Annotated in this window: 108 protein-coding genes and 3 pseudogenes (1 of these 111 running past the window's edge); 51 read left to right on the forward strand and 60 right to left on the reverse strand. The window is 67.3% G+C overall.

The genetic code is table 11. From position 1 onward, the window contains the following. Nucleotides 1-141 precede the first annotated feature (141 nt). From CHB84_RS16275 to CHB84_RS16295, 5 genes are all read right to left on the reverse strand, one after another. Nucleotides 142-918: an IclR family transcriptional regulator domain-containing protein gene (locus CHB84_RS16275; protein WP_089302489.1), complete on the reverse strand. Its 777-nt coding sequence runs from the start codon at nucleotides 916-918 to the stop codon at nucleotides 142-144. A 134-nt stretch (nucleotides 919-1052) separates the two neighbouring features. Further along, complete coding sequence (locus CHB84_RS16280; RefSeq protein ID WP_089302490.1) at nucleotides 1053-2174, reverse strand: muconate cycloisomerase family protein; 1122 nt, start codon at nucleotides 2172-2174, stop codon at nucleotides 1053-1055. An 85-nt stretch (nucleotides 2175-2259) separates the two neighbouring features. Further along, a complete protein-coding gene (locus CHB84_RS16285) occupies nucleotides 2260-3045 on the reverse strand; it encodes a dioxygenase family protein (protein ID WP_176439997.1) in 786 nt (261 codons plus the stop codon). A gap of 37 nt (nucleotides 3046-3082) precedes the next feature. Next, nucleotides 3083-4594: a 4-hydroxyphenylacetate 3-hydroxylase N-terminal domain-containing protein gene (locus CHB84_RS16290; protein WP_089302586.1), complete on the reverse strand. Its 1512-nt coding sequence runs from the start codon at nucleotides 4592-4594 to the stop codon at nucleotides 3083-3085. A gap of 97 nt (nucleotides 4595-4691) precedes the next feature. Further along, nucleotides 4692-5228, reverse strand: coding sequence for a flavin reductase family protein (locus CHB84_RS16295; protein WP_089302492.1), 537 nt, complete (start codon nucleotides 5226-5228; stop codon nucleotides 4692-4694). Between the two features lie 114 nt (nucleotides 5229-5342). Here CHB84_RS16295 and catC point away from each other — a divergent pair, with 114 nt between their 5' ends. Further along, entirely contained in the window at nucleotides 5343-5651 is a 309-nt protein-coding gene (catC, locus tag CHB84_RS16300) for a muconolactone Delta-isomerase (protein ID WP_089302493.1), read from the forward strand. 58 nt (nucleotides 5652-5709) lie between these two features. On the opposite strand, the gene CHB84_RS16305 is transcribed toward catC, so the two are convergent. The 3 genes from CHB84_RS16305 to CHB84_RS16315 form a co-directional block, all read right to left on the reverse strand. Then, nucleotides 5710-6636: a hypothetical protein gene (locus CHB84_RS16305; RefSeq protein WP_089302494.1), complete on the reverse strand. Its 927-nt coding sequence runs from the start codon at nucleotides 6634-6636 to the stop codon at nucleotides 5710-5712. Continuing rightward, complete coding sequence (locus tag CHB84_RS16310; RefSeq protein WP_176439998.1) at nucleotides 6633-8441, reverse strand: caspase family protein; 1809 nt, start codon at nucleotides 8439-8441, stop codon at nucleotides 6633-6635. The genes CHB84_RS16305 and CHB84_RS16310 overlap by 4 nt, the downstream gene beginning before the upstream one ends. Nucleotides 8442-8724: 283 nt before the next feature. Continuing rightward, nucleotides 8725-9615 carry a cobalamin-binding protein gene (locus CHB84_RS16315; protein ID WP_089302496.1) on the reverse strand — a complete coding sequence of 297 codons (891 nt, stop codon included), beginning with the start codon at nucleotides 9613-9615 and terminating at the stop codon, nucleotides 8725-8727. 432 nt (nucleotides 9616-10047) lie between these two features. Between CHB84_RS16315 and CHB84_RS16320 the strand changes: the two genes are divergently transcribed. Next, nucleotides 10048-10668, forward strand: a complete 621-nt coding sequence (locus CHB84_RS16320) for an L-threonylcarbamoyladenylate synthase (RefSeq protein ID WP_089302497.1) — start codon at nucleotides 10048-10050, stop codon at nucleotides 10666-10668. A gap of 22 nt (nucleotides 10669-10690) precedes the next feature. Here CHB84_RS16320 and CHB84_RS16325 read toward each other — a convergent pair whose 3' ends face one another. Together CHB84_RS16325 and CHB84_RS16330 are read right to left on the reverse strand one after the other, a co-directional pair. Continuing rightward, nucleotides 10691-12022: an ATP-binding protein gene (locus CHB84_RS16325; RefSeq protein WP_089302498.1), complete on the reverse strand. Its 1332-nt coding sequence runs from the start codon at nucleotides 12020-12022 to the stop codon at nucleotides 10691-10693. 3 nt (nucleotides 12023-12025) lie between these two features. Further along, nucleotides 12026-12724, reverse strand: coding sequence for a response regulator transcription factor (locus tag CHB84_RS16330; RefSeq protein ID WP_089302499.1), 699 nt, complete (start codon nucleotides 12722-12724; stop codon nucleotides 12026-12028). Between the two features lie 141 nt (nucleotides 12725-12865). Between CHB84_RS16330 and CHB84_RS16335 the strand changes: the two genes are divergently transcribed. The 6 genes from CHB84_RS16335 to CHB84_RS16360 are packed head-to-tail and all read left to right on the forward strand — an operon-like array spanning nucleotide 12866 to nucleotide 18102. Next, on the forward strand, nucleotides 12866-13981 hold the full coding sequence (locus CHB84_RS16335; protein ID WP_089302500.1) for a LolA family protein: 1116 nt from the start codon (nucleotides 12866-12868) through the stop codon (nucleotides 13979-13981). Between the two features lie 47 nt (nucleotides 13982-14028). After that, nucleotides 14029-15042: an ABC transporter ATP-binding protein gene (locus CHB84_RS16340; RefSeq protein ID WP_245818795.1), complete on the forward strand. Its 1014-nt coding sequence runs from the start codon at nucleotides 14029-14031 to the stop codon at nucleotides 15040-15042. Between the two features lie 5 nt (nucleotides 15043-15047). Then, on the forward strand, nucleotides 15048-15908 hold the full coding sequence (locus tag CHB84_RS16345; RefSeq protein ID WP_089302501.1) for an ABC transporter permease: 861 nt from the start codon (nucleotides 15048-15050) through the stop codon (nucleotides 15906-15908). A gap of 54 nt (nucleotides 15909-15962) precedes the next feature. Continuing rightward, nucleotides 15963-16562: a TetR/AcrR family transcriptional regulator gene (locus tag CHB84_RS16350; RefSeq protein ID WP_089302502.1), complete on the forward strand. Its 600-nt coding sequence runs from the start codon at nucleotides 15963-15965 to the stop codon at nucleotides 16560-16562. A 2-nt stretch (nucleotides 16563-16564) separates the two neighbouring features. Next, a complete protein-coding gene (locus CHB84_RS16355; RefSeq protein WP_089302503.1) occupies nucleotides 16565-17281 on the forward strand; it encodes a DsbA family oxidoreductase in 717 nt (238 codons plus the stop codon). Then, nucleotides 17278-18102, forward strand: a complete 825-nt coding sequence (locus CHB84_RS16360) for a maleylpyruvate isomerase family mycothiol-dependent enzyme (RefSeq protein ID WP_089302504.1) — start codon at nucleotides 17278-17280, stop codon at nucleotides 18100-18102. The genes CHB84_RS16355 and CHB84_RS16360 overlap by 4 nt, the downstream gene beginning before the upstream one ends. 307 nt (nucleotides 18103-18409) lie before the next feature. Here CHB84_RS16360 and CHB84_RS16365 read toward each other — a convergent pair whose 3' ends face one another. The 3 genes from CHB84_RS16365 to CHB84_RS16375 are packed head-to-tail and all read right to left on the reverse strand — an operon-like array spanning nucleotide 18410 to nucleotide 21107. Continuing rightward, on the reverse strand, nucleotides 18410-18859 hold the full coding sequence (locus CHB84_RS16365; RefSeq protein WP_089302505.1) for an NUDIX hydrolase: 450 nt from the start codon (nucleotides 18857-18859) through the stop codon (nucleotides 18410-18412). A gap of 5 nt (nucleotides 18860-18864) precedes the next feature. Continuing rightward, nucleotides 18865-20118 carry a DegT/DnrJ/EryC1/StrS family aminotransferase gene (locus CHB84_RS16370; RefSeq protein ID WP_089302506.1) on the reverse strand — a complete coding sequence of 418 codons (1254 nt, stop codon included), beginning with the start codon at nucleotides 20116-20118 and terminating at the stop codon, nucleotides 18865-18867. Then, nucleotides 20115-21107 carry a Gfo/Idh/MocA family protein gene (locus CHB84_RS16375; RefSeq protein WP_089302507.1) on the reverse strand — a complete coding sequence of 331 codons (993 nt, stop codon included), beginning with the start codon at nucleotides 21105-21107 and terminating at the stop codon, nucleotides 20115-20117. The genes CHB84_RS16370 and CHB84_RS16375 overlap by 4 nt, the downstream gene beginning before the upstream one ends. Nucleotides 21108-21549: 442 nt before the next feature. On the opposite strand from CHB84_RS16375, the gene CHB84_RS16380 reads away from it, so the two are divergent. Next, nucleotides 21550-22716 carry a helix-turn-helix transcriptional regulator gene (locus CHB84_RS16380; protein ID WP_089302508.1) on the forward strand — a complete coding sequence of 389 codons (1167 nt, stop codon included), beginning with the start codon at nucleotides 21550-21552 and terminating at the stop codon, nucleotides 22714-22716. Nucleotides 22717-22725: 9 nt separating this feature from the next. Next, complete coding sequence (locus CHB84_RS16385) at nucleotides 22726-23463, forward strand: 5-formyltetrahydrofolate cyclo-ligase (RefSeq protein ID WP_425432311.1); 738 nt, start codon at nucleotides 22726-22728, stop codon at nucleotides 23461-23463. A gap of 284 nt (nucleotides 23464-23747) precedes the next feature. Here the strand turns inward: CHB84_RS16385 and CHB84_RS16390 are convergent, their stop codons facing one another. From CHB84_RS16390 to CHB84_RS16400, 3 genes are all read right to left on the reverse strand, one after another. Continuing rightward, the gene (locus CHB84_RS16390; RefSeq protein ID WP_089302509.1) at nucleotides 23748-24884 is read right to left on the reverse strand and encodes a cobalamin-independent methionine synthase II family protein; all 1137 of its coding nucleotides are present in this window, start codon (nucleotides 24882-24884) and stop codon (nucleotides 23748-23750) included. A gap of 92 nt (nucleotides 24885-24976) precedes the next feature. After that, nucleotides 24977-25291, reverse strand: coding sequence for a hypothetical protein (locus CHB84_RS16395; protein WP_089302510.1), 315 nt, complete (start codon nucleotides 25289-25291; stop codon nucleotides 24977-24979). Between the two features lie 106 nt (nucleotides 25292-25397). After that, on the reverse strand, nucleotides 25398-26087 hold the full coding sequence (locus tag CHB84_RS16400; RefSeq protein ID WP_089302511.1) for an ArsR/SmtB family transcription factor: 690 nt from the start codon (nucleotides 26085-26087) through the stop codon (nucleotides 25398-25400). Nucleotides 26088-26234: 147 nt separating this feature from the next. Here CHB84_RS16400 and CHB84_RS16405 point away from each other — a divergent pair, with 147 nt between their 5' ends. The 4 genes from CHB84_RS16405 (at nucleotide 26235) to CHB84_RS16420 (ending at nucleotide 31822) form a co-directional block, all read left to right on the forward strand. Continuing rightward, complete coding sequence (locus CHB84_RS16405) at nucleotides 26235-27602, forward strand: MBL fold metallo-hydrolase (RefSeq protein ID WP_089302512.1); 1368 nt, start codon at nucleotides 26235-26237, stop codon at nucleotides 27600-27602. Between the two features lie 45 nt (nucleotides 27603-27647). Continuing rightward, nucleotides 27648-27980, forward strand: coding sequence for a DUF4190 domain-containing protein (locus CHB84_RS16410; RefSeq protein ID WP_176439999.1), 333 nt, complete (start codon nucleotides 27648-27650; stop codon nucleotides 27978-27980). Then, nucleotides 27980-29248 carry an MFS transporter gene (locus tag CHB84_RS16415; RefSeq protein WP_089302514.1) on the forward strand — a complete coding sequence of 423 codons (1269 nt, stop codon included), beginning with the start codon at nucleotides 27980-27982 and terminating at the stop codon, nucleotides 29246-29248. The genes CHB84_RS16410 and CHB84_RS16415 overlap by 1 nt, the downstream gene beginning before the upstream one ends. A 99-nt stretch (nucleotides 29249-29347) precedes the next feature. Next, nucleotides 29348-31822 (forward strand): ATP-grasp fold amidoligase family protein, encoded by a 2475-nt coding sequence (locus CHB84_RS16420; RefSeq protein ID WP_089302515.1) that lies wholly within the window; start codon nucleotides 29348-29350, stop codon nucleotides 31820-31822. Nucleotides 31823-31859: 37 nt separating this feature from the next. Here CHB84_RS16420 and CHB84_RS16425 read toward each other — a convergent pair whose 3' ends face one another. Both CHB84_RS16425 and CHB84_RS16430 read right to left on the reverse strand, forming a co-directional pair. Next, on the reverse strand, nucleotides 31860-33794 hold the full coding sequence (locus CHB84_RS16425; protein ID WP_089302516.1) for an IucA/IucC family protein: 1935 nt from the start codon (nucleotides 33792-33794) through the stop codon (nucleotides 31860-31862). Between the two features lie 161 nt (nucleotides 33795-33955). Then, entirely contained in the window at nucleotides 33956-34171 is a 216-nt protein-coding gene (locus CHB84_RS16430) for a hypothetical protein (RefSeq protein ID WP_089302517.1), read from the reverse strand. A gap of 162 nt (nucleotides 34172-34333) precedes the next feature. Between CHB84_RS16430 and CHB84_RS16435 the strand changes: the two are divergent. Further along, nucleotides 34334-35096: pseudogene (locus tag CHB84_RS16435) on the forward strand (metal-dependent hydrolase). A gap of 370 nt (nucleotides 35097-35466) precedes the next feature. After that, nucleotides 35467-37689, forward strand: coding sequence for an RNA polymerase recycling motor ATPase HelR (gene helR, locus CHB84_RS16440; protein WP_176440000.1), 2223 nt, complete (start codon nucleotides 35467-35469; stop codon nucleotides 37687-37689). Between the two features lie 38 nt (nucleotides 37690-37727). Here the strand turns inward: helR and aztA are convergent, their stop codons facing one another. Continuing rightward, entirely contained in the window at nucleotides 37728-38417 is a 690-nt protein-coding gene (gene aztA, locus CHB84_RS16445; protein WP_089302519.1) for a zinc ABC transporter ATP-binding protein AztA, read from the reverse strand. A 49-nt stretch (nucleotides 38418-38466) separates the two neighbouring features. Between aztA and aztB the strand changes: the two genes are divergently transcribed. The 4 genes from aztB to aztD all read left to right on the forward strand — a co-directional run bounded on the left by aztB (nucleotide 38467) and on the right by aztD (nucleotide 42756). Then, nucleotides 38467-39363 (forward strand): zinc ABC transporter permease AztB, encoded by an 897-nt coding sequence (gene aztB / locus CHB84_RS16450; protein ID WP_089302520.1) that lies wholly within the window; start codon nucleotides 38467-38469, stop codon nucleotides 39361-39363. After that, on the forward strand, nucleotides 39360-40553 hold the full coding sequence (locus CHB84_RS16455; RefSeq protein ID WP_217898592.1) for a hypothetical protein: 1194 nt from the start codon (nucleotides 39360-39362) through the stop codon (nucleotides 40551-40553). The genes aztB and CHB84_RS16455 overlap by 4 nt, the downstream gene beginning before the upstream one ends. A 5-nt stretch (nucleotides 40554-40558) precedes the next feature. Then, on the forward strand, nucleotides 40559-41500 hold the full coding sequence (gene aztC, locus CHB84_RS16460) for a zinc ABC transporter substrate-binding protein AztC (RefSeq protein WP_176440001.1): 942 nt from the start codon (nucleotides 40559-40561) through the stop codon (nucleotides 41498-41500). Between the two features lie 74 nt (nucleotides 41501-41574). Further along, nucleotides 41575-42756: a zinc metallochaperone AztD gene (aztD, locus tag CHB84_RS16465; RefSeq protein ID WP_089302523.1), complete on the forward strand. Its 1182-nt coding sequence runs from the start codon at nucleotides 41575-41577 to the stop codon at nucleotides 42754-42756. A gap of 65 nt (nucleotides 42757-42821) precedes the next feature. On the opposite strand, the gene CHB84_RS16470 is transcribed toward aztD, so the two are convergent. From CHB84_RS16470 to CHB84_RS16480, 3 genes are all read right to left on the reverse strand, one after another. Beyond that, complete coding sequence (locus CHB84_RS16470; RefSeq protein ID WP_245818783.1) at nucleotides 42822-42974, reverse strand: hypothetical protein; 153 nt, start codon at nucleotides 42972-42974, stop codon at nucleotides 42822-42824. A gap of 186 nt (nucleotides 42975-43160) precedes the next feature. Beyond that, entirely contained in the window at nucleotides 43161-44048 is an 888-nt protein-coding gene (locus tag CHB84_RS16475) for a phosphotransferase family protein (protein WP_245818784.1), read from the reverse strand. A 13-nt stretch (nucleotides 44049-44061) separates the two neighbouring features. Continuing rightward, nucleotides 44062-45381 (reverse strand): NsdA family TPR-like regulatory protein, encoded by a 1320-nt coding sequence (locus tag CHB84_RS16480; protein ID WP_245818785.1) that lies wholly within the window; start codon nucleotides 45379-45381, stop codon nucleotides 44062-44064. Between the two features lie 358 nt (nucleotides 45382-45739). Here CHB84_RS16480 and CHB84_RS16485 point away from each other — a divergent pair, with 358 nt between their 5' ends. Next, nucleotides 45740-45949: a hypothetical protein gene (locus CHB84_RS16485; RefSeq protein ID WP_089302524.1), complete on the forward strand. Its 210-nt coding sequence runs from the start codon at nucleotides 45740-45742 to the stop codon at nucleotides 45947-45949. A 94-nt stretch (nucleotides 45950-46043) separates the two neighbouring features. Here the strand turns inward: CHB84_RS16485 and CHB84_RS16490 are convergent, their stop codons facing one another. Then, complete coding sequence (locus tag CHB84_RS16490; protein WP_089302525.1) at nucleotides 46044-46850, reverse strand: enoyl-CoA hydratase/isomerase family protein; 807 nt, start codon at nucleotides 46848-46850, stop codon at nucleotides 46044-46046. A gap of 518 nt (nucleotides 46851-47368) precedes the next feature. On the opposite strand from CHB84_RS16490, the gene CHB84_RS16495 reads away from it, so the two are divergent. The 9 genes from CHB84_RS16495 to CHB84_RS16535 all read left to right on the forward strand — a co-directional run bounded on the left by CHB84_RS16495 (nucleotide 47369) and on the right by CHB84_RS16535 (nucleotide 54639). After that, on the forward strand, nucleotides 47369-47803 hold the full coding sequence (locus CHB84_RS16495; RefSeq protein ID WP_245818786.1) for a DEAD/DEAH box helicase: 435 nt from the start codon (nucleotides 47369-47371) through the stop codon (nucleotides 47801-47803). A gap of 125 nt (nucleotides 47804-47928) precedes the next feature. After that, nucleotides 47929-48225, forward strand: a complete 297-nt coding sequence (locus tag CHB84_RS16500; protein ID WP_217898593.1) for a nucleotidyltransferase family protein — start codon at nucleotides 47929-47931, stop codon at nucleotides 48223-48225. 19 nt (nucleotides 48226-48244) lie between these two features. Further along, the gene (locus tag CHB84_RS16505; RefSeq protein ID WP_217898594.1) at nucleotides 48245-48559 is read left to right on the forward strand and encodes a HepT-like ribonuclease domain-containing protein; all 315 of its coding nucleotides are present in this window, start codon (nucleotides 48245-48247) and stop codon (nucleotides 48557-48559) included. Between the two features lie 240 nt (nucleotides 48560-48799). Beyond that, on the forward strand, nucleotides 48800-49240 hold the full coding sequence (locus tag CHB84_RS16510) for a helix-turn-helix transcriptional regulator (protein ID WP_089302528.1): 441 nt from the start codon (nucleotides 48800-48802) through the stop codon (nucleotides 49238-49240). A gap of 10 nt (nucleotides 49241-49250) precedes the next feature. Beyond that, nucleotides 49251-49664, forward strand: coding sequence for a VOC family protein (locus CHB84_RS16515; RefSeq protein WP_089302592.1), 414 nt, complete (start codon nucleotides 49251-49253; stop codon nucleotides 49662-49664). A gap of 106 nt (nucleotides 49665-49770) precedes the next feature. Beyond that, complete coding sequence (locus CHB84_RS16520; RefSeq protein WP_089302529.1) at nucleotides 49771-52179, forward strand: ATP-binding cassette domain-containing protein; 2409 nt, start codon at nucleotides 49771-49773, stop codon at nucleotides 52177-52179. Nucleotides 52180-52352: 173 nt separating this feature from the next. After that, nucleotides 52353-52925 (forward strand): DUF421 domain-containing protein, encoded by a 573-nt coding sequence (locus tag CHB84_RS16525; protein WP_089302530.1) that lies wholly within the window; start codon nucleotides 52353-52355, stop codon nucleotides 52923-52925. Nucleotides 52926-52976: 51 nt separating this feature from the next. Then, on the forward strand, nucleotides 52977-53858 hold the full coding sequence (locus CHB84_RS16530) for a formate/nitrite transporter family protein (protein ID WP_089302531.1): 882 nt from the start codon (nucleotides 52977-52979) through the stop codon (nucleotides 53856-53858). 169 nt (nucleotides 53859-54027) lie between these two features. Beyond that, nucleotides 54028-54639, forward strand: a complete 612-nt coding sequence (locus tag CHB84_RS16535; protein ID WP_089302532.1) for a LysE family translocator — start codon at nucleotides 54028-54030, stop codon at nucleotides 54637-54639. 73 nt (nucleotides 54640-54712) lie between these two features. On the opposite strand, the gene CHB84_RS16540 is transcribed toward CHB84_RS16535, so the two are convergent. Further along, the gene (locus tag CHB84_RS16540) at nucleotides 54713-55903 is read right to left on the reverse strand and encodes a sensor histidine kinase (protein WP_089302533.1); all 1191 of its coding nucleotides are present in this window, start codon (nucleotides 55901-55903) and stop codon (nucleotides 54713-54715) included. After that, complete coding sequence (locus CHB84_RS16545) at nucleotides 55900-56613, reverse strand: response regulator transcription factor (RefSeq protein ID WP_089302534.1); 714 nt, start codon at nucleotides 56611-56613, stop codon at nucleotides 55900-55902. The genes CHB84_RS16540 and CHB84_RS16545 overlap by 4 nt, the downstream gene beginning before the upstream one ends. A 228-nt stretch (nucleotides 56614-56841) precedes the next feature. Between CHB84_RS16545 and CHB84_RS16550 the strand changes: the two genes are divergently transcribed. Beyond that, nucleotides 56842-57093: a hypothetical protein gene (locus CHB84_RS16550; RefSeq protein ID WP_089302535.1), complete on the forward strand. Its 252-nt coding sequence runs from the start codon at nucleotides 56842-56844 to the stop codon at nucleotides 57091-57093. Then, a complete protein-coding gene (locus CHB84_RS16555) occupies nucleotides 57090-58682 on the forward strand; it encodes a molybdopterin-dependent oxidoreductase (RefSeq protein WP_217898596.1) in 1593 nt (530 codons plus the stop codon). The genes CHB84_RS16550 and CHB84_RS16555 overlap by 4 nt, the downstream gene beginning before the upstream one ends. Nucleotides 58683-58776: 94 nt before the next feature. On the opposite strand, the gene CHB84_RS16560 is transcribed toward CHB84_RS16555, so the two are convergent. After that, nucleotides 58777-59805 (reverse strand): sulfotransferase family protein, encoded by a 1029-nt coding sequence (locus CHB84_RS16560; RefSeq protein WP_089302536.1) that lies wholly within the window; start codon nucleotides 59803-59805, stop codon nucleotides 58777-58779. 505 nt (nucleotides 59806-60310) lie between these two features. On the opposite strand from CHB84_RS16560, the gene CHB84_RS16565 reads away from it, so the two are divergent. Further along, the gene (locus tag CHB84_RS16565; protein ID WP_176440002.1) at nucleotides 60311-61465 is read left to right on the forward strand and encodes a phosphatase PAP2 family protein; all 1155 of its coding nucleotides are present in this window, start codon (nucleotides 60311-60313) and stop codon (nucleotides 61463-61465) included. Nucleotides 61466-61682: 217 nt separating this feature from the next. Here CHB84_RS16565 and CHB84_RS16570 read toward each other — a convergent pair whose 3' ends face one another. Further along, entirely contained in the window at nucleotides 61683-62264 is a 582-nt protein-coding gene (locus CHB84_RS16570; RefSeq protein ID WP_089302538.1) for a TetR/AcrR family transcriptional regulator, read from the reverse strand. Between the two features lie 247 nt (nucleotides 62265-62511). Here CHB84_RS16570 and CHB84_RS16575 point away from each other — a divergent pair, with 247 nt between their 5' ends. Beyond that, entirely contained in the window at nucleotides 62512-63180 is a 669-nt protein-coding gene (locus CHB84_RS16575; protein ID WP_245818787.1) for a TetR/AcrR family transcriptional regulator, read from the forward strand. A gap of 63 nt (nucleotides 63181-63243) precedes the next feature. Here the strand turns inward: CHB84_RS16575 and CHB84_RS16580 are convergent, their stop codons facing one another. Next, nucleotides 63244-64857, reverse strand: coding sequence for an alpha/beta hydrolase (locus tag CHB84_RS16580; protein WP_176440003.1), 1614 nt, complete (start codon nucleotides 64855-64857; stop codon nucleotides 63244-63246). A gap of 132 nt (nucleotides 64858-64989) precedes the next feature. Between CHB84_RS16580 and CHB84_RS16585 the strand changes: the two genes are divergently transcribed. The 3 genes from CHB84_RS16585 to CHB84_RS16595 are packed head-to-tail and all read left to right on the forward strand — an operon-like array spanning nucleotide 64990 to nucleotide 67735. Next, on the forward strand, nucleotides 64990-66255 hold the full coding sequence (locus CHB84_RS16585; RefSeq protein WP_217898597.1) for a sensor histidine kinase: 1266 nt from the start codon (nucleotides 64990-64992) through the stop codon (nucleotides 66253-66255). After that, entirely contained in the window at nucleotides 66243-66899 is a 657-nt protein-coding gene (locus tag CHB84_RS16590; protein WP_089302541.1) for a response regulator transcription factor, read from the forward strand. Before CHB84_RS16585 ends, CHB84_RS16590 begins: the two co-directional genes overlap by 13 nt. Next, a complete protein-coding gene (locus CHB84_RS16595) occupies nucleotides 66896-67735 on the forward strand; it encodes a DUF4097 family beta strand repeat-containing protein (RefSeq protein WP_089302542.1) in 840 nt (279 codons plus the stop codon). The genes CHB84_RS16590 and CHB84_RS16595 overlap by 4 nt, the downstream gene beginning before the upstream one ends. Nucleotides 67736-67899: 164 nt before the next feature. Here CHB84_RS16595 and CHB84_RS16600 read toward each other — a convergent pair whose 3' ends face one another. The 7 genes from CHB84_RS16600 to CHB84_RS16630 all read right to left on the reverse strand — a co-directional run bounded on the left by CHB84_RS16600 (nucleotide 67900) and on the right by CHB84_RS16630 (nucleotide 78322). Next, entirely contained in the window at nucleotides 67900-68598 is a 699-nt protein-coding gene (locus tag CHB84_RS16600; RefSeq protein ID WP_176440004.1) for a maleylpyruvate isomerase family mycothiol-dependent enzyme, read from the reverse strand. A gap of 71 nt (nucleotides 68599-68669) precedes the next feature. Further along, nucleotides 68670-69503, reverse strand: coding sequence for a fumarylacetoacetate hydrolase family protein (locus tag CHB84_RS16605; protein WP_089302544.1), 834 nt, complete (start codon nucleotides 69501-69503; stop codon nucleotides 68670-68672). 10 nt (nucleotides 69504-69513) lie between these two features. Next, entirely contained in the window at nucleotides 69514-70587 is a 1074-nt protein-coding gene (locus CHB84_RS16610) for a cupin domain-containing protein (protein ID WP_089302545.1), read from the reverse strand. Beyond that, nucleotides 70584-72272: a (2,3-dihydroxybenzoyl)adenylate synthase gene (locus tag CHB84_RS16615; protein WP_089302546.1), complete on the reverse strand. Its 1689-nt coding sequence runs from the start codon at nucleotides 72270-72272 to the stop codon at nucleotides 70584-70586. Before CHB84_RS16615 ends, CHB84_RS16610 begins: the two co-directional genes overlap by 4 nt. Further along, nucleotides 72269-74326, reverse strand: a complete 2058-nt coding sequence (locus CHB84_RS16620; RefSeq protein ID WP_089302547.1) for an acetate--CoA ligase family protein — start codon at nucleotides 74324-74326, stop codon at nucleotides 72269-72271. The genes CHB84_RS16615 and CHB84_RS16620 overlap by 4 nt, the downstream gene beginning before the upstream one ends. Continuing rightward, nucleotides 74323-75861: an FAD-dependent monooxygenase gene (locus CHB84_RS16625; protein WP_245818789.1), complete on the reverse strand. Its 1539-nt coding sequence runs from the start codon at nucleotides 75859-75861 to the stop codon at nucleotides 74323-74325. The genes CHB84_RS16620 and CHB84_RS16625 overlap by 4 nt, the downstream gene beginning before the upstream one ends. Before the next feature lie 160 nt (nucleotides 75862-76021). Then, nucleotides 76022-78322 (reverse strand): DOMON domain-containing protein, encoded by a 2301-nt coding sequence (locus tag CHB84_RS16630; RefSeq protein WP_089302549.1) that lies wholly within the window; start codon nucleotides 78320-78322, stop codon nucleotides 76022-76024. A gap of 345 nt (nucleotides 78323-78667) precedes the next feature. Between CHB84_RS16630 and CHB84_RS16635 the strand changes: the two genes are divergently transcribed. From CHB84_RS16635 to CHB84_RS16645, 3 genes are all read left to right on the forward strand, one after another. Continuing rightward, nucleotides 78668-79465 carry a PaaX family transcriptional regulator gene (locus CHB84_RS16635; RefSeq protein ID WP_089302550.1) on the forward strand — a complete coding sequence of 266 codons (798 nt, stop codon included), beginning with the start codon at nucleotides 78668-78670 and terminating at the stop codon, nucleotides 79463-79465. Between the two features lie 119 nt (nucleotides 79466-79584). Then, nucleotides 79585-79788 carry a hypothetical protein gene (locus CHB84_RS16640; protein ID WP_089302551.1) on the forward strand — a complete coding sequence of 68 codons (204 nt, stop codon included), beginning with the start codon at nucleotides 79585-79587 and terminating at the stop codon, nucleotides 79786-79788. Nucleotides 79789-79881: 93 nt separating this feature from the next. Continuing rightward, entirely contained in the window at nucleotides 79882-81336 is a 1455-nt protein-coding gene (locus CHB84_RS16645; RefSeq protein ID WP_176440005.1) for a sodium:solute symporter family protein, read from the forward strand. Between the two features lie 514 nt (nucleotides 81337-81850). On the opposite strand, the gene CHB84_RS16650 is transcribed toward CHB84_RS16645, so the two are convergent. Next, complete coding sequence (locus CHB84_RS16650; RefSeq protein ID WP_089302553.1) at nucleotides 81851-83167, reverse strand: MFS transporter; 1317 nt, start codon at nucleotides 83165-83167, stop codon at nucleotides 81851-81853. Nucleotides 83168-83770: 603 nt separating this feature from the next. Continuing rightward, the gene (locus CHB84_RS16655) at nucleotides 83771-84523 is read right to left on the reverse strand and encodes an IclR family transcriptional regulator (RefSeq protein ID WP_217898598.1); all 753 of its coding nucleotides are present in this window, start codon (nucleotides 84521-84523) and stop codon (nucleotides 83771-83773) included. Between the two features lie 268 nt (nucleotides 84524-84791). On the opposite strand from CHB84_RS16655, the gene mhpA reads away from it, so the two are divergent. The 5 genes and pseudogenes from mhpA to CHB84_RS16680 form a co-directional block, all read left to right on the forward strand. Then, the gene (gene mhpA, locus CHB84_RS16660) at nucleotides 84792-86360 is read left to right on the forward strand and encodes a bifunctional 3-(3-hydroxy-phenyl)propionate/3-hydroxycinnamic acid hydroxylase MhpA (protein WP_089302554.1); all 1569 of its coding nucleotides are present in this window, start codon (nucleotides 84792-84794) and stop codon (nucleotides 86358-86360) included. A 60-nt stretch (nucleotides 86361-86420) separates the two neighbouring features. Continuing rightward, on the forward strand, nucleotides 86421-87410 hold the full coding sequence (gene tsdA / locus CHB84_RS16665) for a gamma-resorcylate decarboxylase (RefSeq protein WP_089302596.1): 990 nt from the start codon (nucleotides 86421-86423) through the stop codon (nucleotides 87408-87410). A 5-nt stretch (nucleotides 87411-87415) separates the two neighbouring features. After that, nucleotides 87416-88495 carry a maleylacetate reductase gene (locus CHB84_RS16670; RefSeq protein WP_089302597.1) on the forward strand — a complete coding sequence of 360 codons (1080 nt, stop codon included), beginning with the start codon at nucleotides 87416-87418 and terminating at the stop codon, nucleotides 88493-88495. After that, a complete protein-coding gene (locus CHB84_RS16675; protein ID WP_089302555.1) occupies nucleotides 88492-89331 on the forward strand; it encodes an intradiol ring-cleavage dioxygenase in 840 nt (279 codons plus the stop codon). The genes CHB84_RS16670 and CHB84_RS16675 overlap by 4 nt, the downstream gene beginning before the upstream one ends. A gap of 144 nt (nucleotides 89332-89475) precedes the next feature. Next, nucleotides 89476-89742, forward strand: a pseudogene (locus tag CHB84_RS16680) (IS256 family transposase); the annotation flags it as partial. Between the two features lie 298 nt (nucleotides 89743-90040). Here the strand turns inward: CHB84_RS16680 and CHB84_RS16685 are convergent. After that, the gene (locus tag CHB84_RS16685) at nucleotides 90041-91126 is read right to left on the reverse strand and encodes an esterase/lipase family protein (protein ID WP_245818790.1); all 1086 of its coding nucleotides are present in this window, start codon (nucleotides 91124-91126) and stop codon (nucleotides 90041-90043) included. Nucleotides 91127-91225: 99 nt separating this feature from the next. On the opposite strand from CHB84_RS16685, the gene CHB84_RS16690 reads away from it, so the two are divergent. Continuing rightward, nucleotides 91226-91891, forward strand: coding sequence for a QsdR family transcriptional regulator (locus CHB84_RS16690; protein WP_141134716.1), 666 nt, complete (start codon nucleotides 91226-91228; stop codon nucleotides 91889-91891). Between the two features lie 713 nt (nucleotides 91892-92604). Here the strand turns inward: CHB84_RS16690 and CHB84_RS16695 are convergent. The 21 genes and pseudogenes from CHB84_RS16695 to CHB84_RS16795 all read right to left on the reverse strand — a co-directional run bounded on the left by CHB84_RS16695 (nucleotide 92605) and on the right by CHB84_RS16795 (nucleotide 109224). Further along, a complete protein-coding gene (locus tag CHB84_RS16695; protein ID WP_176440006.1) occupies nucleotides 92605-93057 on the reverse strand; it encodes an MOSC domain-containing protein in 453 nt (150 codons plus the stop codon). Between the two features lie 26 nt (nucleotides 93058-93083). Beyond that, complete coding sequence (locus CHB84_RS16700; protein ID WP_245818796.1) at nucleotides 93084-93689, reverse strand: energy-coupling factor transporter transmembrane component T family protein; 606 nt, start codon at nucleotides 93687-93689, stop codon at nucleotides 93084-93086. A 5-nt stretch (nucleotides 93690-93694) separates the two neighbouring features. Continuing rightward, complete coding sequence (locus tag CHB84_RS16705; RefSeq protein ID WP_089302560.1) at nucleotides 93695-94381, reverse strand: energy-coupling factor ABC transporter ATP-binding protein; 687 nt, start codon at nucleotides 94379-94381, stop codon at nucleotides 93695-93697. Then, on the reverse strand, nucleotides 94378-95550 hold the full coding sequence (locus CHB84_RS16710) for a thiolase family protein (RefSeq protein ID WP_245818791.1): 1173 nt from the start codon (nucleotides 95548-95550) through the stop codon (nucleotides 94378-94380). The genes CHB84_RS16705 and CHB84_RS16710 overlap by 4 nt, the downstream gene beginning before the upstream one ends. A gap of 11 nt (nucleotides 95551-95561) precedes the next feature. After that, nucleotides 95562-96596 carry an AMP-binding protein gene (locus tag CHB84_RS16715; protein WP_176440007.1) on the reverse strand — a complete coding sequence of 345 codons (1035 nt, stop codon included), beginning with the start codon at nucleotides 96594-96596 and terminating at the stop codon, nucleotides 95562-95564. Further along, nucleotides 96589-97215, reverse strand: a complete 627-nt coding sequence (locus tag CHB84_RS16720; protein ID WP_089302562.1) for a biotin transporter BioY — start codon at nucleotides 97213-97215, stop codon at nucleotides 96589-96591. The genes CHB84_RS16715 and CHB84_RS16720 overlap by 8 nt, the downstream gene beginning before the upstream one ends. 47 nt (nucleotides 97216-97262) lie before the next feature. Then, the gene (locus CHB84_RS16725; protein WP_089302563.1) at nucleotides 97263-97652 is read right to left on the reverse strand and encodes an SRPBCC family protein; all 390 of its coding nucleotides are present in this window, start codon (nucleotides 97650-97652) and stop codon (nucleotides 97263-97265) included. A 36-nt stretch (nucleotides 97653-97688) separates the two neighbouring features. Next, nucleotides 97689-97877, reverse strand: a pseudogene (locus CHB84_RS16730) (tautomerase family protein); the annotation flags it as partial. A 30-nt stretch (nucleotides 97878-97907) separates the two neighbouring features. Further along, nucleotides 97908-98876, reverse strand: a complete 969-nt coding sequence (locus CHB84_RS16735; RefSeq protein WP_089302565.1) for a 5-oxoprolinase subunit C family protein — start codon at nucleotides 98874-98876, stop codon at nucleotides 97908-97910. Beyond that, the gene (locus CHB84_RS16740) at nucleotides 98866-99765 is read right to left on the reverse strand and encodes a 5-oxoprolinase subunit B family protein (protein ID WP_245818792.1); all 900 of its coding nucleotides are present in this window, start codon (nucleotides 99763-99765) and stop codon (nucleotides 98866-98868) included. The genes CHB84_RS16735 and CHB84_RS16740 overlap by 11 nt, the downstream gene beginning before the upstream one ends. Then, nucleotides 99762-101135, reverse strand: coding sequence for an acetyl-CoA carboxylase biotin carboxylase subunit (locus tag CHB84_RS16745; RefSeq protein ID WP_089302566.1), 1374 nt, complete (start codon nucleotides 101133-101135; stop codon nucleotides 99762-99764). The genes CHB84_RS16740 and CHB84_RS16745 overlap by 4 nt, the downstream gene beginning before the upstream one ends. Then, a complete protein-coding gene (locus CHB84_RS16750; protein WP_089302567.1) occupies nucleotides 101132-101380 on the reverse strand; it encodes an acetyl-CoA carboxylase in 249 nt (82 codons plus the stop codon). The genes CHB84_RS16745 and CHB84_RS16750 overlap by 4 nt, the downstream gene beginning before the upstream one ends. A 38-nt stretch (nucleotides 101381-101418) precedes the next feature. Continuing rightward, the gene (pxpA, locus tag CHB84_RS16755; RefSeq protein WP_089302568.1) at nucleotides 101419-102141 is read right to left on the reverse strand and encodes a 5-oxoprolinase subunit PxpA; all 723 of its coding nucleotides are present in this window, start codon (nucleotides 102139-102141) and stop codon (nucleotides 101419-101421) included. A gap of 19 nt (nucleotides 102142-102160) precedes the next feature. Further along, entirely contained in the window at nucleotides 102161-102496 is a 336-nt protein-coding gene (locus tag CHB84_RS16760; protein ID WP_089302569.1) for a monooxygenase system ferredoxin subunit, read from the reverse strand. Between the two features lie 23 nt (nucleotides 102497-102519). Then, on the reverse strand, nucleotides 102520-103569 hold the full coding sequence (locus tag CHB84_RS16765) for a 2Fe-2S iron-sulfur cluster-binding protein (RefSeq protein WP_089302570.1): 1050 nt from the start codon (nucleotides 103567-103569) through the stop codon (nucleotides 102520-102522). An 8-nt stretch (nucleotides 103570-103577) separates the two neighbouring features. Further along, nucleotides 103578-104552 (reverse strand): aromatic/alkene monooxygenase hydroxylase subunit beta, encoded by a 975-nt coding sequence (locus CHB84_RS16770; protein ID WP_245818793.1) that lies wholly within the window; start codon nucleotides 104550-104552, stop codon nucleotides 103578-103580. Between the two features lie 144 nt (nucleotides 104553-104696). Beyond that, nucleotides 104697-104990 carry an MmoB/DmpM family protein gene (locus CHB84_RS16775; RefSeq protein WP_089302572.1) on the reverse strand — a complete coding sequence of 98 codons (294 nt, stop codon included), beginning with the start codon at nucleotides 104988-104990 and terminating at the stop codon, nucleotides 104697-104699. A gap of 9 nt (nucleotides 104991-104999) precedes the next feature. After that, entirely contained in the window at nucleotides 105000-105254 is a 255-nt protein-coding gene (locus CHB84_RS16780) for a toluene-4-monooxygenase system B family protein (protein ID WP_089302573.1), read from the reverse strand. Between the two features lie 52 nt (nucleotides 105255-105306). Continuing rightward, nucleotides 105307-106803, reverse strand: a complete 1497-nt coding sequence (locus CHB84_RS16785; RefSeq protein WP_089302574.1) for a YHS domain-containing protein — start codon at nucleotides 106801-106803, stop codon at nucleotides 105307-105309. A 33-nt stretch (nucleotides 106804-106836) separates the two neighbouring features. After that, on the reverse strand, nucleotides 106837-107541 hold the full coding sequence (locus tag CHB84_RS16790) for a hypothetical protein (protein WP_089302575.1): 705 nt from the start codon (nucleotides 107539-107541) through the stop codon (nucleotides 106837-106839). A gap of 162 nt (nucleotides 107542-107703) precedes the next feature. Continuing rightward, nucleotides 107704-109224 carry a PucR family transcriptional regulator gene (locus CHB84_RS16795; RefSeq protein WP_089302576.1) on the reverse strand — a complete coding sequence of 507 codons (1521 nt, stop codon included), beginning with the start codon at nucleotides 109222-109224 and terminating at the stop codon, nucleotides 107704-107706. Nucleotides 109225-109480: 256 nt separating this feature from the next. On the opposite strand from CHB84_RS16795, the gene CHB84_RS16800 reads away from it, so the two are divergent. From CHB84_RS16800 to CHB84_RS16820, 5 genes are all read left to right on the forward strand, one after another. Beyond that, nucleotides 109481-110452 (forward strand): 5-oxoprolinase subunit B family protein, encoded by a 972-nt coding sequence (locus CHB84_RS16800; RefSeq protein WP_089302577.1) that lies wholly within the window; start codon nucleotides 109481-109483, stop codon nucleotides 110450-110452. Beyond that, nucleotides 110449-111459, forward strand: coding sequence for an acetyl-CoA carboxylase biotin carboxylase subunit family protein (locus CHB84_RS16805; protein WP_089302578.1), 1011 nt, complete (start codon nucleotides 110449-110451; stop codon nucleotides 111457-111459). The genes CHB84_RS16800 and CHB84_RS16805 overlap by 4 nt, the downstream gene beginning before the upstream one ends. Before the next feature lie 137 nt (nucleotides 111460-111596). Next, complete coding sequence (locus tag CHB84_RS16810; RefSeq protein WP_089302579.1) at nucleotides 111597-112472, forward strand: hypothetical protein; 876 nt, start codon at nucleotides 111597-111599, stop codon at nucleotides 112470-112472. A 63-nt stretch (nucleotides 112473-112535) separates the two neighbouring features. Further along, nucleotides 112536-112808, forward strand: coding sequence for a hypothetical protein (locus CHB84_RS16815; protein ID WP_089302580.1), 273 nt, complete (start codon nucleotides 112536-112538; stop codon nucleotides 112806-112808). A 36-nt stretch (nucleotides 112809-112844) separates the two neighbouring features. After that, on the forward strand, nucleotides 112845-113135 hold the full coding sequence (locus CHB84_RS16820; protein WP_089302581.1) for a site-specific integrase: 291 nt from the start codon (nucleotides 112845-112847) through the stop codon (nucleotides 113133-113135). Nucleotides 113136-114068: 933 nt separating this feature from the next. Here CHB84_RS16820 and CHB84_RS16830 read toward each other — a convergent pair. Continuing rightward, on the reverse strand, nucleotides 114069-114269 hold the 3' portion of the coding sequence (locus CHB84_RS16830; protein WP_089302583.1) for an NAD(P)/FAD-dependent oxidoreductase. It continues 828 nt past the right edge of the window; only the last 201 of its 1029 coding nucleotides appear in the window; the start codon falls outside the window, past its right edge; its stop codon occupies nucleotides 114069-114071.

Consider the following 114269-nt stretch of genomic DNA (forward strand, 5'->3'; position numbering starts at 1 on the left):
CGGACGAAGGCGTGCAGATGGCGCACCAGGCTCGTCAGTATATCCCGCAGCCGCGGGTCCGGAGTATCGGCGAAACTCGCGATGACCGCGTCGGCGGCGTTCGACTCCGTGAAATCCGTAGCCATGTTCGCTCCCCAAATCCTAGCGGGTCGCGCCGAGCCGCGTGCTGATCTCGGCGGCGGCCTTGATGACCACAGGGAGGTACTCGTTGTGAATGGTCTCCATGCTGACGTTCGCGGCGTGGCACGACATGCTCAGCGAGGCGACCACCCGGTTGGTCGAGTCCCGTACCGGTGCGGAGAACGACCGCACACCCTCCTCGAGCTCCTGGTCCACCAGTGCCCAGCCGTGCTCGCGGACCTCGAACAGGATCTCGCGCAGCCGGTCGACGTCGGTGACGGTTCGCGGGGTCAACGGGTGCAGGGTGACCTGCCCGAGGAACCTGTCGATCTCCCCGTCCGCCAGGCCGGCGAGCAGGACACGCCCCATCGACGTGGCGTACGCCGGTAGCCGGGTACCCGTCGTGAGGGTGATGCTCATGACGCGCCCGGCAGGGACGCGCGCGATATAGACCGCGTCCTCGCCGTCCAGGGCAGCCATCGAGCAGGTCTGACCGGTCGTGCTGGTGACCTCCTCCATGAACGGCTGGGCGACCTCGGTGAGGTTCATCGACGACAGGTAGGCGTTGCCGAGGGAAAGGACGTGCGGGGTCAGCGAGTACAACCTGCCTTCCCTGCGCAGGTACCCCAGCTCCTCCAGGGTCAGTACGATACGCCGCACCGTGGGCTTGCTCAGCCCTGTCGCCTCGGCCAGCGCGGACAAGCTCAGTTGCGGGTGGTGGTTGGCGAAGGCCAGGATGACCGACAACCCTCGCTCGATCGACTGGATGTAGTCGTCACGATTGTCCGGCTTCACCATGGAGCTCTCCCCTACCGCATCGGGACGGGAAACGATCGACGTCCCGTATAGCGTACGACTTGTAACAGCACTTGTGTCGATACGGCGAGAACTCCGGTGCCGGCGATGCGGCCGGCGCCTGACGGTCTCCGCCGTCACGGGCGCCGGTACGTGGACAGCTTCCGCTCGTCGATCCGGACACCGAGCCCCGGTTCCCTCGGCACCCGGAGGTGACCGTCGGAGTAGTTCAACGGCCTGGCACTGACGTCGTCGGCCAGCAGCTTCGGCCCGAACAGCTCACTGCCGAAGGACACGTTGGCGGTGGCACCGTAGACGTGTGCGGCAGCGGCCGTGCCGATCGAGGACTCGATGCTGGTGCCGCCGTGGCAGGGGATCCCGGCGGCCTCGGCCACGGCCGCGGTCTTCTTCGTCCTTGTCAGGCCGCCAAGCTTGGGCACCTTCAGGGAGAACACGTCCCCCGCGTTGTGCCGGCAGACGCGCAGCGCGTCGTGCACGCTCTGCAGGCTCTCGTCGACCATGAGCGGTGTGCGCAGGCGCGCGGCGAGCCGACCCATGGCCTCGACGTTCCACCCGGGAATCGGTTGCTCGATCAGGTCGATCCCGCCGTCCTCCAGCTCCGGAAGCCACCTGGTCGCGGTCATCTCGTCCCACGCGGCGTTGAGGTCGACCCGCACGCTGGCGCGGTCACCCAGCGCCTTGGCTACCGCGAGCACGCGGTCACAGTCGGCGCGGGGGTCCTGAGCACCCATCTTGAGCTTGAAGCTCACATGCCCTTCGGAGAGGAGCTTGTCCTCCGCCTCGGCACTGACGCCATCGGCCTCTTCCGCGCCGAGCGCCCAGGTGACCGGGATCGACTCGCGGTACAGCCCGCCGAGCAGGTCGTGGACCGGCACGCCGAGTGCCTGCCCCCAGATGTCGAACAGCGCCATCTCCAGGCACGCCTTCGCCGCCCGGTTACCGGCGGCCACGGTGTCCATGCGTTCGAGCGCGGCCTCGATGCGAGCGGCCGGATGCCCGATGAGTGTGGGTGCGAGGTAGGTGTCGATGACACTCTTGATCGCCTCCACGCTCTCCCCGCCCCACCAGGGACCGCCCGGGGTCGACGCCTCACCGACGCCTTCGAGGCCGTCCTCCGTGCGTACACGGCTCAGGACGTAGCTCTGGTGGTCGATGGTGGTGGACTTGAACTTGTGCGGGCGGATCGTCGGGAGGTCGACGATCACGGTCTCGACGGAGCGGATCCGCAAGGAGGGCATGCAGGTTCCTTTCAACGCGCACCTTCTCGGGTTCGGCGACGGGGGCGGGGTAGCCGGGCCGGACCCGGCTACCCCGCCGCATCGGCTACCCGGCCGGGGTGAGCCGGAACTCGTGGGAGGTGCTGTAGAAGGGCCGGCTCAGCCCGCGCTCGGACAGCTCCGCCGGGTCGTCGTGCTTGCGCAGGCTCAGGATCAGCTCCGGCTTGACCGCGCTGGCGATATCCGACTCGAGGTAGCGATCGCCCTCGAAGTACAGCTGCGTGGTCAACGACTCGTAACCCTCCGCGGAAACCATGAAGTGCAGGTGGCCCGGTCGCCAGTCGTGCCAGCCCGCCGCGTTGAGCAGCTCCTCGACCGGCCCGCCGCGCGGGAGGTGGTACGACGGCGGCACGATCGTGCGCACCTCGAACCGGCCGTTGCCGTCGGCGGTCATCCGGCCACGGAGGTTGAAGGCAGGCGGCCCGTCGTGGACGTTCGAGTACAGGCAGTCCGCGTCCGCCTGCCACAGGTCCAGTACGGCTCCGGGGACGGGGCTGCCCTCGGCGGAGAGCACCGTGCCGGACAGGATGAGCACGTCCCCGGCCTCGTCGTCCCGCTGGGGAAGCACGTAGGGCCGCTCCAGCCAGGGGGCCCCGGCTACGTAGTAGGGACCTTCGATGGTGCTGCCCGGGCCTGTCGCGTTGACCGCCTCCACCGTGTGCTCGAAGAACACGTCGGCGAACAGCGGCCACTCCCCGGCATGTCCGAGGCGGATGAGCCAGTCGAGCCCCGCACGGTACTCGTCGTAGGTGACGCCGTGCTTGTCGAGCTGGGCGTTGACGCTGTCGATGATGTCGGAAAGGACCTCGTGGGTACGTTGCTGCGATGTCACAGCTTCTCCTTGTCGGTGAGGCTGCCGTCGCGCTGGGTCAGCGACGGTTGTGGATGCTGATGTCATCGGGGTTGATCAGGTCGGGCACGGTCCAGCCGTCCAGGTCGTACTCGGCCATGCACTGCTCGGCCATGGCCTTCATGCCGTCGGCCGTGCCGGCGTTCTCGTGCGCGGCGAGCATCTCGAAACGGACGTTCTCGTGGTTGCCCGAGTAGTTGACCTCGTAGAGCTCGTGACGGCTGCCGAACTCGCTGCCGATCGAATCCCAGATCAGCTTCATCAGCTTGACCCGGTCGACGGACTCGTAGCCGTTCGAACCGCGCACGTACTGGTCCAGGTACGGCCGGATCTCCGGCTCCTTGAAGTCACGCGCGTTGGAGTTGAGGTAGATCAGCGAGCTGCCCAGGTCCTTCTCGATGATCTGCTTGATCTGGGGGTAGCCCTGCGTCATGAACCACCGGTACGCCAGCCCGTAGTCCAGGTTGGGCAGCAGTGCCCCGTCCTTCCACTCGTTCGGGGTCCTCGCCATGGCGTCGGACAGACCCCAGAACATGTTGCGCCACGCGAGCACCTCACCGACCCGGGTCTGGATACCCCGGAAGTCCTTGGTTCCGGTGACCTCGACGCCCTTCATCAGCAGCCCGGCCAGGAAGTCCAGCTTGACCGCGAGGCGCGTCACGCCGTGGAAGGTGAACCGGTGCAGGAAGCCGGATCCGGGGAAGAACGTGCTGGCCTTCTCCGTGTCCCCGAAGATGAACACGTTCTCCCAGGGGATCTTCACCTTGTCGAGGATGAAGATCGTGTCGTTCTCGTCCATCCGGGACGACAGCGGGTAGTCGAACGGGCTACCGATGGCGTCGGCCTGCATGGAGTAGGAGTGCCTGCAGATCAGCTTCATCCCCGGTGCGTTCATCGGCACGGTGCACACCAGCGCGAACTGGCGCTCCTTGATCGGGAGACCGTAGTGCGCGATGAAGTTGTAGTGCGTCAGGGCCGACCCGGTGGCGACCACCTTCGCGCCTGAGACGATCAGGCCGTCGTCGCGCTCCTCCTCGACGTGGATGAACACGTCCTTGACGTCGTCGGGGTTCTTGTGCCGGTCCACAGGGGGATGGATGATCGCGTGGTTCCAGTACAGCAGCTTCTCCTGCGACTCGCGGTACCAGCGTCGCGCGTTGTCGGCGAACGGCTCGTAGAAGTCCGCGTTGGCGCCGAGCGTGCCGAGGAAGCTCGCCTTGTAGTCGGGACTGCGGCCCATCCAGCCGTAGGTCATCCGCGCCCACTCGGCGATGGCGTCGCGGTCGGCAAGCAGGTCGTCCACACTGTACGGAGTACGGAAGAACGGGTGGGTGAACCCGCCGTTGCCCGTGTCGGTCGGCCGGGTCAGCACGTCCTTCCGGTCCGGGTCATGCAGGCCGTCGTACAACCGCGCGGTCATGCGCACCGGGTTGCGAAACGCCGGATGCGTGGTGACATCGCTGACCTTCTCCCCGTAGAGCCACAGCTCCCGGCCGTCGCGCAAGCTGTCGATGTACTCCTCGCCGGTCATGGGACGCTGCGTGGCCTCGGGGGCCACGGTCGGGTTGATCTGCTCCTGTGACGTCACTGAGCCCTCCTCGATGGGATTCGACGTGCGGGGGTTCTTTTCAGGCGATGCCGACCAGTCGGCTCTGGCTCGACGGGCAGTCCAGCGATTCCAACCAGGGCGCGAACTCGAATGCCGGTCCGAGCTCACGGAAGCCGCCTCGGTAGAAGACAAGCGGGTCTCCCTCGGTGACCGCGAGCTCGTCGACCTCGCCGAGGTAGAGCACGTGGTCACCACCGTCGTAGGCACGCCACGGGCTGCAGGCGAGGTGCGCGAGCACCCCGGACAGTCGAGGCGGGCCCGCTGCCGGCCGGACCCACTCCACCGGCCGGCTCCGTGGCTTGCCCGCGAAATGCAGCGCGATGTCGTCCTGCGCATCGGCAAGCACGTTCACGGAGAACGCGCGGCCGGACAGGTACGAGCACAGCTTCGTACGGCGGTCCAGTGAGACGAGCACCAGTGGCGGATCCAGCGACACCGCCGTGAACGCGTTGACGGTCGCGCCGTGCGGACTCCCGTCCACATCACAGCTGATCACTGTCACACCACTGGCGAAGTGTCCGAGGCAGTTCCGAAGCTCCCGTGGCTCGATCGGCATGACGCCTCCTGGTTGTACGGTATCCGTACTTTTTATACGCATTCCGGTTGACATGACTCACTATGCGGCCAAGGATGGGTTGTGTCAACAGTCACAACCGGCGAAGGAGTGGGGATGCTCTTCCACGCGCGGATGCGGGTGCACCTGCCGCACGACCTGGATCAGGACGCGGCTGACCGGCTGAAGGAGCAGGAACGTCAGCGTGCGCAGGAGCTACAGCGCGACGGGCGCTGGCGGCATCTGTGGCGTGTCGCGGGCGAGTACGCCAACATCAGCGTGTTCGACGTCGACTCGCCGGACGAGCTGCACCGGCTGATCTCCCAGCTGCCCCTGTTCCCGTACATGGACGTGGAGGTGACACCGCTGGCCAGGCACCCCTCCGCGATCAGCGACGACGCCGTGTCCGACGAGCCGGGGTCGTGACGACGGGCGGCGATCCGGGAAGGGGCGCCCGCAGACGGTCCGGCTCACGCCACGGGCCCTATGGAACAGGGGACGTTCCGACCAGGGCGTCGTGAATCCGCCTCGCCACGTCCTTGTCCTGGAGATACCCGCTGATCCCGTGACGGTTCGCGGTGCTGTTGTGCACGTCGTCCTTGTTCGATATGCCGGGCTCCTCGGGGCTCAGCGGGAAGTGCGTGGTATCCAGCGGGTGAAGCGCGACGAAGTCACGCTCGTCCAGCGCGTTGAACCAGTGGGATGCGCACTCCGGGCATCGGGTCGGCTTCTCCAGCACCCTCCTGATCGCGGTGACGGCCAGCGGCGATCCCAACGTGACGAACAGCGGGACCGTCCGGCGACCCCCGCTACCGCCGGCCGCGCGCTGGTGCCGCAGTACGTTGTAGGCGACCACGCTGCCGAGCGAGTGGCCGACGACCACGGACTCCGCCCCGGGAGCCAACGCGGACGCGACCCCGGTGTCGATCGCCGTGCGGATGGCGGGGTTCGTCAGGTACACGTACACGTCGCTGGTGAACAGGATGAGGACCGCGCTGCTGGCACCCGGCACGAAACGGTCGATTGCCCTGGCTGTGGCACGGACCCAGCCCCAGTCCCGCGGCCCCCGTTCGATCACGTCCGAGTCGGCGACCTCGTCGATCTGTTCCTCGGTAACCTCGTGGCGCTGTAGGAGATCCATCATCACGGCGTGCAGGAACCGCTGTTCCTCGCCGGGCACCCCGTCACCCCGGAGTATCACCGCGGCGGCGTCCTCAGTGGATACCCCGGAGTCCAGCTGGTACAAGGTGTCCCCGTAGTACGGGAACCGTATGTCGGACTCGGCGATCGGCAGCTCGAGGCCGTTCTCCCGCAGCCCGGAGCGCAGCGCGTCGACCCACTCCGCCTTCAGGGCCACCGCGTCCTTCTTCTGTTGATCCCGCCCGTGCACCAGTACCAGCCTGCGTGTCATCGCAACTCCTCGTTTCGCAATGCCGTCCGGAGCTTGTCCACGCCCGCCGGACCGAACAACGTCCACAGTGACTCACGGACATCCGTATCCAGGCCCGCGAGCGCGCGGGGAAGCCACAACCGATGGGCGTTGAGCAATGCCCAGCCCTGGGCGAGCAGCGGAACGCACGGCACGACCCGCTTCCGGGCCCCGAGCGGGTTGTCCGTCAGCGACCATTCGAGCAGGGCCAGGTCGAAGAGCGTGAAGCCTCGATGGCTGTGACGCATGTCGGCGGACATCTCGCCGATCCGCTCGATATCACCGAGATCGTGCATGGCGTAGGCGGCGTAGACCGACAACGCCGGGTCGATCTCCCCGGCCACCCGCATTCGCTCCGCGATACGCGCGGCGTCATCGGAGTCGGGCCGGAACCTGCCGTGCAGCGACGCCGAAGCCGCAGCGGCGCGCAGCGCACGGATGTCGGACGCCCGCCTCGCGTAGCGCTCCCACCTGGCGGTGTTGCTGGATGGTTCGTAGGCGACGTCCACGAGCTCGTCGCCATCGACGGTCAACGCCGCGACGAAGTCCGGTAACGCGGCCACCACTGCCCCGGTCCCGTTGTCGGACCGCACCAGGACCGAGGCCGGTTCCCCGGCGTCGAGCCGCTCGACACGCACCGTCTGCCGATCGTCGAGGATCTCGGCGTCGGCACTCGCCGCGACGACCTCGGCCACCGTCGCACCACGGACCTTGATGCCGCAGCCGGAGGTGAAGTAGTCCGGCCCGAACACCGCAGACACGCCTTCTTCGGCGGGGGCCGGCTCGCCGTCGTCGGGCGCGGCAGCGCCGACGGCACCCTCGGGGCCGCCGACACCCTCGGGGTCGTGCCCGGAGGGCATCCACGATCCCGCCGTCGCCGCCGTCACGATCCCGCCTGCGATGTGCTCGCGCCGCTCCGGCGACACCGCCCGGCGGGTGCGCGGGTCCGGCTCCGCACCCGATGACGCATCCGCCCGAGTGCCCTCCGGCCGGGTACCGCGTTCCACGCGTGAGACCCAGTCCTCGTACGAGGTGATGATGGCATCCGGGCTCTGGTTGACCTTGCCCGCCAGTTGCCGCTCGAGAATCCTGCGCGGGACCTCCTCTTCGAGGTAGGCCTGCAGCGGTCGTGGTCGCACGTACAGCGCGGGGTCCGCGGCATCTCGCAAGTCCTCGAGCACGTCGGGGCACGACCCGGCAAGGGCTTCGAGCAAGGCTTGCGTGTAGAGCGCCTTGTACGCACCCGCTGCGGCTTCCGGGGCCTTGATCTCGGCTGCCGTCCTGCCGAGGAAACAGGCGAAGAACTGGTCGACAAGACCGGGTCGATCGCTCAACCCCTCATTCGGGAACACGTCCTGACCACGCACGTTCTGGGCACGGATGCCTTCGGGGGCCACCCGGCACGCATCCGAAATGATCACAACGTGCGGGATCCCGCAGTAACGCGCGAGCTCGGCACTTCCGGTCACGTTGACCGCGGCACTCGTGCGGACGGGGGCTTCGGTGAGTAACCAGTGCTCGCACCGGTTGATGTTGACGCCGTGACCGGCAGAGTACACGACCAGCTGGTCGACTCCCGCCCCGCCGATGAGCTCCGTGACCGCATCATAGATCAGTTCCGGGGTGACCTCGCGGCCATCCGCATCCGTGATCAGCTTCGCCCGGTCAGCACCCATCCCCTGGCTCAGGGCCCACTCGTGCATCGCGGCCGCACCGGCCGCGGCATCACGAAGCGGGGTGAGGTCGCCACTGCGGTCCACCCCGATGAAGACGCCGGCGCGGATCATGTCGACCTCCCGTGTGGCGCGACCGAAGCGCACGGCGTGACCGCACGGCGCCGCACGCATCCTCAGTGTCGACCCGACCGGCGGGGTGACAACACACTGCGAGCGAGTGAGACCGAACCGTGACACGGCGATACAGCATGGCGGTCAGCTCAACCACACCATCGTCGCTGCTGGCGACAAGGCGGCGTCGGCGAAGCGGAGTTCGGCACCGTCTTCGGCCGAATCCAGGAACGTGGAGCTCGCGTACCGGGCCGATCCCGGACATCACCAGCCCGGCACCGGCTCACCGCACGCGGCGGGCGAGGCTCGGGTCGGGTTCGCCGTAAGCCTCCGGGTGCAGGATGCCTGCCAGCGCCTCGACACCGTCCACCAGCCTGGGGCCAGGGCGGGCGAAGGCCGCGTTCGCGTCGACAGCCCACACCGGAACTCCGTCCGGTAGCACGCCTGCCCGGACGACGTCACCGGCATGTTCGACGGACTCGTCCAGGGCGAACCCGCACGGTGCACTGATGACCACCTCGGGATCAGCGGAGGTTACGCGTTCCCAGTCGGTACGGAACGAGCGTTCCCCCGAACGCCCCAGCACACACTCGCCACCCGCGGCGTGCACCATGTCCGGCACCCAGTGGCCGGGGGCGTACGGCGGGTCGGTCCATTCCAGCACCAGCGCCCGGGCCGTACGGCGACCGTCCACGCTCCCGCGCACCGCGTCGAGGCGCCGCGAGAGCGCGGCGACCAGCCGCCCGGCCTCGGTCGAGGTGCCCGTTGCGTCGCCGATCGTGTTGATCGACTTGAGCACCTCGGAAAGGGTGTGCGGATCGATCGTCAGCACCTCGGCGGAGGACCCCAGGAACGTCAGCGCCTCCTGCACGGTCGAGACACTCGCCGCGCACACCGCGCACAGGTCCTGGGTGATCACCAGCTCGGCATCCAGCCCGGCCAGCGCGTCCGTATCCAGGTGGTAGAGGTCCTCTCCCGCCTCCTTGCGCCGGGTAACGGCGGCGTCGATCTCGGCGGGGCGCAGCCCTTCCGGCAGGGTGCTTGTGGAGACCACGCGACGCGTTCGGGCCTCCGGCGGGTGGTCGCACTCGAACGTCACGCCGACGACATGGTCGCCGAGCCCGAGCGCGAACAGGATCTCGGTGGTCGACGGCAGCAGCGAGACGATGCGCATACCACCACGGTAACGCCGCGGGTCTACGCCCCGCCGAGGACAGGCGTGCGAGCTCGCCGCCGCTCTCGGGGTGTCGCGCCAAGCAGCCCGCCAGCGCTTCGGCGACAAGGCGCATACCTAGATCGGTGGCTGCGGCTCGACCCGGTGCGCGAGCCGAACCCGCGCAGGATCCTCCTTGCGCCTACGTTCGAATCTCGCCGTGGCCGACCCAAGCCTGTCCGAGGACGAACTGTGCCGGCTCGATACCGTCCGAGCTGCATCGTGACCGCGCACCGTGTATCGCGAGCGCATCCCCATGCGGCGTGGCTCGCACCAGAATGCGGCTACTCGATCAACGCTTTCCACGTGGTCTGATCAACCACGGCGATACGCCCGCGGTTACCGTATGCACCCGACCTCACCGTGCCGGTCCCGTCGTCCTACCCTCGGCACATGGCCACCTACTACGCCGTGCACCCGGAGAACCCGCAACGGCGCTCCATCGGCCGTGCCGTGGACATCGTCCGCAACGACGGCCTGATCGCCTACCCCACCGACTCCTGTTTCGCGCTCGGCACGCAGCTCGGGAACCGCGACGGGATCGACCGGATCAGGAGCATCCGCCGGCTGGACAACCGGCACCACTTCACCCTGCTCTGCAGGGACTTCTCGCAGCTCGGCCAGTTCGCGCACGTGGACAACACGGTCTTCCGCGCCATCAAGGCAACGACTCCCGGCAGCTACACCTTCATCCTGCCCGCGACCAAGGAGGTGCCGCGCAGGCTGATGCACCCGAAGAAGAAGACGGTCGGGGTGCGGATCTCGGGGCACCTGGTGGCACAGGCGCTGGTCGAGGAGCTGGGTGAGCCGTTGCTGTCCAGCACCCTCCTGCTGGCAGGCGAGGAGGAGCCCATGACCAACGGCTGGGAGATCAAGGAACGGCTGGACAACCAGGTGGACGCGGTCCTCGACTCGGGTGACTGCGGTACCGAGCCGACCACGGTGATCGACTTCTCCAACAACGAGGTCGAGATCGTCCGGACCGGGGCGGGCGACACGACACCATTCGAGTAGGCGGCGATGCGGCTCGGCTCAGTCACACCGGCTCCGCAGCAGGCCAGACGACCACGAAGCGCGCACCACCGTCCGGGGAGTCACCGGTAGCCACCCTCCCCCCTCGGCGGCGGACCAGCTCGGCGACCAGCGCGAGGCCGAGCCCCGACCCGCCCGATGTGCGGGCGCGGTCGTCCGTCACCCGGTAGAACCTGTCGAACACCCGCTCGCGGTGCTCGGCGGGGATGCCCGGCCCGTCGTCGTCGACGACGACCCGCGCCCACGACCGCGCGCCGAGCACCGACAGCACCACCTGCGCATCGGCGTACCTGCACGCGTTGCGCAGCAGGTTGTCCAGTACCAGCTCGACCTCGGCATGGGTGGCGCCCGCCCACACTTCGCCTGCCGGTGCGCTGACCCGCACCAGCAGCGACTCCGTCGAGCAGCGCCGCACCGCCGCCCGGGACTCGCTCACCAGCTCGACGGGGGTGGCCGCAGGCCGCTCCCCGGCATCGGACCTGGCGAGCGCGAGCAGCCCGTCGAGCAACGCGCTCAGCCGCTCGGACTCGGTGAGCACATCGGTGAGCACGTCCTGGCTGGTGTCGGGATCGGGATTCGTGACGGCGACCTCGGCCTGCGCCCGGATCGAGGTCACCGGCGAGCGCAACTCGTGCGCGGCGTCCCCTGTGAACCGCTGGAGCTTGTCCGTGGCCTCGCGCTGGCGCGCGAGCAACCCGTTGAACTCGTCGGCCAGCGCCCGCAACTCGTCCTCGGACGGCGGCAACGGTAGCCGCTCGCCCGGACCGAGCGTGCGCAGCGCCCGGCGCATCCGGCTCACCGGCCGCAGCGCGAACCCGACCGCGAACCAGGTCGTCAGCCCGGCGGTGACGGCACCGAGGCCCGCAATGCCGAGCAGCCAGCGAGACGCGTCGTGCACGACCGCGGCGAACCCGACGAGTCCCGTACCGGCCACGACCAGCCGCTGCGCGCCGTCGGGGGCGGTGGCTACGGTGCCGTGCCAGCGCACGGGCGGGTCTCCGGGCATACTCACCGGGAGCCCGCTCTTGAGGGTGCGCACGGCCGGGTCGTCGAGCGCGGGCGGCCGCCCACCGTCGGTGGGCCGGCCCGCGGTGTCCAGCACGCGTACGCGCAGGCCGGCAGGGTTGCCGACGGGCTCGCCACGCTCCACCTCGGCGACGGCGCCCGCGCGCGCCACGGCCAACTCCTCGTCGACGGACTGCGTGAGCAACGGCCCGAGCAGCCGCCCGCCGAGACCGGCGAGTGCGAGCAGGACGGCGAGGGTCACGACGGTCGCCAGCGTGGTGATGCGGAACCGCAACGAACAGCGCGACCAGAGTGCCGGCAGGCTGCGCATCGGTCAGTACTCGCCGTCGCTGACCTGGTACCCGTGCCCGCGTACGGTCCGCACGACGTCCGCAGCGCCGACCGCATCGAGCTTGCGCCGCAGGTAACCGACGTAGACCTCCACGACGTTGCGGCTCGCCGCCTGCTCGTCGCCCCACACCTCGGTGAGCAGCTCGTCCTTGGTGAGCACGGTCCCCGGACGGCAGGCGAGCACTTCGAGCAGCGCGAACTCGCGCGGGCTCAGCGTGACCGGCGTGTCGTGCCAGCGGACCTCGCGCGCGTCCCTGTCCACGAGCAACCCGCCGATGCGCAACGAACCACGTCCCGAGGTGCCGCTCGACCGGCGCAGCACGGCGCGCAGCTGGGCGACGAGCACGACGAAGGAGAACGGTTTGACCAGGTACCCGTCCGCCCCCAGGTCGAGCCCGTCGGCCTGGTCGATCTCACCGTCCTTCGCCGAGACGAGCAGCACCGGCGTGCGCACCCCTTCCGCCCGGAGCTGCTGCAACACCCGGTACCCGGACAACCCGGGGATCATGATGTCGAGCAGCACGGCGTCGAACGAGCCTGTCCGCGCGAGGCGGAGCGCGCTCTCCCCGTCCGCGGCCACAGTGACGTCCATGCCCTCCGCGCCGAGCCCGCGTTGCAGAGCCTTCCGGACACCCAACTCGTCGTCGACCACAAGCACCCGAGGTTTCACGACTGCGAGCATGCCCCCCTTCGGACGCGTACCACGCACGTTCTCAGCACTCTCTCAGCGGTGCCTGCCACTCTCAGGGCTATCTCAGCACCCGGAGAGCAACGTGAACGGTGTGCATGAAGCACACTAGTTGCACAACAAGGGGAGAGCAGCATGAAACCGAGAACCAAGGCGCTGACCGCGGCGGTGACCGGCACCGCACTCGGTATCAGCGGGCTGGCCCTGCTGGCCGTGCCCGCGGGGGCGGGCGACGACCCGGAGTTGCCGGAGATCAGCCCGGAGGAGCTCGTCGAGTCCACCTTGACAGCCGAACCACCCGCGTTCGCGGGGACGGTCGGCGTCGACGAGCGGATCGGCCTGCCCGAGATCCCGGGCAGCAACCTGATGAACCTCGACTCCGCGCGGGTCTGGCACGACGGGGACGCCGGCTCCCGGCTCGCCGTCGAGCGGGAGTCCGCGGAGCAGACGATCGTGCACAACTCCGACGGGGTGTGGATGTACGACTCGCAGGAGAACACCGCTACCCGGTACCCCGCTCCCGAGAAGACCCATGGGGGCGAGCAGGGCCCACCGCCCGGGCAGATGGGGGCGGACGACCCCGCAGGCGCGTCCACCGAGATCATCGACGCGCTGCGGGAGTCCAGCACGATCACCGTGGACGGCACCGCGCGCGTCGCGGACCGGTCGGCGTACGAACTGATCCTCACCCCGAAACCCGAGGAACGCACCGTGCTGCGCGAGGTCAAGATCGCGGTAGACGCCGAGACGCGGCTACCGCTGCGGTTCGAGGTGCTGCCTGCGGGCTCGCCCGAGCCCGTACTCAGCGCAGGCTTCACCGGCATCGACTTCGGTGAGCAGCCAAGCGACCTGTTCTCGTTCACCCCGCCGGACGGTGCCCGTGTCGTCGAGGGCGATGCCGGCGAGCACGCGCAGCGGGACGACCTCCCGGATCCCGGAGCGGGACTCGAGAACCTGGCCGACGCGAGTCCGGTCGGTGACGGCTGGGACACGGTGCTGACCGGGACCCTGCCCGAGGGTGCGCTCAGCGGGGGCGCGGGTGCCGAGGGGCCGCCCGAGCGCGGCCAGGAGCAGGCAGGCCCCGGTCCGCAGGGGTTGCTCGAGCGGTCGGGTGAGCGCGTGTCGGGTGACTTCGGTTCCGGTTACGTGATCACGACCCGTGCGGGCACCGCGCTGGTCACCGACGACGGCCGCTTCGCCGTCGGTGCCGTGCCGCAGCAGGTCGTCACCGAGGCGCTGGAGGAGTCGTGAGCGCGATCGACATCCACGCGCGGGGAGCCACCTCGAATCGGGGGGAGGTGGCTCCCACCTCGGGCGGGGCCGGCGCGGACGGTGCGACGTCCGCGCTGGTCGCTCGCGCCCGCGGGCTGCGCAAGGTCTACCGTGGCGCTGTCGCGGTGGACAGCGTCGACATGGACGTACCGGAAGGAGCCGTGCTCGGGATGCTCGGGCCGAACGGCTCGGGCAAGACCACGATGATCCGGATGTTGCTCGGGCTCGTCCGCCCCACCGAAGGCGACGTCGAGCTGCTCGGGCAGCCGATGCCGGATGCGGCGAGCAGGGCGTTGCCACATGTCGGCGCCCTCGTCGAGGGGCCGGGGTTCCACCCGTTCCTGTCCGGCAGGGAGAACCTGCTGCGGGTCGCGGCTGCCGAGCCGTTGCTGCCCACCACGGGCACGCGGGACGCCGTCGGTGCCGCGCTCGAACGGGTCGGCCTGTCGGGGGCGGCTGACCGCAAGTACCGGGGCTACTCGCTCGGGATGAAGCAGCGCCTGGGGCTCGCGGGCGCGTTGCTCGTGCCGCGCAAGCTCGTCGTGCTGGACGAGCCGACCAACGGGCTCGATCCCGCGGGCACCCGCGAGGTCCGGAGGATCATCGGCGAGCTACGCGAGTCCGGCGTCAGCGTGCTCGTGTCCTCCCACCTGCTCGCCGAGGTGGAGGCGACGTGCACCCACGTCGTGGTGCTGCACGAGGGGACGGTCGTCGCGCAGGGCTCACTCGACACGCTGCTCGACTCGGGCAGCCCCGCGCTCCTGGTATCCACGCCGGACGCGGAGACCGCGGTGGAGGCGCTTCGCCAGAACCGGACTCCCGCACGCCTCGCCCCTGGCGGGGTGCGCGTCGACCTGACGGCCACGGAGCCGTCCACGGTCGTCGAGACCCTGGTCCGCTACGGGGTCGCGATCGACGAGGCGCGCAGGGAACGGACCGGGCTGGAGGACGTGTTCGCGCGGCTTACACAGGCCGAGGCTGCGGAGCAGGCACCGGACGTCGAACCCGACCATGTCGTCATGCGGGAGGTCTCACCGTGACTACTGTGGATACCCTGGCCGCCGGGTGGCAGCCCACACGGGCTGCCGCGCCGTTCACCCGGCTCGTGTGGTCCGAGCTGAGGTGGATCTTCCGCAGGCCGCGCACGCTCGTGGTGCTGGGGGTACTCGGTGCCATACCCGTGATCATCGGGCTGTCCGTCCACCTTTCCGGCTCCACCGATGGCGGCCCTCCCAACGGGGAGGCTCCCCTGTTCGTGACGTTCGCGTCGAGCGCCCTCGCGCTGCCGGTCGGGACACTGTCGGTCACCCTGATGTTCCTCCTGCCGCTCACGGTGGCGATGGTCGGCGCGGACGCGATCGCCGGAGAACAGTCGCACGGCACGTTGCGCGGCTGGCTGCTCGCGCCGGTGACACGCGGCAGGTTGCTGACCGTCAAGGCGCTGGGCGTCGCTGTCGCCGCGCTCGTCGCGGTAACGCTGATGACGTCGACGGGAGTGGTGACCGGGTTCGTCCTCGGCGGGACCGACGGGTTGTTCACCCTGTCCGGTACGTCGCTGACCGTCGTCGAGGCGCTCGGCAGGATCGGTATCACGATCAGCTGGGTCGCCGTGCAGCTCTTCGCTGTCGGCGCTGTCGCGCTCGCGATCTCGACGTTCACCGAGCACCCGATGGTGGTCGTGGCGGGCATCCTCGCAGGCGACATCCTGTTCGGTGTGTTGCTGATGCTGTCGGCCGTCGACTGGCTGCACCCGTTCCTGCTGACCGTGTCGTGGTCCGCGCTGCCCGATGTGCTGCGGGACCCGATCCCCACGGGGACGCTGACCGAAGGGGCGTTGCGTGCCGGGTGCTACATGCTGATCGGCCTGTCGATCGCCTACGCCCGCCTCACCGCGAAGGACGGGTGAGCGTGGCGGATCCGTCTTGACCGACCAGTCAACTAGGCAGTAGCGTTCCGGCGCATGGGCCAGAAGCTCGAGTCCCGCGAGCGCATCGTGCGCAGCTCGGCACGGCTGTTCCTGTCCCGCAGCTACAACGCGGTCAGCGTGGACGAGCTGTGCACTGCGGCCGGGGTGCGGAAGGGCAGCTTCTACCACTTCTTCCCGTCCAAGTCCGAACTGGCCAAAGCCGTCATCGATCTCCACACGACCGCGCTGCTCGACCGGCTGGAGCAGGCATCCGGGCAGTCACCCGCCGAGCGGCTGCACGGGCTCGCCGACGCGGTCGGCACGATCCAGACCGGGTTCGAGAACCGGTTCGGACGTATCGTCGGCTGTCCGTTCGGCAACCTGGCCTCCGAGCTGGCGACCGCGGACGAGGAGCTGCGCGAGCACCTCGCCACCGCCTTCACCAGGTGGGAAGCCGAGTTCGCGGCGCTGTGCAGGCAGGCCGCCTCGGCAGGTGTGCTGCGCGACGGGGTGGACCCCGAGCGGCTGGCGCGGGCACTGCTCGCGCAGGCACAGGGCCAGATCCTGCTGGCCAAGGTCAGCGTCACGTCCGCATCCGAGATCAGTAGAGCCTTGCACGAGCTCGTCGACGCGCACCTGCGGGAGGGATACTGATCATGGACACGACACCAACCGAAGTGGACTTCCACTTCGATCCGATGTGTCCGTTCGCCTACCACACCTCACGGTGGATACGCGCGGTCCGTGACCAGCTGGACCTGACCGTGCACTGGCGGTTCTTCAGCCTCGAGGAGACCAACCGGTTCGAACACTCCAAGCACCCGTGGGAGCGCGAGTGGTCCTACGGGTGGTCCCAGATGCGCATCGCCGCGCTGCTGCGCCGCACGGACACGGCCCTGTTGGACGCCTGGTACGCGCGGGTCGGCCGGGCGCTGCACATCGACGGCGAGAAGCCGCACGAGCCGGAGACCGCGCGCAGGCTCCTCGGCGAGCTCGGGGCGGACCCGGCGCTTGTCGACGAGGCGATCGCCGACCCCACCACACACGACGACGTGCACGCCGATCACAAGCGGGTGACCGACGCGGGCGGATTCGGGGTACCCACGCTCTTCTTCCCCGACGGGCAGTGCCTGTTCGGGCCCGTGCTGATCGACCCGCCGACCGGAACCGCGGCCGTACGTCTGTGGAACGTGGTTACCGGAATGCTGGAGTTCGGCCACGTGTACGAGCTGCAGCGTCCCAAGGGCGCGCACGACCAGCAGGCGATCAGCGATGCGCTGCAACCGTACCTTCATGGCCGCGACTGGGTGAGCGTCGATCGCGGCCGGATCGTCGAACCAGGAACCCGTCCCGATGAGGAGATCGCCGGATGACTACCGCAACCACCGACAAGGACTCGATCGTACGTGACCTGGCCACCCAGTGGACCTCGATGGACGAGCTGCTGAGCTCGCTACCCGACGACGCGTGGTCGACACCGAGCGCGTTGCCCAGCTGGACGGTGCAGGACATCGTCTCCCACGTGATCGGGACCGAGTCGATGCTCGCAGGCGAGCAGGCTCCGGAACCGGATATCGACGTCACCTCGCTGCCGCACGTGCGCAACGACATCGCCGCGTTCAACGAGCACTGGGTGATCGCGCTGCGCGAGCTCACTCCCGAGCGGATGCTCGGCCGGTTCCGCGACATCGTCAGCAGGCGCATCGAGGCGCTGCGCGCGATGAGCCAGGAGGACTTCGACGCGCCCTCGTGGACCCCGGCCGGACAGGCCACCTACGGGAGGTTCATGCGGATCAGGCTGTTCGACTGCTGGTTGCACGAGCAGGACATCCGGGACGCCGTCGGGAAGCCGGGCAACCAGGATGGGCCGTGCGCGGAGGGTGCCCTCGAGGAGATCGTCGGCGCCCTGGGGTACCTGGTCGGCAAGCGTGCCGGAGCGCCGGACGGGTCGCGCCTGACCATCGAGCTCACCGGCCCGGTGTCCCGCACACTGCATGTCGCCGTGGACGGGCGGGCCTCGGTCGTGCCCGAGCTCTCCGGGCCGGCGACCTCGACACTGCGGCTGAGCTCGGACCTGTTCACCCGCCTCGCGGGCGGCCGCGTACCTCCGGAAAACCACCTGACCGATGTGGACATCCAGGGTGATGCCGAGCTGGGCGCCCAGGTGGTGCGCAACCTGCGGCTGACGATCTGAAGGCGCTATCCCGGGGCGCGGGGTGCTACCCGAGAGCCAGCTCGGCAGCGCGGACCATCAGCGCCAGCTTCCGGTGCTGGTCGGCTCGATGATCCACGCCAGTACCAAACACGGGACCACCTCATCACCCTCAGCGACAGCTTCGAACCCGTGCACGTCGTAGGCACACGAGGGCATCCCACAACTGCCCCACCGTGCCACCGAAAGCACAAACCGTCAGGTCAACGCACCGCTCCAGCTGGAACCACCAGCAATGACAGAAGCCAAGAACAGGGCGGTGCGGTTCTACATGAAGAAGGTGTATGACTCAGGCACCTGTGGCCTCGCGATACTTACTCAGCACGTCCGTCACGGCATCGGAGACAGGTGGTTCTTCCGTGAGGGCTGTCCAGGTGTAGGCATCGTGCTCGTGCAAGGCGATCGGTTCTGGTGCGATGACGTCAACAGCGAAGTTGAACTGGCGGCTTTTCTTGCCGCTGCCGCTGGCGTAGTCGAAGCTGCCGAGGTAGTCATGGATGGTGGCCACGTCGAGACCGGTTTCTTCCTTGACTTCGCGCAGTAGGGCCGCGTCCAGCGCTTCGCCCTGCTCGACCTTTCCGCTGGGCAGCTCGAAGATGCCTCCCATGAAGTCGTCTTCAGGGCGCTGGAGCAGCAGCACCATTCCGCAGTGCTGGACGACGGCACCGACGACGAGTTGCGCTACGCCGTCAAGGTCGGCTTCGGCGGTAAGCCGGGCGAGGAGGGTTTCGTCAACCATGTAGATCATCCTTGCAGGTCTTGGTGACGGCCGGTGACTTTACGGAACGCTTCGATGTAACTATCTACCAAGGGCATGTCCTCCTTGCGGTGCCAGACAGGCAGTTTGAGCGTGGCGTGGTGCACGGCTTCGGCCACGGGGTAATCGCCGGGTGCATAGCTGAGCCGGTCCCTGTAAGCCGGGAGTATCAGCTCGGGGTCTTGGAACAGGGGTAACAGATTCAGCGGGCAGGTCGAGCCTGGCCGGTCGACCTCGTGGCAGCCTTCGGCGTGTAGTGCCTCAACAAGCCGCTCCACAGGCAGGCCATCCAGCTCTTCGGCGCAGTAGCGCAGCGGTAGGCCATACCAGGACGAGCGAACGCCGGGCGGCAACTCCGGCACGGTGATGCCGGGTAGCTCAGCGAGCTGCTCGCAGAGGTTGGCGGCGATGATGGCACGCCCCTCCAGGTAGCTGTCTAGGTGTTCGAGCTGGGCGAGTGCGAGGCTGGCAGCGAGCGGGTGTATCCGGTGCTTGAGCCCCGTGCCGGTTGCGGCGTAGCGATACAGCGGATGGTCGTCGGGCAGCTCGCTCCGGCAGCGCTTGTTGTACTGCCCGTGCAGCAACACGCGGAAGTAGATCTCATCGTCGTCAGTGAGGACGAAGCCACCTTCCCCTGCTGAGAGCGGCTTCGGGCCGTTCATGCTGAAGGCGGCAGCATGGCCGAACGTGCCGACATGATTGCCATCGATGACCGCACCATGAGCGTGCGAGGCGTCTTCCAGCAAGATCACCCCGTGCTCGTCTGCGACGGCCTTCAGCCTGGTCATGTCGGCGGGCGATCCCCACATATGGGTGACTACAACCGCTGTGGTCTGTGACGTGATCCGTTGTGTCACATCCTTGGGGTCGAGGTTTCCGGTCTCATCACAGTCAGCCAGTACCGGCACTGCGCCGACGTGCAAGAGCGGGGTCACCGTCGCGAAGAAGGTGTAGGCGGGCACGATGACCTCATCGCCGGTGCCGAGACCGCAGGCGGCGTACATGGAATGCAGTGCAGCGGTTCCCGAACTGGTGAGCACGGCGTGCGTCACGCCGTGGTACCGACTCAGCTCGTCCTCCAGATGCTCGATGACCCCAGAGCGATTGTAGATGGATACGGACTGGTCGAGCTGTCTCAGTACAGCGTTCTTGGCGCTATCGCCTATCGGAGGCCAGGTGAAATGCGGCTCGGGTACGGTCACGGCGGGTGTGCCGCCGAGCAGCGCCAGAGGTGAGGTCACTGTATCTCCTCCGGATTGACGTAGGCGTGGGTCTTGGCCGACTCGTAGCAAGCTTCGATAAAGCTCATGTGCACAAGATTTGCGTGCGGGCCGCTGACGTTGGGCCGGAGGCCTTCAATGACGCGGCAGAAGTAGTCGATCTGGCAGGTTGCAGCCGAAGGCCACGCCTGTTCGCGGGAAAGCGACTCGATTGCCTCGCCATCATTGGTGAGACGCCGAATGCGGCCGCGTTCCAGATGCACCACGCCACGACTGCCGACAAGGCGGATCTGTTCGGTCTTGGGACCGAGGTAGCGGGACAGCAGCAGCGAGCCGTATAGGCCGCTGTCGTAGCCGAAATGGATCAGCGCGGTGTCTTCGGCATCGTAGGTACGGTCAGGCCGCGCCTGCACCGACATGTCTGCCAGGACGCGATCCGGCAGACCGAAGTACCACAGGATCATGTCCACCAGGTGATATCCCATGTCGATGACACAGCCGCCACCCGCCGTGGCTGACTGGCCACGCCAACCGTCCGAGGGGTCGTCCACGCAGAGCGTGTACTGTCCGTCCGCTAAGAACGGGGTGCCAATCTGGTCGGCGAGTTGCATGAAGCTTGTATAGATCGGGTTGAAGCGGCGTTGTAGCGTGACCATCAGCTGGATGCCTGCGTCCTCGCACTGCTTCGTCAGTTCGCGGGCTTCCCTCATGTTGGTGGCGAACGGCTTTTCTTTGAGGACGTGCACGCTGTGCTCGGCCGCGGTAGCGATAACCTCCTGCCCGATGTGATGCGGCACGGTCACGATGACCAGATCGAGCCGTTCGTGTCGGAACATGTCCCGAAAATCGGTGTAACCGACCACTCGGAGTCGGTACTGATGCTCGCGCACGAGCTCAGCATTGTCGTCGCACACGGCAACAAGCTCTGCGCCCTCAGCGCCGGTGAGCCCCGGAATGTGGTCGTCCACTGCTTGCTTACCGAGCCCCACCACGCCCGCGCGTAGTTTCATGCGACGCTCCCTGTTGGGCGTGATGAGTCGAACAACCGGTGCACGATCAAGCGGTAGCACTTTCACGGCAACGCCTCGCTTTCCCGTATGGCCAAGTACGTTCGGCTCGCTTCCCACTCAGTCACGGGCGGCACCAGTCTTGCGGGCAGGATCGCCGTCGTGACGGCTCCTCCGGCCTGGGGAACAGGACGACCACACGCGCGCGTCTGTCGCTCGAACAAACCCGTCATTCCAAGCCCGATGACGGTTGCCTCGGCTTCGGAACCGCCAGTCATGTCCGCCACCTCCGTTGTCACTGCTTGTGTGAGCCCCGTACTCTCTATGTAACCGGCGACGGCGGCCCCGAACCAGAGCACGATTTCCGCAGCCCTGTCGCAGGGTTGTCTCGCGGGCGGCTCTGAGCAGCACGAACAACGCATGCAAGATCGACGGGAGACGCGTCATGAGCGCACGACGGCAGCGGTTCGCGCAGCGCCGGAAGGCCGTGGGCTTCAGCCAGGAAGGGCTTGCCGAACGGCTGGGCATCGACCGGTCGACCGTAGCTCGTTGGGAAGCCGGCGAAACCGACCCGCTGCCGTGGCTCCGCCCAAAGCTGGCGCGCGTCCTCCAGGTCTCCATTGACCAACTTGATCAGCTGCTTGCCGAGGCCGGTACGCCCGACGAGTTACCCGATGAGCGGGTGAGCTTCGCCGTGGAGCACCCCGGCAGTGTCGACCTGCTAACAGTTGCCCGGCTGCGTGAACGGGTGCAGCAGCTCGACGTGTGCTACGACAAGGCCGCCTCTACGTCGCTGCTTGCCGACGCGGGGCAGTGTCTCGGCCAGATATCGTTCCTCCGGGCACGCGCCGCCGCCAACCGCGTCCAGCGCGAGCTGTTTGCGGTCGAAGCCGAAGCGGCGACGCTCATGGGCAAACTCGTATGGGACGCCTCGCAGCGCCGTGACCACACGACGGCTCGCGCCTACTTCGACCGGGCGATTACAGCCGCCCGGCAGCTCCATGACCCGAGCGCTGAAGGACTGGCGCTACTGCGGACGAGCTTCGTCGCCCTCTACGGCGAGAAGAATCCACGTGTCGGCCTCGACTTGGCGATGCGGGCTTCCGAGACCGCTCGCCACAGCAGCCACGTCTTGACCGGCCTCGGCGTCCTGCACGCTGCCGAGGCGCATGCCATGCTCGGGCAGAGGCAGGAGTGCGAGCAAGCATTGAGCGATGCCGAACGGCACTTCGAGCAGATTAGCACGGCCGATGCTGCAATAGACTTGTTCTCGCCCACGCAGCACAGTCGGTTGGCGGGATCGTGCTACCTGTTCCTGAACGACGCCAAGCAGGCCCAACCCATCCTGGAGCGCACTGCGGCGGAGCTTCGCGACCGGTCGAAGTCGCAAGCCATTGCGCTTGGCAACCTGGCGTTGGCATGCATCCGACAGCACAAGCTCGACGAGGCGGTAGGCGCGCTACATAGCGCGATCGATGTAGTAGAACAGACGTGGGGCGGTGGCGGGCTGAATGTCGTCTTCAGCGCCGCGCAGGAGCTACGGCCCTGGCGGCATGTAGCCGATGTTCAGGGCGTCGACGACAGGCTGCTCGCACTCATCGCAGCGGCATGAAGGAGCACCATGACCAGCGTGGACAACGACCAGGCCAAACACGCCATCCGTAACCGCGTATGGGCACTGCTGGAGCGAGAACGAGCGGTGCCGCCCGGTGTCCACGGCCGCATCCCAGCCTTCTTCGGCGCCGACGCTGCCGCCGATCGCTTGGCCGAGCTACCCGTATGGAAAAGCGCGCGGGTGGTCAAGGCAGTGCCGGACAAGGCACAGCTTCCGGCACGGGCACGAGCGCTCATCGAAGGCAAGCTCGTCTGCATGGCCGTGCCCAAGCTGGCCGAAAACAAGCCCTTCTACCTTCTCGATCCAGCGACGCTGACCGTGCCACCGAAGGACGCCGCATCCAGCAAGGTGGCTGCGTCCGTGGGGCGCAAGATCGGTATCGAGGACATGCAGCCTGTTGATCTCGTCGTCTGCGGCAGCGTGGCCGTCAATCGGTATGGCGTACGGCTCGGCAAGGGTGCCGGTTACTCCGACATCGAGGTCGCACTCCTGCACGAAGCGGGTCTGATCGGACCGGAAACGACGATCGTCACGACCGTGCACTCCTTGCAGGTCGTTGACGATGACCTCCCCGAGACCGAACACGACTTCAGCGTGGACTTGATCATCACGCCCGAAGGGGTCACCGAGTGCAGCCCGCCACGCCGCCCGGATGGGCTGATCTGGGAACACCTCGAGCAGGAAACGATCGCGGCAATTCCGGTACTGGCCGCACGCAGGGACGATAGAACTCGCGATGGATAGTTCCTTGTTCCCCTTCGCACGTCAACGGAGAAGACGTGAGTTCAAATCAAGCCATCGTACCTTGATCTGCCCGGAGAGTTCCGGCACTTCGACAACGTTTACGAGGATCGACGGGCGGGTGTTCTCACCGCCCTCGGTGTCACGAAAGACCACTTCAACGCACCGCTCCAGCTGAAACCCCGACAGCGATAAAAGTCAAGATCAGGGTGATGCCGAGCTGGGCGCCCAGGTGGTGCGCAACCTGCGGCTGACGATCTGAAGGCGCTATCCCGGGCCCCGGGGTGCTACCCGAGAGCCAGCTCGGCAGCGCGGACCACCAGCGCCAGCTTCCGGTGCTGGTCGTCGATGCTCAGCGCGTTGCCGTACAGCGAGGTCGCGAAGCCGCACTGCGTACCGACCGCGAGCCGCTCGCGGCCGACAATCCTGCTCGCCGCGCCGACCCGCTCGACCAGCGCTTCGGTCGATTCCAGCTCGGGGTGTTTGGTGGTCACCAGCCCCAGGACCACGCTGGTGTCCTCGGGCACGAGCCGGAGCGGGTCGAACCCGCCGGAGCGCTCGTCGTCGTACTCCAGCAGGAGGCGGTCGGCGTGCACTGTGGAGAACACCGGAGCGGCGATCGGGTCGTAGCCGCCCGCGACCAGCCAGCGGCTGCGCTGGTTCCCACGGCACAGGTGGAACCCGAAGGTCGCGGGCCTGCCCGCGGCGATGACGGCGTTGTCCAGCTCGAGGCCGTAGGAAAGCCACCGCTCGGCCGCCCAGCCACGCCGCTCGTAGAACTCCCGCCACGACGGGTCGACGAGCAGCGGGTAGTGCGGTGCGTCCAGCTGGATGTAGCGGCAGCCCAGCCTGACCAGCTCCCTGACCTCGTCGCAGAGGATCCGGGTGACGTCCGACAGGAAGTCGTCGAGCGTGGCGTACGGCTCGCCCGCGTTCTCCGGTGACCAGAGACCGGCGAACAGGCTCGGGCTCGGCAACGTCACCTTGGTCATCGCACCCGGACCGTCCGGGCTCGCCCACTCCCCCACGCACGAGCGCAGGAAGGTGAACTCCTCCGCGGCCAGGTTGCGGCGCTTGCGCAGCCGCCCGGTGACCGCGAGATCCCCGGGACGCTCCACGTGCTGGTCGCCCACGACGTCGGAGTACCAGTCCCCCCACAGCCAGGCGTCGATGCTCGCGCCTGCCACACCGTCGACGGAGGCGGTGAACTCGCCCTGGAACGACTCCCTGCGCAGCTCACCATCGGTGACCACCTGGCAACCCGCGTCGGCCTGCAACGCGACGGCCTCCCGCACGGCGCGGTCCTCCACGGCCTTGAACTCGGACGGCGTCAGCTCGCCGCGGGCCCGTGCCGCCCTGGCATCCAGCAGGTAGTCGGGCCGTAGCAGGCTCCCCACGTGCTCCGCGCGCGCGGTGACAGCCATGGCCCGATTCTATGCGCCGCCAGGACGCGAGGCGCACGGTCCAGCCCGCCACGCGATTACGGGCCGGTGGCCCCTGGTACCCGGCTATCGGCTCACCTCAGCTCGGCATCGCGCACGGTGATGTTGCCCGACTCGATGCGTTCGTAGCTCACCCTGGTGTTCGGGTCGTCGCCGTCCACGTCGGTCTCGCCTCGGAAGTAGCCGCCCGGTGCGGCGCCGGAGGGATCGCTGTGTGCCGCGAAGGCGTAGTCGACCGGCCCGCCAGTGATCGGGAACGTGCTGGTGCCCGCCCCCACAGCCGAGTCACGGCCCTCTGCGGGCTCACTGCCGTGCGCCGGGCTGACCGCCGCCGACGCCGGCGCCAGTGCCCCTGCACTCACCAGCGTCGCCGGTATCCGATGATGCATGGCGCATCCACCTGCCTCACGACGGGTTTTCCTACACCCTCGCGTGCCCCCGTGACAACAGGCGGCGCTTCGGTCGGCTGGCCCGTGGCCGCGCCACGCGCGTCGCTCATGGGCGTGTGACCGGGCGGCCCTCGCGTTCCCATTCGGGGAAGCCGTCCTCGAGCCGCCGCGCGTCGTAACCGGCAGCGCGGAGCTTGCGCACGGCCTCGTCGGCGAAGACGCAGTAGGGTCCGCGGCAGTAGGCAACCACGTCGATATCGCGCGGCAGGGCAGCCAGCGCGTCGTCGAGCTCGGCCAGCGGTGCCGAGCGTGCCCCGGGGATATGGCCGGACTCGTACTCGAGGCGGGGGCGGACGTCGAGCACGACCGCCTCACCGCTGGTGATGCGCCGTTCGAGCTCAGCACGGCCGATGCCCTCGAGATCGCCACGATCACCCAGGTACGCGCTCGCCAGCCGCTCGACCTCGGTCACCTGCTGTGCCGCCACATCCCGCATCGCGGCCCAGAGCTCGGCCACCCGGGCACTGGCCAGGCGGTAACGCACCCGCTGGCCGTCGCGCTGGGACTCGACCAGTCCCGCTCCGGCGAGCACCTGCAGGTGGTGGGAGGTGTTGGCGACCGACTGGTCGATGGCATCCGCGACCTGTTCGACGGAGCGTTCCCCCTGGGTCAGCAGGTCGAGGATCTCGGCGCGGCGCCCGCTCGCGATCGCTTTCGCGACGGTGGCCAGGCCGTCGAACAGTGCGTTCTTGGCGACGCGGCTCCCGACGCCGCCGTTCTCGCTCTGGCGTGCCATACACCCCACCCTAGCGTATTCAAGAAAATTTTTGAAGTAACTGCTCACAGGGTTGACGCACGCACCACCGGCTGCCATCGTATTCAAAAGAGCATTTGAACATCGGGCGGTGGGCCTCTGTACTGCCGCCCCACGAGAGGAGACCCCGTGAGCACCGTGGAGATCGTGAGCCTGCCGGAGCCAGGCCTGGGCAACCAGAGCTACCTCATCGCCACCGGCGACGGCGGGGCGGTCGTGATCGATCCCGCGCGCGACCCGAGCCGCTATCTCGAGGCGGCACGGGCACGTGGCTGGCGAATCCGGTGGACGGTCGAGACGCACCTGCACGCCGACTTCGTCTCCGGCAGCCGGGAGCTGGCCACGTACGGAGCGAAGGTGGCCCTACCGGCGGGATCGGGGGTGGGCTTCCCCGCCGACGAGCTCGACGACGGCGATGAGCGCGCCGTCGGAGGGCTGACGCTGGAGGCGCTGGCCACGCCGGGGCACACGCCCGAGCACCTCACGTACCTGCTGCGCGACGGGGCCCGGGTGGTCGCGGTGTTCAGCGGCGGGACGCTGACCGCAGGCGGGATGGCTCGCCCGGACCTGATCAGCCCGGAGCTGACCGAGCCACTCGCGCGGGCCGCATGGCAGTCGATCACCGAACGCCTGCTCGTACTGCCCGACGAGACGCCGCTCTACCCCACGCACGGTGCGGGATCGTTCTGCTCGGCGGGCCCACCCGGCGAGCACACCTCCACCATCGGCGAGCAGCGCGAGCACAACCCGTTGCTGCAGGCCGGTGACGAGGATGCCTTCGTCGAGCGGCTGCTGTCGGGACTGGGCAGCTACCCCGGCTACTTCCTCCGCCTGCGCCCGGTCAACGCCGCGGGCCCCGCGGTACACGGGCCCCAACCGACCATGCCGCCCCGGCTGACTCCCGACCAGGTACGCCACCACGCCGCGGACGGTGCCGAGCTGGTCGACGTGCGCCCCATGGAGGCGTTCGCCGCCGGGCACGTGCCCGGCTCACTGTCCAACCCGCTGCGGGACCAGTTCGGCGTGTGGCTCGGCTGGCTGGTCGATCTGGACCGCGACATCGTCCTGGTCACCAGCGGCGAGTCCGGCGAGCTCGATCGCGCGACACGGGAGTGCCTGAAGGTCGGCCACGAGCACCTCACCGGCCACATACCGTTCCCCGCCTGGCGGGAGGCCGGTCGGCCGGAGAGGAGCCTGCCGCTGCTGGATCCGGCGAGCGCGGCGGGCTCCGGCAGGCACGTCGTGGACGTGCGCCAGACAGCGGAATGGACCGGCGGACACGTCCCGGGCGCGGTACACATCGAGCTCGCCGAGCTGGCCGGGAACCCCGGCGTGGTGGGCGGCGCCCCGGCTGTGACGCAGTGCGGGCACGGCGAGCGCGCCATGACCGCCGCCAGCCTGCTCGCCCGCGCGGGTCACGAGGACGTGGCCGTACTGGAGGGCGGACCCGGCGACCTGGCCACCGCGAGCGGGCAGTCGCTCGAGGAGGAACGGTGACCGCACGGCGGCCCCGGACGGGCCGTACGGCGAAAGGAGATCACAGTGAGCGAGCAGGCAGGACAGCACACACCATCCGGACAGTCGCGACCGAGCACGACGAACGGGTTCGCCGTGGCTTCCCTCGTCCTCGGCATCGTCTGGCTCTGGGGCGTGGGGTCGATCCTCGCCCTGGTGTTCGGCTACGTGGCGCTGAGCCAGATCGACCGCTCGGCAGGCACCGAGGGCGGTCGTAGCATGGCCATCGCGGGCGTCGTGCTCGGATTGGTCGGCGTCGCAGGGATCGTGTTGATGATCGTCCTCATGGGACTCGGATTCACCTGGATGCCTGGGATGGACGGTATGGGTGACATGATGAACGGTTCCCACGAGCACTGATGCGACCCGTCGACCACGTGACGCCGCGCCTGGGGTTGCGGGAGAACCTGCCGCAGTTCGTACTCCTGGTCGCGGTCAACGCGCTGGTGGGCGGCATGGTCGGCCAGGAGCGCACCGTGGTGCCGCTGCTGGCCGAGGCCGAGTTCGGCCTCGCCTCCTACAGCGCCATGCTGACCTTCATCGTCGCCTTCGGGCTCACGAAGGCGGTGGTCAACTACTTCGCGGGCACGCTGGCCGACCGGTTCGGCCGCAAACCGGTACTCGTGGCGGGCTGGCTGGCGGCGCTGCCGGTACCGCTGTTGTTGATGTGGGCGCCCACCTGGGAATGGGTGGTGATCGCCAACATCCTGCTCGGCCTCAACCAGGGGCTGACCTGGTCGCTGACGGTGATCATGAAGATCGACCTGGTGGGCCCGCACCGCCGCGGGCTGGCCATGGGGCTCAACGAGGCCGCAGGCTACGGCGCCGTGGCTCTGGCCGCGTGGGTCACCGGTGCCGCAGCCACCGAGTTCGGCCTGCGCCCGGCGCCGTTCCTGCTCGGGGTGGCGGTCGGCGCGCTCGGCCTCGGCCTGTCCGCTGTCGCCGTACGCGAGACCGCGGGCCATGTGGCCGAGGAGAGCCGCACGCACGTGCGTCGCGACGCGTCCCTCGACGCCGCTGTGCCCGCCCGCCGCGTCTTCGCGCTGGCGACCTGGCGCGAGCCGGCACTGTCCTCGGCCAGCCAGGCGGGGCTGGTCAACAACCTCAACGAGGGCGCGGCGTGGGGGCTGTTCCCGGTGCTGTTCGTCGCCGGTGGCCTGTCCACCGGCCGGGTCGGCCTGCTGATCGCCATCGCCCCCGCCGTGTGGGCGATCGGCCAGCTGGTCACCGGTGCCGTCTCCGACCGCATCGGCCGCAAGTGGCTCATCGCGGCAGGCCAGTGGACCGAAGCCGCCGGCCTGGTCACCATCGCCCTCGGTGACGGCGTCGCCGTCTGGGCCGCGGGCAGCGCGCTCTTCGGCGCGGGCACCGCGCTGGCCTATCCCACGCTGCTGGCCGCGGTCGGCGACGTCGCCCATCCCGCCTGGCGCGGCGCCGCCGTAGGCGTCTACCGGTTCTGGCGCGACATCGGCTTCGCTGTGGGCGCCGTACTCGCAGGCGTGCTCGCCGACGCCTTCGGCGTGGCGACGGCCATCGTGGTGGTGGCCGCGGTTACCGCTGCCAGCGGGCTCGACGTCGCCGGGCGCATGTACGAGACGCGGCCGCCCCATGCCCGGAGCGGTGCCTGATACCGGCACCTTGCGTCCTATCTCACTGTTAAGGAAGGCTATCCTAAGGTAGGGTTCACTACACGTTCGAGTGAGCCGCGTTCCCCGAGGGAGGTCCTGATGGAACCGTCGCGATCCTCCACGCGGGCCGACAGCCGGGTACGCGGCATGCTCCCGTCGCTACGCTCGGCACGGGGCCGCCTCCGGCGGTCGCGGAGTCGCCTCGCGGCCTCCGGGCCGGCAGGCGGGGCCGGCGATCTGCGCCTGGACCGGGTCACGGCGCTGCACTACGACATCCCCCACCAGGTCTCCCGCGACCCGGCGGTCAGGGGCACCACGCCCGGCAGCAACTTCCTGGTCACCATCACCGCCGACCGGGGCGGCCGGCTCGTCGAGGGGACCGGCGAGTGCCTGCCGGAGCATGCGTACGCAGGCGACGGGGACGAGGGCGGCGACGCCGCCTGGGCCTTCGTCCGCGCCGCGAGCCGGTTGCTGTACCGGCGCACGCTGACGTTCCGGGACCGGAGCGAGGCGCTCACGGCTGTGCGCGGGGTGATGGCCGAGCTCGGCAGGCTCGCTGTGGACCACACCGGTACGGGACAGCACGACCGGCCGCTCCGCGGGACGCTGTTCGGCATCGAGGTCGCCTTGCTGGACACCGCAGCCCGCGCGCTGGACCTGCAGGTGTCCGAGCTGCTCGGCAGCAGGCGCGAGCAGGTCGGTATCAGCGGCTCGCGGATCCCGTTCGGGGGCACACCGGATGACGCCGCCGAGCGGGCCATCAGGCAGCGACGGTACCCGGTGACGCGCCTGCAGGGATCGGGCGTCGTGGAGCAGGACTGGACGTTGCTCGAGACGGTCTCCCGCGCGAACCGCTCCGCCGATACGGACAGGCCCATCTGGCTGGAGCTGCGCGAGCCGCTGGATGCCACCGGCGCTGCCGGGTTCGTGGATGGCGTGACCGCGCGGATGATCTCCGGCGAGCTGCCGGCCTCGGTCCTGATACAGGGTCTCCTGCAGGCGGATCAGCTCGCCGCGCTGCCGGGCCTGCAACGGCGAGCCGACGAGGCCCTCCTGCAAGCACCCCACGGCCCTGACCTGGACCTGCGGGTCGTGGCAGGCGAACGCGTCGAGGACGCGAGCGACCTGGAGCTCCTCAACGCGCACGGCGGGTGCCGCGCCCTCACCATCAGACCGGACAGGGTCGGTGGTCTGCTGGCAACCGTCGAGCTCGCCGACGCGGCGCTCGCGGCCGACCCCGGGATCCACATCGGCATCGCCGGGGTGACCGGGGCCAGCGATGTCTCCGCCTGGGCGCTGCACAACCTCGCCCGCTCGCTCCCCCGCATGGACTACCTGACGATCCCGCCCCGAACCAGCGCCGAGGTGCGCATCACCGACCCCCCGGTGCGCTTCCACGCCAGGGGCAGCAACATCCTCGCGCCGCAGGGTTCGCCCGGACTCGGTGCCGCGCCCGTGCTGGCCACGCTCGAGCCGTATGTCGAGCGCAGCTTCGACGCGAACGGCCAGGGTGGCCTGGAGGTCGCCAGGCAGCCGACCACGAGTGGCGGCCGGATCGACGCCGTGCACGCGACCAGGGAACGTCTGGACAGGCTGACCGTCGAGGAGCTGGAGCGGCAGCTGGAACCCCGGCTGCTCGCGACGGCCGACGACGACCACCGGGCCCGGGTACGGTCGCTGCTGCGCGTCACCGAGCCCAGGCACCTGACCCACGCGATGGTGCGCCGCCTCGAACGTAACGACATGTCGCTGCCGTCGGGACTGTCGTTCCGGTCGCTCATGCTGGAACAGTCCGAGGCACGCAGGCTGGGTGTGTTCCGCCCGGGTTGGTTGCTGGACAACAAGGCGAAAGCCTACGCCTTCGTGGACGAGGTGGGAGTGCGGCGGCCCCGGTGTGACCGGGTCGCGAGACCGTTCGCCGCCATCGAGCCCGCGGCGCCGATGGTGATCAAGCCGGTGCGGTCGACCGGGTCGAAGGGCACCTACCTCGTGTACTCACCCGACCACATCATCCATCTGAGAGACGGGATGGAACTGTCCTCATGGGACGCGATGGCCGAGCACGCCTTCCGGCTGATGTCCCATGAGCACAGACCCGTCCCGGACCGGTGGATGACCGAGGAGCTGATCCTCGAGGACTCCGCCACCCGGCGCACGGCCACCGACCTCAAGTTCTACGCGTTCTACGGCAACGTCCTCCTGATCCGGGAGTCACGCCGCGTATCCGGCGGCAAGCAGGGTGTGCGCTACTGGACACGGGACAACGAACCGGCGCGGACCGGGGTCACCCGGGGCGAGCACCTGGACGAGGCGCGGGGAACGAATCCGGAGCAGCTCGAGCTGGTCGAGTCGCTGAGCCGGGAGATCCCCGTGCCGTTCATGCGGATCGACATGCTGCGCGGCGAGGACGGGCTGGTGCTCGGGGAGTTCACGCCGCGCCCCGGCGCGTTCGAGCTGTTCGACGAGACGTGGGACAGGCGGATGGCCGAGTCCTGGGTGCTGGCCGAGGGCCGCATCATCGACGACGTGCTCGGCGGCAAGGACTTCGCGGCGTTCGCCAAGGCCACCCGCTGAGGCGGAGCAGGCGGCGAGCACTCGCCCGTCCTGGCTGTCACACGCTCGACGCGGCCCGCATCGCCCACGGCGCGTGCTCGGCGAGGTGATCAGCCGCCGGCTGCCCGGTCCCTCGCTGGTGAGCGGGCCGCGGCAGCAGCGGGTTGGGTACGTGACCGGCACCGGCGGGCATGACCATCCCCGGCGTGCGGACCCTGTCGAGCAGCGGGCCGAGTACCTGCCGGGACGGCCACGTGGCCTCCCGGAGCAGCACGGCCTCCAGCAGCGTCGCGAGGGAGCGTGCGAGGCCGATCCGGTCCAGGCAGCCGCGCACGGCCTGACGAAGCCGGGACCACAGCACGCGCTCGTCCAACCCGTAGTACCGGGTCATGGCATCGATGATGCTGTAGAGGTTGACCTGAACGCCGAGGGTCTGGAAATACCCGGCGAGCTCGCGCATGCCGGGCAGGGCGAGCGCAGGCGTCCCGCCCCCCTTCGTCCGGTATCCGGGGTCGGGGGACCCTGCCATCTCCATCCACTCCGGACAGATGCGTAGCGTGTCGTAGTCGCGCAGCACGAACCGGCGGACGTTGCCGCCCGCGAGCTCGACGAGGACGTTCTGACCGTGCAACTCGGGGACGACGCCGTGACGCAGGAACCCGAACGCGAGCGCGCAGAAGGCCTCGCTGAGGGTGCGGAAGAACCCGGCAGGGTCCCCCGCGTCGAACCCGGCACCGGCAAGGGTCTTGGCCAGCGCGTCCCACTCGTGCGCGGCCAGGGCCGCCATCGGCAGCACGACCGCGCCCGGGTCGTCGAGAAGCTCACGCGGGTATCGGCGGAGCTGGACGGCCAGCTGGCCGGGGCGGTCGGCGAACTCGTCGTCGCCACCCCACGTGCACCAGTGATGCTCCTCGGACAGCACCACCATGGACGCGAGCCGCCCGTCGCGCTCGAGGATGCTCCGCAGGGTCGCCTGCGCGCGCTGCGCATTGTCCAGCTCTCTCGGCGGCAGCAGGCGGGTGATGCCCAGGGTCTCGACCCCGAGGGGGAGCTTGAGGTGCCACTCGGACTCCGGTGACGCCGCCAGGGTGCGCAGCGAGGACGTCGGGTGGAACCGGCCGACGGACCTGGCTAGCGGGATGATGTCGTTCGCGGCGATCTCGTCACCGAACACCGAGGGAAGGACCCGGTCGAACTGCCACGGGTGTACCGGGATCGCCGCGTACTCCCCGGCACCGAGACCGGCTGCCACCATGGCGTCGCTGAGCGCGCCCCGGGCGCGATCATCGAGGAGCTGCCGCGCCAACCACACGGCGTCCGTTCCCGTGCCGTAGCGGAGCCCCTCGTGGCGTACCGCTACCCAGTCCAGCGCCACCGGGTGTCCGCGACCCGGTCCGTACTGCTCGAGCTCGGCGACCGACCATCCGACGATGGCGCGCGCCGTCGGGTGGAACGGGCGGCAGCGGGTCGCGGCGAGCCGCTCCCCAGCGAGCATCTCGCCAGGGGTCGGTGTCGCGAGGCCGGCCGACCGGTCCGGAACGGCCGCGGCCGTGTGCTCCACTGCGACCCGGAGGTCCGCGGCGACCTGCTCGGCGGGCTCATCGAGGTGACCGTGGCTGCTCGCGAGCGTGGTGAGCACCTCGTCAGGGGCGAGCACCCGTGGCGGCTCACCGGGGTCCACGTACCACACGGGTCCGCGGGAGAGCCGGTAGCGCTGCAGCGCACCACCGTCGCGGCCACGGAACAGCAGCGTTCCCCGCCCGGCGGGGACGGTGCACCACACCTCCGCGCGGACCAGCGGTGCGATGTCCACCCGGGGGCCGGCACAGGCCGCCACCGTGTCGGCGACCCCGTACCGGTTCTCCTGGAGCAGCGTGTCCACGAGATCGCGGAGGACCAGCTCGGCAGCGTCCGTCTCGCCTGCCGGATCACCGGAGTCAGCGCGGGGCTGTGTGGCATGCGCATGTCCGCACGCCCGGGTCGTGGCTGCCATGAGAGCCTTCTCCTGGGATCAGGTCACACCGAGACAAGAGTTAGGTAAGACTAACGTAATATAGCCTTGCCTAAATATGACCTATGTCGCACGAACGGGCGACCACGAAGAAGGCGGTAGGGCCGCGGCGAGGCGTCCCCTGCCGAGTGCGGCGGCGGGTGTCAGCTCCGGAAGAACGAGTTCGACTCGGAGCGGTACATGAACACCAGCGCCGCGACCACCGGCAGGACCGACAGCATGCTCAGCGTTCCGTGCGCCGCGCCGAGGCCGAGCACGACAAGGCTGATCCCCACATAGATCATCCAGAGGACGAAGGCCATCTGCACCGAGCGGGGCCGGACCAGCGACTGCAGCACGGACGGATCCGCGGGCGGCATCGACGGCTCGTCGGCTGAACGTGACGCCGCGCTCACTGTCGGTGGGCAGGTCCATGATCAATACCAGCGGGTGGACACAATGATCATCGGCATCCCGGCCAGCACCTCGCGCCCGCGCGGCCACCCGCTGTGCGCCTACCGGAAGGAGACTGTCGCGTCATGATGGGTCGTACGCATGCGTTGACCGGCTGGTGCGCGGGCCTGGCCGTCGCCCCGCTCGTCGGGGCCGGGCAGATCCACGAGGCCGTGGCCATGGCCACCACCACCGCCGGGTTCGCCCTGCTGCCCGACCTCGACCACCCCGGGGCGCGGGCGTCCCGCCTGCTCGGCCCGCTCACCGGCGGCCTGTCCTGGCTGCTGCGGCGCGCCTCCGCCACCCTCTACGCGCTCACCCGCCGCGCGGCCGACGACAACAGCACCGGCACGCACCGGCACATGACCCACACCCTCGCCTTCGCCGGCGCCCTCGGCGCGGCCACCACCATCGGCACCCAGGCAGGCGGCATCTACGCCGTGGCCGCCGTGGCCATCCTCGGGCTGCTGCTGGCCGAGAACGCCCTCGGCGACTGGCTGCTGCCCGCCGCAGGTGCCGCCATCGCCTGGTGGGCATACACCAGCCCCAGCGGGCTGTCCGAACTCGCCCAGCTGTCCGGCTGGCTCGGCATCGCCGTCGCACTCGGCTGCGTGGTCCATTGCCTCGGCGACGCCGTCACCGAGTCCGGCTGCCCCTTCCTCTGGCCCATCCCCATCCGCGGCCAAACCTGGTACGAACTCCGCCCCCCCAGCCTGGCTACGCTTCCACACCGGCAAAACCGTCGAGAACGCCCTCATCGCCCCCGCCACGGGCATCCTCGCCATCGCCCTCCTGCCTGGCATCACCGACCTCGTCACCCCCGCCATCAACAGCATCGAGGCGATGCTCTGAACGCCCCGACCCCGCGCGTCGCTGGGCTGTCGGTGGCGAGCTTGCCCCTCTCCGGCGAACAACCACCGGAAAATCAGCCGGCCAGGAGCGAATTGTCGCAGAAGGCGCGACCCAGGAATGGCGATTGCCTGCCCCCTGCCACTTTCAATATATATCGCACCGGGGGGCTTGCGGCAAGACCCGGGTAGTGCCGCAGAATCATCGGCGAAGCCAGCACCTGGGGAAACGAGGGGTCGCGACGTGTATGTGTTGCGGTCGGCGAGCGCGTCGTGCGGGACGTCGGATCGCTGACCGGGCCCGCGACGCGGTTCTCCGCAATCCAACGGGGAGCCCGAAGAACCCAGCATCAATGAGCCGCTGTGAGGGGAATGTGTCAACTCAGGGGTACGAAGAGGAATTGCGGTCCGAGCAGGACTATGTTGCCGGTCTTTACACGCGGCTCGATGCCGAGCGCGCCCGGGTGAAAGGCGAGTACGACGCGGCGTTACGGGGAACCGGCGGCACTGCCATGGAGCGGGATATCGAGGTGCGCGCGCTGGCCAAGGAGGTGAAGCGGCTGGACGTGGCGGACAACGGGTTGTGTTTCGGCCGGTTGGACACCACTTCGGGCGAGCATTCCTACATCGGCCGGATCGGCCTTTTCGACGAGGAGAACGACTACGAACCGGTGTTGCTGGATTGGCGGGCGCCCGCGTCACGCGCGTTCTACGTCGCCACCGCAGCGAACCCGGAGAACGTACGCCGGCGCCGCCAGTTCCACACCCGCGGACGCCGGGTGGTCGATTTCACCGATGACGTTCTCGGCCGTCCGGACGGAAGCGAACGAGGGGACGCCGCCCTGCTCGCGGCGGTCGACGCGCCACGCGGCGACGGGATGCGCGACATCGTGGCGACGATCCAGGCCGAGCAGGACGAGATAATCCGGCTCGATCACCCGGGGGTGCTGGTGATCGAGGGCGGCCCGGGAACCGGCAAGACCGTGGTGGCGTTGCACCGCGTCGCGTACCTGCTCTACACCCAGCGGGAGCGGATGGAACGCCACGGTGTGCTCGTGGTCGGGCCCAACCCGGCGTTCCTGAACCACATCGACCGCGTCCTGCCGTCACTCGGCGAGTCCGACGTGGTGTTCATGACCCCCGGAGACCTCGTACCCGGTCTGCACGTCACCGCAGAGGACACCCCGCGAACCGCCCGGCTCAAGGGCTCGCTGCAGATCCTGGATGTGCTGGCAGCGGCCATCGCCGATCGGCAGCGGCTGCCGGAGCACCCGCTGCCGATCGAACTCGGAGAAGTCACGGTGCGGATCGACGCCGAGACCGCGGAGTGGGCCATCCAGGAGGCACGCGCGAGCGGGCTGCCGCACAACGAGGCCCGTACGGTGTTCACCGAGATCCTCACGTGGGTGCTCACCGAACGGGCGATAGCCCGGATCGGCCGAGGGTGGCTGACCCGTCAGGACCGCCAAACATGGGAGGACATGCGGGCGGACCTGCTCACCGAGCTCGCGGAGGACGACACGTTCACCGCAGCACTCGACGAGCTCTGGCCGGTACTGACGCCGGAAACGCTGCTGGCGACGCTGTACGCATCCCCCGAGCGGCTGCGGGCGGCCGGCGCCGACGAGGCGTTGTGGCGCGCCGACGGCGACGCCTGGACGGTGTCGGACGTGCCGCTGCTCGACGAACTGATCGACCTTCTCGGTCGCGACAAGGCGGCTGAGGACTCCGCCGAGCAGGCAGCCGAGCGGGAGCGGAAGGCCGAGGCATCGTACGCCGCCGGCGTCCTGGACGTCCTCGTGGACCGCCAGGACTCGATGGACGACGAGGACCATCTGTTCGCGACGGACCTGCTCTACGCCGAGGACCTGGCCGACCGTTTCGTCGAGCACGACACCCGGGACCTCGCCGAACGTGCCGCAGCGGACCGGGACTGGACCTACCGGCACGTCGTGGTCGACGAGGCCCAAGAGCTATCCGAAATGGACTGGCGCGTGCTGATTCGGCGCTGCCCGGCGCGGTCCTTCACCGTGGTCGGCGATCTCGCCCAACGCCGCTCGGAGGCCGGGGCGACATCATGGCAGGAGATGCTGGAGCCGTACGCGCCCGGCCGCTGGGCCTACCGGTCGCTGTCGGTGAACTACCGCACCCCGGCCGAGATCATGACCGTCGCCGCAGCGCTGCTCGCCGAGTCAGCACCCGGGGTCCAGCCACCGGAATCGGTCCGCGCGCGCGGTGTGCAGCCATGGTCCAGGCGGGTCACGGCAGACGAACTACCCGCCGCCATCGACGACTTCGTCCGCGACGAAGCCGGCCGCGAAGGCACCAGCGTCGTGATCGGGCCACCGGGCGTGCCGGGCACGGCGGTGCCTGTGCCGCCCTCGGAGATCAAGGGCCTGGAGTTCGACGCCGTCCTCGTCGTGGAACCGGAACGGATCCTCGCCGACGGCCCACGCGGCGCGGCCGAGCTCTACGTCGCCCTCACCCGCGCCACCCAACGCCTCGGCGTCCTGCACACGGGGCCGTTGCCGCAGGTCCTGGCCGGCCTCGCCGAGACCGGGCCACCCATCCAGGCCAGGAGCCAACGGTCCGCGTAGCGGTTCGGGCGGGGATGCGTGTTGATCGACGCCCGTCGTCAGGGACCTGAGGCCGGGACCGGCAAGCCCGAGACCGGGGCGTCGTCTACCGCAACTCTGCCGTGCTCGATCCGGACACGATGATCGGCATGCAGCGCCGCGCCCGTGTCGTGCGTCGCATGAATCACCGTGACCCCGCTCGCGCACACCTCGCCGAGAAGCTTCGTGATCATCGCTTGCGCTTCCGCGTCCAGACTCGCAGCCGGCTCGTCCAGCAGCAGCACGTCGGATCGCTGTGCGAGCCCTTGGGCGAGTAGAGCACGCTGACGTTGACCGCCCGAGAGGGAGCCGAGCGGGCGCGATGCCAGGTCGGTGATGCCGAGGCGTTCCATGCATTCGTCGACGATGGCCCGGTCCGCCGTCGCGAGACGCTTCCGGAGACCGAGGTGCGCCCACCGCCCCATTGCGACGGTGTTGCGCACGGTGACCGGAAGCGTGTCCGGGACGGCACTGCGCTGGACCACCAGCGCAGGCCGAAACGCGTGCGCGCGGTGCACGGCGCCCGAGGCAACGGGATGGATGCCTGCGATGACGCCCAGCAGGGTCGACTTGCCCGAGCCGTTCGGCCCGACGAGCGCCGTGACGCGTCCGGCCGGGACGTCCGCGTCGACGTCCCGCAATGCGGTGGTGGGTCCGTAGACGGCCGAGACCGCGCGGAGCCGGACGGCGGCAGGTGTGGGACAAGCCATACTACCTCCAGCTGGTAATGACAATGATTTTCATTATAGTCTTGCCGGCGTGGAATGGTTGTCCGCCCCGTTCGAGGTCTCGTTCGTCGCGCGAGCCCTGCTAGGGGGCTTGCTGGCCTCGGGGATCTGCGCTCTGGCCGGCACGTGGGTGGTGCTGCGCGGCATGGCGTTCCTCGGCGACGCGATGGCGCACGGGATGCTGCCCGGTGTCGCCCTCGCCTCGCTGCTGGGAGGCAGCCTGTTTCTGGGCGCGGCCCTGAGCGCCGTCGCGATGGCGCTCGGGGTGACCGCTCTGACGCGCTCGCCGCGCCTGTCCCAGGACACGAGTATCGGGCTGCTGTTCGTCGGAATGCTGTCGGCGGGCGTGATCATCGTGTCGCACTCGCAGTCGTTCGCTGTCGACCTGACGGCCTTGCTGTTCGGGGATGTGCTCGCGGTGCGCCCGCGGGACCTGCTGGTACTGGCGGCAGCGCTCACCGCGGCCGCGACCGTTTCACTGGTGGCTCACCGCGCGTTCGTGGCGCTGTGCTTCGACTCCCGCAAGGCCGTGACCCTCGGACTACGACCCCGGTTGGCCCATGCCGGGATGCTCGGTCTGGTCACGCTGGCCATCGTTTCGTCCTTCCACGTGGTGGGCACGCTGCTGGTCTTCGGGCTGCTGATCGCTCCAGCCGCGGCGATGGTGCTGTGGGCCCGGCGAATCCCGGTGATCATGCTTGGCGCGGCGCTTCTGGGAGCGTTGTCCACGTTTTCGGGATTGCTCGTGTCATGGCATACGGGCACCGCCGCCGGAGCCACGATCACCGCGATCGCGGTTGCCTTGTTCTTCCTCTCCGCGGGGGCGGCGTATGTGCGGGGGCTGCGGGGGCTGCGGGGGCACTGCCTGCCGACAACTGCGGTTGCCGCGGGACGGTCCTCCGGGAAGGAGCTCGAGTACACGGGATGAGACTCACTTGTGGATACGGCGCCACACTCCCAAGCACAGCCGGGGTGTTGCTGCTGGTGGGTTGCGGTCCCGGCGCAACCCAGGCCGTCGGCGACGGGGAATCCGCGCCGCACGGCTACGTCGAGGGCGCCGAGGAGACCGCGGAGCCCCAGCGGCGCCTGGTCATGGCCGAGGCGGAGAGCGGTGCGGTACACATACTCGACCCGGCGACCGAGGACGTGACCAGGGTCGGAGAGGTGCCGGGGGCGCGGGAGATCGCGACCGACGGGCGCTTCGTGTATCTCGGCACGGGCACCGATGCGGCCGTGCTCGACAGCGGTGCGTGGACGGTCGACCACGGCGATCACGCGCACTACTACCGGACCGAAGCCGATATCGCGGGCCGCACCGAGGCGGGCAGCGGGCTGGGTGCCGCCGGAGACGCCGCGGTAACGGCGCTGACCTCCGACGAGGGTTCACGGGTACTCGACAGGATCGCCCTCGAGGAGGACGGTGAGATCAACGAGACCGCGTCCGTGGAGGGCACAGCGGTCCTCGCCCTCGGCGAACGACTGCTGGTCGCAGGGGCAGGAGGCGCGGACTCGGTTCGGGTGGTGGACAGGGACGGCGAGCGTGCGGAGCCGGAACTCGCAGCGGACTGCCGCGATCCGAAGGGCCAGGCATCGACGAGGCGCGGCGCCGTGTTCGGGTGCTCGGACGGCGCCCTTGTGGTGACCGAAGGGGACGACGGCGGTTTCGACACGACGCGCATCCCTTATCCCGCGAGCGCCGATCCGGTCAAGTCGTTTCACCACCGTCCCACCGCACCCGTTGTGGCTGGAGTCAACACCGGCCGCGAGGTGTGGGTGCTCGACATCGCCGGGGAAAGCTGGACGCTCATCGACACGGGGGTGCCCGCTCTCGCCGCGAGCGCGGCGGGCGAGGAGAAACCGGTACTCGTCCTGGGTACCGACGGTGCATTGCGCTCGTACGATCCCGCTTCCGGGGAGCAACTGGCGGAGAGGGATCTGATGGAGGCGCCGGACGGTGACACCCCGAAGCCGCGGATCTGGATCGACACCAGTCGCGCCTACGTCAATGATCCGGAAGGTCGGACCCTTCACGAGATCGACTACAGCGACGATCTCCGTATCGCGCGCGAGTTCGACCTCGATTTCGGTCCCGACCTCATGGTCGAGACGGGATGGTGATCGGCATGCCGTCCACCCCGTTCCGGCCTCGTGCGGTCACCGCGATTCTCGTCGCAGCCTGCATCGTGACACCGGCCGCACTGACCGGGTGCACCGCCCTCGGCGGTGACCGCTCCGGGATCGTCGTCACGACCAACATACTCGGCGACGTCACCCGTTCCATTGTCGGTAACGACGCCGAGGTCACCGTGCTGATGAAACCCAACGCCGACCCGCATTCGTTCGGGATCTCCGCCCAGCAGGCCGCCGAGCTGGAGGAGGCCGAGCTCCTCGTCTACAACGGACTCGGCCTGGAAGAGCAGGTCCTGCGTAATGTCACCGCCGCCGAGGAGGCCGGCACGCCCGCACTCGCGGTCGGCGAGCACGTCGACCCCATCGACTACATCGCGGGCGACTCCGAGGGCGAACCCGACCCCCACTTCTGGACCGATCCGCTCCGCATGGCCGAGGCGGTCGGCCATATCGCCGAGACGGTCGTCGACCGCGTCGATGGCGTGGACGACGAGCGAATCCGCGCCAATGCCGAGGAATACCGGCTCCGGATCGAGGAACTGCATGAGGATGCCACCGAACGATTCGCCAACATCCCGCCGGAGCGCAGGAAGCTCGTCACCAACCACCACGTGTTCGGTTACCTCGCCCAGCGCTACGACTTCGATGTCGTCGGTGCGGTCGTGCCGAGCGGGACCACGCTGGCATCGCCGAGCAGTGCGGACCTGAAGTCGCTGGCCGACGCCGTCGCCGCGACCCGCGTACCCGCGGTCTTCGCCGATTCCTCCCGGCCCGACCGCCTCGCGCGGGTCATGGCTGAGGAAGCAGGCCTCGACATCGAGGTGGTCACGCTGTTCTCCGAGTCGCTCACCGAGGACGGCGAGGGAGGTGCGACCTACCTCGAGATGACCCGCAACAACATCGAGTCCATCGCAGCGGGTCTGACGAACGAATGACACGCCCCGGCAACGGCGGTCGCTGTCGTTGCCGGGGCGCCACCACCGTCCACCACGAAAGAGGGAGCAGGAAAATGGCAGGTAGGAACACACCCCGTTCGTCCGGAGGCCGCGCGACCCTCCCGGCGTTACTCGCCGCCGGCCTGGCGGTGAGTGCGTGCGGAGGCTCGGGCGAAGCCGGCCCCGGGAACGAACCGTCGCAAGACGTGGCCTCCCCGCTCGTGGCGACCTACGACGGCGGGATCTACGTGATCGACGGCGATTCCCTGGAGGTCGCCGAGGACGTACCGCTGGACGGGTTCAACCGTCTCAACCCGGCTGGCGACGGCAAGCACGTTCTGGTGTCGACATCCTCGGGGTTCCGGGTACTCGACGCCGTGGGAGCCGAACTCAGCGACGACGAGTTCGAGGCACCGGAACCCGGGCATGTGGTGCACCACGCGGGCAGGACGGTTCTCTTCTCCGACGGTACCGGCGAGATCACCGTCTTCGACCCGGACGACCTCGGCGACGGGCTACCCGAGACCGAGAAGCACAGCACGGAGCACCCCCACCACGGCGTCGCCGTGCAGCTGGAGAACGGTGAGCTGGTCGTGACCCTTGGCAACGAGGAGGAACGGCCCGGCATCCGGGTGCTCGACGCCGATGGTGACGAGATCGCCGGCTCGGAGGACTGTCCCGGGGTGCACGGCGAGGCCACCGCGCAACATGAGGCGGTGGTCATCGGATGCGAGGACGGGCTGCTGGTCTACCAGGACGGCGACATCACCAAGGTCGACAGCCCCGAAGACTACGGCAGGATCGGCAACGTGGCAGGCGACGAGGAGTCGCGGTACATGCTCGGCGACCACAAGACCGATCCCGACGCGGAGCTGGAACGTCCCGAGGAGGTCTCTGTCACCGACACCGGCAGCGGCACCCTCGAGTTGGTGGATCTCGGCACCAGCTACAGCTTCCGTTCGCTGGGCCGTGGCCCGCACGGTGAAGGGCTGGTCCTGGGTACCGACGGTGCGCTGCACGTGATCGACATGGAATCCGCAAAGGTCACGGACACCTTCCCGGTGATCGACGAGTGGCAGGAGCCCATGGAGTGGCAGGAGGCACGGCCCACCCTGTTCGTACGCGACCACACCGCCTATGTGACCGAGCCCGCGCAGAACGCGATCTACGCTGTGGACACCGGGTCCGGCGAGATTCGCGCGGAAGGCGAGCTTCCCGAGGCACCGAACGAGTTCACCGGCATCGCAGCAGGCTGACGGCGGCGTACGTGTGCGGAATCCCTGCAGGCCTCGTACCGTGTTGGCCTGCGGGGATTCCGCGCTCAGGAGTCGCCGGTCGCGGACGGGAACCGGGGCTCGCGTTTCTCCCGCAGGGCAGCGGTGCCCTCGGCGACGTCGGGACCCATGAACGTCAGCATCTCGTAGGCCGCGGACTGGTCAAAGATCGGCCCGGCCGTCCTGAGCCAGTTGTTCAACGCTCGCTTGGTCCAGCGGATCGCCGTCTGGGAACCCGTCGCGAGGGTCTGCGCGACGTTCAGCGCCTCGCCACGACCGCCGTCGAGGCTGGGCGCTGAACACCCGGATGACGCAGGTGCACGGCCCGCACACGGTTGCCCGTACTCAAGCTTATTCGACCGTTGCCAAGTCACTACAGGGTCAGGTCAGAACGGGTTCCACGTCCATGGTCGAGCAATGTCCCCGCGTAGGCAGGAGATGCGATGGCGTGTCTCGTGGGCGGCATGGCTGCTGGTGGCGGCCTTGCCCAGCACGAAGATCACCCAACGCAGCTGTTGGATGTCGGCGAGCACGCGGAAGGCGGCGGTGGCGGTGACGTCATGACCGCCGTAGGCCATGACGAACTCCTCGTAATCAGCGCTGCTCAGACGCGCGAAATCCGTATAGTCGACCGCGACCGGAATCAGATCCCAATCCGGATGACCGCGCGAGACATGTTCCAGGTCGAGCAGGACCGGCTCCGTCTCTTCGGGCACCGCGACGTTTCCTTGCCAGGCGTCACCATGAATGACTCCCCCGGCCCGGTCGAGTCGCAGCTGCTGAAGCTGTTCGCGGAGATCGTGGACACGCCGGGCGAGCCAGGTTCGCTCCTGTTCAGGCACGTGTAGAGCTTCGGCAATGCGCTCGTCCAGACCACCGAATGGATCGAAGGACGGCAGTTCCGGTTGGTCGGGAGGATCAAGGGTGTGCAGCGACCGCAGCACCCCGCCGAGTTCACCGGTGGTGGCCGATCGATGCACGGGTAGTTGCTCCCACCAGGTCACCGGCCTGTTGCCAACCATGGTCGGCTGAGGCACGTCGTCAATGGCCCTGACGACAGGGAGACCCGTGGCAAGGAGCCAGCGCGATACATCGACCTGCCGTGCAGCACTCTCCTGCGAACCACTCGGTCCGACCCGAGCGACTATCCCACCAGGAATCCGGTACATCACGTTGGAACCATCACGGATCACCACCGCTCCGGTGGCATCCAGGCCAGCCAACCGAGCCGCAGCGGTGAGTACGTCCTCTGTCGTCGTCAGCGGTGTCGTCACGATCCTGATGCTCTCAGGTCTCCGGGTGCGACATGCGCGTGATGGCGTGACGCAACTCAGCCACATCGCCGAGGTGCGAATAGGCGTCAGCTGCACCTGCCAGTCCCTGTAGCTCGGTTAGCAGCCGCTTCGACCTGAGCGAAGCGGAGTCGATGACGGCCTGGTGACCGACCGATAGAGCGTCCTCCGGGTAGCCGGTGTTCATCAGCAGCGTGGCTAGCCGGATACGAGAGAAGGTCCGGGACCGCGGGTAATCGACGCCTTGCCAACGGATCACCTCGTCCAGTCGCCTGGTGGCCAACTCTGGCCTGCTGCGCACCTGAGCGATCGGAATCAGTGCCTTTCCGGTGCTACCGTGATGCTCGGCGGCGTCGTAGTAACACAGCCACGGCGGGTCAGCCGAAGCGTCATGGTCGGCGAAGTGACCGTCGGCGCGGTCGATATCCGCGCAAGCTTCGGCATGCCGGCCTGTGAGCGCCAGGAGTCGGGCCCGGATTGTGGCCAGCATCGCCCGTGCCGTGGCGGTGAGTCGATCCGAGCGCACTTCCGCGAACTCGATCAGCTCCAGGGCGTAGTCGAGTTCCCCCAGGTACACGGCCTTGCGGGCCATATCCGCCAGCGTGTTGGCCCGCAATGACCAGGATCCGCTGGCGTCGGCACACCACAACGCGAAGGCGAAGCAGCGATCGGCAGCTGCGTAGTTGGCGATGTCGAACGCGGAGTACCCGACGACGCCGGCCAGGTTGCCCACGGCTTCGGCCATCGCGAGATGTACCTCCCTCGCGGCGCGGACATCCAGTAGCCGGCCCGCCCAGCGCAGCTGTGCTGTCGCTGCCTCGCATGAAAGGCCGCCGCCGAACAGGTTCTCGGACATCGCCACTGCCTGAGTGGTCGCTCGCACGTGCTCGACTTCGGTCCATCCCAGTCGTGTGGGCACTGGTGTCTCGACGGTGGTGTTGGCCAAGAACTCCGACGGGCTGTCGTGGAGCTCGACGCGAGCCCGCACGTCGAAGGCCTTCCCCGGTGCGGTACCCGAGCGGGGCGGTGATTGGGAGTTACCGCGCCGGGTCGGATAGAAACCCAGGTCAGCATCACTGGCAACGTCGAGAACTGCACGAAGCCCCCACCGGTACGCCGCATTGGGCCAGCGCACCACGCCGCGCTCGTACCGGGCGATCGTGTGCGCGTCCAACTGATGACGCTTGCCCGTGGTCTCCCAGATGTAGCGGTTGACGGCCTCCGCCAGCTCCGCCCGGCCCATCACCTCACCCGGTACCGCGCGGGAAGGCATGGATTCGCGGTAGCTCCGCAGGCGCTCGTTCGGCGTAGCCAACGGACACCCCCTTGTATCACCAGCACAGACATTCAGGCTATCGCTGCAGGCAGACAGTCGCGGCAGATTGCCCCACTGTGCCCCGCAACATGCCCTGCCGGACCACGTCGATATCTCCGATAGTGACAGGCATGTCACCGAACGCCATGCCTCACCACCCCCGGTCGCAACGAGCCAACGACCGAAGAGGTGCCCGCGAGGTAAGCACGAACGGCGGGCACGTCGTACTCGGTCGCGAAGAGTGGCAAGCGATCCTCGATGCTCTAGGGGGCCACGACACGCAGCGCGACGAAGCGTACGACGCACTGCACCGCCATGCTCCGGCAACATGGTTCGACGCTGAGGAGGACACATAGTCATGGCATCCTCCGGAACCTGGCAGACGGTGTGCCAGCAGCGCCACTTCGTGACGCGGACGTTCTGGGACAAGGGCACGATCGTCGCCGTCACCGCCTGCGGGTGGCTGATGCGGCGGACCGCCTATGACGTCCGCATGCGTGACGCGACTGTGTGCATATCATGCGCGAGCCTCGATAACTCTCACCAGCACTCCGCCGGCGCGAGCTGAGTCGATGCCTCAGTGCGGAGCGCCTGATCGGAAAAACCTGTCGAGTGCATTTCGAGAAGTCGTGTCGTTCCTCGACGAGGACCTGCAGCCGCGCTCAGGAGTCGCCGGTCGCGGACGGGAACCGGGGCTCGCGTTTCTCCCGCAGGGCAGCGGCGCCCTCGGCGACGTCGGGACCCATGAACGTCAGCATCTCGTAGGCCGCGGACTGGTCAAAGATCGGCCCGGCCGTCCTGAGCCAGTTGTTCAACGCTCGCTTGGTCCAGCGGATCGCCGTCTGGGAACCCGTCGCGAGGGTCTGCGCGACGTTCAGCGCCTCGTCGAGTACCTCCTCGGACGGCAGTGCCTTGGCGACCATGCCGAGCCGCTCCGCTTCGGCGCCGGTGAGCATCTCGCCGGTGAGCAGGTAGTAGCGGGCTTTCGCCATCCCGGCCAGCAGCGGCCAGATGATCGCGGCGTGATCGCCCGCGGCCACCCCGAGCTTGACGTGGCCGTCCCCGATCCTGGCGTCGGTGGCACAGATGGCGATATCGGCCAGCAACGCCACCACCGTGCCGGCGCCGACGGCTGCCCCGTTGATCGCCGAGACGATCGGTTTCTCGCAGCCGACCATGTTGTAGACGAGATCACTCATCTCGGAGAGCATGTGCGAGACCCGGTCGTAGTCGCCGGTCATCCGCTCCACCATGGCCAGATCGCCACCGGCGGAGAAAGCCTTACCGGCACCGGTCACCACGGCCACCCTGGTGTCCGGATCGGACGAGACATCCGCCCACACCCTGGCCAGCTCATGGTGCATCCGCTCATCGGCGGCGTTGTACTTCTCCGGCCGGTTCAACGTGATCAGCAGGACCCCGTTGTCGCGGCGCTCGAAACTCAACTGCTCGTACTCGGAAAACGTCACGATGGCCGACCTCCTCGGGTGATCGAATCTGGCACTGCCCCCAGTCTGCCCCACCTCGCCAGGGCATGGTTGCATCGCGCAAGGCAGGGAACCCCTGGTCGAGGTGCACGGTCGCGGTTCGCCGGAGGGTGCCGTGCGCACTACGCGGCGGGACGGTAGCGGCTGATTCCTCGTCTTACCTGTCGGCCCAGGCGTTCCACTTGCTCATGGCGGCTTCTTGCTTGCGTTCCAGGACGCTCGGCGTGACGCTGTCGTCGAGGGGTTGGGCTTCGGTGGCGGATCGCCAGGTCGTAGTACTCCTGGGCCACCTCATCACCACCCGCGCGCACCCCAACCCCCGACCAGTCACAGAAATATCGATATGTCACTACATAGCGTAGCGAGGTCGGCTGCGGGCGATTAGCTACCGATCGGTGTCGGTGCAACCGCCCGCCGCGCGTTACGTGTTCTGCACCACTCGTCCCGGTTGCGAACCGATAACCAGGTATCTGTCACACAGCGCGTATCCACGACGATGTTTGAGTAGCGACGGCGAGCAGTGGCCGGACCCCTACCTGTCACTCAATCCGAACTTCGCCCCGGGCGACACGGTCGATGAGCTGGTCAACGAGCGCCTGCTGCACCCCGAGTGCGAGCGCATCTTCCGGATCAAGCGCGCTCCCGCCGACCCGGGCATGGAGGGGCTGCACCTGTACCGCCACCAGCGCGAAGCCATCGAGACGGCGAGCACCGGCCAGAGCTACGTGCTGACGACGGGAACCGGTTCGGGAAAGAGCCTCGCCTACCCTATCCTGATCGTGGACCGGGTTCTGCGCGGCCGCGATTCGGGCGGCGCGCGCAAGGGCATCAAGGCGACCGTCGTCTACCCCATGAACGCGTTGGCCAACAGCCAGCGCAGGCACATCGTTGACGCCGGGGCGCAACGTCGAGCCTCACAGCTGTATGGGGCGTGACGACGACATTGCGATCCACTGCCACGCTTTCGATGACTCCACGCGGCACCACAATCCCTCGGCGGTTCCCATCGGCACACGAGTGGCGCCAACGGTAGTATGTGGTGGGCAGGGAGGTGTCGAGAGTGATTGAGCGCCCAGCTATTGACCATGACAAGCTGCAAGAGATCTGCGCTCGCTATGGCATCGCCTCACTGGAAGTCTTCGGCTCGGTCGCTCGTGAGCAGGAAACCTCGACCAGCGACCTCGACGTGTTGTACGAGCTGAAGCCCGGAGTTCAGCTGGGTTGGGAGATCGAGGATCTCAACCAGGAACTCACGGAGCTGTTCGGGCGCGAAGTCGAACTCGTCGCCAAGCGCGCACTGCACCCTCTGTTACGAGACACTGTGCTTGGTGAGTCGAGGCTGCTGTATGCGGCGTGATCGGCTGTACGTCGCGGAAATGATCGATGCCGCGGAGCAGGCACGTGCACTCGTTGCGGATATAGAACTCGCGGAGCTCGAACAAGACAGGCAGCGCCGCGACGCGCTGCTGTGGAACTTCACCGTACTGGGAGAAGCCGCGAACGCCGTCTCAGTCGATCTGAAGGAAGCCCACCCGGAAGTGCCCTGGAACCGACCAGCTGCCACACGCAATCGCATCGTCCATGGCTACTGGTCAATCGATCTCAGCATCCTCTACACGACCGCGCGCGAGTCACTCGAAACGATGATCAAGTCGTTGCGCCAGGTACAACAGGAACTTGAGTCCGAGTAGCCAGCGGAACAGCGTCGCGCCAGCACCTCGACTGCCAGCTTCGGGCGGCCACGTCGGTGGTCGTGGCCGCGGAACACTCCTGGTCCATTGCCTGAGTACAGTCGTAGGTGTCAGCTTCCGCGAGCCTCGCCGCCTCACGCTCGTCAGGGGCTCTCCGCGACCGGCAAAGGGCGTGTTCCACACGGGTCGGGTAAGCGTTCGTCCTGCTCAGCGTCAGACGTCTATGGCACGATCTCGCATATGACCAGATCAACCTCGGCGCAGCGCCTGACCGACCTCGCCCGGCTGCGGCGCGTTCGCGACCGGATCGACCGGGACTACGCGCAGCCCCTGGACGTCGAGGCGCTCGCCCGGGGCGTGAACATGTCATCCGGGCACCTCAGCCGTGAGTTCCGGCGCGCCTACGGCGAGTCGCCGTACGCCTACCTGATGACACGGCGCATCGAACGAGCCAAGGCGCTGCTGCGTCGTGGCGACCTCAGCGTCACCGAGGTCTGCTTCGCGGTCGGCTGCTCGTCGCTGGGCACCTTCAGCACTCGCTTCACCGAGCTGGTCGGTGTGCCGCCCAGCACCTACCGGAGCCAGGCGGCGCGCGCGATGGCAGGGCTACCGCCGTGCGTGGCGAAACAGGTCACCAGACCGATCAGGAATCGAGAAGCGCCTGCCGCGAACCTCACCTAGCGTGATCGCCATGGACATCAGAATTCACGCGAGCTTCCTTCCACACAACGACCCGGACACCTCCCTGGCTTTCTACCGCGACACCCTCGGCTTCGAGGTGCGCGGCGACGTCGGCAACGGCGAGATGCGCTGGATCACGGTCGGGCCCGCCGATCAGCCCGACACCTCCATCGTCCTGGAGCCGCCTGCCGCGCCGGGCACCGGCATCACGGACGACGAACACCGCACGATCACCGAGATGATGGCCAAGGGCACCTACGCAGGCGTCAACCTGGCCACCTCCGACCTCGACGGCACCTTCGCGCGGCTGCAGGCCAGTGACGCCGAGATCATGCAGGAGCCGACCGACCAGCCGTGGGGCGTTCGCGACGGCGCCGTCCGCGATCCCGCCGGCAACATGATCCGCATCCAGGAGCTGCGCTGAGCCGTCCGGCGACCGCTGCCATGACCTGCCCGATTCTGGTTGGATCGGGCTGGGGTGACGGCAGCGGCGCCTGCTCATGCGGGCCCGCACAACAGAGGGAGACACGATGGGCACGGCCTCGAGGGTGGATACGCAGTCACCTGCGCCGCACGTTGCCGACAGCCACGACCTGATCCGGGTGCACGGCGCGCGCGAGAACAACCTCGCCGACATCCATGTCGATATCCCGAAGCGCAGGCTGACGGTGTTCACCGGTGTGTCCGGCTCTGGTAAGAGTTCGCTGGTGTTCGGCACGATCGCCGCGGAGTCGCAGCGATTGATCAACGAGACCTACAGCGCCTTCCTGCAGGGTTTCATGCCGACGCTGGCGAGGCCCGAGGTCGACATCCTGGACGGGCTGACGACGGCGATCATCGTCGACCAGGAACGCATGGGGGCCGACGCCCGCTCCACGGTCGGCACCGCCACCGACGCCAACGCGATGCTGCGCATCCTCTTCAGCAGGCTCGGGCAGCCGCACATCGGCCCACCCAGCGCGTTCTCGTTCAACACCGAGTCGGTCCAGGCGTCCGGGATGATCAAGAGGGGCGACGGCAAGGCCGAGAAGGCGACCTACACCCGCACGGGCGGCATGTGTCCGCGCTGCGAAGGCCGGGGCGCGGTCACCGACTTCGACCTGTCGCAGCTGTACGACGACAGCAAGTCACTCAACGAGGGCGCGCTCACGATCCCCGGCTACAGCATGGACGGCTGGTACGGCCGGATCTTTCGCGGCTGCGGATTCTTCGACCCGGACAAGCCGATCCGCAAGTTCACCAAGAAGGAACTGCACGACCTGCTCCACAAGGAGCCGACCAAGATCAAGGTCGACGGAACCAACCTGACGTACGCCGGGCTGATCCCGACGATCCAGAAGTCGATGCTCGCCAAGGACCGGGAGGCGATGCAGCCGCACATCCGGGCCTTCGTGGATCGTGCTGTCGTATTCAGCACCTGTCCCGACTGCGACGGTACCCGGCTCAGCGAGGCCGCCCGGTCGTCGAAGATCGAGGGTGTCAGCATCGCCGACGCCTGCGCGATGCAGATCAGCGACCTGGCCGAATGGGTGCGCGGCCTGGACGAGCCGACCGTCGCGCCGCTGCTGACGGCACTGGCCGGGACCCTCGACTCGTTCGTCGAGATCGGGCTGGGCTACCTCAGCCTCGACCGGCCCTCCGGCACGCTCTCGGGTGGCGAGGCCCAGCGCACCAAGATGATCCGCCACCTGGGCTCGTCGCTGACCGATGTCACCTACGTCTTCGACGAGCCCACCATCGGCATGCACCCCCACGACATCCAGCGGATGAACGACCTGCTGCTGCGGCTGCGGGACAAGGGCAACACCGTGCTCGTCGTGGAGCACGAGCCGGAGACGATCGCCATCGCCGACCACATCGTCGACCTCGGCCCCGGAGCAGGCACGGCGGGCGGCACGGTCTGCTACGAGGGCACGGTCGACGGGCTGCGCAGCAGCGGGACCATCACCGGCCGCCATCTGGACGACCGGGCCACACTCAAGCAGGAGGTGCGCGAACCAACCGGCACGCTCGAGATCCGCGGCGCGAACGCGCACAACCTGGCCGACGTCGACGTCGACATCCCGCTCGGGACGCTCTGCGTCGTCACCGGTGTGGCCGGCTCCGGCAAGAGCTCGCTCATCCAGGGGTCGCTGTGTCAACAGCCGGGGGCCTCCGACGCGGGGGTCGTGTCGATCGACCAGGGCGTGATCCGCGGCTCGCGGCGGAGCAACCCGGCCACGTACACCGGGCTGCTCGATCCGATCCGCAAGGCGTTCGCGAAGGCCAACGGCGTGAAACCCGCGCTGTTCAGCGCCAACTCCGAGGGCGCCTGCCCCAACTGCAACGGCGCAGGGGTCATCTACACCGACCTCGCGATGATGGCCGGCGTCGCCACTACCTGCGAGGAGTGCGAGGGCAAGCGGTTCCAGGCATCGGTGCTGGAATACCGCCTCGGCGGCAGTGACACCGGAAAGGACATCAGCGAGGTGCTCGCGATGTCGGTGACCGAGGCCGAGAGGTTCTTCGGTGCGGGCGAGGCGCGTACGCCGGCGGCGCACCGGATCCTCGAGCGGATGGACCAGGTGGGACTGGGTTACCTCACCCTCGGGCAGCCGCTCACGACACTGTCCGGCGGCGAGCGGCAGAGGATCAAGCTCGCCACACACATGGGCGACAAGGGCGGGGTCTACGTCCTCGACGAGCCCACCACGGGCCTCCACCTCGCCGACGTCGAGCAGCTGCTCGGCCTGCTCGACCGGCTCGTCGACTCCGGCAAGTCGGTCATCGTCATCGAGCACCACCAGGCGGTCATGGCGCACGCCGACTGGATCATCGACCTCGGCCCCGGCGCCGGACACGACGGTGGCCGGGTCGTCTTCGAAGGAACACCGCAGCAGCTCGTACGTTCCCGCGCCACCCTCACCGGCGAGCACCTCGCCGCCTACATCGGCGGCTGACCGGTCCCCGCCGGCACCGTCCGGTAACGCACTCGGGTGAGAACGAGTGTACGGTCGCCACGCCTCGATTCCCCTGCGCGTAGCGCTACGTACGGTCGCACCGTAGCGTCGACAGGAAAGTCGTGACGACAAGCACGTACCGGATCTCCGGGCTCGACCGGTGAGGAGAGTTCATGTTCCCCGAAGACCTCGGCAGTTCGTTCGAGCCGCTCGCGGTTGTCGCGGTGAGTTCGCTCGCGATCTACCTGGCGCTGATCGCGTACTCACGCCTGGCCGGATTGCGCTCCTTCGCCCAGATGACCAACTTCGACCTCGCCGCCACGGTGGCGTTCGGCTCGATCACCGCGACCACGGCGGTGAGCACGAACACGTCCCTGTTGCAGGGGTTGCTCGCTCTCGGTGTGCTGTTCGCCGTGCAGGCACTGATCGCGCGGATGCGCAGGTACCGCCCGGTCGAACACGCGGTGGACAACCGGCCCATGTTGCTGATGTGCGGCTCCGAGGTCCTTGCGCACAACCTGGCGAAGGCCCAGATGACCCGCGACGACCTGAACTCGAAACTGCGCCTCGCCGGTGTGACACGGGTCGAGCAGGTGCGAGCGGTGGTTCTGGAAGCCACCGGGGAGGTCTCGGTGCTGACCGAGGTCCCGGACGGCCGCACACTGGAGCCCGAGCTGTTCGCCGGAATCGCGGGCGAGGAGTGGCTGACCTCCACCGGAGGGCCCGCAAACAGCGACAGCGCGTAAGCGACCCGAGCGGGAGGAGCAACCTTCCATGACCGCTGTAAGGACCACACGATGACCGAACGAGAAACCCCAGGCAACGGGGCCGGGGCCGAAGGCGCAGGCGGCGGTCCCGATGTCGACACCAAGGGACGGCACGCGCACATACGAGACGACGAGGTCGAGGGCCTGCTCGATCACATCGTGCGGCGAGGCCGTCCCCGATTGTTCCGCTCTGTCCTGGAACTGCTGGCCAGCGGGATCATAGCGGGGATCGAGATCGCGCTCGGCGTGCTCGCGTACCTGGCCGTCAAGGAAGCCACCGGTAGTCCCCTACTGGCGGGCATCGCCTTCGGCGTCGGCTTCGTCATCCTGCTGCTCGGCAACAGCGAACTGTTCACCGAAGGCTTCCTGGTGCCCGTCACCGTCGTCGCGGCCAAGGAGGCCACGTGGTGGCGGTTGGTCAAGTTCTGGCTGGTGACACTGGTCGGCAACCTCATCGGTGCCTGGGGCATGATGTGGTTGCTGATGATCGGGTTCCCGGATCTGCGGCACACGGCGATCGATACCGGGAGCACGTTCGCCGAGGCCGCACTGACGCCGGAAACGTTCGTACTGTCCATTCTCGCCGGCAGCACGATGACACTGCTCACGCGCATGCGTATGGGCACGATCAACGACGTCGCCCGGATCCTCGCTTCATTCGTCATCGGCTTCATCGTCGCGGGCATGGAGATGTTCCACGTCATCCTCGATACGTTGTTCATCTTCGGCGGCATCCATGCGGGAGCGGAGTACGACTACGGTGCGTGGATCGCATTCTTCGGTTGGTGCACGCTCGGCAACATCATCGGTGGGCTGGTGCTGACCACCTTCATGCGGTTGATCCGCAGCCACGAACGTCTCCTGGAATGGCGCCGCAAGGAACGCCCGGAGCCCGTGCGGACCAACCCGTAAGCCCGGGCGTACCGGCGACGAGTGTGCCCGATACGGGCCGGTTCGCTACCGGACCGACGTGATCAACCGGTCCACGGACGGCGCCTGCCGTCGTGAACGCCGGTACCGTGGGTCCGGTGCAGCGACCGTCACGCGCGGCCCATGACGCTGAACCCGGAAGGTGCTTGTGATGAGCGTCGAGTTCCTGCTGACCTCCCTTGTCGTGGTGGCCGTCCCGGGCGCGGGCGTGCTCTACACGCTCGCTGCAGGCCTCTCACGCGGAGGTGGCACGAGCGTGATCGCGGCGGTGGGTTGCACGCTGGGTATCGTGCCGCACATGGTCGCTGCCCTCACCGGTCTGGCGGCGTTGCTGCATGCCAGCGCGGTGGCGTTCCAGGTGGTGAAGTACCTGGGCGTGGCCTACCTGCTGTACATGGCGTGGTCGATGTGGAAGGCGAAAGGGACGCTCACGGTGGACACTGAGACCGCTCCCCGCTCGGCGGTCAAGGTGATCATCTCGGGAATCTTGATCAACATCCTCAACCCGAAGCTCGCCCTGTTCTTCCTTGCCTTCCTGCCACAGTTCATCAGCCCCACCGAGCCGCACGAACTGCTGCGCATGGCGGAGCTGAGCAGCATGTTCATGCTGCTGACATTCGTGGTCTTCGTCGCGTACGGGCTGGCCGCTGCCGTGGTGCGGTCGTGGGTGATCTCCCGTCCCCGCGTGATGACCTGGATACGCCGCAGCTTCGCGGGTGTGTTCGTCGGTCTGTGCGCCCGCCTGGCGTTCGCCGATCGGTGAAGGTTCGGCCGCCGGCCCGGCACCGTTCACCGCGTACGTGCAGTCGTGCCGGTGATGACCCGGACCCCGGGCATCACGGCGTCACCGGCAACCGCACCACCACGGTCGCGCCCTGGCCGGGTTCGATCCTGATCGAGCCGCCGTGGGCCTCCACCAGTTCGCGGGCGATCGCGAGGCCGAGCCCGGCGCCGCCGGAGCTTCGTTCCCGTGCGGAGTCGCCGCGCTCGAACATGTCGAATGCCCGTTCAGCGAGGTCGGCCGTGAAGCCGGGTCCGCTGTCCGCCACGGTCAGCACCCCCTGCGAGTCCTCAGCCGTCACCGACACCCGGACCACACCCGCCTCCGGGCTGTGCCGTACCGCGTTGTCCAGGAGGTTACGCAGCACCCGGTCGATCGCCTGCGGGTCTCCGGTGGTCCGCACCGAGTCCACAGCCGCCAGCTCGACGGTGACGTCGGAGCGCGCGGCCAGCGGGGCCACCCCCTCCACGGCGCCCTCCGCGATCTCGGGGAGATCGAGCGCCATGCGGTCGAGACGCATGTCGCCTGCCTCCAGCCGCGTCAGCATGAACAGGTCGTCGACCATGCTGCGCAGCAGCTCGACGTCGGCGGCCATGGCACGGAGGTACCGGTCGGGCTCGGCCGCCACACCGTCCTGGATCGCCTCCACCGCGGCACGCAGGCTCGCCAGCGGTGTACGCAGGTCATGCCCCACCGAGGCCAGCAGCCGCCGCCGCGCCTCCTCACCGCGGGCACGGTCCCGCTCGTAGCTCGCCAGCTGGTCGACCATCCTGTCGACCGACGCCGCGACCTCACCGACCTCGTCACGGCGATCGATGCCGGTGCGCATCGTCAGATCCCCGCCTGCGACGCGCCCGGCCGTATCGGCCAGCTCGCGCAGATCCCTGGTCAACGACCCGGTGACCGCGATGGCAAGCAACACTCCCAGCCCGGTACCGAGGGCGAGCGCGGCCAGCACCAGACGCATGTCGGCAGGGTCGAGGAGCATCGCCCTGGCAGAGGCAGCCACCACGACACCGGCGCTGACCACGGCGGCGACCGCTACGGCGAGAACCGTCCAGCGCAGCGACGGCAACCGGCGATGCACCCTGGTCAGCCACCAGCCGAACGGTACGGCCAGCAGCGCCACCGCGGCGAACACCCCGTAGAGCGTGACCCGCTCGCTCGTCGTGGGCCGCATCGCCGCCTCTCCAACGCCGAGCGCGAGACCGGTGGCGACGGCGGCGAACGCGGCGAGCACCCTCACGGTTCGAATCGGTACCCCACGCCTCGGACGGTGACCAGCCGCGCCGGGCGGCTCGGGTCGGGTTCGATCTTCTGCCGCAGGTGCCCGATGTGCACGGTGACGGTCGCGGGGTCCTGCCACTCCGGCGCGGAGTCCCACACCTGCTCGAGCAGCTGCCTGCGGGTGAACACGCGCCGTGGCGAGCGCGCGAGAAACGCGAGCAGGTCGAACTGCCTGCGCGTCAGCTCAACGGGCGCCTCCGCCACGCGCACCTCGCGCGTGGCCTCGTCGATCACGAGCTCACCGAACCGGACGGCCCCCGGCCGGGGCTCGGTCGCGACGCGGCGCAGCACCGAGCTCACCCGAGCGGCGAGCTCGCGCGGGCTGAACGGTTTGACGACGTAGTCATCGGCGCCCATCCGCAAGCCGTCGACGCGCTCGGCCTCGTCACCCCGGGCCGTCAGAACGATGACAGGGACATCGCTGCGCGCCCGTACCTCCCGCAGCACGGTCAGGCCGTCCACAGCGGGAAGCATCAGATCGAGCACGACGAGATCGCACGGCCGGTGGTCGAGCTCGTGCAGCGCGGCGGCACCATCCGCGACCGCCACCACCGTATGCCGGTCCTGCTCCAGGTAACTGCTCACCACCTCGCGCACCATCGGCTCGTCGTCGACCACGAGCACGTGGGCAGCACCCACCTCAGTGCCTGTCTGACTCGCGAGGGTCATCTCGATCGGCTTCCTGACGAGCGCTCATCCGTGGTGTAACGCGAAGCTTGGCGCGCCGCTGCACCTCATCGTATGGGTGGGACGCGGGCGAGAACAGCGTTCGTGCGCCGCTTTCGCCAGACTTAATCATCGCTTGCGCGCCGGATTGTTCTCGTCGGGTGGACTGCTGGTGGGCAATCGCGGACACCTTCCAGGCCCGCACCGATCGACTCTCCAAGGAGGTCCACCGTGACGGTTCGCACCAAGCTCGTAACGTCGTTGCTCGCGGGGCTGCTCGCCACCGGCGTCGGCGCCTGCGACGACACCACTGAAGGCAACGGCGATGAGATGGACGATGGCGGCACCGGGAACAGCGAGATGACCGAGGACATGAACGACGAGATGGAGGACGATGGCACCAGCGGCGACGACATGAACGACGAGGACATGAACGACGGCGAGATGAACGGCGAGGACGAGATGGAGGAGGACGGCGGGTGAGCCCCGTGCTGACTTCCCGGGCCGGCACGCGCACGATCCCGGCGACCGCCGGGATCGTGGCGACCGGTCTCGCCGTCGGCGTCGCCGAGCTCGCAGCGGGGCTGCTGCCCGGTGGTGCCTCACCGTTCGTCGCCGTCGCGGAGCGGATCATCGAGCTGACGCCCGGCCCTGCCGTCGAGCTGGCGATCAGCGTGTTCGGCGGCGCCAACCGGCTGGTTCTGTTGCTGTGCATGGCGGTGGGACTGCTCACCGCGGGGGCGCTGGTCGGTATCGGTGCGGCAGCACGCCGGTGGTTCGGCCCGGCGGCGCTCGGGGCCATCGCCGCACTCGGCATCGCCTCCGGACTCGCCACCCCGGCCCTGCCTGTCCTCGTCGCCGTCGCCGCACCCGCCGCTGGCTGGGGCCTCGGTGCCGGTCTCCTGCAGGTGCTGCTCGGACGGCGCGCGGCAGGTCGCGCGGGGGCCGGCGAGCACGCCGATGACCTGCCGGACGAGGATCGGGCCCACCGGGACGAGCCGGAGCGGCCGCGCCGCTCCTTCCTCGCCGTAGCCGGTGCGGGAGCCGTACTGGCCGCGGCGAGCGCAGGCGGCGGCCGGTACCTGCAACTGCGCGATGCGGCGCGGCGCGCCCGCACGAACATCCGGCTTGCCCGACCGGCCACGCCGCTCCCGCCGCCGCCGGGTACCGCGTCCTTCGACATCGACGGCCTGGCGAGCCTGGTCACCCCGAACGAGGACTTCTACCGCATCGACACGGCCTTCACCGTGCCGCGCCTCGATCCCGACAGCCACGCGGTGCGGGTCACCGGGATGGTCGACACGCCCCTCGAGATCGGCTACCGCGAGCTGGTCCGAGCTGCCGACACCGAAGCGGACGTCACGCTGGCGTGCGTGTCCAACCAGGTCGGCGGGAGTCTCGTCGGCAACGCCCGCTGGCAGGGCGTTCCCCTGGCCGAGGTGCTCGATCGTGCCGGTGTGCACCCCGGGGCGACCCAGATCGTCGGTCGCGCAACGGACGGTTGGACCGGTGGGTTCCCCGTCGAGGCCGCCTATGACGGGAGGCCCGCGCTGATCGCTGTCGGGATGAACGGCGAACCGCTTCCCGAGGAACACGGGTTCCCCGCGCGGCTCGTCATCGCGGGGCTGTACGGGTATGTATCCGACACCAAGTGGCTGGCCGAGATCGAGCTAACGACGTTCGAGGCCTACGACGCCTACTGGATCCCACGTGGGTGGGCCGAGCGCGCTCCTATCAAGACCCAGTCCCGCATCGATGTGCCGCGCGAGGGCGCCGAGGTGAACGCAGGACCCGTGACTGTCGCCGGGGTCGCGTGGGCCGGTGTCCGGGGGGTCGAGACCGTCGAGATCGCCGTCGACGGCGGCGACTGGCGCGAGGCGCGCCTGGCAGGCGAGCTCGCCCGCACCACCTGGCGCCAGTGGGCGTACGAGTGGGACGCCACCCCGGGCCAGCACCGCATCCAGGTACGCGCCACCGACGGCACAGGCCGGACGCAAACCGGCGAGCGAAGCGGCACCCTCCCCGACGGGGCGACCGGACACCACACCATCGAGGTGACTGTGGCGGGGTAGGCAGTGTCGTACCAGGCGGGGACGTCAATATCGCGGTCGTGGCGCGGTGCCGAGGAGCGTTCCCGTGTCCGGGCCACGCTGCCAGCCGGACCGGTCAGCGGCATTGCCCGCTGGTCAGCCGCGCCGCCACGGGCTGGCGGTGGGTGAAGCGCAGCTTGAGTTCCTTCATCTGGCGTCGCCATGCCAACTTGGCCCGTTCGAGGCGTCGTTGGCGAAGCGCACGGTACATCTCGACGGTGGGGCGGGCGCCGCCCGCCGCCGGTTCGTAGCCGTACCGCTGCAGTCTCTTGCCCGCGGCGTACTCGATGAGGGCGATCTCCTCCCCGCTGAGTTCTTGTTCCCAGCGTCGGCTCGTGTCCGCGCTGACGGGCTGGTGCAGCTTCCAGTGATACGTGCTCGATTCGGGTATGTCGTTGTGCTCGTGGTACGACAACGCTTCCGCGATGCCGTCCTCGGACAGCTGGAGGAACGAGCACACGTTCGTGAGTGTCTCCTCCGGCCGGCTCACCAGGTCCTCGTAGCGGATCTCCAGCAACTGATCGCGGGCCAGCCGCCTGCGCCACGCGTCGGCCGCACGTTGCGAACGCTCCCATAGCTCGGCAACGGGGACGACGTCGCCCCCGTACCAGTCCAGCCTGCGCATGGACGCGACCGCGGCTCGCGGGTCCCGGACGATGTTGACGAACTGGGCATCGGGAAACATCGCGAAGATCGCATCGAGATACTGGACGTACATCGGGCGTTTGTCGCCCCAGCGCTGCTTGCCCTGCTGTTCGGCATACATCAGGAAGCAGGTGCCGAGCAACGAGCCCACCGTCGGTGGCGCGGCGACGAGCCGATCGATGGCGCGCTGCGGTTCGACGCCGACCCGGCCCGGCCGGGTGGCCTTACGGGTGAAGATCCAGCGCGCCAGCTTTCTGCGATTGCGCTCGGCACCGAGATCGCCGAATCGTTCCCGGCGCCGCCACGTCTCCAGCAGGAACCGGCTCTCCCGTGGCATCGCCAGCTCGGGGTGGTTGTTCAGCATCGTCCGGAGCAGCGTCGTGCCGGATCGCGGGCACCCTCCGACGAACACCGGTCGGTCGGGCGCGCCGGCGAACGGCGACAGAGCTTCCGAGGTCATTTCGCCGGCGTGACTTCCAGTCGTCGCAGACACGGCCACTCCTCCTCATCACGTCATGAGGTCTGGCACGGTACACCCGGTGGCACCATCCTGCACCGTCGTGCCTGGCGCAGCCGTCTGCCGTGCGCCACCGAACCGGACGCTGTGACCATGCCTGCGGAACGCCATTGGCCGGCGTCGACCTTCGCGGTCCCGGACGGGCCGGGCGAGCACACATCAGTCAACGGATCCCATTCCGCTCAGGCCGGTCCGAAACGCCGTCGGAGTCGCGCCGGTAGCTGCCCAGCCGCCCCTCTCAGCGGCGACCCCCGTGTGAGCGCCTCCGGCCGCAGCGCAGAATGAGGTCCCTAGGGGGTGGGCTTCCGGGGCCACGGGAGGAGGAACTATGTACCGTAGCGCACGAACTGGGCGCCGGCGGCGAACGGCATGCTACCGGCCGACATGTCCCGCGCCCAGCGCGTGTGGCGTCGATGCTGCCACAGAGACCGTGCGGGGGTGTGGGCGTATGCCCGGCAGGCATACCGGGGACGGTGCCATCGGACGGCGCAGCGTGACAGCAGGCCCACTGGTGGCGCTGATCACGCTGGCCGCGGCGCTGGTGGCGACGCACGTGGCGGATGTGCCGCTGCGCGATCCCGACGGCGTCGCCAGCCGACGCCTGGTGTTCGTCGTCGGGCTCGCGCTCGGGCTGGTGGCGCTCGATGTCGTCGTCCGCGCGTCTGTCCGGTCGGCGACGAGAAGGCCGTCCCGCGCATCGATGCGCGCGGTGCTGCGCCAGCGCTGGGGCTGGTACCGCAGCGTGGCCGTGGGCGTCGCCCTTGTCAGCTTCTACGTGACATACCTGGGGTATCGCAACATCAAGAGTGTGGTTCCCCTGTTACGGCCGGGTGACCTGTTCGACGACGAGCTCGCGGAACTCGACCGTGTCCTGTTCGCCGGCCACGATCCTTTCGCGCTGTTGCACTCGATACTGGGTACCGGGCCCCAGTCACATTTCCTGTCGCTGGTGTACCTGTTCTTCCTCGCCTTCGTGCCGCTCTCGCTGGCGTGTGCGCTGGTGTTCTCACGAAACCTACGAGGTGGGCTGTTCTTTACGACGGCCCTGTCGATCAACTGGCCGCTCGGGGCTGCGGGCTACGTCCTGCTTCCCGCGCTGGGCCCGATCTACGCGACGCCGGTCGCCTTCGCCCACCTGCCCGGATCCCACGCATCGGACCTGCAAAACGCCCTTCTCGACGAGCGCGTCACGTTCCTGCACAACCCGCAGGGTGACGGCACGGCTCAGGCGATCGCTGCGTTCCCCTCCCTGCACATCTCAATACTCTTCACGGTCGCGATGGCAGCGCACCTGCTCGGGCTGACACGAAACGTGCGGATCGCCCTGTGGGCACTCCTGGTGGCCTCGAGCGCCTCCACGATCTACCTGGGCTGGCACTATGTCATCGATGGCGTCGCAGGCGTGGCCATCGGCCTCGCAGCGCTCGGCATCGCCCGCCTGCTCACCGGCTTCGTCGGGGACACCACGGCCCGCCGCCGTCTCGGGCCGGACCACGCGTCCACTCGGGCGATACCGGGTCGGGGCACGCGTCATGCACCGGACACGCACGGGGACCGCGAGGGTCCGACGGCCTCGCGCACGGACGGATCGGTCCGGTCGTAGTCTGCGCGATCGCCGTAGCCAATCGTGATGAATTTCGCCATCCGGGCATCTCCTTGTCGGCATGGGTCTCGCCGTCGGCGTGGGTCCAGTTGCCGGGCGCGCCCCGGTAATCGCTGCGTTTTCGGCGGGCAGGCCAAAGGAATCCCAGCCGATCGGATGCAGCACGTCACAACCACGCTGCATCCAGCAGCGGAGCACCGCGTCCAGTACATACTGTTCACGCGACAGATCCCACGAGTGCGCGGTGGACGAAGGCTGCGAGTTTGTCGCGGTCGGGCTTCTCGTCCCTGAGAACCACTTGCATCTGCAGCCCACATGTCAGGGTGCCGAGCATGCGACCGGTTACCGAGTCGGTGCGGGCAATGAACGACTCGGCGAATGCGTCGTCCCACGCGGCTGCCGCGGGGCGGAGATCGGGGCGATGCAGCGAGACAGTGTAGAGATTGTGCTCGGCGATCGTGTATTTCCGTTGTTCGGTTGCGGAGGCCACGACGAAATCCGCAAGTGCGGTGGGCAGGGCAGCATCCGGGGGAAGCTCCTGCTCCCATTCCCGCAACTGGGCCACACTACGGCGCGCTACCTCGTCCATGGCCGCCCTGACGAGCTGGTCGAGACCTGTGAAGTAGTAGGTCGTGGAGCCCAAAGGCACGTCAGCGGCTTCGGCCACCTTGCGGTGCGTGAGCGCTTCGACGCCGTGTTCGGCGATCACCGTGATGGCCGCACGCACGATCCGGCCAGGCCGGCCGGGATCGTTCTGACCCCGCCCCCGCTTGCGCGTAGTCGCCCTGTCCGTCGACATGCCTCGTCTCCTCGTTACGCCTGGATCAACGAAACTTCCAAAGCCTGGACATTCGTGTCAAGTTCGATACCGGCGTCACGCAGCTACATCGGTATCGACACACTCACCGGAACAGACCCGTAAACACGCGAGGGCCGGTACGAGACGGGGTCACTCGAACCCGACAGCGTCCAGGCCGGGAACGCATCGTGCATGGATGACATTGTTGCTGCGCATTATATAACCTTGTTATGATACGTTGGCACGTATGGGCACGACTGGCGATGTCGGCACGGACATGCGGTCGCAGCTGGTGGCGGCCGCGGTCTCGCTGCTGGCCGAAGAGGGCCCGGGAGTGATCCAGGCCCGTCGGCTGGCTCGCGAGGTGGGCGCGTCCACCATGGCGGTCTACCACTATTTCGGCGGCATGCCACAACTGCTGACAGCGGTCCGCGAAGAGGGGTTTCGGCGGCTCGACGCCCGTCTCTCCGAAGTTGCGATCACCGATGACCCCGTCACCGACATCGGCCGCCTCGGGCTGGCCTACCGGCAGGTCGCCTGGGAGAACCCGCACCTCTATGACCTGATGTTCGGCCTGTCGACACCGGGCGGGTACCGGCCGGAAGCACACGCTCCGCCCGCAGAAAGCGACGGGAGTAGTTCCCAACGCGCCTATACCCACCTTGTCGACGCTGCGGCCCGTGCCATACGCGCCGGCCGGGTCCGCGAGCAGGACCCCGACAGTGTCGCGGCGCAGTTCTGGAGCGTTCTACACGGCTACGTCACCCTCGAGCTGTCCGGCCACCTCGACCAGCTCGATGGGCTCAACCAGGTGCTCATTCCTATGGGAATCAACCACCTCGTCGGGCTCGGCGACGCCCCCGAAGACGCCACCAACTCACTCGAGCGCATCAACACTGCGAACGCCGAGTCGTAACGCCGGCCTACCGATAACCGGACGGCAGGATACGAGAGGGCGTCAGTGCTGCGGACCGTGCCGTCACGATGGAGGGAACGGGGCTTCGTCCTGCGAGCACGTCGTGCCGGCCGGTGGGAGGGTCCCGGACACCAGGTAGTCCTCCACGCGCGCAGCGACGCACGCGCTCTCCCCCAGCGCGCCATGACCCCAGCCGTCCAGCGTCAGCATGCGGGAGCCTTCCCGCAACGTGTTGAGCATCCGCGCCCCACTGATCGGGGTTGCGGGGTCGTGCCGATGAGCAACCAGAAGCACCGGAGCGGACGTGTCCGTCGCGAATGGCCCCCGGTACGCGTCATCCGACGACCCCGGCCACTGCGCGCAGACAGAGGACCGCCAGCTCCACATCCGGCCGAATCCCGGCGCCTCGCGGTCAGCCCGGTCGGCGGCGGCGTGCCACGCCCGCGGGTGCGCCGGGTTGGCGCTGTCGGCGCAGATGATCCCCTGGGTAACCGGGGCCAGTTCCAGGCGCTCACCACCGACCCTGGTCGCTGGACCGCTGTCGAGCTGCCGCTGAAGTCGTGCGAGTGCGGCGCCGGCGCTGCTCTGCCGCTGCGTATCGCCGAACATGTCGTCATATGCCGCGCCGATGAACCGCATCAGCGGCAGATACGACCCGACACTGCGCAACGCGCCATCCGCGGTGGTCACCACGTCCTGGTACCGCAGCATCGTGCCGTCGACGTCAACCGGGCCGCGCTCGAGACGGTTCATGATGCGCTGCCACTTCGCCTCGGCCTCCCCCGCAATCGGGCACCGCTGCTCGCCGACCCGGTCGCACTCGGCGAACGCGCTGGTCAGCGTCTGCCATGCACCTCGAGCGCTCCCCCACCGTGCCGTGACCGGCTCCCGCGGATCGCCCTCGTCGTGTCCGGTCGCGTACCCGACGGGGTCGATGACGCCGTCTACCACCATGGCGCTGATCCGGTTCGGGAACATCGCGGCGTACGTCGCACCGAGGTAGCTACCGTAGGAGATGCCGTAGTACGTCAGTTGCTCCTCCCCGACGGCCTGCCGGATCAGGTCCATGTCTCGCGCCGTGTCGGCGGTGGTCATGTGGTCGATGATCGGGTCGGCATCGGTGGCACAGCTGCGCCGCACGTGCCGGTCGTACCGCAACCACTTCTCTTCCTGCGGCCGGGTAAGCGGAAACGCCCACGGCGGGGCCTCGGTCGCTCGCCCGCCAGACCGGCCGCGGCACCGCAGCGGCGAGCTACCCCCGACACCGCGCGGGTCGATGCCCACCACGTCGAACCGCTCGAGGACGTCCGGCGGGAGGTTCTCCTCGTACCACGGGACGGCGTCCACGGCTGAGCCCCCGGGGCCGCCCGGGTTCACGAACAGCGTGCCGACGCGCGCTTCAGGCGTACTCGCCGGACGTTTCGCGAGCGCGAGCTCAGTCGTCGTGCCGCTCGGGTCGTCGTAGTCGAGCGGCACACGAACATTCGCGCAACGTAGGCCGTCTTCACACGACTCCCACGTGACGTCGGGAACGGGCACGTCGACCTGGGCGGCCGACTCGACGGGCGCGTCGGACGCACCGGGTGCCGGGGATGCGTTCGCCTCGCGCGGAACGGTGTGTACAGCACCGACCGCCATCGCCGTCACGAGCCCCGCGATCACTATACGTTTCGTCATGGAAGGGAGGTTGCCGCCACAGGACCGACGGTGTCCGTAGCGTTGGTGCCCGAGTTGGGGTGCACCTAACTGCACCCCAACTCGGGCACCAACGTCATTGGGGCGTGCCCGGCTCATCCCTAGTCTGAGCGCATGGCAGCAATGACATCGGTCGGCGACCGGCTGAGCAGTGCACCCGCCGCGGCGTTACGCGCACTCTGGTCGGCGCGGACCTGGCGGACCACCACGCACCTGGTCACCGGGCTCGTCATCGGACTGGTGAGTTTCGTTGTGGTGCTCGTGCTCGTAGTCGTGACGTTGGGCCTCGCCCCGACCCTGATCGGCGCTGCGCTCGCGCTGGGTTTGCTTCTGGTGATCAACCGTGCGCTCACATCCTTGCAGCGGTCCCGGTTCGCCGCGTTCCTGGATCTGCGGATCCCGCGGCCAGAGCCATCGACGCATGCCGGGCCGATGGTGCACCGCATGCTGCACAAGCTCCGAGCAGGCAGCACCTGGCGGCAGCTCGGATACCACGTGCTCGCGGGGGTCTTCGGCGTTCTCGCCGGGGGGATCGCGATCACCGTGTGGTCTGGCGGGCTGGCGCTCGCACCAGCGATCATCTACGGGCAGGCATGGGACGGAACCGGCCTCGCCGGGGCGGCGAGCCTGACCGTCGCGGGGCTGGTGCTGCTGTTTGCCGCACCGTGGGTCGCCCGTACCCTGGCCGCGGCGGACGCGGCGATCGCCCAGGCGCTCCTGAGTACCGAGTCCACCGAGGAGCTGACCCAACGGATCGCCGCGTTGGCTGCGAGCCGGGAAGGCGCGGTCGATGCCGCGGACGCGGAGCGCCGACGGATCGAGCGCGACCTGCACGACGGCGCGCAGCAGCGGTTGACCTCGCTGGCGATGAACCTCGGCATCGCCCACGCCGGCCTCACCGACGCCCCGAAACCCGCGAAGGACGCGATCGCCCACGCGCACGCCGAAGCCAAACAGGCGCTGGTCGAGTTGCGCGAGCTGGTGCGCGGCATGCACCCCGCAGTGCTGGACGACCGCGGCTTGGACGCCGCGCTCTCGGCGCTCGCCGCACGGTCGCCGGTGCCGGTGCGGCTCGACGTGCACGTGCCAGAGCGAGCCGCCCCGGAAGTCGAAGCGGTCGCGTACTTCGTGGTGTCCGAGGCGCTCACCAATGCCACCACGCACGCGGACGCCTCCCGCATCGACGTCCACGTCGGGGCCGTCCAGAACCGGCTGCACGTCACAGTGACAGACGACGGCAGCGGGGGCGCCGATCCCGCCCGCGGCACCGGGTTGCACGGCCTGAGCAAGCGCATGCGCTCCGTCGACGGCACGCTGTCGATCGACAGCCCGACCGGCGGACCCACCACACTCACCGCGGAGATGCCATGCGCGTTGTGATCGCCGAAGACTCCGTACTGCTCCGCGAGGGCTTGGCGAGGCTCCTGCAGACCGCTGGCATCGATGTCGTCGACACCGTCAGCGACGCCGATGCATTGCTGCGCACGGTCGAGGAACACCGCCCGGACCTCGCCGTCATCGACGTGCGCATGCCCCCCGACCACACCGACGAAGGGATCCGCGCTGCGCTCGTGTTGCGCAGGCAGGCACCGGACATGGCGATCCTGATGCTCTCGCAGTACGTCGAGGAGCGTTATGCCCTCGACCTGCTTGCCGGGGAGACCAGCGGAGTGGGATACCTCCTCAAGGACCGCGTCGCCGATGTCACAGAGTTCCTCGACGCGCTGCACCGGATCGAGGCAGGCGGCACGGCGCTGGATCCCGAGGTGGTGTCCCAGCTCCTCGTCCGCCGCCACGGCGACCCCCTCGACCGGCTCACGGCCCGCGAGCGGGACGTGCTCGCACTGATGGCCGAGGGCCGATCCAACGCCGGCGTCGCCGACGCGCTCGTGCTCAGCGACAGCGCCGTCGCCAAGCACATCAACAGCATCTTCACCAAGCTCGACATCACCCCGACCGACAACAGCAACCGCCGGGTGCTCGCCGTCCTGCGGTTCCTCCGAATCAGAGAGGCCGAAGCATGAACGACTCCGGAGCCACCGCACGTGCCTCCACGACCGCGCACCGCAGGTGGCGCGCGGTCTGGTTCACCGCAGGTGGGCTGCTCACAGTCGCCGCCCTCCTGCTCGGATCGCTCGGCGTCGTCTCTGCCTGGGCTGTCGTGGAACGCCCGTTCACCGAGACCGAGACCTCGAGTGAGACTTACTCCCGGGCTGCCGCGCACCTCGACCTCGAGATCGAGCGCGGCCAGGCACACGTCACCGGGAACGACGCCGATCGGGTGGAGGTCCAACGCGAACTCACCTGGTCCAACAGCCGACCCACGGTCGACGAGACCTGGGTGGGCGACACGCTTCGCGTCCGCACCGAGTGCACGAACTCGTTCCCCCGCTGGATCGCCGAAGCGTGTTCCATCGGCTACTCGGCACGGCTACCGCGCGCCGCGGCCGCCGACATTCGCGCGACCACGGGGAGCATCGACGTACGCGCGCTGGACGGTGAGCTCACGTTGACGTCCATGACCGGGCCCATCACCGTCGATGACACCGCGGGTTCACTCACGGCACGAACGAACACCGGCGATATCACCGGCTCGAACCTCGGTTCGGCGGAGGTCGACACAAAGGTGAGCACGGGCGACACGGAGCTGCGGTTCGCCGAGGAGCCGCGCCGGGTCTCGGCTGTGGCGACTACCGGGTCGGTCACCATCGAAGTTCCCCGCGGGGTAGACCCGTACCAGGTGGATGTGCATACCAGCACGGGCGATCAGCGGGTCGACATCGCGCAGGATCCGCGTGCTGCGCGGTTTATCGATGTACGCACCACCACCGGTGACGTGCACGTCCGCTATTCCTCGTAACGCCATGGCCGGAGCCGTCGAAACGGATGCTCGGGCCGCGTGGCTCGTGCCGTGACAGGTCTGTCCGAGAAGCGGCGCGACCAGCCCCGACACGCCGTCCCACCCGGGCAGCCATACACCACAGCAGTGGACGCGAACGGCCGCACCCGAGCCGCTGCCTGCCCCTAGAGCCACCGTGGCAGGGTGGGCACCACGCCGTCTCGGTGCAGCTCGTTGGCGCTCGTACGTCCGGTGAGCCAGCCTGCGATGCGGCAGGCCGGACCGCTCAGCACTGCGCTCGGGGTTTCCGCTGCCGGCCCGAACCGCACCGGCGGGTGGCCGTGCGGCCGCAGTTCGATCGCGGTATCGATCCGGGAGGACATCCACGACGCCACGTCGCGCACCAGCGCTTCGGCGATGTCGTCGGGAAGGTCGTCCATGGCAACACCTGCGTCCAGGTCCAACACGTGGAGCCACAACTCACGGGTGCGCATCCATGGCACCTCGGACGCGGGTATGTCACGGCCCTGCGCGCTGGTCACCCGCGCCGACCACCCGTGTTCGGTCAACCGTGCCGCTGCCTCGGCGAATCGGCGTCCGGACTCGGCCAGGTCACCGGCTTGCTCTCCGAGCGGGCGCTCCGCCCCGGCCTCGATCTCGGTGTCCCGCTGATGCCGGGAGGAATACATCGGCGCCGGGTTTCCGGTCCGCGCCCACTCCAGCAGGTTGACCAGCGCATCAGCGTTGCGCGCGAGGTGCGTGATCACGTGCCCCCTGCTCCAGCCCGGCAGCGCCGAGGGCAGTCGTACATCGTCGTCCAGCGCGGCTACGGTTTGCTCGACGAGTCGCTGCCCGTCGTGGACCCATCGCAGCGCTGAGCTCACCTCGGGAGGCCACGCGTCCCCGCGAGCCTGAGGGTGCTGGGAGGATTCGTTCGCTCTCCCGCCGGTATCGCTCACGAAGTGCCCTCCTTCACGCAACGATTCACGCACGGGCCCAACCCGTCGATGACCGTGCGCACCACATCGCCGTCTGTCAGGAACGTCTTCGGGTCACGCGCCGCGCCGACACCGCCCGGTGTGCCGGTCGCAATCATGTCACCGGCCCGCAACGTGGTGAACCGGCTGATATAGGAGACCAGATCGGCCGGCCGGAACAACAGGTCCGACGTACGGCTCGACTGCATGACCTCCCCGTTGACCTCACACGTGATGGCTAGATCAGCGGCATCGTCGACCTCGTCGGGGGTGACCAGCCACGGTCCGACGGGGGTGCTGGCCTCGAAGGCCTTGCCCTGCAGCCATTCCACGGTCCGCCACTGCCAGTCGCGCATCGAGATGTCGTTGAGCACGGTGTAGCCGGCGATCGCGGATGCTGCCTGTGCAGGGGTGACGTGGCGGGCGGAGCGTCCGACGATCACGGCAAGTTCGGCTTCCCAGTCGACCTCGTCGCTGACGTCGGGCAGGGCGATGTCGTCGTGTGCGCCCAGCAGGCTGTCGACGAACTTGGCGAACAGCGTGGGGTACGTGGGCAGTTCACGCCCCATCTCGAGTATATGGGTGCGGTAGTTCAGGCCCACGCAGATGATCTTCGACGGGTTGACAACTACGGGGGCGTACTCCACGTCGGCCGTTGCGAATCGCCTCCCCCCTGTTTCTCCGGCCGTCGTGCGCCAGTCCGGTTCCGCCAGTAGCGAGCCGACATCCGGGGCACCGAGTTCTACGGCGTGCTCCCCGTCGATCCGTACAGCGACGGAGCCGCCCGGGGTGCGAATCGTGGCGAGTTTCAACGTGCGGCTCCTAGCGATCGTTCGGGTTCCGCGTCACGTGGCGTCGGTCGAGGCTGAGAGCTTCGTACACCGGGGCGTCCGAGAAGGTGAAGAGGTCCATCCTGGTGTGCGCTTCTATACGCAGTGGGCACCAGGACGGCACGGCAACGAGGTCTCCGGCATCGAGGTCGATGGCCTCGCCGTCCAGATAGGCCGTTCCTGATCCGCGGAACGCCTGCCACACGGACGATCCCACCGTGCGCGTGGTCGCGCTTGTCGCTCCGGGCGCGAGCCGGTGCATCTCGGTGCGTAGCGTCGTCAGGGCGTCGCTCCCGTTCGTGGGGTTGGTGAAGCGGATTCCCGCGTGCCCTGGGCCGATCACGGTGGCGAAACCGTCGCGCTCGAGTTCCAGCTGCTGCTCTAGCGCATCGTCGGTGTCCGACCAGCGGTAGGCCATCAGCGGAGAGTTCGGTGTCTCCTCGGCCCAGATCGGACGCAGGCCCGCGTGTCCCCAGAGCTTCTCGGACCGGGACCGTTCCGGAGTGGCCTTCTCGGTGACCCCGTCCTCGCCGAATTCGAAGAAGCTCGCGTCGAGCTGGTGCACCAGCGGAATGTCGAGTCCGTCGAGCCATACCATCGGGGCGTCCCCGACGTGATGGTGCCCGTGCCAGTTCATCGACGGGGTGAGCAGGAGGTCGCCCGGACGCATGGCGACCGGATCGCCGTTGACGACCGTCCACACGCCCTCACCTTCGACGATGAACCGGAAGGCACCCTGAGCGTGGCGGTGAGCCGGCGCCACCTCACCGACGCCGAGGTACTGTACGGCCGCCCACAGGTTCGGCGTCGCGAACGGCTTGCCGTCGAGTCCTGGGTTGGCCAACGCGATGGCGCGGCGCTCCCCGCCGCGCCCGACGGGCACGAGCTCGCCCGCCCGCTCGGCCAGCGGGTACAGATCGCTCCAGTGCCACACGTGCGGCCGTGCTGCCGGCTGCGGCGTCTGCGGCATGATGTTGCCGATTTCGGTCCACAGCGGAACCAAGCCGGCTCGGTCGAAGTCCCTGTACAGCTGCTTGAGTTCCGGTTCAGTTTCGGTCCCGGTCATCCTGGGTGGCTTCCTTCCTCCTCGAGCCGGCGCGCGATGTCGGCACGTAATGCCTTCTTGTCGATCTTTCCGACCTTGGTCTGCGGGATCTCGTCCACCACGACAAGCCGTTCGGGCCACTTGTACCGCCCGACGCGCGCTTGCTCGTAGGCCGTGCGCAGCTCCTCGAGCGTCAGGCGTTCGCCTGGACGGACCACCACGTAGACACAGACACGCTCCCCGACGTCGCGGTCGGGCATGGCGACCGCGGCGGCCTGGCTGACTGCCGGTAGCCGGTAGGCGATGTTCTCGACCTCCTCTGCGGAGACGTTCTCCCCACCACGATTGATCATGTCCTTGTCGCGGCCTTCCACGACAAGGTTGCCGTCCGGCCGCGCCCGGACGATGTCGCCCGAGCGGTACCAGCCGTCGCCCGTGAACGCCTTCGCGTTGTGCGCGGCTGCCCGGTAGTAGCCCCGCGGGGTGTACGGACCGCGGGTGAGCAGGATGCCGGCCTCGCCGGCTGGTACAGGCGTGTCGGACTCGTCGACGACACGGATCTCGTCGGCCTCGCACATCGGCCTGCCTTGCGTATGCACGATGACCTCGTCGGGGTCGTCGAGTCTGGTGTAGTTCAGCAGCCCCTCGGCCATGCCGAACACCTGTTGCAGGGTGCAGCCGAGTACCGGTCCGACACGGCGTGCCAGCTCGGGCGCGAGCCGTGCCCCGCCGACCTGCAACAACCCGAGCGAGCTCAGATCGTGGGCGGTGTCGGCGTCGCGGAACTCGAGCCAGCGTTGCGCCGCTGCAGGCACCACGGCCGTTGCCGTCACGCGTTCGCGCTCGATCAGGTCGAACACCTTCGCCGGGTCCGGGGACGCGGTCAGCACGACACGCCCGCCGGCGATGAACGTGCCGAGGATGCCGGGGCAGGCCAGCGGGAAGTTGTGTGACAGGGGTAACACGCCGAGGTATACGGTGTCGCTGTCGAAGCCGCATACGGCTGCGGACCGCTTGGCGTTGTAGGCGTAGTCGTCGTGCGTGCGCGGGATCAGTTTGGGCAGCCCGGTGGTGCCGCCGGAGAGCAGGAACACTGCCACGCTGCCCGGATCCGGTGGCGCGCTGTCGAGCTCCTCGCGTGCCCGCGCGGGATCACCTGCCGGCGCGCACACCTGCCGGAGGTCGACGCTGCCGGCACCGGGCGCGTCGGAGGTGACCAGCACGTGCTCGACGGTGCTGCTCTGCTCGGCGATGCGGTGGGCCATCGCCACGTGGTCGAAGCCCTTCAGCTCGTCCGGCACGGCAATCGCCCGTGCCTCGGCGTGCTCGACGAGATGGCTCAATTCGTGGTCGCGGTGTGCGGGCAGGGCCATCACCGGCACCACACCGAGCCGCAGGCACCCGATGACCAGCGCGATGAACTCCCAGCAGTTGGGCAGCTGCACCACGATCCGGTCGTCGGGGCGCAGTCCCAGCTCCCGCAGCCGGAGAGCCGCACCGTCGGCGCGAGCGAGAAGCTGAGCGTAGGTCAGGCGTGTCGACCCGTCGACGACCGCCATTGCTGCTGGTGAGGCCTCGGCGCGGGCAATGAAGTACTGCGCCAGCGGGATGCCCTCCCAGTACCCTTCGGCCCGGTAGCGTGCGGCGGCGTCGGCCGGCCAGGGCACAACGCCTTCGGCTGTCGGTGATGTTCGCACCGAGCTCATCCTTCCTCCTGCCTAGGCGTGAGCACAGCATCCAGTGCCACCAGACCCGAGCCGGTCACGCGGAGCGGATTGATCTCGATCTCGCTCACGTGCGGATGCGCGAGGAGAACCCCACCCAGCGACGTGATCACCCGGGCGAACTCCCCACGGTCCAGCACAGGGCCTCCCCGCCACCCGCCCAACAGCGCTCGACCCGCCAGCTCGTCAGGCATCGTCATGGCCTCAGCAGCCTCGAGCGGGGCGACTCGGACGCTGACGTCGGCGAGAGCCTCGGTGGCGGTTCCTCCGAGTCCGCACAGCACGATCGGCCCGAACACCGGGTCGCGCCGGGCTCCGACAACCAGATCCACGCCGGACGGCGCCATCTCCTCGACCAGGTAACGCGTGGCACCTGTGCCCTCGAGCGCGTCGAGCGCGTCTGCCAGCTGTGACTCGGTGCGGATATCGAGGTGTACCCCGCCGACGTCGGTCTTGTGCAGGATGGTGGCATCGAGGATCTTCACCGCCACTCCGGGACCGAGTTCGGCCAGCGCCTGGCAGGCCTGCTCACGAGAGTCGCACACGCGGCTGTCCGGGACGGGAACATCCAGCGTGTGCAGGAACTCCTTGGCTGCCGCTTCATCGACCGTGCCCGCGGGTGCGAGGGGTACCTGACGCGTCGTGCCGGACCCGCCCGCGCCGCGGTACCGAGCTCGGGCGTCGGCGACCAGCGCCCGCGTCGCGTTGGCCGTTCCGGTCGGGCTGGACAGCGCCGGGACGCCGATCTTGTGCAGCTGGTCCCGGACCTCGACGGTGTCATCGGCCGGCCCGCCGAGCGTGACGACTGCCGGCGCGCGCTCCGGCAACCCGGCCTCCTGCACCGCACTGACGAGATCGATGGCGTCCGGTTCGGTCAGCATGTAGGTGGCCACGAGGTCGATCGCGGGATCGTCTGCCACGCTGCGCAGCACGGTGCCGAACCCGGCACCCGGCCTGCCTGTGTCGACCGGGTTGTGCTGGTAGGTCAGCGGGGGTAGTACCTCGCCGATGCGTGACCGCGTCGTCGTGGACAGCTCCGGTATCCGCAGACCGTCGGTGCGCAGGCGGTCCTCCACGAGCAGGCCCGGTCCGGCCTGCGCTGTGATCACGCCGATACCGGGGTCGGCTGCGGGTTCGAGCCGCAAGTGGGAAAGCGCGGTGAGCGCGTCGACCAACTCGCGATCGTCGTCGACCAGAACCGCACCCGCCTGCCGCAATGCCGCGCGAGTCGTGCGCCACGAGGTCGCCAGCGCGCCGGTGTGCGAGCGCGCGAATGCGGCCACGTCGCTGCGCCCCGTGACCAGCGCTACGACGGGTTTGGCACGCACGGTGGACCGCACGGCCTCCAGCAGCCGTCTGCCGTCGGCCACCGACTCGATGTGCAGCGCGACCACCTCGGTGGCCGGATCAGTCGCGAGGTACTCCAGCACGTCCGGGGCGGTCACATCGACACCGGCACCCAGCCCCGCCGCCAGACTGCTGCCAACGCCCGCGTCGGCCAGCGCGAACGCCAGGGCATGGTTCACCCCACCGCTGGTGGCGACTATCCCGACAGGGCCTGCGGGCAGCTGGGCCGCAGCCGGCACGAAGCTGGCGACGAGGCCGCGCTGGGGTGCGACGAAACCCGAGGTGTTGGGTCCCAGCACTCGAATGCCGGTCCGAGCCACGACCTCGAGAACGGCGCGCTGGTGCTCGGCACCCTCCTGGCCGATCTCGGCGAAGCCACCGGAGCAGATCACCGCCGCCCGGGCTCCTGCGTCGTGGGCCTCGCCGAGAGCGGTCGCGGTCGCGTTCGCGGGCACGCACAGCACAACGAGGTCGATGGTCCGGCCGGTCGCGGCGACGGCCTCGCGCAGCGAGCCGTACACCCCCTCCGCCGGATCCGGATGCCGCGCGTTGACCAGCGCGCATCCGTGTTCGTAGGTGGACAGCGAGCGTGCCATCACGGCACCGAGCTTTCCTCCGGTGCGGGAGCCCCCGATCACCGCGACGGTGCGGGGCGCGAACATCGCCTGAAGATCACCCGCCATGGTCATCGGACCACCGCCTGCGCGGGTGCGACCGCATCGGCGCGCCCGGACAGCACGAGCGTGGCGGCGCGGTCGGCGTCGGCATCCGGTTCGATCACCAGCGTGGGAATGCCGTGCACGAGCCGGGCCTGTTCGGAAAGCAGCGTCCTGGTCAACGCTGAGCCCGCGTGCACGGCCACGAGTGCCGGACCGTGCTCCGCGCGGCCGGCGAGCTCGTCGTAGGCGGCAGGCAGTCCGGATTCGTCCTCCGGGGCGGCCAGCCACAGGCCCCACGGGGCCGTCGCCGCACGTGGCTGTAGTGGATCGGTTGTCAGGTGCACGCCGGGATCGTCGGTGAGGAACCGGCCAGGCAGCCGCGTGTCCCCTAGCTCGAGTGGCGTGTCGAGCACGTCGTGGCCGTCGTGTTCGGCACGCCAGGCCCGCTCGACGTCGGCGACGAATTCCGGGTCCCGACCGGCCAGCCTGCTTCGGCCGATGCTGCGGGTGAGGAAGTGGAAGGTGAAGCGCGTGGGGTCGAACGACTCGTGATACCGCCCGAAACGCTCCCACCAGGACAGGCTGGGCCGCGCGGAGTCCTGGATCTTGGCCACCCCGGGCATGCGGTCGCGCTCGTAGCGCTGCAAAGCCCCGGCGACGTCGTCCGGTGTCCTCCTGAGTGCCGCGGCCAGCGCCACCGCGTCCTCCATCGCCATCTTCGTTCCCGACCCTACGGAGAAGTGGGCGGTGTGTGCGGCGTCGCCGAGCAGCACCACGTTGCCGTGGTGCCAGGAGCGCGCGCGCCGGGTGCGGAAGTTGCCCCACCGCGAGTTGTTCGTGAGCAACGGCCGGCCGTCGATCTGGTGCGCGAACAGCTTCTCCAGGTAATCCTTCGTCTTGGTGTCGCTGATCCCCGGAGGTTGGCTGGTGTCGAACTCGTCGAGACCGGCGGCGCGCCACGTGCGCTCGTCCGTTTCGACGATGAACGTACTGACCGTGTCGCTGATCGGGTACCCGTGCACCGCGAACGCGCCGTGCTGGCTACGCTCGTGGACGAACGTCAGCCCACGGAACTGGTACGGCGTGCCGAACCAGATGAACTTCGCGTCCGCGACCTCGACCGACGGCGCCACCGCATCGGCCAGTTCCTCGCGGAGGCGCGAGTTCGCACCATCCGCAGCGACGACCAGGTCGTAGCCGTCCAGCTCGGTGAGCCCCGTGATCGCGTGCTGGAATCGTAGGTCGACACCGACCTCGGCGGCCCTGTCTTGGAGGAGCTGCAGGAGCTTCTTGCGATCGATAGCCGCCATCCCGTTGCCGGCGCAGCGCAGGACCTGCCCCTTCAGGCGGACCTCGATCTCGTCCCAGTGTGCACCGTGGTCGCGCAATCCCTCGAGCAGCACCGGATCGGCTTGATGGATAGCGTCCAATGTGGCGTCCGAGAACACGACACCGAAACCGAAGGTGTCCTCGGCACGGTTGCGTTCGAACACCGTCACCGCGACCTCCGGCATCGCCTGTTTGATCAACGTGGCACAGAACAGCCCGCCCGGGCCTCCGCCCACGCAAGCGATCCGTCTCACCATCTCCACCTCGCTGCTGCCACCGGGACGTTACGTGTCAAAAATAGCACGTCCGTCGACATATTGAAACCTTTTTGTGTGACCGAGCGGGGCCGGCGCACTGAGTCGCGTTCCGGCCCCGCTCGCGCAGCGCTTCCAGACCTCAGCCGAACTGCTCGATCCGGTCACAGCCCAGCAACGTGACCTCGACCGGGCCGTCTGTGGTGACGTCCAGCTCGGTGTCGCAGCCGACCTGTGCCTGTGCCGGGTCGACCGCCAGCGAATCGATGTTGGTCACGTTGATCTCGATACGGTTCTCGCGCGGTTCCTCGGGCGGATCCGGGAGGTGCCGGAACTCCCTGAGGTACGGATTGACGGGGATCGTATTGCCGGAGACGCTGTGCAGTTCGGTCTGTTTCCCTCCGACCGCGCGCTCGCCGGCACCGAAGCCGCGCGAGAACGCCTCGACCGTACCCAGCTCGTCGTCCTGACGAGTGTCGATGCCGGGCAGCCAGTACGCGCGGTCGCCGACGAGGCCGGACTGCGGGTCGTCCATGAGCGGGTTACGTACATAGCTCACCCGTGCGGGGTCGTCGACGCGAGCCCCATCGCCGACCCAATCGGTCAGCACATCCCAGGTGCCACCGACCGAGATACCCTGGACCGCTGCCTCGCACATGAACGCGTGCTCGGAGGCTACTCCGGCCCAGGTGATGAACTCGTAGTCGTAGTCACCGGCAGCGTACGCTTCGGCACGCTCACGCGTGATGTTGTACGGGATGAAGTCATCATTGGCTCCGGCCCACTCCATGACCGGCTGGTTGTGCCGCGACGGCAGCAGCGGGGTGAGCTTCGACCCGGCTTCGTGCTCGGTCACCGTGTCGACGGGCAGCGTGTCGGCGACCGCGTTGACCCCGGGGAACGACGGTGCCCTGTCGAGGCCGTCGCAGATGAAGGCCTTGCTGAACGCGTCCGGGAACTGCAACGAGAGTTTGTTGGCACCGTAGGCGCCGCTGGAGAACCCGCCCAGCATGCTGCGGTCCGGGGCGAGCGGGTAATGCCGTTGGGCATCGGCGATCGCCTCGAACACGCTGGCACCGGACCGCCCGTAGAACCAGTTGTCGCTGCCGCGTCCATCGACCGCGACGACGGCCGTCGGCGTCTCCGCCTCCCGCGCCAACGACTGGTAAAGATCGTTCTCCCCGGTCACCCACTCGCCGGGTGTCTGGGCGAATCCCGGCAACCAGGTCAGCGACGCGTACCCGCCCCCGGACGCCCCCTCCTCCGGGATGTGGATCAGGTAGCGCTGAAGCTGGCCGGCCAGGCTGGGCACGCAGTCATCACGACACACCCAGCCGAACTGGCCGCTCGGGCGCTCCGACGACCCCTCGGAACTGTGCAGGTTCAGGCCGTCCTGCTGGGTGAACGCCCCGGCCGGCGGGCCGCCGGCGTCGCCGGGCATCCGTCGCCCCTGCTCGTTCTCGAAGTGGCTCGGATAGATGCGGTGGATATAGCCGGTGTCGGGCACGCCCTCACGCTGACCTGTCATGTCGTCTTCGACCTGGCGCCGCAGCTTCGCGAAGTCGACCTCGGCGAAGAAGTCGCTGATGTCTCCGGCAGCGATCGCCTCCTTCTGCTGCCGGTCCCGCCACGGCGCGTCCAGCGGTTCGTCGTACCGGAACGCGACGTCGAAGAACGCTGACGGCGCCGGGTCGCCCAGCTGTGCCCCGCCGGGGTGGCCCTCGTCGGCGACCTGCCGCGGAACCAGGTACTGATCGTTGCCCGTGTCCCAGAGGCCGCTTGCGGCGGCGATACGCACCGTCTCGTCACCAGGGTCGAACACCGAGTTCGGTACGTGCACCTCGACCTGTCGTCGTTCCAGGTCAACGGTGGCCGCCCCACCACCGACCTCCTCCCCGCTTGCAGCATCGACGAACCGCGCTTGCGAGCCGTGCACGGTGACGAAGCTTTCCGCCGGTAGCACCGTGTTCGCCCCATGCGGCGCTTCCACCGGTTCATCGGAATCGCCCAATGCGATCGTGGTAGCGACCAGGTCCGGATCGGTCATGGTGTTGTAGGTGATACGGAAGGCCGTCCCGTCACCGTGTGGTTGCGCCCGGAGTTCGACGAGGTCGGCCGCATTCCTTCGATAGGCATCATCGGTGGGATAGGTGTAGGCATCCAACGCGGTCTCAGCAGGCCAATCCATGTACGTACCGCCGCCATGGTCGTCCCACAAGCACCCTTGGTACAGGAACTCGCCGGCACGGTAGGCGCTGCTCATGCACACCTGGGTCGGCTCGGCACGCCAGATTCCCGTGTTCTCCAGCTGCGGCGCGCGTGGCGGTTCGTCGTGCAGGATGCTCGGGCCGGCATCGTCCTGCCACGCAGCTTCTTCGGAATCGTCCGAAGCCCCCGCTGTCGCGCTACCCGCCAGGGGCGCGGCCAGTAGCGCGACAGCCACTACGGGAACGATCACGGGCCGCCCCCGCCGCCTTGTAGACCTCATCGTCAGCAACCTCCGATATTAGTGTCACATACAGAACGATCGAGATAGAAACGAATCATAAACTTCGCGTCAAGCACTCCGGAACACGGACGCGTCAGAACAGAGAGATACGGAGGCACGGAACTGTCGAGCGTGCCGTATCATGTGCCAACTATGGTCCGACCGTCACGGCAACGAAACTTTGATACGTCACAGGTCGCCCGAACCAGTGACGGAGGCGCGGAACCGCCGTCACAGCGTGACCGCGGAGTACATGCGAGACTCGGAAACCCCACGGTGACACCGAGCAAGGAGGGGCGCATGCGGCCGCGGTCGATCGTGTTCGACCTGTTCGGCGACTACATCCGGTACCGCGGCGGCGCCGCGCGCCTGCGCTCCATCAGCGCGTTGCTCGACTGCTTCGGCGTAGGCGACAGCACAGTACGGGTCGTGATGGCGCGGCTGTGCAAGGAAGGATGGTTCGACGCGCACAAGAGCGGGCGCGAGACTGTCTACGCCCTCAACAGCGACAGCCTCCGCATGCTCGATGAAGGCCGAGACCGCATCTTCAATCCCGTTCGCGAACCGTGGGACGGGCAGTGGCACATGGTGATCTACTCCGTCCCGGAAGCCGAGCGCAGCATTCGCGACCAGGTGCGCAAGGAACTGGCCTGGCTGGGCTTCGGAGCGCTGGCCAGTTCGACGTACATCAGCCCACATGACCGGCTGCGGCAGATTTCCGAACACTTCGCGAATGAGCCTGCGGTACGGCTGGACCTGTTGACCTGTCAATCCGGCGGAGTCGACACAGACCGCGAGATGGCAGCACGCTGCTGGGACCTCGAGTCGCTGAACGCCGACTACACGGAGTTCCTCACGACCTACGAGCCACGCCTCGGGCAGTACCGGCGCGGCGCACTCACCCCGATGGAAGCACTGGTCGAACGTACCCAGTTGATCTACGACTACCGCAAGTTCCCCTTCCGCGACCCGGACCTCCCACTCGAGTTGCTCCCGCAACGCTGGGTCGGCCGGCGCGCCCACGACGTGTTCATCGAAGCACACGACCTCCTTCAGGAGCCCGCCGAGAGCTACGTCGACACCGTCATCAACCAGTAGGTTCTGCCGGGCCCGCTCAGCGGGATCGTCTCGACATTTTACGTGTCGATATTGACACGAGCGTCGCATGAGTGTTTCCTATTAGTCACTCAACCCATGCGACCGAAGAGAGGTCGGACGTGAACCGCACACGCCTCGTCATCGCGGGGGCCATCGTGATCGTCATGCTGGCGTTGCAATGGATCGGCTGGATCGGCTCGACCGCGGAGCCCGTCATCCTCGGTATACCCATCCAGTTCGCATACTTCATCGCCTACGCCGCACTGTCCGCTGTCGCAGTGTGGGCGATCTTCCGTCTGGTGTGGCCCGCCCGACACAAGTGAACTCACAGCACGCGTTGCACCGGATCTGAAAGAGACGCAACTATGTCGGAAACCGCCCTCGTACTGCTCTGCGCGGCCACGTTCATCGTCTTCATGGCCCTGCTCGGGCGCGCGGCCGCCGCCAGAACGAAACACGACGCGGAGAGCTACTTTCTCGCCGATCGCGGTCTGCGTCGCACTGTGCTCTTCGCGGCGATCTTCGGTACCAACATGACCGCCTTCGTGATGCTGGGCCTACCAGGCGTCGCCTACCACGGCGGTATCAGCATCTGGCTCATGCTCGCCACGCCGCTGCTGTTCGTGATGCCGCTGTCATTCTACTTCGGATACCGGTGCTGGCTGGTCGCCCGCAGGTACGGCTACATCACTCCGGTGGAGTTCTACCGCGAACGGTTCCAGAGTGACGGCCTCGCCATACTGATGTTTCTCGGTTTCGTCGGTTGGACGGTTCCCTATATCCTGACCGGTGTCATCGGTGGCGGACGCGCACTGGAAACCTTCACCGACGGGACCGTCCCGTACTGGGTGGGTGGGCTCGCCGTCACGCTCGTCGTCGCCTACTACACGTGGGCCGGTGGGATGAAGGCGACCGCCTGGACGAACACCGCCCAGACCGCACTCTTCATGGCGTTCCTTCTGCTGATCGTGCTGCTTGTTCCTTCCGCAGCCGGCGGCACCGAGCGGATCATCGGCACGCTGCAACGCGAACAGCCAGAACTGTTGGTGCGCAGCTGGGAAGGACCGTTCAGCCTTGGCGCGACAGTAAGCCAGCTGATCCTGTTCTCGTTCATCATCTTCGCCTTCCCCTTCGTATGGGTCCGGATGATCTCTGCCCGTAGCAGCAAGGACCTACGTATATCCGGCATCGCCTACCCGATCGCTCTGGTGGCGACGTGGGCGCCCGCGATCCTGCTCGGACTCTGGGGAGCTGCCGTGATCCGCGGACTGGCAGGCGGTGAAGCCGACTCGATCATTTTCATGATGACGGCCCAATTACTCCCGACCTGGGTAGCGGCATTCGGCCTGGTGGCGCTACTGGCGATTGTTATGTCGTCAATGGACGCCCAGATCCTGACGCTCAGCAACATGCTCAGCCGCGACATCGTCGGGCACTACCGGAGCACAACATCCCCTACTGAGCAGGTGCGGTTCGCCCGTGCGTTCGTCCTCGTGCTGCTGGCGCTGACCTACGGCGTGTCACTTCTGGACATGCCGGGCATCTTCGATGTCGCCCAGTTCGCCTTCACCGGTTTCGCGGTGTTCTATCCGCTGCTGATCGCCGGAATCTTCTGGCGACGCGCCACCAAGTGGGGGGCGATCGCCAGCCTGGTCGTCGGCCAAACCATCGCGATCAGCGGGTATCTCGAATGGTATCCCGTGGTAGGCGGGCTGCAACCGGTGTTCTGGGGAGTCACACTCGGCGCGCTCAGCCTCGTCGTCGTCAGCCTCCTTACACCGCGCCAAGACGCCGCAGCCGACCGATTCCACTCGGTGTGGAACGAGGTACGGCACGGTAAGCCGCAACCAGCGTCGGATCAGGGGAAGTAGCGAACGCCACCGGCCAGGACAGGGAACCTGAGAAGTCGCTGTCACGAAACATGGGGAGCACGACGGCCGTCCGTGGGAGTGTGGAGCTGGCGCAGTCGCTGCCCCAGCGGCCGGAGAAGACGACTCCGGATCTGCCGCGGGAGTTCTCGCACACGTTCACAGAAGCGCTGATGAGCACCGAGGCCTGCAATCATCCGCGGTACTTCTTACAGCGTCGCCAGCCACCGACCGGGCAAATCGCCGTGGCCGTACCCGCCGATCCGATGCGCGGGCGACCTCGCAGGCCTGAAGAACCGCTCCGAAGCCGTCCGCGAAGGGCTGCTCCGGCTGATGCACCGCCAAGCAACCCACGCCGAACTCGACCGCCTCACCCACGCCCTCCACCTCTACCTCGACCTCAACCAGCGCCGCAGCTTGTGGAGTCCGCCCGCAGTGAGGGCATGGAGTTGATACTGCCGCTCACTGCAGGTCCTTCCTCCGAGCCGAGTGCGGCGTGTCAGACCAGATGTACCACTCACCGGACAGTCGCGCCCGGTGCGGCGGCGTACCGGTCGCCGATCATCCGCGGGACGAGAAGGGCAACAGATGCCCCGATCAGCGCGGGGATGGCGAAGGCGTAGAAGTTCCACTGGCTCGGGACGCCGGAGGAGAGGACCACCGCACCCAGCGTGGGGCCGACGATGGCGCCGAGGCGGCCCACGGCCAGTGCCCAGGGCAGGCCGTTGCCGCGAAGTTCGGCGGGGTAGCGGGTAACGATCAAGGCGTTGCCCATGATCTGTGCTCCGATGAACCCGAAGCCGCTGACGAACATCAGTACATAGAGGATCCAGATGGTCGGGTTGAGGCTCATCAGGACCAGGCTGATGGTGCCGACGAGGAATGCGATGACCACGACGGACTTGGGTCCGACGACGTCGGCGACTCGGCCGCCGGCAATGACGCCGACCCCGACCCCGACCCACATGGCGGCCGCCTGCAGCAAGGCGGAACCGACGCTGTAGCCCGCGTCCTGCATGATCGTGGGCAACCAGGCGCTGATGCCGAATACGAGTAGCAAGCCGCAGAACGACATCACCCAGAACAGCAGGGTCGGCCACCACACACCCTTTGCCAGGAGGGCGCCAAGTCCCATGAAGCGGCCGGGACGTTTGGTGGTGACAGGTGGTGCCGCGGGCAGGCCGTAACCCGCCTCGACGGCTTCGGCGTCGTCGACCCGTCCGGTGCGACGCAGATGCACCGGGCTCTCGGGAAGCTTGCGCAGTAGCGGCGCGAGGACAAGGACCGGCACGACGCCGATCACGTAGAGCCACCGGAAGGAGAAGTCGACGAGTGCTGCGGCGAACAGCGGAGCGCAGAGTGCACCGGCTGCGTAGCCGCTCATGATCAGGCCGACGTTTCGGGAGACCCGGCTGGGCGTGCTGAGGTCCGCGATGTACGCGTTGATCGTTGGGAGTACAACGCCCAGGCCTAGACCGACGACGAGCCGGCCTAGGCCGAAGATCTCCGCACTCGGCGCGACCGCACTCATCAGCATGCCCAGGCTGAAGATGACCACGGCTCCGGTGATGAGCCGGAGCGGGCCGAACCGGTGGACAACCGCGCCGGCGAAAGCCGCGCCGACCAGCATGCCGATGCCGACGAGAGAGCCGATGAAGCCGGCACTCGAGACGTCCACACCGAGCGAGGTGTTCTTGAGGATGGCTGGCACGGAGGCGCCGTAGACGGCCAGGTCGTAGCCCTCCAGCGAAGAGATGACCCAGGCGATGGCCAGCAGGCCACCGCTGCTGGTCAACCTGCGGGAACGGACGGCGGTGTCCTTGGTGGTCTTCATGGGTGCTCCTAGACGCCCTCGCGGGGCCACTCCGGTCGCGACGCGCGTCCAACCGGTTCTGTAATAGTGAATTAGTTAATCAATAGTGATTACGAGTCTGGTGGCGTGTCAAGGGCTACGTGGCAGTTACCGTCAGATGGACAGGAGTGCTCTTCGCGTGGTGGCAGGAGCGAGGGGTGCTGCAGGATGCGTGACAGCCGAGATGGCTTGCCCGAGGGGCGGGCCGGAAGGATGTCGCTGCGGGCAAGCCGTATCCCCGTGAGTTCCGTGAAGACGTCGTGCGCATCGCCCGCAATCGCGAGTCCGGTACCCGCTCGTGGGCGAGCTGGCCACGGACGGGATCGCCGTGGCGGTGGCATGCCGAGTGCTTGAGCTTGACGGCCAGCATCACTACCGGTGGGAGATTCGGCCGGTCACCGCCACCGAGCTGAACCGAGGCGTATGTGGCCAACACGGTCTTCGACGTCCACCACGACGATCCGGAGTTCGGCTATCGGCTCCTGACCCGACCAGGCCCGAGCCGCCGGTGTCACCGCGGCCGAACGCACGATCTGGCGGACCTGCTCCGACAACGGCTGGTGAAGGAGCGACCCCGGGAGGTCGTCAGGCCTCGCTTCTCGCTCCGGCTGCGCCGCCGAGGTCGGCGGTGATCTCCTCGGTGATCCGGAGGAGCTCGTATTCGATGTCGGTCATCGTCTTGTCGTCGGCCAGGCGCTCCGGCAGTGCGACGGCGAGCGCCAGTGGGATCGACTCGCCGGCCGGGAAGACAGGAGCGGCCACCGAGGCGACGCCGGGGATCACTCCGCCGGACGTCACTGCCAGTCCGCGCTCGTGGACGCTGGTGCGGATCTGCTCGATCTCTTCGCTGGTGGGGGATGCTTCTCCCTGTAGCGCGAGCTGGCTTCCCAGGACCGGGTCGGTCATGGTTCGAGGCAGGTAGGCGAGATAGATCCGTCCCACTGAGGATGTCAGTAGCGGCATGGTAGCGCCGACACGGACGGTGATGGGTAACGCGTAGGCGCCGTAATCCCACCGGACGATGACGGGCCCGTTGTCCCCCCATGCGGCCAGGTTCACGGAGTGGGAGGTGCGGTCGCGCAGGGTGGGCAGGTATTCGGTGGCCAGCCCAACCTCGTCCATGCGGCGCAGCGCCTCGATGCCCAGCCGCCGCATGCCGGGGCCGAGGTCATAGAGGCCGGACCGCTGCGACTGCGCCACAAGGCCAACCCGACACAGACTCACCAGGTAGCGATGGGCCTTGCTTGCCCCCATGTCCGCGGCGGCGGCGATCTCGGTCAGGCTCATCGGCCTCAGTCCTTGCTCGATCGCTTGTAGCACGGTCATGGCCAGCTCCACGGACTGGATCCCCTGGCGAGGGGCGGCGGGCGCAGGTTCTGACGGCTCGTCGTTGGGTCGACTCACGATGGACGAGTCTACGTGGCGGCCAGTAGCGCGACGGCGTGCGTCGACGTGTGCGCGAACCCCAACTCGTATTTCACTATAATGCATTGACTTTATGACTAGTGAAATCATATGGTCAGTGTGTTGTGACACTCACGTCCCGCCGTGACGAGGCTGGGGCGACATGACGGGACGGCGCGCACGCGAAAGGAATCCCGGATCAATGACGACTGCATCGGCACCCGCTCCTGCGGATGAGGACACCACCGTGTTCGACGTGGCGATCGTCGGCTACGGGCCGACCGGCATGGCCTTGGCCGCGCTCCTCGGTCAGCAGGGCCGGAGCGTGGTGGTGCTGGAGCGTTATGAGGGCCTTTACAACCTGCCGCGGGCAGCGGCGTTCGACGACGAGACCATGCGGACCTTCCAGAAGCTCGGCGTGGCCGAGCAGATGCTGCCCGGTACCAACGTGCAGCGGGGCTACGTCTGGGTCAACGGCAAGAACGACGTCTTGCTCGACATCGAGTACGACAATCCCGGTCGCTGCGGCTGGCCGGCGCAATACATGATGTACCAGCCACACCTCGAGGCGACCCTCGACCGGCTGGTGAAGTCGTTCTCCGGTGTCGAAGTGCGGCAGGGCGTAACGGTCGTCGCGGTCGAAGAGGGGATCGACCGAGTTGAGGTCCTGGGCCGCTCGGCCGACGGTACGGAGCATCAGGTGAGCGCCCATTACCTCGTAGGGGCCGATGGTGGCAACGGCTTCGTCCGGCAGCACCTGGGAGGTCGGCTGGACGACTACGGCTTCTTCGAAAACTGGCTGGTGTGCGACTTCAAGCTCCATCACGAGGTCCCGGGCCTGCCCACGTTCCGTCAGGTGTGCAACCCAGCCGAGCCGATCGCCATCGTCAACATTGGACCGAAGTATCACCGGTTCTCCTTCCGGCTCGAGGCTGACACCAGCCGGGAGGAGGCAGTCCGGCCCGACACCGTCTGGCCGCGGGTCGCCGAGTTCCTCACGCCCGAGGACGCCGAACTGGTGCGGGTGGCCAATTACACCTTCCGTTCATGCATCGTCGACACGTGGCGCCGCGACCGCGTCGTACTGGCCGGTGACGCGGCCCACCAGATGCCGCCCTTCTTGGCGCAGGGGATGGTTTCGGGTATTCGGGACGCCCGCAACCTCGCGTGGAAGCTCGATATGGTGCTGGCCGGCCACCCCGAGTCGTTGCTGGACAGCTACCAGGCCGAGCGCGAGCCACACGTCCGCTTCATCACCGAGAAAGCGATCGAGCTCGGCCGGGTGCAAACGATGCGCGACGTGGCGGAGGCCGAGAAGCGCGACGCGCGCATGATCGCTGCACGCAAGGCCAACGAGAAGCCGGACAAGCTGACGTACCCGCCGCTCTCCGGTGGCCTCGTGGCCAACCATGGCGGCATTTTTCCGCAAGGACTTGTGTCCACAGTAGATGGAACAGCGCTGTTCGACGAGGTCGCCGGCACCGGCTGGCTGATCGTCGCCAACGGTCCCGCTGCCCTGACCTCCGTCGCGCAGGAGGATCGCGACGCCTTCGCCGCACTCGGTGGGAAGGAGGTCGTGTTCGGGTTCGCGAGCATGTACGGCGGTTCCGAGATCTCCGACACCGGCGGTGTCTACGCCCCATGGTTCACCGACAACAACTGCGTCGCTGCGATCGTGCGACCCGACAGCTACATCTACGGCGTCGCGCGCGACCCCGAGGAGCTGGCCGCGCTGGCCAAGGGCCTGCTCGCAGCGGTCGGCCGTCCCTGAATCGCTCCGCGGCACGCGGTCCCCACCAACCCCGCTCGTCAGACCACCACAGGAGCAATGATGCAGAACAAGGTCGCCCTCGAAGAGCACTTCGCCATTCCCGACACCCTGGACGATTCGGCGGGGTTCGTGCCCAGTACGTACTGGAACGAGCTCCGGGCGCGGCTCCTCGACATCCAAGACACCCGCCTGAAACTCATGGACCAGCATGGGATCGAGACGATGATCCTGTCCCTCAACGCCCCTGCTGTCCAGGCCATCCCTGACCGGATATGCGCAATCGACGTGGCGCGCCGGGCCAACGACGCGCTCGCCGAGGAATGCGCCAAGCGGCCGGACAGGTTCCGAGCCTTCGCCGCGCTGCCGCTCCAGGACCCGGACGCAGCGAGCGAGGAGCTGCACAGGTGCGTCACCGAGCTGGGCTTCGTCGGCGCTCTGGTCAACGGCTTTTCTCAAGATGAAGCCCAGGGCGGGGGCAATGAGCCACTCTACTACGACCTGCCGCAGTACCGGTCCTTCTGGGCCGAGGTCGCACGACTGAACGTGCCCTTCTACCTGCATCCCCGCAATCCGCTGCCACAAGACGCGCGCATCTACGACGGTCATCCGTGGCTGCTGGGCCCGACGTGGGGCTTCGCCCAGGAGACTGCCGTCCATGCGCTGCGGCTGATGGGATCCGGCCTCTTCGACGAGTACCCGTCGCTGGACATCATCCTGGGGCACCTGGGTGAGGGGATCCCGGCCATGCTGTGGCGGATCGACAACCGGAACGCTTGGGTGGACGTGCCCGCGGCCCATCCCGCGCAGCGCCGGTTCGCCGACTACTTCACCGAGAACTTCCACCTGACGACGTCGGGCAACTTCCGGACCCAGACCCTGATCGACGCCATCCTCGAGCTGGGGTCCGACCGGATCATGTTCTCGACCGACTGGCCGTTCGAGAACATCGACCACGCGGCGGACTGGTTCGACGCGGCCTCGATCTCGGAGGCGGACCGGAAGCGGATCGGGAGTACGAACGCCCGGCGGCTGTTCGGGCTGGAGGGGTGATGTCGATGGATTCGTTCGTCCACTCGAGCCTGCCTACCCGGGTCGTGTTCGGGCGCGGCCGACTCGGCCAGGTCGCCGAGGAGGCGGTGCGGCTGGAAGGTACGCGGGCGCTGGTGCTGAGCACGCCGCACCAGCGGCCCGAGGCCGAGCGGGTTGCGGAGCACTTGGGCCGGTTGGCTGCGGGGGTGTTCGATCAGGCCACCATGCACACGCCGGTGGAGGTGACCGAACGTGCGATCGCCACACTGCGCTCCAGTAACGCGGACTGTGTCGTCTCGGTGGGCGGTGGCTCCACCATCGGACTCGCCAAGGCGATCGCCGTACGCACAGGCGTACCTCAGGTGGCCATCCCAACTACCTATGCCGGCTCGGAAGTGACGCCGATCCTGGGCGAGACCGAGGACGGGGTGAAGACCACACGCCGTGGTCCCGAAATCCTGCCGGAGACAGTAATCTACGACCCGGGTTTGACGGACACGTTGCCGGTGTCGCTGTCGGTGACCAGTGGTCTCAACTCCATGGCTCACGCAGTCGAGGGCATCTACGCCCGGGACGGCAGCCCGATACACACGCTGGTCGCGATGGAGGGGTTGCGGGCGATGCGGGATGCGCTCCCGACGCTGGTGCATGACCCGGCTGACGCGGCCGCTCGTGACCTGGCGCTGTACGGCGCGTGGCTGTGCGGCACGGTGTTGGGCGCGGTCGGTATGTCAGTGCACCACAAGCTGTGCCACACCCTGGGCGGGTCACTGGATCTGCCGCACGCCGAGACGCACGCGATCCTGTTGCCGCACACGATCGGGTTCGTCGAGGAAACGGTGCCGCGACAGCTCGCGCCGGTAGCGGAGCTGTTCGGCGGCGAGGCAGGTGGCGGCCTGCACGACTTCGCGGCATCGTTGGGTGCACCGCTGCGACTGTCCGACCTGGGTATCGCCGAAGCCGACCTGGACCGAATGGCCGAGCTGGCCACGGCCAACCCCTACTGGTCACCGCGCCCACTGGACCGGGACGCCATCCGTTCCCTGCTGCAGCGCGCATGGAGCGGGGAACGACCGAACACCCTTCCCGAGGAGGCGCAGCAGTGACCCGTTACTTCACCGAAGCCGGCTCCGTCGACACCGTCAACGCACGGATGGGTACCGAGATCGACCCGCGGCTCGCCGAGATCATGTCGAACCTGGTGACGCACCTGCACGCCTTCGCCAAGGAGGTGCAGTTGACCCAGGAGGAGTGGGACGTCGCGATCGATTTCCTGACTCGGACCGGTCAGATCAGCTCCGCCGAGCGGCAAGAATTCATTCTGCTCTCCGACGTACTGGGGCTCTCGATGCTGGTCGACGCGATCAACAACCGGCGCCCGGCGGGCGCGACCGAGAACACAGTGCTCGGTCCCTTCCACGTCGAGGGCGCGCCGATCCGCCAGATGGGAGACAACATCTCACTGGACGGCAAGGGAGAGTCCTGCCGCTACGAGGGCCGAGTCCTCGACCTGGACGGCCGACCGGTCGAGGGTGCCTGCGTGGATGTCTGGTCCGACAACGCCGAGGGCTTCTACGACGTGCAGCAGCCTGACGTCCAGCCGAAGTGGAACAACCGGGGCCGATTCATCACCGGTGAGGACGGCCGCTACTTCTTCCGCGGCATCAAGCCGACGTCGTACCCGATTCCTGACGACGGTCCGGTCGGGAGGTTGCTCGGCCACCTGGGGCGGCATCCCAATCGGCCGGCGCACATGCACTTCCTGATCACCGCCTCGGGGCACCAGAAGCTGGTCACCCACACCTTCGTGGGGGACGACGCTTACCTGGAGTCCGACACCGTATTCGGGGTCAAGGAGTCTCTCGTCGCGCCCTTCGAACGGGTCGAGAGTGGTGACACGCAGTGGCGCTCGCCGCTCGATTTCGTTCTTGTACCGAATTGAGGCTGCTGCGGAGCAGAGGCATGTCTTACCGGTTGTGGTAAGCGACGTGGCTCGACTCTGAATCTCCCGCGTCAGGATCGGTGACTCACGGGTTTGTGGGCGTAGATGGGTTGTGTACGAGATCAAATTCGATGGAGTACGCCCATGGCAACTCATGGTTCGCAGCTGCCGGAGGGAGGCACGGCCGGGGAGTCGTCGTCGGCTCGGGATGCGGTCAGCGAGATACTCGAGGCGGGTCTGCTGGACGGGCTGATGGACCGGGTCGACCAGGACGGGCCGGCTGTGACCGGTCAGGGCGGGTTCCTGCCCGAGCTGATCAAGGCCGTGCTCGGGCGTGGCGTGCAGACCGAGATGACTGATCACCTCGGCTTCGGCAAGGGGGACCCGGCCGGGTGGGGCGGCCCGAACTCGCCCAGGCGGCACCAGAGCCCGAGCCGCGCTCATCCTCACCCACTTCGAACACGGCAAAACCGTCTGAACGAAGAAGTCGCTGGGGTCACCTCACTATCCATGGGACACATCCTATTCCCTCACTACCCGCAATAGGCGAAGTTCCGACCTGACGCGTGACACGGAGCGAGCATCCGACCCTAATCCGGGCGAATCGCCTACGTCGAGCACGGCCCACTGGTTACGGCCACCCTGTATCGAGACCTCGACTACAGCCGTATGGCGAACCGCGTGGAGCAGTAGGCCGACCGTCGCGTCGTTAGTCCGCCAGGGTGTATGGCTTGAGCTCCGGCTCGGTAGTGACCCTTGGCGCCAGCGTCAGCTGCTGCGCGATGGTACTGGCTGTGGCGGTGTAGTTGCTGGCGAACTGGAGGGGGTTCACTCCCGGCATGAATACCTGCCCGCAGACGGTTCTGTCGATTCGCTCAGGCTGGGCAGGCCCCTCGTGATCGAGGGCATCCATGGCGAGCGCGTAAGCACTGGGCGCGTACGTGCCAACGGCTATGTGTTCGTTCGCAACGTCGGCCGGGCAGATGTCTTGGAGTGCGACGTTGGTGATGTCGCCACCGCCACCGTGCAACGACGACGTTCCCGAATCGTCGAGGTTCGGCTGCACGAACTCGTCGGTGCGAGTGTAGATGTTGGTGTAGGAAATGCCGGGGAAGGTTTCCTGGCGCGAGTTCATGGCCTGGATGTACCCCGAGTTGAGCGTCTGCTGCCAGAGGGCGGGGGCGCAGCCGACCACTGGCGGGCAGAGGGCGTTCACGGAGAGGCTCCCGTGGTTGGTGGCACCGAACGCGATGTAGTCGTCCACCATCGGCCGCAGGTCAGGCCAGAACCGCAGCGCGAAGCGGGGTTCGGTGCCGCCTTGGCTGTGCCCGAGTACATCGACCTTCTGTCCGCTGATCCGGTGGATGGTGCGGATGGCGTGCACGACGTACTCGGCCGAGACCTGAGCATCGCTCATGGCGTTGTTGGGCAGGGTCACCGAACAGTAGGGGCGGCCGAGCTTGTCCATCGCCGGAAACCAGTTCCAACTGAAGTTGTCCCTGGGTGTGACGGTGGTTCCCGGCACAAACAACACCACCCCTCTCGACGACTCGGCGGTGTTGCCGGTGCATTGCAGTGCGGCCTCCAGCTTGTCCGTCGGCACTTCGAGTGCGGGCCCTGGCTTGTCGACCGGGGCGAACCGCTCGTCCGGGATCGTTCGTTCCGGAAGGGGCTCGTCAGAGGGGTCAATTGATGGGTACGGGGTGCTATCCGGAGGCGGTGACGCGGACGGCGCGGCCTGTACCTGGCCTGCCAGCAATACTCCCAGCGCGCTGACAACCACCGCGGCCGTCACGCCGCGGCGCAACACTCGTGACGCCATGCCAACCTCCGTTACACCTACCTAGTTGTGTTACATAGCGAATCATAATGGAACGTGTGTAATATGCAAATCATGGCGAGGAACGACCTTCGAGCAGCAGCGACCAGTGGAATGGAACCCATCCACGGTGCCGACGCCGAACCGCAGACGCCGCTTCAGCGGCAGCTCGACGGGGCAGTCCCGCAGGCGCGCGCGACACCACTCGACGCTCTGGCAGTCGCCCGGCGACGGTTCCATCAGGGACTGCGACTCGATATGCGCGGAATCGCTGCGGAACTCGGGGTCAGTAGGGTGACCCTGCATCGCTGGGTCGGCACCCGCGAGCAGCTGCTCACCGAGGTTCTTTGGGAGTCCACCGACCGCGCTCTCGACCGGTTCGAGCGAGAGGTCGTTGCACGTGGCTGCCACGGAAGCCGGACCGCGGAGATCCTCAGCCGGTGGGCCCGCGACGTCGTCGATCACCCAGGCGTTCGGTACCTCCAGGAAGAAGAACCCGATCTGTTCTTCCGTCTACTTACGCACAATGCCAGCGTGTTCCAACGACGCGTCCTCGAACGCATACGCCAACTGCTCGCCGACGACATCGAACACGGCCGGGTCACCGTTGAGCTTTCCGCGGAAGAACTCGCGTACGTCACCGTTCGTATCGTCGAGTCCTTCATTCACACACCAAGCATAACCGGAGACGCACCGGACGCCGACGGCAACGCGCGCGTGCTACACGCAGTGCTCCGTTGATATCCCTGGGCGAGGCCCGAACCAGTAGGACGCATCCTGAGTCATTGCGCAGCTCAGGCATCCTGCTGGCGATCGTTCATGTCCTGGATGAGAGCGCGGGTGTAGATCAACACTGGGCTCGGCTACGTGATCTTGAGAAGAAGAGAACCACCTGGTCACAGGCGGCTCTCCGGCTTGCGCGCCCGTAGGGATTCGAACCCCAAACCTTCTGATCCGCAGGGAGCGCATGGGCGCTGACCAACACCTCTACCTGCGTCTTCGTTCATACACCCAACCTCTACAGCCCCTACTACCCCACTGTTCGACTACCATGTGGGTCACACGATGGGTCACGACGCGCAGGACGTTATGCGCACCTGCGACCACGGACGTCGAGGACAGCCAGCGCGGGCAGGCGAGCCTGTGCGAGACCGGCACGAGCACCGCAATCGTCCACCGAACGATTATCCATAGGTCTTATGCACCAAGATCAGCTAAGCAGGATGGTTCATCGCACCCACACTGTGACTAGTCGTGACGAGCCTGTGACAACACTTGGCAGGGCTCACCGGGCTGCCGGACGTAGCAAGAGTCAGGCACGCCGCCCGGGACCTCGATCACTACGCCGCGGCGACACTACACGAACTGGCCGACCGGAGTGGCTCCTTCACCGCTCAAGAGCTCGACGTCGCGTAGCCAGGGTGAGGTGCCTAGGAAACGGAGTAACACGCGAATCAGTTGGTCGGAACTATGCGATCGCCGAGACGTAACACTCCTCCGGAGAGCACGCGGGCCCGCAGGCCACCACGGGCGCGCAGCGTCGCTCTGGCGGGCTGCCCTGTCAGCTGGTCGAGGTGTCGACACGGTGCGCATTCTCGCTCACCTTCACATTCCAGGCCGCCCACCTCGAACCGCTTCCCCACCAGTGCGGTGAGGTCGACACCCGCGACAGCGATGTTACGCCGCGTCTGCGCGCCACTCAGTTCGACGCCGTACTCTCGCGCCACGACGGCCAATGCGTCTGTGCTCACCAAGGTCAAGTCACTCCACAGCCGCCGTTCATAGGACCAGGTGCCGATACCGGTGTGGTAGCGATCGCCCACGATTCCTCGACCTGGCTCCACCCGCACCCTGTCAACGGACCTCAGCGTCGCCGCCGCTACCTCGGCCACGAAAATGCCCGTCACTCGACCACTGTGGTCCACGGTTCTCCTTAATCATCGACGCCTCGTGCGGCGAGTGCCTCTCCCATGCGGTCGGCATGTCGGAGAGCGCGCACCACGAGGGGTACGGCGAAGGCACGAACGCTGGTGGCAAGGCCGCGGGCACGTTGGGCGTCACGTACCTGACCAGCCAGATTCGCGACGACCGGAACCGCCCGGATCCCCAGGGTGAGCAGCAACCCGACCCGTTCCGGGTCGATCCCGATCCTGCGCACCGGACGTATCACGCGTACGACGACGTCGACCAATTCGATAGTACGGGTCGTGAGCGTGACGAGCGCGGCCAGCAGAATGAGACCAAGCAGGCTGCCCACGACGGTGACAGCGGCCTGCCAGCCGGCGGTCACGGCGTGGAACACCCCGATCGCGGCCAGCATCCACCACAGTGGTCTGACCTGGAACCACGCCGTGTGCAACGCGGCAGGCAGTGACGTGCCGGCGACCCGGTAGCCGAACAGCACAACCAGCAAGGCGATCCCCACTTGCCACAGATGATCAAGTAGGACGGTGCCGATGCCGAAAAGTACCAGCGCGGCGAGTTTAGGCCCGGCAGGCAACCGATGTACGACCGAGCGTCCGGGCCGGTACAGCCCCATCTCGGTCACGACATCAGCTTCCGATAGAAGGCCACCGAGTCGGCCGGAGTCCCGTCGAATACCAAGCGCGTGTCGTCGAACACCAGCACACGGTCGTAATCGGCGAGCAGGTCCAAGTGGTGCGTAACCAGCACGACCTGCTGCGGTAGGCCGGCTACCCGCTCGGCGACGTCTCGCGCGTTGCGCAGGTCCAGCAGGGTGGTCGGTTCGTCCATCACCAGCAACGACGGCTCGGTAACCAGTACCGCACTCAGCGCGAGAAGCTGCTTCTGGCCACCGGACAACAGATGCGCGGGGTGATCGGCATGGTCGGCGAGTCCGTGCTGCTGCAATGCCTGCCGCACACGCTGCTGAATCTCCGTGGCCGAGAGGCCGCGACGACGGAGCCCGAACGCGACGTCCTCAGCGACGGTGGGCATCACGATCTGCGCGTCGGGGTCGGTGAAGCAGAATCCGACGCGCTGGCGCACCTTCCGCCCTTCTCGAGCGGTATCCAGACCATCCACGCGCACGCGCCCCTGTGTCGGCAGGATCAGGCCGTTAAGCAACCGCACGAACGTGGACTTGCCCGACCCGTTGGCCCCGATGACTCCAACGCGGTCTTCGGAAATCCGTACGGACACGTCCCGGAGAACGGTGCGGGATTGTTCGCCGTGGCCGTAGGTATGAGTAACGTTCTCGATCTCGATCATAGGCACCGTTCCACCAGCATCGCCACGCCCTGTCCACCGCCGACGGCGATCGCGGCCAGGCCGAAGCGCCCCCTCCCCTGCCGCACCAGCTGGGTGTACAGCCGTACCAGCAGCACCGCCCCGGAAGCACCCCACGGGTGCCCGAGCGCCAGGGCTCCCCCTTGCGGGCAGATTCGCTCGGGGTCCACTCCCAAGGCATCGCAGCAAGCCAGTATCTGGCCGGCGAACGCTTCGTTGAACTCGATCACGTCGATGTCGTCCAACTCGAGGCCCGCGTTCTTCACGGCTTCCTGTACAGCCGGGACGAGCCCGATACCGGGCAGGGTCGGATCGACGCCTGCCGTAGCCGTGACAAGCACCCGCAGTCCGGGGATGTTCAGGCGGGTGTGGGTGGCCGCGTCGAGTACGGCTACCGCAGCGGCCCCGTCGTTGATGCCGCAGGAATTCCCCGCGGTAACCGTGCCGCCCGCATCGAAGGCGGGCGGGAACCTGGCGAGCCTGCGCTCCGACATTCCGGGCCGCGGCCGCTCGTCGCGATGCACCTCACCGACGGGCATGAGCTCGTCGCCGAACAGCCCTGCCTGGCCGGCCTCCACGGCGCGGGCATGCGAGCGCGCGGCGTAGACATCCTGTCGTGCGCGGCTGATGCCGTACTCCGCGGCCAGGGCATCCGCAGCGGGCCCCATGTCGGGATCACCGACATCCGCCGGGGCGAACGGTGCTCGTTCGTACCTGACCGGCTCAGCCCCCTCTTCGGGTGGCCAGAACCGCCACGGAGCGGTCGAGGCCGACTCCACCCCGCCGGCCAGGACCAGACCGGGATGCAGGCGCACCATGTCGACGGCCAGTGCGATCGCGGCCAGTCCGCTACCACACTGGCGATCGACCGTCAGTGCGGGCACCTCCACTCCCAAGTGAGCCCGCAGCGCGGCCACCCGCGCCAGATCACCGCCTGGACCCGTGCAGTTGCCCAGCACTACCTCCCGCAACGACACACTCGGCACCCGCCGGCGGAGATTCGCCAGCACGAGCGAAGCCAGCTCAGCAGCGTCATGCCCAGCCAGCGCCCTGCCCGCGGTGCCGATCGGGGTGCGTGACGCCGCCACGATCACGGGCGCATCCATCTGCCCCGGTGTGGTGCTCTCGTTCCGGTACATCGTGTTCGTCACGGTCACCACCATCACGCGAGTCGACGGACGTGCGTACCGGCCGAGACCAGACGGGTCAGGGCCAGTGGGTCGACCTTGCCCGCTTCGGTCGTCGGAACAGGACCGTCCAGGTGGTACCACCGACGCGGGCGATGGGTGGCAGGCAGCACACGGCGCGCGTGCGCCCGGGCCACCTCGTGGTCGGCCGGGTCGGACAACACGGCGGTCAGGACCTGCCCGAGGTAGGCGTGCGGCAGCCCCACCACCCACAACTGCCCACCAGCCACGGCCCGCAGAACGGGCTCGACCTCGGCGAGCGGCACCGTCGCACCGGCCGTGGTCACCGCGTCCCCGCCACGGCCGGTGACCACGACCCGTTCGCCCACGTACGCGCCGCGGTCGCCGACCGTCGTCCACCCGGCCGCGTCCCGCCGCAGCGGCGGGGCGTCCCGGACACAACCGTCCTCGCCCAGATATCCGTCACACACGTAGGGCGAACGCACCCACAGCTGTCCGCTCCGCTCGGCCACCTGCACACCGGGAACGGCGCGGAGCTCGTCCGAGTGCGGGCCCGCAGCCACGAGCGAGAGTTCGGCTGCCCCGTAGTAGTGGCCTACCGCCGCAGCGTGGCGCTCGGCCTGATCGTGCAACCCGGCGGGCAGTGCCTCGCCGGCCACGACCACCCGCAACCCCGCCAGCGTCGTCGGCTCCTGAGCCAGGATGCGCCGCAACATCGCCGCGGTCAGATGCACATGGGTAGCCTCCGTCGACGCGCGCACCAACGACGCGCCGACGGAGGCGGCATGCACAGCAGCGAACAGGTTCATCGTCGCCGACAACGGACCAGGCAGCCACACGCGGCCACCAGCGTCCAGGTCGAACAACGCCGTCACGAGCTCGAAGCTGTCGAACCACGAGTCGGTGCTGCGCACCACTACTCGCGCCGAACTCGACGTGCCGGAGGTGCGCAGCAACAACCGTCTGCCTTCGTGGTGCGCCGCCAGTACCGCCGCCACCGGATCCCGGCACGCGCCCACGTCGACCGGGTCGCACCGGTGCTCAACCACCGCTATCACCAGCAGGTGTACGCACCGGCAACAAACCGGGATAGGCAGCATGCACGCCGCGAGCGATCACCGCCGCCAGTACCGCCTTCGCGACGTCCCCGACGACGAACACCGCCGAACTCACCGCCGCCGCGACAAGTGATGTCCCAGCCAGCCACGCCAGTACCGGAATACCGATCACATACACGACGACCAGGCCCCCGGACAGGTTCGCCAGCAAGCCGGGGGCCATACGGTACGGCGCCCCTGCCCGCTCGGTGATCCATCCAACGACGAAAGCGGCCAGCGGCCAGGACCACAGGAACCCCGCGCTCGGTCCGACGAAGACAGCCAGTCCGCCCCGGCCTCCTGCCAACAACGGGAGTCCGACGGCCACCAGCACCAAGAAAACCGCGAGCGCCAGCGCACCACGGCGGCCGCCGAGCACGGCCCCCGCGAGCATCACACCGAGGGTCTGGGCCGTGATGGGCACCGCGATACCGAACGGGTACAGCGCCGGGACGAGGCCCAGTGCCGCCACGATGCCCACGAACATCGCCACCAACGCCAGATCACGTGCCGACCACCGTGTACGCGGGCCAGCGGCAAGTGATCGGAACCGCTTGATCGTGGCTGACATATCAGCAATCCTCGCCTTCGGCGACGGGCACTCTCCGCGGCGTCCCGTCACCCACTCATCTTGCTGAGACTTTCGACCCCATCCGCGATCGCCCCGCTGAACGTTTCGGCGACCGACGAAGGCTCGATCTCCGTGCTGTAGACCACGAGCGACCTTCGATCGTCGATCCGGATAACGTCAATCGTTCCCAGATGGGAGTCGATGGGGAGATCACCTCCCACGATCCGATACTGAAAGCGTCGCAGTTCGGGGTCGCAAGTGACGATATCCTCCTGCAGCGTCGACCCGTCAGCCAGCGTGACCGTGCGACGTCGGTTGTCGCCGGTGGAGTCCGTGATGGCGGGGAACCACCCACTGATCGCCGGAGCGTCACTCACCACTTCCCAGATCGCCTCGGGCGAACTGTTTACTAGAGCATGATGTCGTAGCGTCGCCATAACTCCTCGTTATGTGTTCGATGTCACCAGCCCAGATCAGCTATCGGAGAAGAGCTTTCCGGCGCGTGCCCAATTCGCGGTGTCGCGATCGGTGAACACAATCCCGACCGACTCCGGTGCGCATTCGCCGATCCGGCAGATCTCCCTGGTCAACACTTCCGCGAGTTCTCTTTTCTGTTCAACGGAGCGTCCCGCGAACCAGTCGATTTGAACGTGCGGCATCGTTTTCCTCCTTGCCCTTTGTGGCGCCCGAAACTACGAGCAAGACTCGGCTAGACGCTGGATTCGTTTCCGGTACGCCCGGCGAGCGTCCAGAGCCTCGTCGAGGCTGACTTCTACGAACTGGGTGCGCGTGTTCGGCGCGGACTGTCCGACAACATCCAGGTCGACGCTGATCACTGTTCCGACCATCATGTATCCGCCGCCAGAGACCGCGTCGCGGTGCAACAGGATCGGCTCCACACCGCCGGGAACCTGGATCGACCCGATCGGGTACGGAGCGTCCACGATGTTGGACGGGTCCTGACCGGCGCCGAATGGCGGTGTGCGCTCGATGAGTTCCAGCTTGCCACCCGTGTAGCGAAACCCGGTCCGGTCCGCTACCGGTGTCAACGTCCAGATCGTATCCAGGAAGGTCTTACGCCCGTCGGGCGTGAGGACATGATCGTAGAGTCCCATCACCACACGGACCTCGAGATCCTTGCTGAACTTGGGCCGCAGATCTTCCGGCACCGTCCGGCCCGCGATCGCCGACCGCGACTGCCCGATCGGCAGTACGTCACCCGCCGCGAGCGGGCGGCCGTCGAGCCCACCGAGCCCGGCCGTGGCATACGTTGAGCGACTACCAAGTGCCTCTGGTACGTCAATTCCGCCCACCACGCCGACATAGGCGCGGGCACCGGCAGTGATGAACCCGAAGTCGAGAACATCACCGGACGAGACCGGGAAGGATTCCCACTGCGGCCGTGGCTCGCCGTTGAGCCGGGGCGGCATGTCCGCTCCCGTCACGGCGACCACCGTCGACTCGGTGAAATGCAACTCCGGACCCATATAGGCACATTCCAATACGGCAGCGTCCGCCGGGTTGCCGACGAGGTAGTTGGCAGCGGTGAGCGAGTACTGATCCAGCGCTCCCGACGGCGGGATGCCAACGTTGTAGTATCCGCTTCGACCGGAGTCCTGGATCGTGGTGGACAGTCCAGCGGTACGCAGTTCAACCGTCATGGAGTACCTCCAGCAGTCGGGCGTTGAACCCATCGGGGTCGTCAAGGTAGGGCTGCAAGCTGAAGTCGATCTCCCGTGCCTTGATCCGGTAATTTCCCGCCTCGACTTCATTGACGTAATCGTCGTACTGATCCCGGTCGATGGGGATGAACTTCACGATGTAACCAGGACGGAAGTAGACGACCGATTCGTCGAAGTCGGGCATCGACTGGCTTGGATCGTAGATCGGCGACGGCGTAATACCGAACATCTGGTATCCGCCACCGCCCCGGACGGAGTAGATGCAACCGAACGACCCACCGTGGCCAACTGTTTGTTTGGGCGTATCGCTGGGGCGCGGGCTCAGATACTTCGGGACGACGAGCTGCCTTTCGTGCGGAACCATCTGGAACATGAACGGCAACCCGGTGACGAACCCGACCATCGAGGTAAACCACGGTGACCGTGAGTGTGCTTCGATGAATTCTTCCGTGTTGGCGAACCCATTGATCTGAGCCGCATACTGGATGTCGGTGACGTCCGACTTTTGATGGTGACTGCGGAAGCGCCACGCGCTCTCGGTCGTCCATGGGTCCTCGTACAGCACGGGGATCTCCAGTACACGGGTAGAGAGGCTGAAGTCCGACGCGTCGCCGACCTGCTTTTCGATGTCTTTCAGTTGCGCCAGCAGCGTGCGCGGTTCGAGTACGTCGGGGTTGTAGCGCACCTGATACGACGCATTGGCTGGACAGATCTCCAGGATCCCGTCCGGCCGCTGTTGTTGCAGCGACGTGGTAATCGCCATGGCGCGGAAGTGCGCCTGCAGGCTCATCGCCTCGTCGATCTCGACGAAGATGTGCTCGTCACCGCCCCAGCTGTACCGGGCGGTGGTCGTCTCCATGGTCGTCATCCTGTCGCCTCCATTCCGGCAGCCTGCGACCGCTCCGCCAGCCACGCCTCCAGCGTCCCGGTGTTGAACTGGCCCTCCTCGAACCACGGCTCTGTGGTGATCTCCCTGAGCAGGGCCGTCGTGGTGGGCACGCCTTCGACGATGAACTCGCTGAGCGCGCGACCCGCCCGGCGTAGCGCTGTCGGGCGGTCGTCACCCCAGACGATGAGCTTCGCGACCAGCGAGTCGTAGAACGGCGACACCTTGCTCTGCGGCGTCAGCCACGTGTCCGTGCGGACCCACGGGCCGCCCGGAAGCTCCACACGCCCAACACTGCCCGGGCCTGGCATGAAGTCCCGCTCCGGATCTTCCGCGCAGATCCGGAACTCGATGGCGTGGCCCCGTTTCGTGATGTCGGACTGCCACAGGCCGAGCGGTTCGCCCGCCGCGATCCGCAACTGCTCGGCCACAAGGTCGATACCGGTGATCAGCTCGGTGATCGGGTGCTCAACCTGGATCCTGGTGTTCATCTCGATAAAGAAGAACTCGCCGGTCTCGTCGTCGACGAGGAACTCACACGTGCCAGCATTGCGATAGCCGACATGCTCACACAGCGACACAGCGGCCTGGGTCATCGCCTGCCGAGTCTCCTCGCTGATCCCGGGCGAAGGTGCCTCTTCGATCACCTTCTGCCTGCGGCGTTGCAGCGAGCACTCCCGTTCGAACAGGTGCACGGCGTCCTTGCCGTCACCGAGAACCTGCACTTCCACGTGGCGCGAGCTACGAACGAACCGCTCCAGGTACATCTGCCCGTCGCCGAACGCTTTGGCGGCCTCGGCCGACGCCGCGGGGAACTCGGACGCGAGTTCGGCTTCGTTGTCCACCACTCGAATCCCGCGGCCGCCCCCACCAGCGGCCGCCTTGAGCATCACCGGGTATCCGATGTCCGCTGCGGCTGTCACGGCAGCATCGACATCCGCGGTGCCGTCCGTCGTTCCCGGGACGGTCGGTACACCCGCTTCCATAGCCACCTTACGCGCACGAACCTTGTCGCCCATCTGTTCGATCACCGACGCTTCCGGGCCTACGAACGTCAGCCCTGCGTCGGCGACCGCCGCCGCGAATTCCGCACGCTCCGAGAGGAATCCATACCCGGGATGCACGGCATCAGCTCCGGCTCCACGTGCCGCGTCGACGATGGCATCCCCTACGAGATAGCTCTTCGTTGCGGGCGCCGGGCCGATCGGCATCACTGCATCTGCGAGCCGCACATGCTTGGCTTCGGTGTCGGCGTCGCTGCAGACCGCGACCGTCTCGATGCCGAGATCGCGTGCCGCGCGGATGATTCTCACGGCGATCTCGCCTCGGTTGGCAACGAGTAGCCGTTTCATCGCTCCACCTCGAGCGCTAATACTGCCTGACCGGCGTCAACGACTGACTCGCCCTCGACGATGTAGTCCACCACCTTGCCGGCGACGCCCGCGGGAACGGGGTGGAACGATTTCATGACTTCGACCAAGCCGATGGTGTCCTCGGCGGCGACGGCCTGGCCTGCCTTGACGAAATTCGGACTCTCCGGGTCCGGCTTACGGTAGAACACACCGGGAATGGGGGTAACAACCTCGTGACGCGACATTGTGCTACCTCGCTGTCGTACGTTGGTGGGATCCGACATTAGGTCAGGTATGGCTTGAGCGCCTCGTGCACCGCCTTGGCCAGGTCGACGGCGCCGGGGGTGTCGGAGTGCACACACACGCAGTCCGCGCGCATCGGAATCTCCTTGCCGTTGACCGAGGTAGCCACGTTCTCGGTGACCGCACGAATCGCGGCCTTGGCTGCCTCGTCCGGGTCGTACGCGACGTGCTCGCGAGTGATGATCAGCGAACCGTCATCCCGATAATCGAGGTCGGTGTAGTACTCGGCGAGGAAGCCCGCTTTCCGCTGCCCCCAGACCTGCTCATGCACCGTGTTGGGTATACCCATCAGCGGTACGCCGAACACGTCCGCGGCGTCCGCCACCGCGCGGGCGACCTCTTCGTCCCGAGAGGCGAGCCCATACAACGCGCCGTGCGCCTTGATGTGATTCAACTCCATGCCCGCTTCCTTCAGGAACGCGGACAGGGCTCCCACCTGATACATCACCGACGCGGTGATTTCGTCCCGGCTCATCTTCATTTCCCGGCGCCCGAACCCTTCTCGGTCCGGAAACGACGGATGGGCGCCCACCTTGACCGCGTGTTCCTTCGCCAGCTTGACGGTCTTGCGCATCACGACCGGATCGGACGCGTGGAACCCGCAGGCGACGTTGGCGACAGTGATGTGCGGGAAGATGCCCTCGTCGTCACCGCATCGGTAGATGCTGTACGCCTCCCCCATGTCGCAATTGATAGCAACCATACTGTTCACCCTTTCTATTTCAGGAATGCGCGGACTTCGGCGTATCGCCGTCCGGATCGACGTAGACCTCGTCGCCTTCGACCTTGACCGGATAACGAGCCAATTCCGAGTGACTTGGATTGATTCCCTTGCAACTGCGCAAGTCGTAGGTCCAGAGGTGAGCATGGCACGTCAACGTCGCGTTGCTGAGCTCTCCTTCGACCAACTCCCACTCCTGGTGCGGGCAGATCGTCTGGGTCGCGACGACTTCACCGCCATCGAGATGAGCGATGAGCACCTCGGTGCCGTTGACATCGAACGTCTCCATCTCGCCTTCCCAGAGATCATCCAGACTGCAGGCCCAGGAAAATCCCATCAGCTGGCTTCCTTCCTTATTTCTCAGTAGAAACGGTCAAAATGCAGTCGATCGGCGTCGAGTAGCTGCCCGAGAACAAGCGCTCTCGCCAACGAGTCGGTCATAGCGGGTGGGCCCGCCGCGTAGCAGGTGAAATCACGGATCGCCTCATCGAAGTAGTTGACCACCGCGTCGTGCACGAAGCCCCGGTACGGGGTTGACGTGACCTCGCCGTCCTCGAAATCCGCCTGGTCGAAATCCGCCTGGTCGGAAACCGCGGCGTGTATGTTCAACTCACCGAGCCGGACAGCTGCGAGCTCCAGCGCCACGGGCACGACGATGTCCTGAGTCGTTCTTCCCCCGATGAACAAATGCACAGTTCGTGCGCCGGCATCGGGTAACCGCGCCGCACCGAGCACGATGCTAATCATGGCACCGAGACCCGAACCTCCCCCAACGCAAACTATGTTCCTGTTGTCGTGTTCGCGCAGATAAGCGTGTCCGTAGGGGCCGTCGAGTTCGACAACATCACCGACCTCGAGCTTGTCGAACAGAATCGAGGTCGCGTGGCCACCGGGCGAGCGCTTCACGACGAACCGCCACTCGCCGTAGCAGTTTCCGACATTGCTCATCGAGTAGGCTCGCTCGACCGGCCCGGCGGGAAGGTGGATCATGGCGTACTGGCCCGGGGAGAACACTGCCGGCTGACCCGTTGAGAAGACGAACTCGGACAGGTCGTGCGTAAGCGGATGTACCTCTTTCAGCTCTGCCCGCTGCTTGCCCGGACGGTGCATCGCGATCTCGGTGGGCGTACCCACGCGCACCGTGCAATCGGAAACAGGCACGCTCTGACAGGCCAGCCGCCGTCCCTTTCGCCGGTCGCGGGCGCTGAGCCCCGGTGCCTCGGACCACCGGGTCCGCACCTCGCCGTCAAGCAACTCATAGCGACAGCTGCCGCACGAGCCGCTGTTGCACTCATAGCTGAGCCCGATCCCCGCCCGGAGGGCGGCGCGAAGCAGCGTGTCGCCCTCCAGGCAGTCGAACTGGACATCCGTACCGTCCACGACGACGTGATGTCTCGCTTCGCCCGTCATTGTGCAGACTAGCCTTCCAACCCGAGTTGCCGTTGGAACGACTTGACGGCGCCGACCGCTTGCTGCGCCCCCTCGTCGTTCTCGGGAAGTCCTGCTGCGTATGCCTCGATAGCGGCCACGCCCAGCGGCTGCCACTTCCGTACCCAACTCGTAAGCTGCTCCCGATTGGATTCCTCTTCCAACATGTGATTGACGAGCGCCACGGTCCATCGACGCGAACGCTCGGTGTCGCGCCATGCTGCTTCTGTCAGCAGCGCGTGCAACGTATCCCCGTTCCTTCGTGCGCTGATGCCAAGTTGGCGTAATAGAACCTCGTCGGCAGCCGGCTTCGCCACGACATTGAGCGCGACGAACGCTTCGGCCCAGTCGAATGTGGTGAGCTGACGTTCCATCAACTCACGAAAGCCCTGCCACGACGGATGATCCTCCCAGAGCTCGCGTTCACGCTCGCCGAATCCGACGTCGGGATGGGTTTTCGCGAGTTCGACGGTTCGGTAGGCGACCCTGGACAGCCACCGGAGCGAATCCGCGGCCTGGAACGCAGCACAGTTCGAGATGGTGCTGGCAGGCGACATGTGCATCAGGTACGCGCTCGCCATCTGGATGGTGTGCAGCAGGTAGCGGCTCGGCGTGTACAGCTGCAGCAGCGACGCGGTCCACTCCGGTGGAAGGCCGCGGTCGTGCCCTTCCTCGTTGTGCTGGTCGAGCAGCCCGTCTACGTAGGTTTCCTGGCCGTCTTGCAGGATGTTGTAGGTGCGGTAGACGAGTTCGTCGGGATCACGGAAGCCGCCCCAGTCCGAGTGGGTGATCGGGCTTTGGTTGCGATACTTCCGGTAGAAGTCGGCCATGAAGCCGTTATGACCGACCTCCCACGGCTGTTCCGCGTCGCGCGTGTGCCAGTGTAGGTTCGTGGAGACGATCTCGTATTCACTTGGCTTGCGTCGGCGTGCGGTGAGATGGCTCCACGTCTTCAGTGGTTTCATTGGAGTGCTCATGTCCGGCCCTCGTGGTTCTTCCGAGTTTCAGGCGTACGGTTGATAGTGCGTCGATGATTACCGGTCGGCCGAAGTAGTCGACTCAGCAGTCATAGCGACCACGATGTCGGACTACCTTCAGTGAACTGGTGATTACCGGTAGAAGCGGATTTCGTCGTTGCCGGTGTCAATGCGTCCGGTGAAGGACGACATGATGATTTCGAGCTCGGACATCTTGAACGGACGGCCGAGTTCCTCTTCGATCGTGGCACGACGGAGCACACACTCCCCGCCATCCACTTCGACTCGAACGTACGCCCCGTGATCACGCACTTCGACATTGCTGTCGGGATTGTCCACCTTGGCGGCGTCTGCCACAGCCTCGGCGACATCGCCCGACTGCAAGATCGGACCGACCGGTCTACTGACGGAACTGGTTGCGCTCATCAGGGCTCCTCACTCGAAGTAGATCTCGATACATTCGGTCGGCTCCAACCCGGAGTCCGCGACCGTCGTATCGCGTGCGTACGGCGTGTCGGTTCCCTGCTTCTTGACGCGCAAGGTCCGCCCGGGCTGATCCGCGACATGTATCCCGACCGAATTGGCGGCCGCCGCGGCGGCCACATCGTCCATGGTGTTCTCCGAGTCAACGGGCACAAGCTTGAGGACGAAATCCCCGTCGAAGTTCGCGGCCAGCGGTATGGTTGCCATGCTTTATCTCCTTACTGCTGATTCGAGGCGGATAGCAATCCACCCAGTCAGGTCAACCGGCGTCGGCGAGCTGCTTGCGGTAGCTTTCGACCCACGAGTACCCGTGGGCGTCGTCACCACTGGGGCCGATGGAGCCCAGCCCCATGTACTCGAGCACGCCGCCGAGGTCTGCGGGTTCGATATCGCCGCCGAGGAACCGATCGACCAGGTTCTTCTGATAGCGGTACCGCTCCGGATTGTCTTCGAAGATCCACTTGTCGACCTCGGAAGCGAAGTGATAGCGGCGTCCCTTGTACACCACGGACGTGTCCCGCAACGTCTGCGAGGGAGTCCCGACGATCGGGAGCTGGGACAGGTTGCAGATCATCGGCAGGGTGCCGGGAACGGTCTTCTCTGTCCTCCCGTTGACGAAATTGTCGATCATGACGTCCCACACTTTGCCGAACGTGTCGTTCCAGCCGGGGTACTTCTCCTCCAGCCAGTCACGCTCCTCTGGGCTTACGCCTGCCGCGGGGTTCCACCACAACGTCGGCCGCCACGAATAGGTGCCGAGTTGCTGACCGTGGTGATGCTCGGAGATGTCCCGCATGAAGATGTCCCAGTACCATGGCTTGGACAACCCGAGATCCTCGAGCTCGCGCATGAACTGCGTGACGATCCACTCCTCCATGAACTCCTTGAAGGACGTGTGACGCGCCTCCAACGGCACGTAGTAGTCCATCGGGATACCGGAAAGAATCGTGAACAGCCGGTATGAACGCCAGAACGAGATGTCGATCTCCTTCTGCGCCTTGTCCCGCTGACCGTTCTCGATCATCATCTGAAGCAACGGGGTGCCCAGCTGCGCGTGGCGTGCTTCATCGGTCTGGATGCTCTGGATGAGCTTGGAGAACGTGTAGTCTCCTGAATTCGCGGCGTCTCCGGATAGGCCGATGAACTGGAGGTTGGTGAAGCCGGTCTCGAAGGAGAAGTTGGCGCAGAACGAGGTGCTGACCATGTCACGGGTCATCAACATGTCATCGAAGAAGTGTCGAGCGCCGAGGCTGACCCAGTTGTTGCTGAACATGGATGCATGGGACCACTCGAACTGCCGATCCTTCTTGACGTACTCGTGCGGGAAGTACAGTTGGATCTGCCCGTGCCGCATCTCATCGAGCATGCCGAAGACGGCCATATTGCGGAGACCCGGTGCCTTGCACCAGCGCGCGAACCGGGCTTCTTGGAGAGCGGCCCCGTACTCCACGAGCGCGACGGCACCGTAGTGCTCCTTGAGGATGGAGATCCAGGCCGGGTCCGCATTGTTGTAGATGTCGGCCCGTTCGAGCGCCGCCTGGACCGAGTACGCGCCTGCGTCCTTCTGCCGTTGGACGTCGACGTACTCCCGGTAGCTGATCTTGTAGGGCTCGTCGTAGGTGCGCCAGACGTCGTCGGGGAGCCCCTCGCCGCCACTGAGCTCCGGTGGGAATAGCTCCTCCCATGTCACGTAGCGCGGGGTCCACTCGGTGTCGCGAGCGACGTCGTACCACTCAGAGCGTTCCATTAACGCCATCGATTGCTCCTCAACTAGTCGGGGGAGTTCATCTCAGTTGCCGTGTTCGCTGCCCAGCGGACCTTCGCCGCCGGGGTAGACGAAGGTCATGGACGGTGCGTAGAAGCCGAACGTGATCTGTAACGGGTCGGCAGGCCGCAGCTGGTACACCGGGTGAGTCTCATCGAGAAACTCGAAGGACAGCACCTCGAACTCATCGGCGATGTCGCAAACGTACGGGTACCGGCCGCTGATGAACGTTCCGTCACGCTGGGTGATGTAACGCAGCTGTCCCGCCACTCGCTGGGTGTCACCGATCCTGATTCGTGCGGTCGTGCGAATGACGGGCTTGCCGCCGAGGTGGGTCGTCGCGACGATCTTGTCGCCGTCGAGGTCGAGTGTGGTGCGGCCGGGTTCGCCGACCGGCACGCCACGCTCGCTCGCGTACCGGGACATCACGTCGGAGCTGTTGAAATAGTGTGTCCACCACCGGGCGGGCGTACCGACCTCGGTGTCCAGTCCCGAGAGATTCACCCCCAGGTAGGTCAGTGAATAGGCCCCGAAAGTCTCGTCGCCGACGGAGGAGGTCTGGTCGGGACCGTCGACGACGTACTGGTTGATGTAGCAGGACCGATCGTCCGCCGCGGTCAGACCTTCAGGTACGAGCTTCGTGACGCTGTCCGGATCCGCGGGGATCCAGCACATGTACAGCGTTCGCGAGTTGGTGATCAGCTGTGGGGGATGGAGCGACGTACCCATGGCGCCTCCTGGCTCGCCGACAATTCGGTTCGATCGGTGATCACCGCAGATTCACCTGCCATGACCTATGCCTGAAATGCTGAAGGCGCGGCGGGCCGAGTGGTAGTGCGCGTTTTGGACAACCGGAGTGTAACCAGCGCCACAGTGGCACACCTAGCAGTGTTACAGCTGGTCATCGAGCTGCAGAGCAATCCACAGCTCGGCCCGGGTGCTCGGATCGCCGACATCGGTGCCGAGTGCCTCGGAGACTTTGCCCATCCGGTAGCGCAGCGTATGACGGTGAATCCCCAGCGCGGAGGCCGAGGCATCCGCCTGCCCGTTGTTCGCGAGATACGTGCGCAAGGTGTGCCGCAGATCGACCTTGGAGCTGCGGCTCTTCTCGGTCAGCGGCGCCAACAAGGTTTGCGCCCAGCCGCGCGCCTGCTCCCGGTCGATGTAGCGCAGCAAGCCCGCCGTGGCGACATCGCTGGCGAGCGCGAGCTTCCCAAATCCGCCGGGCGCACTGTTGAACACCGAGCGAACCTGTCTCCACGCTTCCGGGAGCTCCTCAGGCGGGGTAGGGTCGCTGACAGCTCCGCGGGCATGCGGGACAGCCCGCAGCAAAGACTCGAGGGTGCGCACGTCCCCTTCGGCCGGCGGCATCAGGACAGCAACCCGGCCGGGTTCCCACTCGGCGACCAACGCGCACAGACTCCGAAGGGCTTGGTCGCTCTCGGCGTGTTCGAGTAGTTCTGGTTCATGGCCGGACGGTGCCCCCAGCACGGCAACACGTAGATCCCCGTCCGGAAGAACTGTGTCGAGAGTACGGCCAATCGAGGTAGCCAGTTCGGTTCTACCCTCGATCGCCACTTCGAAGACCGCGCGACGATGTCGTCGTCGGCTGTCAAGCATACCCCAGGCACTCTGCAGGTCCGCGCACAGCAGCGCGACCGCGGTATTCAACACGGACTGCTCGGCATGATTCAGCGGGGTCGACCGTCCCACCGCCAAGAAGCCCTGGGTGCGCTCGCGTACGACCAACGGCAATAGCACGACCGACTCACCCGCGACGGTCATACTGAGGCTTGCGGGGTTGGCTTGCTCCCATAGCCGCGGCAGGTCGACCCGGATTCGGGCGAGATGCCTGCGCCCAGCAGGGACGCCGGCGCGAAGGGCACCGTCGTGATCGAGAAGCAGGACCCAGCAATGGGTTGCCTTAGCCAGTCGGTCAACGATCGCGCGGGCAGCATACGGCGACAGCGAGGCACGCGTGAGATCGCGCTGGGCCGCGACCGCATATTCCAGGTCCTTGTGTCGCTCGTCCGAAATACGCTCGGCGACCAGTCGGCTGATCGTGCCGAATCCCGTCTCGACGGGTACCGACAGGAGCGGTAATCGCAACTCTTCCGCAGTTTCGACCAGCTCGCCAGGGACGTTAGGGTAGTATTCGCTGAGCCCGAACCCGAGCGCTACCGCGCCTGCCTCGACCAACCAGGCTACGTATCGCTTCCGCTCAGCACTTTGCGACAACCGGGACCCGGTGGTGAGCACCAACTCGCCACCATCGATATACGATGACGGGTCGGGTAACTCGCTGATGAGCGCCCATGAAAGTGATTCGTCGACGTTGGGCGCGGCGGCCCCGGCGACCAAGGACAGCTTAAGATCGGATCGACCAACAAGTGCTCGAACCGTGAGTGGCATGGTTCCTCCCGAGCACTGACTGAACGGAGACGCACGGTCGGGCTAGTAACCCGGAGCACCACGCGGTGAGACTGAACTCGCCTTCCGCTGTCTCCGCCTACCATAGGTTGGGAAAGCAAACTCCACGACGTCAAGCTACCGCAATAGCCGGGTTGGACAACCCGGTCACGAAATCTGTACAAGCCGTGCATGGTGGCGCGGACACGCAACGAGGATGGTAGTTGAGCCGCCATCACGATTCCGGAGGTTTGCGGTTATGTCAGCGATCATCGCAACCACCGAACTCGCCTCCAGCCGAATGCGGGTTACCTACCGAACCGCCGGGGACCGAGCGATCCTTATTGAATACGGTGAGCAGTTCCCCGTCGACCTCAAGATCAACTTTTTCGTCCACGCGGCCGCACGGCACCTGGACGAGTACGGCGTACGCGGGCTGCTCGAGGTCGCCCCGGGCCTTCGATCCCTCCTCGTGTACTACGAGCCGCACGTACTCAGCCAGGCCAGCCTCGTATCAGCGCTCGACGAACTCCATCAGGAGATTCCCGACCCGGCGTCGATCGTACTGCCCAGCCGTAGAATCAGGCTTCCGATCGCCTTTGACGACTCGACATCTCGGGAAGCAGTGAACCGATACCGGATCAGCACCAGACCGGATGCGCCGAACGTTGTCGAAGGTAACAACGTCGACTACGTTGTGCGTTGCAACGGTCTGCCTGACCGCGAAACGCTGTACTCGACGATCCTGCAATCGGAATGGTGGAACGCCTTCACCGGCTTCTATCCGGGCTTGCCGTCGCTGCTACCGCTAGATCCCCGATCCGAGATCTCAGCACCGAAATACAACCCAGCACGCAGCTGGACACCAGAGGGAGCGGTCGCTCTCGGAGGGCCGTGCCTGGTCATACACCCCATCGAATCGGCGGGCTCGTACGAGCTCCTGGGTCGTACGCTGCCGATCAGTGAGCTCATCCGCCGGTCACGCAGCCATCGCGTCGACCCCATCCTTATCTATCCCTGTGACCGGATATCGTTCTTCCGCATCAGCGAAGCCGAGCTGATCGAGCTGCGTCGCCAAGTATTCGAAGGAACGTACGACTATCAGATCGAACCCGGCGAATACGCGGTGGCGGAGCACTTCACAGCAGTGCAAGACGAGCATGTCAACGCAGAAGCCATTCGGCGTCGCACGGATCGTGACGCAGCACTGGAATTGGTCGAGGTGCCATGAGCAGCCAAAGTCGCACCGAGACGATCCCGGCCCTGGAAGTGCTGGACCCCGGCTTACAGACCACTGTCCAAGACCACCCAGGACGACTCGGCCGGCAAGCATTGGGCTTCTTCCCATCCGGCCCCGTGGATCACCTTGCGTTCCGCGTATCGAACATCCTCGCTGGCAATGGGCCAGGAACAGCCGCGCTCGAGATTCCCCTCGGTGGCTTCCATGCTAGCCTGCTGTCGGACGGCGTGATCGCAATATGCGGGCCGGACGTGGATGTCACCCTCAACGAGGAGCCGATTCCGCTGTGGGAGTCGGTACCGGTGCAAGCCGGCGACATACTGCATTGCGGTCTAATCCGAGGAACGGGCCATCGTCTATACCTGTCGTTACGCGGAGGGATCGCTGTTCCCACCGTATTTGGCGCACGATCGACCTTCCTTGTAGCCGGAATCGGGGGCCACAACGGTCGCGCACTAGAGCGTGCCGACGTCGTGAAAGTGAACGTCCCCAATGATCAACAGGCGACGACGCGCCGAGTTCCGACATCGCTTCGCCCGTCATATACGAATAGCTGGGAGATCGAGGTACTCCGCGGCCCCCATGCTGATCCGGACTTTCTTACAGCGGAAGATTACGACGAGTTCCTCTCCACATGCTGGCGATGCGATCTGAGGTCCGACCGGGTAGCGGCACGCTTTAACCCACACCGATTCCGCTGGGCGCGCCCCAGCGGAGACATTGCCGGGGGGCATCCGTCGAACATGCTGGACGGGAGCTACCCGCTCGGGGGCGTGCTCGCCTACGGCGACACCCTCACGATCCTCGGACCGGACAGCCACACCTCTGGTGGTTTCGCTGTCATCGCCACCGTCGCGTCCGCGTCACTGTGGAAAGTCGGCCAACTCCGGCCGGGGCGTGACACAGTGAGGTTCCGCGAGATCGGTCTGCAGCAGGCGGCCGCACTCACCGAGCACGTCAACCGGTTACTGGATCCTCGAAATTTCGAGACACGGTGATCTGCTATCCGCGCAGTTGGGAGTGTCCGACGAACCTTCAGTCCGGCTGAACCCACGGCGGAATGGATGATAATTCGCTGTATCACCCCACCCGGCCGCCCCCACCGTGTCGGCCCCGGCGGCTAGCCTGGGCGTCCATGAGCGAGGCATATCCGTTCCAGCGGCTCGACGACCGCCTGGCAGGCAAGCCCGTTGACGACGTGCTCCTCGACGGGGTTCCCGACCACCTGGAGCTCCCGCTCCGCGACTGGCTCAAGGCGGCGTTCAAAGTCGAGCCACCGTATAAGAATCGGCCGCATATGGAGGAGCTCGCTCAGCAGGTCGTGGTCTCGCTGCAGTGGTCCGCATACACGTCGAGATCGAAGGTCGAATACATCAATACGCTTGTTGGAGCCCCCACGGACGAGCTGTTGGTCGTGGTCGACGCGGTACTGCAGTGCGACGGTGACAATCCGGGGGTTTCGCAGATTGGGCGTGACAAGCGCGCGAAGCTGCGAGATTTGCTGTATCGGGGACGCTCGGTCTACCGCATCAGCGATAACGGTCGGCAGCTGGTGAGACGGGTGGATCCGACGGCTGAGGACGCCTACCGCGCGGCCGTGGGCGCGGCCGACCCGACAACCGCGCAGTTGCTGGCCGATGCGTGGCGGCATGCCTACAAGCCGGACCCAGAGCCGACGACGGCGTACCGGGAGGCGGTGCGCGCGGTCGAGCAAGTCGCCTGCCCGCTCGTGCTGCCCAATGACAACGACCCGACTCTCGGGAAGGTGATCGCGCACCTGCAGGACGCGGGCCACAAATGGGAAACCGTGCTGGTGGCCAAGGGCGGCGATCCTGGTGGACCCGAGCCGGTCCGCGAGGTGATGTCACGGTTGTGGACTGGACAGGTCTCCCGTCACGGCGGCGCCAAGAACTCGCGCGACCAGGACCCCGGGGAAGCCGAGGCAGCCGTGCACGCCGCGGTGCTGCTGGTGCACTGGCTGAGCAGTGGCACGCTACGGGGCAAGTCATGACCGCAACCCCGTTGGCTGCCTCCGCCCCCGCCTGCCGCAGCGAGCTCGCCCACTTCCTCGGAAATGCCGGTAGTGGCCGGCGAGCTGGTCGACCGAGCCCGTGCCGATTTGCCGGAGCTGGCCGAGCATCCTGAGCGGGAGCAGCTTCGATTGGCCAGCTGGCTGGTCAGCTTGCGAGCGACCCGTACCCGGCGGTCCTATGCTCGCGATGCGCAGGTGTGGCAAGCCTGGCTGGCCGCCGGTCGGGTGCACGTGGACCTATGGGTGCGGGAACAACGCGATGCCGGGGCGGCCGCGTCCACGGCGTGCCGGCGACTGTCGGCTCTCGCGAGCTAGTATCCGTACGCGGCCAGCCAGGGGCTGGTCGAAGCCGTGCCGACCGAGGGGGTGGCCCGGCCGGCGGTGGATCGGGATGTCACCGGCACCGTGGGGATCGACCGCGCCCAGGCTCGGGCGTTGGTTGCGGCCGCCGACGCCAATACCGGCCCGGCCCAGGCGCGCACCCCCGCGGTGATCCGGCTGCTGCTGCACAACGGGCTGCGGGTGGACGGGCTGCTGGCGACTGATATCGCCGATGTGGGCCACGACCGGGGCCACCGCGTGCTGACTTTCACGCGCAAGGGTCGCCGGGCCGCACGGGTGCCGTTGGCCCCGGCCACCTAGTCCGCCCTCAAGGCCTATCTGAAGCCCCCCGCCGACCAGGACGGGCTGGACGACTGGCGCGCCCTGTCCGGCCCGCTGCTGTCCATCCGCCGCGAGCACTGGCTCCGGCAAAGCTGCCTGTGGCGCCTAGTCCGCCGACTGGCCCGCGTGGCCGGGCTGGAGTGCTGGTGTGACCCCCCAGCCTGGCTACGCTTGACCACCGGCAAAACCATCGAAAACGCGCTCATCGCCCCCGCCATGACCGTCCTCGCCATCGCCCCACTGCCCGGCATCACCGACGTCCTCGTTGCAACTGCTCACACCCTGTAGCCGCTGCCGCAAATGGTCGTTGCGTGCCGCTTTCCTTGTCTCGTACTACCGGCTATCACCCATACACCATTATTATGTCTATGTGGACGCTACGTTGGAATTCTGGGTTGTGCTCGCCGACATCTCAGCGACGGCGTTCATCTGCGCGGGCCTGCACGCCCGCATCCGAACAGAAACCAGCACCAGACCGCTTCAGGCACAGCAGTCCCAATAGCGTTCCACATTCATCGACAACGGCCAGTCGGCGCCGCTCAGCATCCCGCATCCAACTCCAGACTGTGTACAGCTCGGCATCCGGAGCCACGGTACGTCCCCGTTTCCGACCTACCCAGACAATGGGCGTCTGGTCGGCGAACATAGGAGGAATCGCGTCAATATCGCTACGCTCTACTACAGTGACAAGCACCCCGAGAGTGACAACTAGTAGCGCATGCACGTGGTCGTCGCGGAACATCTCGCGGGCGTCACATACCGTCGTGGTCCGCTGGCACGTCTTCGGGAACCGGATCATCGAGTCGGCCACAGTCGTCACTTCCGTGGGACTTGGACCGCAGATAGGCCAAGGCATCCGACCGAAGCGATGATCGGTGCGGAGCGATACCTCTCCTGTCATGGGTCAGACCTTCAGGCGGCATCACTGGAGTGACCGGGTACAACCGGTAGTTCCGACCTGACGAGTGGAGCCAAGTTGTTGATGGCCAAGGCAGCTTCGCCGAAACCGACCGAGATCAAGTTGACGTTGCCAGCATACTCCGCGATGTCACCTGCGGCGAAGACTCGTCTCAGATTCGTGCTCATCGAGCGGTCCACAGATATCTGGCGGTT

The organism is Haloechinothrix alba, assembly GCF_900188115.1.
Classification (GTDB): Bacteria; Actinomycetota; Actinomycetes; order Mycobacteriales; family Pseudonocardiaceae; genus Haloechinothrix; species Haloechinothrix alba.

Bases quoted from the DNA above. Each gene is read 5' to 3' on its own strand.
- CHB84_RS16400 (WP_089302511.1), bottom strand. From the start codon at position 26,087: ATGGCACGCCAGAGCGAGAACGGCGGCGTCGGGAGCCGCGTCGCCAAG.
- CHB84_RS16380 (WP_089302508.1), top strand. From the start codon at position 21,550: ATGAGCGCACGACGGCAGCGGTTCGCGCAGCGCCGGAAGGCCGTGGGC.
- CHB84_RS16525 (WP_089302530.1), top strand. From the start codon at position 52,353: ATGTTCCCCGAAGACCTCGGCAGTTCGTTCGAGCCGCTCGCGGTTGTC.
- CHB84_RS16505 (WP_217898594.1), top strand. From the start codon at position 48,245: ATGATCGATGCCGCGGAGCAGGCACGTGCACTCGTTGCGGATATAGAA.
- CHB84_RS16785 (WP_089302574.1), bottom strand. From the start codon at position 106,803: ATGGCGTTAATGGAACGCTCTGAGTGGTACGACGTCGCTCGCGACACC.
- CHB84_RS16305 (WP_089302494.1), bottom strand. From the start codon at position 6,636: ATGACACGCAGGCTGGTACTGGTGCACGGGCGGGATCAACAGAAGAAG.
- CHB84_RS16280 (WP_089302490.1), bottom strand. From the start codon at position 2,174: ATGCCCTCCTTGCGGATCCGCTCCGTCGAGACCGTGATCGTCGACCTC.
- CHB84_RS16690 (WP_141134716.1), top strand. From the start codon at position 91,226: ATGGCGAGGAACGACCTTCGAGCAGCAGCGACCAGTGGAATGGAACCC.
- CHB84_RS16775 (WP_089302572.1), bottom strand. From the start codon at position 104,990: ATGAGCGCAACCAGTTCCGTCAGTAGACCGGTCGGTCCGATCTTGCAG.
- CHB84_RS16745 (WP_089302566.1), bottom strand. From the start codon at position 101,135: ATGAAACGGCTACTCGTTGCCAACCGAGGCGAGATCGCCGTGAGAATC.
- CHB84_RS16645 (WP_176440005.1), top strand. From the start codon at position 79,882: ATGGCCCTGCTCGGGCGCGCGGCCGCCGCCAGAACGAAACACGACGCG.
- CHB84_RS16635 (WP_089302550.1), top strand. From the start codon at position 78,668: ATGCGGCCGCGGTCGATCGTGTTCGACCTGTTCGGCGACTACATCCGG.
- aztC (WP_176440001.1), top strand. From the start codon at position 40,559: ATGCCGTCCACCCCGTTCCGGCCTCGTGCGGTCACCGCGATTCTCGTC.
- CHB84_RS16720 (WP_089302562.1), bottom strand. From the start codon at position 97,215: ATGTCAGCCACGATCAAGCGGTTCCGATCACTTGCCGCTGGCCCGCGT.
- CHB84_RS16610 (WP_089302545.1), bottom strand. From the start codon at position 70,587: ATGACCGGGACCGAAACTGAACCGGAACTCAAGCAGCTGTACAGGGAC.
- CHB84_RS16750 (WP_089302567.1), bottom strand. From the start codon at position 101,380: ATGTCGCGTCACGAGGTTGTTACCCCCATTCCCGGTGTGTTCTACCGT.
- CHB84_RS16790 (WP_089302575.1), bottom strand. From the start codon at position 107,541: ATGGGTACGTCGCTCCATCCCCCACAGCTGATCACCAACTCGCGAACG.
- CHB84_RS16760 (WP_089302569.1), bottom strand. From the start codon at position 102,496: ATGGGATTTTCCTGGGCCTGCAGTCTGGATGATCTCTGGGAAGGCGAG.
- CHB84_RS16565 (WP_176440002.1), top strand. From the start codon at position 60,311: ATGCCCGGCAGGCATACCGGGGACGGTGCCATCGGACGGCGCAGCGTG.
- CHB84_RS16310 (WP_176439998.1), bottom strand. From the start codon at position 8,441: ATGATCCGCGCCGGCGTCTTCATCGGGGTGGACCGCAGTGGCGACCTC.
- CHB84_RS16590 (WP_089302541.1), top strand. From the start codon at position 66,243: ATGCGCGTTGTGATCGCCGAAGACTCCGTACTGCTCCGCGAGGGCTTG.
- CHB84_RS16295 (WP_089302492.1), bottom strand. From the start codon at position 5,228: ATGCCGATCGAGCCACGGGAGCTTCGGAACTGCCTCGGACACTTCGCC.
- CHB84_RS16575 (WP_245818787.1), top strand. From the start codon at position 62,512: ATGGGCACGACTGGCGATGTCGGCACGGACATGCGGTCGCAGCTGGTG.
- CHB84_RS16570 (WP_089302538.1), bottom strand. From the start codon at position 62,264: ATGTCGACGGACAGGGCGACTACGCGCAAGCGGGGGCGGGGTCAGAAC.
- CHB84_RS16735 (WP_089302565.1), bottom strand. From the start codon at position 98,876: ATGACGGTTGAACTGCGTACCGCTGGACTGTCCACCACGATCCAGGAC.
- CHB84_RS16330 (WP_089302499.1), bottom strand. From the start codon at position 12,724: ATGCTCGCAGTCGTGAAACCTCGGGTGCTTGTGGTCGACGACGAGTTG.
- CHB84_RS16315 (WP_089302496.1), bottom strand. From the start codon at position 9,615: ATGCGCATCGTCTCGCTGCTGCCGTCGACCACCGAGATCCTGTTCGCG.
- CHB84_RS16705 (WP_089302560.1), bottom strand. From the start codon at position 94,381: ATGATCGAGATCGAGAACGTTACTCATACCTACGGCCACGGCGAACAA.
- CHB84_RS16795 (WP_089302576.1), bottom strand. From the start codon at position 109,224: ATGCCACTCACGGTTCGAGCACTTGTTGGTCGATCCGATCTTAAGCTG.
- CHB84_RS16725 (WP_089302563.1), bottom strand. From the start codon at position 97,652: ATGGCGACGCTACGACATCATGCTCTAGTAAACAGTTCGCCCGAGGCG.
- CHB84_RS16510 (WP_089302528.1), top strand. From the start codon at position 48,800: ATGACCAGATCAACCTCGGCGCAGCGCCTGACCGACCTCGCCCGGCTG.
- CHB84_RS16535 (WP_089302532.1), top strand. From the start codon at position 54,028: ATGAGCGTCGAGTTCCTGCTGACCTCCCTTGTCGTGGTGGCCGTCCCG.
- CHB84_RS16595 (WP_089302542.1), top strand. From the start codon at position 66,896: ATGAACGACTCCGGAGCCACCGCACGTGCCTCCACGACCGCGCACCGC.
- CHB84_RS16765 (WP_089302570.1), bottom strand. From the start codon at position 103,569: ATGACGGGCGAAGCGAGACATCACGTCGTCGTGGACGGTACGGATGTC.
- CHB84_RS16385 (WP_425432311.1), top strand. From the start codon at position 22,726: ATGACCAGCGTGGACAACGACCAGGCCAAACACGCCATCCGTAACCGC.
- CHB84_RS16350 (WP_089302502.1), top strand. From the start codon at position 15,963: ATGGGCCAGAAGCTCGAGTCCCGCGAGCGCATCGTGCGCAGCTCGGCA.
- CHB84_RS16700 (WP_245818796.1), bottom strand. From the start codon at position 93,689: ATGGGGCTGTACCGGCCCGGACGCTCGGTCGTACATCGGTTGCCTGCC.
- CHB84_RS16560 (WP_089302536.1), bottom strand. From the start codon at position 59,805: ATGACCTCGGAAGCTCTGTCGCCGTTCGCCGGCGCGCCCGACCGACCG.
- CHB84_RS16670 (WP_089302597.1), top strand. From the start codon at position 87,416: ATGGATTCGTTCGTCCACTCGAGCCTGCCTACCCGGGTCGTGTTCGGG.
- CHB84_RS16580 (WP_176440003.1), bottom strand. From the start codon at position 64,857: ATGACGAAACGTATAGTGATCGCGGGGCTCGTGACGGCGATGGCGGTC.
- CHB84_RS16430 (WP_089302517.1), bottom strand. From the start codon at position 34,171: ATGCCGCCCGCGGATCCGTCCGTGCTGCAGTCGCTGGTCCGGCCCCGC.
- mhpA (WP_089302554.1), top strand. From the start codon at position 84,792: ATGACGACTGCATCGGCACCCGCTCCTGCGGATGAGGACACCACCGTG.
- CHB84_RS16585 (WP_217898597.1), top strand. From the start codon at position 64,990: ATGGCAGCAATGACATCGGTCGGCGACCGGCTGAGCAGTGCACCCGCC.
- catC (WP_089302493.1), top strand. From the start codon at position 5,343: ATGCTCTTCCACGCGCGGATGCGGGTGCACCTGCCGCACGACCTGGAT.
- CHB84_RS16615 (WP_089302546.1), bottom strand. From the start codon at position 72,272: ATGAGCTCGGTGCGAACATCACCGACAGCCGAAGGCGTTGTGCCCTGG.
- CHB84_RS16620 (WP_089302547.1), bottom strand. From the start codon at position 74,326: ATGACCATGGCGGGTGATCTTCAGGCGATGTTCGCGCCCCGCACCGTC.
- CHB84_RS16810 (WP_089302579.1), top strand. From the start codon at position 111,597: ATGAGCGAGGCATATCCGTTCCAGCGGCTCGACGACCGCCTGGCAGGC.
- CHB84_RS16740 (WP_245818792.1), bottom strand. From the start codon at position 99,765: ATGACGACCATGGAGACGACCACCGCCCGGTACAGCTGGGGCGGTGAC.
- CHB84_RS16420 (WP_089302515.1), top strand. From the start codon at position 29,348: ATGGAACCGTCGCGATCCTCCACGCGGGCCGACAGCCGGGTACGCGGC.
- CHB84_RS16520 (WP_089302529.1), top strand. From the start codon at position 49,771: ATGGGCACGGCCTCGAGGGTGGATACGCAGTCACCTGCGCCGCACGTT.
- CHB84_RS16290 (WP_089302586.1), bottom strand. From the start codon at position 4,594: ATGACCGGCGAGGAGTACATCGACAGCTTGCGCGACGGCCGGGAGCTG.
- CHB84_RS16530 (WP_089302531.1), top strand. From the start codon at position 52,977: ATGACCGAACGAGAAACCCCAGGCAACGGGGCCGGGGCCGAAGGCGCA.
- tsdA (WP_089302596.1), top strand. From the start codon at position 86,421: ATGCAGAACAAGGTCGCCCTCGAAGAGCACTTCGCCATTCCCGACACC.
- CHB84_RS16770 (WP_245818793.1), bottom strand. From the start codon at position 104,552: ATGAAACCACTGAAGACGTGGAGCCATCTCACCGCACGCCGACGCAAG.
- CHB84_RS16335 (WP_089302500.1), top strand. From the start codon at position 12,866: ATGAAACCGAGAACCAAGGCGCTGACCGCGGCGGTGACCGGCACCGCA.
- CHB84_RS16485 (WP_089302524.1), top strand. From the start codon at position 45,740: ATGGCATCCTCCGGAACCTGGCAGACGGTGTGCCAGCAGCGCCACTTC.
- pxpA (WP_089302568.1), bottom strand. From the start codon at position 102,141: ATGGTTGCTATCAATTGCGACATGGGGGAGGCGTACAGCATCTACCGA.
- CHB84_RS16375 (WP_089302507.1), bottom strand. From the start codon at position 21,107: ATGAAACTACGCGCGGGCGTGGTGGGGCTCGGTAAGCAAGCAGTGGAC.
- CHB84_RS16355 (WP_089302503.1), top strand. From the start codon at position 16,565: ATGGACACGACACCAACCGAAGTGGACTTCCACTTCGATCCGATGTGT.
- CHB84_RS16815 (WP_089302580.1), top strand. From the start codon at position 112,536: ATGCCGGTAGTGGCCGGCGAGCTGGTCGACCGAGCCCGTGCCGATTTG.
- CHB84_RS16455 (WP_217898592.1), top strand. From the start codon at position 39,360: ATGAGACTCACTTGTGGATACGGCGCCACACTCCCAAGCACAGCCGGG.
- CHB84_RS16545 (WP_089302534.1), bottom strand. From the start codon at position 56,613: ATGACCCTCGCGAGTCAGACAGGCACTGAGGTGGGTGCTGCCCACGTG.
- CHB84_RS16390 (WP_089302509.1), bottom strand. From the start codon at position 24,884: ATGGCTGTCACCGCGCGCGCGGAGCACGTGGGGAGCCTGCTACGGCCC.
- CHB84_RS16515 (WP_089302592.1), top strand. From the start codon at position 49,251: ATGGACATCAGAATTCACGCGAGCTTCCTTCCACACAACGACCCGGAC.
- CHB84_RS16360 (WP_089302504.1), top strand. From the start codon at position 17,278: ATGACTACCGCAACCACCGACAAGGACTCGATCGTACGTGACCTGGCC.
- CHB84_RS16415 (WP_089302514.1), top strand. From the start codon at position 27,980: ATGCGACCCGTCGACCACGTGACGCCGCGCCTGGGGTTGCGGGAGAAC.
- aztA (WP_089302519.1), bottom strand. From the start codon at position 38,417: ATGGCTTGTCCCACACCTGCCGCCGTCCGGCTCCGCGCGGTCTCGGCC.
- CHB84_RS16365 (WP_089302505.1), bottom strand. From the start codon at position 18,859: ATGGTTGACGAAACCCTCCTCGCCCGGCTTACCGCCGAAGCCGACCTT.
- CHB84_RS16800 (WP_089302577.1), top strand. From the start codon at position 109,481: ATGTCAGCGATCATCGCAACCACCGAACTCGCCTCCAGCCGAATGCGG.
- CHB84_RS16805 (WP_089302578.1), top strand. From the start codon at position 110,449: ATGAGCAGCCAAAGTCGCACCGAGACGATCCCGGCCCTGGAAGTGCTG.
- CHB84_RS16275 (WP_089302489.1), bottom strand. From the start codon at position 918: ATGGTGAAGCCGGACAATCGTGACGACTACATCCAGTCGATCGAGCGA.
- CHB84_RS16780 (WP_089302573.1), bottom strand. From the start codon at position 105,254: ATGGCAACCATACCGCTGGCCGCGAACTTCGACGGGGATTTCGTCCTC.
- CHB84_RS16650 (WP_089302553.1), bottom strand. From the start codon at position 83,167: ATGAAGACCACCAAGGACACCGCCGTCCGTTCCCGCAGGTTGACCAGC.
- CHB84_RS16325 (WP_089302498.1), bottom strand. From the start codon at position 12,022: ATGCGCAGCCTGCCGGCACTCTGGTCGCGCTGTTCGTTGCGGTTCCGC.
- CHB84_RS16395 (WP_089302510.1), bottom strand. From the start codon at position 25,291: ATGCATCATCGGATACCGGCGACGCTGGTGAGTGCAGGGGCACTGGCG.
- CHB84_RS16320 (WP_089302497.1), top strand. From the start codon at position 10,048: ATGGCCACCTACTACGCCGTGCACCCGGAGAACCCGCAACGGCGCTCC.
- CHB84_RS16425 (WP_089302516.1), bottom strand. From the start codon at position 33,794: ATGGCAGCCACGACCCGGGCGTGCGGACATGCGCATGCCACACAGCCC.
- aztD (WP_089302523.1), top strand. From the start codon at position 41,575: ATGGCAGGTAGGAACACACCCCGTTCGTCCGGAGGCCGCGCGACCCTC.